Here is a 111464-nt window from a genome sequence, read left to right on the forward strand (position 1 = left end):
TTCGACGTGAGCGGCGTGAACGACGTGCACGTCGAACTGGTGTGGGACCCGCCGTGGTCGCGCGAGCGGATGTCCGATGCCGCGCGCCTGCAACTGGGGATGCTTTGAGATGTCGGACTGGGTCGAGGTCGCCGCCCTGGGGGATCTGCCGCCCGGCACGCACCGCACCGTCGAGGTGGACGGCGCGCAGGTAGCCGTATTCAATCTGGACGGCGTCTGCTATGCGATTGAAGACGTCTGCACGCACGACGGCGGCGTCCTCACGGGCGGCGAGGTGCATGGCGACGTGGTGGTCTGTCCGCGTCACGGGGCCAGCTTTTGCATCAGGACAGGGAAGGTTCTCGGGCCGCCGGCTTACGAGGATGTCGCGACGTTTCCGGTTCGCGTCGAAGGCGGGTTCGTTCAGGTGCGGGACGCGCGGTGGGATTGAGCGTGGGCGACGGTTGCGTACGACTCCGATGCGGGTGCATCGCAAGTGGCCGCATTCATGATCGCCACGTGATCGGCCGCGTGGCGCCGCTACGCTAAGGAGAACGACATGCGTGCAATGGTGTTCGACGGAGCCTCGCCGGTACTGCATGACATGCAGGTGCCCGATCCGCAACCGGCTGCCGGCCAGTTGCTGATCGACATCCATGCGTGCGGGGTATGCCGCACGGACCTGCATGTGGTCGATCGCGAGCTGGCGCATCCGAAACAGCCGCTCATTCCGGGGCACGAAATCGTCGGGACCGTTGCCGCCCTGGGCGAGGGCGTGTCCGGATTCAGGGTGGGCGATCGCGTCGGCGTACCGTGGACAGGCCGCACCTGCGGGCACTGCCGCTGTTGCCTCGGCGGCCACGAAAACCTGTGCGACGAACCGGGCTTCACGGGCTACACGATCGACGGCGGCTACGCCGAGCGCACCGTCGCCGACAGCCGCTACTGCTTTCATTTGCCTGAGCGCTATGCCGACGTCGAGGCGGCACCGCTCCTGTGCGCCGGTCTGATCGGCTATCGCACGCTCAGCATGGCGGGCGACGCGCAACGGATCGGCATCTACGGATTCGGCGCCGCTGCGCATATCGTGGCGCAAGTGGCGCGCCACCAGGGACGCGCGGTCTACGCATTCACACGCCACGGCGACACGAGCGCCCAGCAGCTTGCGCTGCGCCTCGGCGCCCGCTGGGCCGGCGGCAGCGACGAAAGCGCGCCCGCCGAACTCGATGCCGCGCTGATCTTCGCGTCCGCCGGCGCGCTCGTGCCGGTGGCGCTGAAGGCCGTGGTCAAAGGCGGCACCGTCGTGTGCGGAGGGATCCACATGAGCGATATTCCGTCGTTCCCGTATGAGTCTTTATGGGGCGAACGGCGCCTCTGCTCGGTGGCCAACCTCACGCGCGCCGACGGCCGGGCATTCATGCAGCTCGCCGGCGAGGTTCCGCTCGAAATCGAAACCACCCGCTACGCGCTCGCCGAGGCGAATCGCGCGTTGAGCGACCTGCGTGAAGGCAGAGTGACGGGCGCGGCCGTGTTGTGCATGAGGTGAGGGCGGCGCTTGGGCAGACTCGTCTGCGTGCGAGTGACTCAGAGCAGCGGGGACGCACCGAATTGCGGCCGGCAACGGCGCAGCTCGCGACCCGATCCCGTTGCATGAATGACAAGCCGGACAAATCCGTTTGACGGTGCGTAGGGTGCAAAGAAACGATCTATCACACCGCTGAACGTATGCAGGCTGAATGCCGTGAAGGCCGATTCGTCCACCGTCAGCGCGATCTCGATACCTCGCACAAAGGTGGACATCGGCTTGAGAGCCATCCATTGCACCACGGACTTGTGATCGAGGCGGGTGATGGCGTCTATTTGCGGTGCCGCTCGTGAGGCGCCGGCGAGGTGCAGGTTGAGCAGATCCTTCAACCCGGAGAGGCCGGAAGGTTGTAGCGTCAAGGCGTGCGGCGTCATGCCCGCGATGAGTCGCCAGAGCGTCCCTGGATCCTGTGGTCGTGTCTGGCTTGGCGATGCGCGGCGCAGCAGGGAGATTCGTGCGGCGAGGTTCTCGTTTTCGTTGAGAAGATCGCCATCGGGTGTACCGAAGGGCAACGCGGACGGTCGGTCTGCGTTAGTGCAGGTCAGGTCGATCGCGATCTGATCGGTATCGGGTTTGATGGGCGTGCCGTCCCGATCGACAAAGGTCAGTTCGGCTTGCCGCAAAGGCGAACCGGGATGTTCGCGCCTGTCCCGATGGGCGATCCAGTAGGGCGCCGGTGTATCGATCGAGCGCTCGTGAACAGGCTCGTGAACCAGCCCGTGAAAGGGGGGAATAACGATACTGCCTTGCGCGTCGGGTGCGCCGTGTGGCGTCATCCGCACGGCGTCTATGGAGTGCACCTCGATGCCCTGCATGAGGAGCGCCTGCGGCGCGATCGGATAGGTGTAGACGCCGCTTTTGAGTACCACGGGAACGGCTTCCCGCTTGAACAGGTTGACGACCGGCGAGCAAAAGAGCCTCAGATGGGTGGCCGACAGCATTTCCAAGGCGCGGCCGGAGGGTGTGTCGACCGGCATGTTGACGACAGGCAGATGGAGCGTCAATCGCCGGCATGGACCGCAGGCGCGAACCAGGCGAGCCAGGTCGATATCGACGAACGCGAATTTGTCGGGAAAGCAGAAATCGTCCGGCTTCACGGGCCCCGGCTGGCAAGGCCGCTGCGCCTGTGATACGGAGTCCCTTATTCGATGACGGGCCGGCTTAGTTCGGTGCGCCAATTGGCCGGATCGGGGCTCGATTCCGGGCCGACGACATAGCACTCGTACAGATCGCCTGCCGTCTTGTACCCGTTGGCTTCCATCCACCCGGCGAACTCGTGCCACGCGCCGCCTAGCCCCTCGTAGGGGCCGTAATAGACGGTGCGCACCACCTTGAGCGCAGGCCGCTGCCAAGGCTTCACGCGGCCTACGGCCGTGACGGGTGCCGACACCGGCACGCAGATATCGAAATCGAACGCCTCTGGCGTCATCTTCAGATGATGTGCAAACCACGGTCCGGTTGGACCAATGCCTTGCGCCTTGACAGCCGCCATCGCCTCGCCGATGCCCGGTCCCATGACGTGCTGGATCTGCGAGCGTGGCGTCTCGATGTGAACGGTTGCGACCAGTTGCGCGGGGGTCTCGACAACTTGTGGCGTTTCGATCATATGCGTTCTCCGATGAAGGTCGGCAGCAATGCTTCGAGGCGGTCATAGCCTGCGGCCATGCCGTACTCCATGCCCGAACGGCGTGCCGTGTCGCGGGCTTCCTGCGATTCGTACAGGATAGTGATCGTGGTCCTGGTGATGCCGCGCGTCTCGACGAACACCGTCGTGTCCAGTGCTTCACCCGGATACCAGGTGTCGTCGAACTTCTCGGTGGCAACGAGGCGTTCGTGCGCAATGACCTCGCGGAACACGCCACCCATGGCCATGTGCGACCCGTCCTTTTCGGAACGCCAGACGTAGCGATAGGCACCGCCGACGCGAAGATCGATTTCGCACAGCGGCATGGTCCATCCAGGTGGCCCGAGCAGCCAGCGACGGACGAGTTCCGGTTTGGTGAATGCGTCGAACACCAGTCGTCGCGGCGCGTTGAAATCGCGCGTCACCTGGATCTCGCAATCGCTTGGCGTGGACACCTTAAAGCTGTCGGGGAAGAACAAGGAACCTCCCTTACCGCTTCTTGGGAGCGGTACGTTTGCGTTTGTTTTCCGTCGCTTTCAACTCGCTCAGCAAGCCGTCGAGGCGGACGAAGGAAGCCTCCCAATATTCGCGGTACCGTTCCAGCCACTCGGTTGCTTCAGCGAGGGGACGCGCCTCGAGCTTGCGCGGGCGCCGCTGCGCATCGCTGCCGGACGAAATCAGGCCTGCCTGTTCGAGCACCTTGAGATGCCGCGAGATCGCCGGCTGAGTCATCGAGAAGGGCTCGGCCAATTCACTCACCGACACCTCCCCCGAGGCCAGGCGCGCCAGGATCGCCCGCCGCGTGGGGTTGGCCAATGCGGCGAACGTCATGTCCAGGCGATCGGAGGTGGCTTTTTCATAACTGGATTGTTTCATAACGAACATGTTATATAAAGGCGCGACGAATTTCAACCTGATCGCGCGGGTCCTGTTGTGTCTCGGTTTGCTGTAAAACCTGTCATTTGTTGCGCAAATGCAACGCTGGATCAGTGACTTTCTGCTGTCCGCAATCGTCATCGCGAGCACCGATTCACACCCGCATAAAACAACACGGAGACTCGAGGTGATGAAAAAACATGGGCTGATCATGGTATGCGCGGGCGCCGCGCTGTACGGAATCGTCGATACGGCGATTACTTACGTGAACAATGCCGACGGCAGGAGGCGACCGGCGGAGGAGGCCGGTCGCAGAGGCTAGAGAATCCGCACGAGTTTTCAGTAGCCGATCAGCTCGCTACCTCGCCGCGACGGCCCTGTGAAATTCGGCCAATGCCGCCCACATTTCAACGGGATTCGAGTACATCGGAAAATGCCCGCTTCGGGCGATTTCGGCCAGCGTCACGCCGTCATCCCGAAGATGCGGCAGATACGACAGCGACGCGTTCTGTTCACCGTACATGAACATCCGCGGGAACGGCAGCGACAGGAACTTCGTCATCAGGTCGCCGTGATCGGACAGCTCGACCATCGACGTGAAGATGCCGCGCACCGCGTCGGCCCGAACCTTGTGACGCAGGCTCGACGCATAGAGCGGACACGATAGGTACGGCAGATGCCACGCCCGTTCGATGAAGTCGTCGAAGAACGCTTCGGCACTATCCGACGGATAGTCGACGACCTGACGGCTCAGAAAGCAGTCCTCAGGCGCGACGTTGCCCTCGATGTCGGCAAAGCTCAGTACGCGATCAGCTTCTTCGTAAGCCAGCATGAGCGCGGTGAGGCCGCCCATCGAATGCCCGACCAGATGGAACCTGTCGATGCCGAAATGCGCAAGCACTGCCTTCGCAGTTGCTACCAGGAAAGGAATCGAGACCTTCGACAGATCGCCGCAGAGGGTTGCGCCGCAACCCGGGGCATCGTAGGCGAGAACAGGATGGTCGGCGAACGCGGCGTAATGAACGATATCGGCGTAATCTTCCTTCGTCGAACCGAAGCCGTGCAGGAAAACAATCGGCGCTCGTTCGCCCGCGCGATGCAGCGCGGCGATATCGACCTCGACACCCTGCACCGTGAGCGCCACGGTTTCTTTCACGATCTCATTACGCGCCGGCATGACGTTTCCCCGTGAGCGAATGACAGAAGCGCGTGATCGCGCGGCATGCATCGACCAACGCATCGTCGTCGAGTGCGTAAGCGATGCGGATGTAGGGGCCAAGCCCGAATGCGCTGCCTTGTACGACAGCCACGTCAGCCTCGTCCAGCAATGCGCCGGCTACGTCTTCATCGCTGTCGAGCCGGGTGCCGGCGGGCGTGGCGCGTCCGATCAGCCCCTCGCACGAAGCAAACGTGTAGAAGGCGCCCCCCGGAACGGCGCATGTCAAACCCGGTGCCTGGTTGAGCAGTTCCACAATCAGGTCGCGCCGCTGTTCAAAGACGGAGCACGTTTCGCTGATGAACTGCTGCGGGCCGTCGAGCGCGGCCAATGCGGCATGCTGCGAGATCGCGCTGGCTCCCGAGGTTTGCTGCCCCTGGAGCTTTTCCATCGCATCCAGCAACCATCGCGGTCCGGTGCCGAAGCCGATGCGCCAGCCCGTCATCGCGTACGCCTTGGACACGCCGTTCATCGTCAGCGTGCGCGACATCAGTCGCGGCTCGACCTGGGCGATCGTGTAGAAGGTCGCACCGTCGAAGATCAGATGCTCGTAGATATCGTCCGACAGGACGAGCACATGCGGATGGGCCAGCAGCACCTCGGCGAGCGCCGCCAGTTCATCGCGGGTATAGACCGCGCCGGTCGGATTCGACGGCGAGTTCAGGATCAGCCAGCGCGTGCGCGGCCCGATGGCGTTTGCCAGTGCTTGCGGCGTCAGCTTGAAGCCGTTTGCGCTTCCGCAACTCACGATGATCGGCGTCGCGCCGCATAGCTGAACCATCTCCGGGTAACTGACCCAGTAGGGCGCGGGCACAATAACCTCGTCCCCTTCGTTGAGCGTCGCCGCCAGCGCGTTGTAGATGACCTGTTTTCCGCCGCTGCAGACGATCGTATCCTGCCAGCCGACATCGAGGCCGTTCTCGCGCTGAAACTTTGCCGCCACTGCCTCGCGAAGCGGCCGCATGCCGGCCACCTGCGTATAGCGGGTATGTCCGGCGCGCATGGCGTCCACTGCCGCGTCGCAGATATGAACCGGCGTGTCGAAATCCGGTTCGCCGGCGCTGAGCGAGATGATCTTCGCGCCCGACGCGCGCCGCGCCGCGACGCGGTCCATCATGCGGTAGGTAGCGGAAGGCTGCGCTTTGGCCAGGTGAATGTTGAGGCGGTGCGGATCCACGGTCATGCGCTTTTTCTCCATTCAGTTAGCCCCATTAGTTCCAGCGTGCTGGCGCCTTGCGTGAGTTGTTGCATCATCGTCGCTTCCTTGGCCGCGCGCGCCTCGCCGGCAGTGATCGTGCGCTCGGCCTGCCCCGCCGGGATGATGATGACGCCGTCGTCATCGGCCACGACCAGGTCGCCCTGGGCGACCGGCACGCCGGTGAACGTCGTGGGCTGGCCGACCGAAGGTGCGCTGGCCTTCACGGTGCCGCGCACCGAGATGCCGCGGGCGAACACGGGGAAACGGCGCGCCGTTATCGCCGCGACGTCTCGCACGCCGCCATCGATGATCAATCCAACCACACCCGCGGCTTCCGCTGCGACGGTGAGCACTTCACCCCAGTAGCCGGCCACGAAATTTCCGGTGCCGACCACCAGCACGCTGCCGCGGGGCACACGCTCCATCGCGATGTGAATCGACAGGTTGTCGCCGGGCGAACACACCAGCGGATAGGCGGGAGCGGCGATGAAGGCCCCGCTCCAGATCGTCCGCACGAGAGGATCGACCGCGCACGGCAGGCCCGATGCCTCGTAGAGCGTTGCACTGCCCAGCGTGCGCGCCCGCGCGGCGAAATCTTCCGGCGGTGCCGGCGGCGAGGAGATATCGGTCATGGTGCCTTCCGTTGCAGAGTGTGATAGCCCAGTGCTTCGCGCGCTTCCCTGAGTGTCTTACCGTCGGCAATCTGCGCACGGATCTCCCCCTCGATGGCTTCGATCCGCCGGGCTGTAGCCGCGACTTCACGCGCGCGATCGCGCGGAACGATGACCGCACCGTTGGCGTCGGCGACGACGATGTCCCGCGCGCATACCCGCGCCGTGCCGATGGATACGGGCAGGTTGACGGCCTCGACCTGGACGCGGTCCTTGCCGGTTCGCATGAAGCGGCCTTTAGTGAACAAAGGGTAACCGTCACCCAGCGCTTTCGTCACGTCGCGGCACACGCCGTCGATGAGCGTACCTGCGATTTTCCGTGCGCCCGCGTATTGGGTCATGATGTCGCCCCATACCGTGCAGTCAGTCCGGCCATTGTTGTCGATCACCACCACGTCGCCTTCCGCAACGTCGTCAATGAAGTCGCCGACCGTGCCTGCGGGCGTGCTGGCCGACACGTACTTGACGGTAAATGCCGGACCGACGATCACGCCGGCGTAGTTGTCCAGCGGCGCGATGCCGAGGCACTGGCCGGGCAGTCCCAGCTTGTCCAGCGCGTCGGATACGCCAGGCGTATCGAGACCGGCGAACAGGTCGACCAGTTCCTGATCTTCGTGATTCATCACTTGCTTCCTTCCTTGATGGCGTCGAATTCCTTGTCGTGCATCACGTCGGCAACCGAGCGGCCGCCACGAACTGCCTCCACCATGCCGTCCTGACGCCGTGCGATGCGCTCACCCAGGTCGATGACCTCTTCGATGCGCGCTGCCGGTACGAAAACAGTGCCGCAGCGGTCGGCGATCACGTAATCGTCTTCATGGACTAGCACGCCTGCGACGCTGACGCGCTCGCCCGAAGAAACCTGAATGACGCGATTGCGCGCGCTGATCATGGTTACGCCACGCCCAAAGACCGGATAGCCGATCGATTCGCTGCCCTCGATATCGCGGCTCATGCCATCGATCACGGAACCACGAATGCGCTTGAATTGCGCCGCATTGGCAAGAATGTCGCCCCAGCACGAAATCCCCTCGATGCCGCCGGCGATGACCAGAATGCGATCGCCCGACTGGATCTGGGCGATGACGGGGGAAATGAGGTGGACTGTCGGTTTGGCGTCCGTCTTCGGTCCCAGCTGAATGGTGCTGGCCCGGCCGACGATCTTCGGACAATCCCACAGGGGATGCAGGCCGAACGTCGCGCCGGGAAGACCAAGGAAGTCCAGTGCGTCCGACACCGTATTGGTGTCGAGCGCGGCCAAACGATCAAGCAGAGGGGTTGGAGTCACGGCGGGGCTGGGAAGTGATTGCGATGCCGTACTTTCGCGCCTAAAGTTCGATATGTATATTCCGAATATTGGAAGCTTTTAATACGCCAAACCTATCAATCGATCATGATCAACTTCCGGCTTATCCGTCATTTGTGGCTTTTTCTGGCCGTTGCCGAGGAGCAGCATTTCGGGCGCGCAGCACGGCGCCTGGATATGTCTCAGCCGCCGCTGACCGAGCAGATCCAGGCTCTCGAACAGGCGTTGAAGGTGAAGCTGTTCGAGCGCTCGCGACGTGGAGCACAACTCACTCCAGTGGGTGCGGCTATTGTGCCGGCGGTGCGCAAGTTCGCGGAACAACTCGAACGGCTTGAGTTTGCAGTGCGCGAGGCCGTCGCCGGCCGAAGTGGCGTCCTGACTATTGGCGCGATTTCGTCAGCGATGCTGGATGTCCTGCCGCCGCTGGTCGAGCGGCTAAAGTCCGAGTATCCGCAACTCACAGTATCGGTAAGAGAGATCGACAGTGTCGAAGCTATTCCCGCACTCGAGGCGGGTGACATCGACCTGGCTTTTGCCAGGCTGGAGGGTGACCTCGGAGGAACCATTCAGTCACTTCCCCTCGCCGAGGATCGCCTGGTGGTGGCGATGCCTCGGGAGCATGCGATGGCGGGTATCCCGCGCATCCGGCTGGCGTCGCTCGCGGAAGAGGATTTCGTGATGTTTTCGCGTCAGGTAAGCCCTGTGCACTTCGACAGTCTGGTGGCGTCTTGCCGGTCCAACGGGTTTTCACCTCGAATATTGCATGAGGTCCGTTCGGTGGCTTCACAGGTTGCTTTCGTGGGCTGCGGTCAAGGTGTTGCATTGGTGCCGGCTTCGTTGAAGAAACTGGCTCCCGAGAATGTCGTGTTTCGTCCGCTCAAGGAAAACGTGAGCGTTGTAACCACCGCCGTGGCCTGGAGTACCGGACGTGATAATCCGCTGACAAATGCGGTTGTCGCCCTACTAGGTAGCACAGTGGCTGGGCCCGGAAAGCGTAAGCGATTGCGGTAACACCCGGCATCGGGCGGATAACTCATTGGGCCCTAGGTCTAGCCTATGGCAGGCAAAGCTAACTCATATTTGCGCCGGGCGGCGTCCGGGGTTCCAATGACACCGATGAGGACTCTGAGCGGAGTCGGACGCCGCTCAGAGCGCCGCTTCCGTCGTAGAACGGCATGAACATGGAGTAGACAATGAAGATTCTTGTGCCAGTCAAGAGAGTGGTCGATTACAACGTGAAAGTCCGGGTGAAGTCGGACGGCACGGGCGTCGACATCGCGAACGTGAAGATGTCGATGAATCCGTTCGACGAAATCGCCGTTGAAGAAGCTGTTCGTCTGAAGGAAGCGGGCGTGGCGACCGAAGTGATCGCCGTGTCGGCAGGCGTGACGCAATCGCAGGAAACGCTGCGCACGGCGCTGGCGATCGGCGCGGACCGCGCCATCCTGATCGAGTCGAACGAAGAACTGCAGCCGCTGGCGGTGGCCAAGCTGCTGAAGGCGCTGGTCGACAAGGAGCAGCCTTCGCTGGTCATTCTCGGCAAGCAGGCCATTGACGATGATTCGAACCAGACCGGCCAGATGCTCGCCGCGCTGGCGAACCTGCCGCAAGCGACTTTCGCCTCGAAGGTTGTGATGGCTGACGGTAAAGCTACCGTGTCGCGTGAAGTGGACGGCGGCGCCGAAACGCTGTCGCTCAAATTGCCCGCTGTGAGCACCACCGACCTGCGCCTGAACGAGCCGCGCTATGTGACGCTGCCGAACATCATGAAGGCGAAGAAAAAGCCGCTGGAAACGATCAAGCCGGAAGACCTGGGCGTTGACGTGACGCCGCGCCTGAAGACGCGGAAAGTCGCCGAGCCGCCGAAGCGCAGCGCCGGTGTGATGGTGCCGGACGTGAAGACGCTGGTCGAGAAGCTGAAGACCGAAGCCAAGGTGTTATGAGGGAGACAGGGCAAATGACGAATCTGGTTAATCTGGTAATAGCAGAACACGACGCCCCGAAGGAAGCCCCCTTGGGGGGCAGTGCATCGATCAAGGCCGCGACGCTGAATACGATTGCAGCGGCGCAGAAGATCGGTGGCGACATTCATGTGCTGGTCGCGGGTCACAATGCGCAGGCCACGGCCGATGCGGCGGCGAAGATTGCCGGTGTTTCGAAGGTGCTGCTGGCTGACGCGCCGCAACTCGAAGCGGGCCTCGCGGAAAACGTCGAAGCGACGGTGCTGAACATCGCGAAGGACTATTCGCACATCCTCGCGCCGGCCACCGCCTACGGCAAGAACATCGCCCCGCGTATCGCCGCGAAGCTCGATGTCGCGCAGATCAGCGACATTACGGCAGTCGACAGCGCAGATACGTTCGAGCGCCCGATCTACGCCGGCAACGCGATCGCTACGGTGCAATCTAGCGATCCGATCAAGGTCATCACAGTCCGCACAACCGGTTTCGACGCAGTGGCAGCCGTTGGCGGCAATGCAACGGTTGAGAGGATCGAAGCAGCGGCAGACACCGGCATCTCGCAGTTCGTGAGCCGTGAAGTGACGGAACTGGACCGTCCGGAGCTGACGTCGGCGAAGATCATCGTGTCGGGTGGCCGGGGCTTGGGCAACGGCGAGAACTACACGAAGGTGCTGGAGCCGCTGGCCGACAAGCTGAACGCGGCGCTGGGTGCATCTCGTGCCGCAGTCGACGCAGGCTTTGTACCGAACGACTATCAGGTCGGTCAAACCGGCAAGATAGTCGCGCCGCAGCTCTACATCGCTGTCGGCATCTCGGGCGCGATCCAGCATCTGGCCGGCATGAAAGACTCGAAGGTCATCGTCGCAATCAACAAGGATCCGGAAGCGCCGATCTTCAGCGTCGCCGATTACGGTCTGGTGGGCGACCTGTTCACGGTCGTGCCGGAACTGTCAGACACCATCTGATGCAAGCGCATCCCACCTTGTCCTGTGAGCACTGAAATGTCAGATTTCAGCCGGCCGCAACATCGGTCGTTCCTGTTTGTAGCTGGTAGCCAGCCGGATCGCTTCAGTAAGGCGCTCGCAAGTCGTGCAGACGCGGTGATTGTCGATCTGGAGGACGCCGTTGCGCCGGAGGCCAAAGCCCAAGCCCGTCGCGCCGTGGCGGAGTGGGTAAGCCCGGAGCGGCCGGTTCTCATCCGGGTCAACGCGCGGAATACGCCGTGGTTCGCCGAAGACGCACAACTGTTAAAGCTGCGTGGTGTCGCCGGTGTGATCTTGCCCAAGGCGGAAAGTGCCTCGGATGTCGTGGCATTGATTTCAGCGACCCGTACAAAGACTCCCGTATTCCCGTTGATCGAGACGGCTCAGGGAATGTGGAACGCGCTGGAAGTCGCAAAAGCCCCCTTCGTGCAACAACTTATGTTCGGGACGCTCGATTTTATCGCGGACATGGGGATGGCTTCCGACGGCTACGAGCTGGATACTTTCCGCGCACGGTTAGTCATGATTTCCCGCATCGCAGGGATTCTGCCGCCTGTTGACGGCGTGACGCCGAGCATCGACGATACCGAACGGTTGACTGCAGAGACGAAGAAAGGAAAGCGCTGGGGCTTCGGCGGAAAGCTTTGTATCCATCCCAAACAGATACCGGCCGTCAACGCTTGCTATACGCCATCCGATTCGGAAATCGCGTGGGCACAACGCGTACTGGATGAATCCGCAAAAGCAAACGGAGCCGCAGTTTCCGTCGACGGCAAAATGGTCGACCGGCCCGTGGTTCTGCAGGCGCAGCGTGTGATGAATCTGGCTCACGGGTGACGGGAAACGGGACTTCATAGGTGTATCCTATGGCGACCAAACAACGGGTCGCATTTGCTATGGACGTCCGGCAGCTTCGCTATTTCGTCAGTATTGTTGATTACGGCAGCCTCGGAAAAGCGGCTGAAAAGCTTTTCGTCGCTCAGCCCTCGCTTAGCCAGCAAATGGCGCGCCTCGAGGAAGAACTGGGCGTGCCGCTTTTGCTACGCAGCAACCATGGTGTTACGCCGACGTCTGCCGGAGACGCCATGTATCGTCACGCGCGGCTCGTCCTGCGCCAGATGGAGCAGCTCAAACAGGAAGTGACCAAAGGCGCCGGCGCCGAGTCCGGCACGGTGGCGGTGGGTCTTCCCACGACCATGGCGTCGGTATTGGCGGTGCCGTTATTCGAGCGGGTCCAGGAAGTCTATCCGGGCATCAGGCTACAGTTCTTTGAGAGCATGAGCGGCTACCTCAACGAACTGCTGGCCAACGGCCGCCTGGATCTCGCCATCCTCTTTCGCGAGTCCGACACGCCGGGGATTACCACGATGCCCGTGCTGGATGAAGCACTGTATCTGTTGGGCGAACCCGGCGGTGAAGTATCCGCCCGATCAACCACGTGTGCGCTCGCCAGGCTTTCCGGCGTGCCGCTCGTCGCGCCGGGGGTCACCAATGGACTGCGTCTGTTGCTCGAGCGTACGTTTTCGCGAGAAAACGTCGATCTGAATATCATCGCCGACATCGATTCGTTGCCGACGATGATAGCGATCGCCCACCTGAGAAAAGCCTGCACGATTTTGCCCGCTTCGGCCGTTGCGCAATGGGATGCGGCCCGTCTTCCAAAGATGCGGCGTCTCGTCGAGCCAAGCATCGAGCGTCCGGCCAGTATCTGCTGGCCGAACGGCTTGCCTCTTCATTCCGCGACGCTTGCCGTGCGTCAAACCATGGTCGAAATCATTTCAGAGCAGGTTACACAAGCAATGTGGAAGGGCGTGACCCTGCGCGATATCCGTTGAAGCCGTCTTTCAGCAACCCGGCCGCAGTGCCTAACGGGTCAACGGCTCCGTGTCCGGCTGCGTCGCATCACTGGCGCCAGGCGCAATGTCCTCGAGCGAGTGACGGCTCGTTTCGATCCGCAACAGGGTGATCGCCAGACACAGTACGGCGAATACGATGCTCACCATCGCAATCACGCCCGACACGCCAAAATGTTCGTAAAGCAACAGTGCCAGATACGGCGTAGCGATCGATGCCGCGCGCCCGCAGGTTCCCGCCACACCGGTTCCGCGAAGCCGAACTTCGGTCGGGAACAGCTCCGGGATGAAGCCGAACAACCCCAGTGTGGTTATCGTATAAATTGTCGTGACGAGGCAAAAGCCGACAAAGATGATTGCAGTCGTATCGCGAAGGTTCACGTAGATCCAGCCGAGCACGATGCTGATCAGCGCGGCGGCGACGATGCCTTTTGCACGGCCGATGCGGTCCGCGGTGAGGTAGCCGACCAGGCCGCCAACCGGCGCGCCGATGGACATGAGCAGAACGAAGCCGAGCGACTTGACGATCGACAGGCCTTCAGCCACGAAGAACGTGGGAAGCCACGCGATGAAGCCGTACAGCCCGATATTCACGGCAATCGCGGTCAATGCGGCTACGCACGTTCTGCCACGCATGCCCGGCACAACCAGCGCGCTAAACGGCGTGACGCCCACATGCAGATCGACCACACGCTGAACGGGCGGCAGCTTGCCGACCCGTGCTTCGACTTCCCGTTCGATGCTGGATAGCGTTGCTTCGGCCTCGTCGAGTTTGCCGACTGATTCCAACCAGCGCGGCGATTCGGGCATCGTGTGGCGTAGAAACCAGACCACGAGTGCCCCGACGCCCGCGATCGCGAACATGTAGCGCCAGCCGAGATTCGGAATGATCCAGTACCCTGCCGCCAGCGCGGCGAACAACCCGCTCAGCAGCATTGACCGTGTGTGACATGTTTGTCTCCTGCTATTTATTGACTCGTGACGGCTGTCACGAGGAGGTGCTTCGCTTTGAGTGCGAAGTCTGCTTGTCAGGTGGGAAAGCCGGTCTTCGGCTCAGATTGTGCCGAGTTCGCGCATCGCATGAATCTGCGAATCGTCGAAACCCAGCTCATGCAAGATGGACTCGGCGTGTTGGCCGAGTGCGGGCACGCCCCCCATGAACGGCGCTTCGGAAGGGGCCACGCCGGGCGGGTACAGCGCCGGAATCTCTCCTGCCGGCGTCTGAACTTTTGTCCATCTTCCGCGGGCCGCCAGTTGCTCGTGGTCCCAGACCGCCTGCATGTCGTTCATGCGGGCGTTGGCGATACCCGCCGCGTCGAGCCGCTCGATGACTTGCGCCGCGCTCAGCGACGAGAAAGCCGCCAGAATGAGTTCGGTGAGTTCGCCGCGGTTCTTCGCGCGGCGACTGTTGGTGCTGAAGCGCTCGTCGGTCTGCAGTTGTGGTTGCTGGATCACCGTCTCACAGAAGCTCTTCCACTCGCGCTCGTTTTGCAGGCCCAGCATGACTGTCTTCCCGTCGCCGGCCTTGAACGGGCCGTACGGAAATATTGTGGCGTGCGAGGCGCCGGCCTGTTGGGGCGCGCTCTGACCGTCGATTGCGTAGTAGAGCGGATAGCTCATCCATTCGACCATGCTCTCCAGCATCGAGACATCGATGTGCTTGCCGCGTCCGGTCCGGCCACGCTCGAGGAGGGCGGCGAGAATGTTGGTATAGCCGTACATGCCCGCCGCGATGTCGGCGATCGAACAGCCGGCTTTGGCGGGCTGATTTTCGGAGCCGGTGATACTCAGAAAGCCGGACTCGCTCTGAATCAGCAGGTCGTAGGCCTTCTTGTCGCGAAACGGCCCGTTCAGGCCATAACCCGAGATGTCGCAGACGATCAGGCGCGGGTACCGTTTGCTTAGCGTGTCGTAGTCGAGGCCGAGGCGCTGCGTTGCGCCTGGCGCCAGGTTTTGAACGAACACGTCGGCGTTCGCCAGAAGCCTGTGCACGACTTCGATCGCCTGGGCCTGTTTGACGTCGAGCGTGAGACTTTCCTTGGATCGGTTCGTCCAAACGAAATGCGAGGCGAGACCGGACACCCGCTCATCGTAGTTGCGTGCGAAGTCGCCCGTACCGGGGCGCTCGATCTTGATGACGCGCGCACCGAGGTCCGCGAGTTGCCGGGTGCAAAACGGCGCGGCGATAGCGTGTTCAAACGTGACGACCTTGATTCCTTCTAGCGGGCGCATGATCGGGTTCCCCGGTTAGAACGAGCGGGGCAGCCCGAGAATATGCTCGGCCACGTACGACAGAATCAGATTTGTCGAGATGGGGGCCACCTGATAAAGACGTGTTTCGCGGAATTTGCGTTCGACGTCGTACTCGGAGGCGAACCCGAAGCCACCGTGGAACTGCAGGCAGGCGTTGGCGGCTTCCCACGAGGCGTCGGCTGCAAGCAGCTTGGCCATGTTCGCCTGGGCGCCGCAGTGCTGATGCGCGTCGAACAGTTCGCAGGCCTTGTAGCGCATCAGGCTTGCTGCTTCGACGTTGACGAGGGCGCGCGCAATCGGGAACTGCACACCCTGGTTCTGGCCGATCGGGCGGCCGAACACCACGCGATCCTTCACGTATTGCGACACCTTGTCGATGAACCAGTAGCCATCGCCGATACACTCCGCGGCGATCAGCGTTCGCTCAGCGTTGAGGCCGTCCAGAATGTACCTGAAGCCTTTGCCTTCCTCGCCGATCAGATTGTCGGCGGGGATTTCCAGGTTGTCGAAAAACAGCTCGTTGGTCTCATGATTCACCATGTTGGGAATCGGACGCACGGACATGCCATGGCCGATTGCTTCGCGCAGATCGACGATGAAGATCGACATCCCCTCGCTCTTCTTTTTCACGTCGGCGAGCGGCGTCGTGCGGGCCAGCAGAATCATCAGATCGGAATGCTGGATGCGGGAGATCCAGACTTTCTGTCCGTTGACGACGTAGCGATCGCCCCTGCGCTCAGCCGTTGTTTTGATTTTCGTCGTGTCGGTGCCGGTGGTCGGCTCGGTGACGCCCATCGACTGCAGACGCAACTCGCCCGACGCAATCCTGGGCAGATAGTGCTGCTTCTGCTCGGCTGACCCGTGTCGAAGCAGCGTTCCCATGTTGTACATCTGTCCGTGACACGCTCCAGAATTGCCGCCGGACCGGTTGATTTCTTCCATGATCACCGACGCTTCGGTCAGCCCCAGTCCCGAGCCGCCATATTCCTGCGGAACCAACGCGGCAAGCCAGCCGGCTTTCGTCAATGCGTCGACGAATGCTTCGGGGTAACCGCGCTCCTCGTCGATCTTGCGGAAGTATTCCGCGGGAAACTGTTGGCACAGGTCGCGCACCGCTTCCCGAATGTCCTGATAGGAATCGGTTGAGATGTTGATCATGGTACGAGTCTCTTCTCTGGCTATTGTGGGTGTATGGGGCACTAGGCGAGCGTCGCGCGCGCGGACATCGTGAGCCACCCTTCGTGGTCTTTGGCCCAGAGTTCGACAGTCTTTCCGTCCGGCGAAGGGCGACCGCAAAGATGCAGCGCGTTGCCCGCGAAGCTCGGACGAATCGCTTTGAACGTGAAGTCGCGGACGCTGGCCCGCGGCTCGTTTCGTCGAACCAGGTCCATCAACAGCGTAGCGATGAGTGGGCCATGCACGACGAGACCCTGATAGCCTTCGGTCCCAGTCACATAAGGCTTGTCATAATGAATGCGATGGCCGTTGAACGTCAGTGCGGAATAGCGAAAGAGAAGGACCTCGTCAGGGAGGACTTCGTGGTGCCACGCTTCATTTGACGGTGCCTGTGTCGGGATCGGCGCTGTGGCCGTCGGCAACGGAGGCTCGCGGTAGACGATGTCATGCTCTTCTTCGATTGCCAGTGAATCCGGCGTCCGTATCTCGTGTCTGACCGTGACGAAGGCCAGCCTGCCGCTGCGGCCTTCTTTTACGCTGACGTCGGCGATGCGGGAATCGCGGATAACCGGGGCCCCGACCTTTACCGGAGAGAGGAAGCGCAACCTTCCGCCGGCCCACATCCGCCGGGGAAGGCCGAGGTCTGGCAGGAATCCTCCCTTCACGGGGTGACCGTCTTCAGCGATCCTGGACTGAGGTACGACGGGCCTGAAGAAGATCCAGTGCCACAAGGGAGGGAGCGGTTCGCCGGTTCGTGGCGGAGTGTCATGGTCGAGTGTCGCCGCAAGCGCCGCCACTGAGGTCGGTACAACGAGGTCGACCACGCTTTCCGTGCGACCGATCAACGAGGCCGGGGTGTCAATCATCCTTGTCTCCGTCTGGCTGCTGAGCCAGCAAATAGTTATCCGGTGAGTGGACTCTATTTGAAGACGCCGACGGATGGAAATATGAGTTTCATGTGCCGGTCATAGGGCGAACCTATTCCCGGCCACTTTCCTGGCGACGTGTGGCGGAGAATAATTTCTGGGGAGGAGGGGCGACGCTATCGCACCGATCAACCGATGTCGGTATCGCTGCCAAGCCATCGCGCGGCGGTCCACTGGCCGCGCCGAACCGCGTCGCTGATCTGATCGACGAGAAGGTCGACGACGCAGCGGACCGCGACGGGTACCCGGCGGGTGTTCGGCAGGGCGAGCACGATCTTGCGCAGCAGGTCGGCGTCCGAGAGCGGGGCGGCACTCAACAGTCCACGCGCCACATCGTCCATGATCGCGATACTCGGCAAGATCGTGATGCCCAAGCCGCCCAACACCAGCCCTTTCTGGACGCTCATCGCGTTGGTTTCCGCCGCGATCGACAACTCGATACCTGCCGACGCGCAGGTCTGTTCGACCAGACTTCGTATGCCGTGCGGCGCGTTGGGAAGAATCATTGGTTCGCCGGCGACCTGCCGTAGTTCAACGGGCGACTCAGCCTTGAAACCTGCGTCCGGTCGCCCCACCACCCACAGACGTTCCTCCAGAATCGGTCGCACCTGCAGCGTAGGGGAGGGTTTCGGGTCGTACAGCAATGCGGCGTCGGCTTCGCCCAGTTCAAGCCAGTTCTGCAAATGACCGGTGTAGCCCATCGAGATGCGCAGCCTGATGGCCGGATATGCCCTGGCGACCCTGGCCACCAGTTCGCTTGCCAGCAAATCGCACGTGCTGGGAAGTAGTCCGATTGTTACAACGCCGGCCACGCCTGCTGCCGGCTGCACTTCGGAACGCGCGCGGTCCAGTTCGGCCAACGCCCGGCGTGCATATTCGACGAATATTTCGCCGGACTCCGTGAGTTCCATGCCGTAGCGGCCGCGCGAGAACAACGCGGTGCCCACATCCTCTTCAAGCAGACGAAGCTGCCTGGAGACGGCGGGCTGCACGATGTGCAGCAGGGTTGCCGCTTTCGTGACGCTTCCGGTCTCCGCGATCGTCACCAACGCGCGCAATTGCTTGATGTCCACGTTTACCCCGCCAATGCCGAAATCACATACAGGAATCACAAAATTCTATTTATCAGGCTATCACATCACGAATTAAGATTCCTAAAACCCCCTGTCTTTGGAGACGAACACATGAGTACAGATGCGCCCCAGGCGCCGGCGTGGCAACAGGAAATCTTCGATGTCCTCAAAGCCGGCAACGTCAAGCAGGTCGCCTACGTGCCCGACGCCGGCCATTCGCATGTGATCAGAAAAGTGATCGCCGATCCCGACATCCACGACGTGGTTCTGACCACGGAGGAAGAGGGTGTCGCGGTCACGAGCGGCGCCTGGCTGGGTGGGCAGCGCGCTGTCCTGCTCATGCAGAGCAGCGGTGTCGGCAACTGCGTGAACATGTTTTCCTTGCTGCAAAGCTGTCGGTTTCCCTTTTTCACGCTGGTCACGATGCGTGGTGAGTACGCGGAGTTCAATCCGTGGCAAGGCCCGATGGGCAAGAAGACGCAGGCCGCGCTCGAACTGATGGGTATCACCGTGTTTCGCGCGGACGATCCCGACACGGTCGGTGAAATTGTCAGCGCGGGTTTCGATGCGGCCTTCGAGGCCGGCGAACAGGTCGCGGTTCTGCTGTCGCAAAGCCTGATTGGTCGTAAAAAATGGGAGAGAAAGTAATGGTCAAGGTCACTCGCCACGCTGGCATCGATCGTCGCGAATTTGTCGCGGCCTTGTTGAAGGCGGTGCCCGACGCACTGATCGTTACCGGCCTCGGCTCCGCATCGTATGACGTGTTTGCCGCCGGCGACCGCCCGGAGAATTTCTATCTTTGGGGTGCCATGGGCGGCGCTGCCTCGCTCGGACTGGGTCTCGCGCTGGCGCAGCCCGATAAGCCCGTGCTCGTCATCACGGGTGACGGAGAGCAACTGATGGGCGTTGGCAGTCTCGGCACCATCGGCGCGCGACAGCCGCGCAACCTGTCGATCGTCGTGCTCGACAACGGCCATTTCGGCGAGACCGGAATGCAGCGGAGTCATACGAGCCTGGGTACCGACCTCGTGGCCGTTGCGAAGGGCTTTGGCATCGAGGACGCGTTTTCTGTCGAGGCGCAAAGCGATGCGGCCCGCGTGGCCGAACGCGCGTTGTCGCGCAGTGGACCTGTGCTGGTCAACGTGCATATCGCCGCGAATGAACCGCCTCGCGCGCTGCCGCCGCGAGACGGCGTGTACGTCAAGAACCGCTTCCGCGAAGCGCTTGGCTTCGCGCCGTTCTGAAAGAAAGTCGTCTGCGCAGTGCTATCCGGCGCTGCGTTCCCGGGTCGGTTCACCGAATCACTGTAAAGAGAAATTGATGGAACGCTATCGTCTGTATATCGACGGCAAGAGCTGCGAACCCGAGGGTGGCCAGTGGTTTCCGAGCGAGAGTCCGTTTACCGGTGAGCCGTGGGCCGAAGTCGCGCGCGCTAATGCGGCCGACGTGGAGCGCGCTGTCAGCGCTGCTCACCACGCCTTCGTATCCGGTGCGTGGCCCGAGCTCAGTGCCAGTGCGCGAGGCCTGCTTCTGCATCGGTTCGCAGACAGGATCGCGGCGGAGGCGTCACGCCTAGCCGCGATAGAGGTTCGCGACAACGGCAAGCTCTACGCCGAGATGCATGCCCAGTTGAGCTATCTTCCGCAATGGTTCCGATACTACGGCGGACTGGCCGACAAGATTCAAGGGGATGTCATCCCGCTCGACAAAAAGGGCTACTTCAGTTACACACGCCAGGAACCGCTGGGTGTCGTTGCAATCATTACGCCTTGGAACTCCCCGTTGATGCTGCTTGCCTGGAAGCTCGCACCGGCTCTCGCCGCGGGCTGCACGGTCGTCATCAAGCCCTCCGAGTTCACATCGGCTTCGACGCTGGAACTCATGCAACTGCTCGACGAGGTCGGTTTCCCGCCGGGCGTGGTCAATGTGGTGACGGGCTTCGGCAACGAGGTCGGCAGCGCGCTGGTCGGGCATCCGTTGGTTAAAAAGATCACGTTTACAGGCGCTGACACGACCGGGCGGCGGATCAACGAACAGGCGGCTCGAGACTTGAAACACGTCAGTCTCGAACTGGGCGGCAAGTCGCCGAATATCGTGTTCGACGACGCCAATATCGATGATGCCGTCAACGGTGCGGTCGCAGGCATCTTTGCGGCGACAGGTCAAACCTGTATCGCGGGTTCCCGGCTGCTCGTTCAGGAGGGCGTCTATGACGCGGTGGTCAGTCGTGTGGTGGAACTCGCGAAAACCGCACGCATGGGCGATCCGATGGAGGCCACTACACAGGTCGGACCGATTACCACGCGCCCGCAGTACGACAAGGTCCTGAACTACATCGATATTGCGCGTGCCGAAGGCGCGACACTCGCGCTTGGCGGCCATCCGGCAGAGCGCCCCGAGTGCGGGAAGGGATGGTTCATCGAGCCGACTATTTTCACCAACGTCGACAACAAGATGCGAATCGCCCAGGAGGAGGTGTTCGGGCCCGTTCTTTCGGTGATTCGCTTCCGCGATGAAGAGCACGCGATCGAGATCGCCAACGACGTGCGGTTCGGGCTTGGCGCCGGCGTTTGGACTCGCGACATCGGGCGGGCGTTTCGCATGGCCGAGCGAATCCAGTCCGGCACGGTCTGGGTCAACACCTATCGCGCGGTCAGCTACATGTCGCCGTTCGGCGGATACAAGGACTCTGGAATCGGTCGTGAAAATGGTGTCGATGCCATCAGAGACTACCTTCAAACAAAGAGCGTCTGGATCAATACAGGCTCGCCAACCGGAAATCCATTCGTGATCCGGTGATTCCTGCCCTTCCGCTGTTCACGTCGAGAAATCGTGGCCGATCTTCGGGATCTCACGCCAGAGCCCAGGGCAACCCAATGCGGCATCAGATCGCAAATATATAGACACACTAATGGAGACATCATGAAAGTCGAAGCACTTGGCAGTGGCGCCATTTCGAGCAGTAGTGAAACCCGGCGCTGCATCATGGCCATCGTGGGCGCGTCATCGGGAAATCTGGTCGAGTGGTTCGACTTCTTTGTCTACTCGTTTTGTTCCATCTACTTTGCTCACGCGTTTTTCCCAAGCGGAAATACGAGTACACAACTTCTGAATACCGCGGGCGTGTTTGCAACCGGCTTCCTGATGCGGCCCGTAGGCGGATGGATGTTTGGCCGCATCGCGGACAAATACGGTCGCCGCTCATCGATGATCATTTCGGTCCTGATGATGTGCGCGGGCTCTCTCGTGATCGCCTTATTGCCGACCTACGCTACCATTGGCGCCGCTGCGCCCGCGCTTCTACTTGTGGCACGTTCCTTCCAGGGGCTGTCAGTGGGTGGAGAATACGGAACGAGTGCAACCTACATGAGTGAAGTGGCCGTGGCTGGAAGAAGAGGATTCTTTGCCTCGTTCCAGTATGTGACCGTGATCGGCGGACAGGTATTGGCGCTGATCGTCGTCGTGATTCTCCAGCAAATACTCTCTACTGAAGAACTGCGTGCCTGGGGATGGCGTGTGCCGTTCGCCATCGGTGCAGTCGCGGCACTGGTCTCGCTGTATCTGCGCCGGTCACTCGAAGAAACCTCGACGAATGCGACACGCTCACGTTCCGACGCGGGGACGCTGCGTGGCTTGCTCACTCACAAACGTGCGATCGCTACCGTGTTGGGCTTTACGGCGGGCGGCTCGCTTTCGTTTTATACCTTTACGACCTATATGCAGAAATACCTGGTCAACACCGCGGGCATGCATCCCAAGACCGCCAGCGCGGTGATGACCACGGCCTTGATCGTCTACATGCTGATGCAGCCAGCCTTCGGTGCGCTCTCCGATCGTATCGGTCGACGCATGTCGATGATCCTGTTCGGCGTGTTGGCGACGATTGGCACCGTGCCGCTGCTGTATGCGCTAAAGGAGGTGACGAACCCGTACGCGGCGGTCGCTCTGGTGATCATCGCTCTTGCGATCGTCAGTCTTTATACCTCGATCAGCGGGCTCATCAAGGCTGAGATGTTTCCTCAGGAGGTCCGGGCGCTTGGGGTTGGCCTGTCGTATGCCATTGCCAACGCGATTTTCGGAGGATCCGCGGAATATGTGGCCCTTGCGCTCAAGTCTCTGGGCAGCGAGCCCGCGTTTTACTGGTACGTGACTGCGTTATGTGCGATAGCATGCGTCGTTGCTATTCGAATGAGAGACCCGTCAGAAACGGGATATCTACGAGGTAACAGCCAACGCGAATAAAGCCGCTCGGTAGTTCGGCGGCGAGAAGTGGGTCTTACGACGGTCAATGGTTCGCAAACGAAAGAATGTGCCTATAAGGAGTGCCTCCGTAGCTTTGCCACTAAAGTCAGGTGGGACGTCCGTCGATGGTCCGCTGAACTGATGACCCAGATACTGATCATTGGCTGATCGTGCGCGGCGAGTACGTTTGCAGGAGCTCGAACTTTCATGTACTCAAAAACGTACTCATTCGACGTCGGCTTATATCGTGGAACGCGAGTATCTTCTAAGCGCCCTGGAAATAAAAAAGCCCGCAAAAGCGGGCGTTTTCATGAACAGCAGTCCAGCAATTGATGTGGACCTAATTTCTGGTGCCCAGGAGAGGACTCGAATATGATATTTAAGTGCTTGATTTTAAATTAAAAAATTTCATGATTTGCGTTCTATATACGTATATGTATACGCAAAGAGATTGGACTTTGTAGGATGCTATTCCAAGGCGGCTGTTTCCGAACGGAGAGATGCGGGGCAAGCTCATCAGCTCGGGGGGATTTGTTACTCCCATAGCGTGCAGGTGGTCGGAGGTTCAAATCCTCTTGCCCCGAGCAAAGAAATCAAGGCCCTATGGATGTAGATCCATAAGGCCTTTTTCGTTTGGGGCGGATTTTGCCCCCACAGGACGGGCGGCTCTCGCGGGAACAGAGCGGAATGTTCGGCAGGGGCAATGCAACTACCCATGTGATGAGGCTGATCCAATTGTTGTTAGCTCGTGTACCACCGCGCGGATTATCTGGCGCGGGTCGAAGGCTCGCTCCAGACACCCTCGATCTATGAAGAAACGAATCGCCCGATGGAATGGCGAACTGCGGTCTGGTGATCGACACGGCGCGTCTGGAAGCAGAGAACATCTGCCAAAGAAACGACCGTCGCCAGACATTAGGAAGAGAATGGGCGCACGAGCAAGCCCGCCTATCAACCGCCGGGCGATAAGACGTCAACCGAGCGAGACCCGGTTTGCCTGTGCTGCGTGTACCGACTCCCTGGGGCCGAGCTTCGCAAGCGACAGGACCAGGATTGCAGCGGCTGTTATGGCGCATACCACGGCCATCCAGGCGACGGTGTGGATGAGTCCACCAGCGAACCTGGCAACTGATTCGACGACGAGCGGACTCAGGAAATTGCCGAGGAAAAACGATCCCATATATCCGCCGGTCGCCCGACCGCTTTGCTCGAACGGCACGCGTGCCAGCGTCCACGTCCCGAGGAGCGGAAGCGCCATCCCTCCGCCTGCTGCGGCGAGGAAAGCGCCCGCAACTGTCGCGTTCGCCCCCGTGCACGATGCGATGACAATAAAGCCTGACGCAAGCAGTCCGAAGGCGACCACCAAAAGGCGGTTGATAGGCAATCGCGCGAGGTGGTGAAAAACGAACGAACCCACCGGAATGCCGGCATTGGCGATGGCGCCCCCGACACCAAGGACCACCGGTGCCGTGACGCCGCGTGCGTTGAGCAGAAAGCTGATCTGGACCGGCACGACAAAAAACATGACGGACGCGAAAAGGATCAGCAGGCAGAGGTGGCCGATCTCGCGCCACGGAAAGGGCATCTTCTGAGCGGGCGCATGCTCCGCATGCGTTTCCTCGGGTTCCCAGATCATCGTCGCGATAAACGGAAGGAATAGGATCGCGCATCCGTAGACCAGGAACGGCGTGCGCCAGCCCGCCGCCAGGCTGCCGAGCCCACCGCCCACCGAGAACATCAAGGCGGCCACGACGGAGGCCGACGCGTGCTGCATCGTCAGCCACTTCTGTCGCTGAATGCCCGAGAAATAGTTGGCCACGAGGGCAGTGGCGATCGTGACGATCGCAGCCTCCGCGAGACCGATGACTGCGCGCGAGGCGATGATCGCGTAGAGGCTCTTCAGCCAGAACGGCAGGACGCCGGCGACCGCGTAGATTGCGACAGCGGCCATATAGAGGCGCTTGCGACCGAACGCATCGACCAGCGATCCCACCAGCGGGCTGAACAGCGCGATCATCAGCGCGGGAATTACCAGCACGATCAGGGTCAGCACGTCCGCATTTGGGGCGCCCGCATAGTCGTGCCGCATCTGCGGAAGGACAGGGGCAATCAGCACTGCACCGGTTGAAGAGAGCCAGCAACTGGCCATCAGAAGCCAGCCGTGTCGCGTGCCGGCTACGCGTGCCGGCCGGGCTTCAGAGGAAAGGGGAGTCATGTCGTCTCCAACGTTTTTGTATTGGCTGCTCCTGACGCGGCGCGCCAGGAAACGTGTCATCGTCTGCACAGGACAACGGACATCGGGTGCCGGGTCCGGGATCACTGCCGCTTTCGCGCCCGCGACCGGAAGCGATCCATGTCCGGCACTGCTAGAAGGCCACCTGGTCGTGACCCTTCAGATCGAGCATCCGTCTCGCTTCATCCGGCGAGGCGATCTCGATGCCAAGTTCGCCAAGAATCCGGCGGATCTTGCGCACCTGGTCGGCGTTGCTTTGCGCAAGCTCGCCGCGCCCGATATACAGGCTGTCTTCGAGCCCGACCCGGACGTTGCCTCCCATCAGGCTTGCCATCGTCGCGACAGGCATCTGATGCCTGCCGGCCGCGAGCACCGACCAGTGGTAGTCGGTGCCGAACAGGCGGTCGGCCGTGCGCTTCTGATGCAGCAGGTCTTCGGCGTGGGCGCCCATCGCGCCGCGCAGGCCAAACACTGTCTGCACGAAGAGCGGCGGCTCCACGAGACCCTTCTCGAGGAAGTATTGCAGCGTGTACAGATGGCCGACGTCGTAACACTCGAATTCGAAGCGCGTGCCGCCGGCCTGTCCGACATGCTTCAGAATCCACTCGATGTCATCGTAGGTATTGCGGAAGATCAGCCCGCGCGTGCCCTTCAGAAACGGCACTTCCCAATCATGGCGCCATTCGCGCTCGCGTTCGGCCATCTCGGACAGCACGAGGTTGAGCGACCCCATGTTGAGCGAGCACATCTCGGGCTTGAGCGCCCGGCCTGCCGCCGTGCGTTCCTCGATGGGCATGTTTGGACCGCCGCCGCCCGTTGAAATGTTGATGACGGCGCTCGTCGAGGACTTGATGGCCGTGACGAAACGCCTGAATATCTCGGGGTCGCCAGAAGGGCGGCCATCGTCCGGGTTGCGGGCGTGCAGATGGATGATCGAGGCGCCGGCCTCGGCAGCCGCAATGGATTCGGCTGCAATCTCCTCTGGAGTGACCGGCAGAAACCGCGACATGGATGGCGTATGAGCGCCGCCCGTCACCGCGCACGTAATGATTGCCTTGCTCACAGCGGCTCTCCTTCGACGAGATCGAGCAGCACGAACGCCATCCGGCACGGCTTGCCCGAGCGGTTTGCCCAGCTGTGATTGGTCGCGCGCTGGATCAGGACGTCCCCGGGACGCATGCGTGTTTCGCCTTCGTCGAGCAGAGCCCAGATTTCGCCTTCGAGCACGATTGCGTAGTCCAGAGACTCGGTTTTGTGAAACCAGAAATGACGTGCGCCGGACTTGTCGCGCACGCCGCTGTCGTCGAGGAATTGCTTCAGTCGCGCTTCGTCGTAGTTCTCGTCGGGCGGAAAATCGACGATGCGCAGCAACGAGCCGTCTTTCGAATGGAAGCCGAACGCATGACCGGACGGCGCCGGTTCCTCGCCGGGCGCACGCGCCTCGCCCGTCGCCCACACCACTTGCGCGAGCGGAAGCCCGGGCCGGTTCGTCCTGTTCGGTGTCGGTCCATCTGACACGAAGCAGGACTTGCCCTGTGCATTGGTGCCCGTGACGATCCGCCGGACCGGGCGATAGTCGTCACTGTCTGCTTGCGGTAGCCCCTGATTCTTTTCCAGCGTCTCCATGTTTTCTCCAATTAACGAGTCGTATCGTATCGTTAATCGAAGTGGAATGCCTGTCAATAGGGAAATGGATTAGAGATAGAAGGCGTTTTTGGACTCATCAAGGCTTGACAAATGTGAACGGTCCGTTTTGTAATGATGGCAATCAAATCACAACCGTCCGGATCCATGGAGACAGAAAAAATTCGCGTGATGTGGTTCGTGCCGCCGCTACTTGCCCTCGTCGCAAGTCAGGACGCGCAGGCAATCGCTGTCCACGCCGATCGCAACCGCTCGTCCGACGAGCAGTTCGATGCGCTCGTGGCAGGGGACGTCGATGCGGTCGTGACGTCGATGGACAATGTCATCGGCTGGAATTGCCGCGCGGGTCCGCGAGACTTTCGGGTCGTCGCGCAGATCGAGCGAACCACGCCTTTGACACTGGTCGCGCGGCCGCCACTGCGCAACGTGCAGGATCTGCGCGGCGCGAACCTGCTGGTCGATGCGCCGGATAACGGCTTCGTCGTTGCACTCAGGGCCATGCTGCGCGATGCGGGTATGGAGCCTGATGCAGTCCGCTTTACGCCGGCGGGTGGCGTCAAGGAGCGGTTCGACGCGCTCTTGGCGGGACAAGGCGACGCAACTTTGTTAGGGCCGCCATTCGATTCGATGGCGGCAGCCTCGGGTCTTGCGCGTATCGCCGATGTGCAGGAGACGTACCCTGACTTTCCCGGCCAGGGTGTCGTCGTGCGCAACGGGGGCGAGGCGAGCGCCAGCGTCGTGGCGTGGCTGCAAGCGCTGGAGCGCGCCCGTCGTCGCGTTAACGAGAACGCTGAACTTGCGAGGCAGGCGGTGCTGGCCGCCGGTTTTCCGGAGGCCGTTGCAGATGCGATGATCGCGCAGAACCCCGACTCGCTGCGCCCGACGACGGAGGGCGTCGCGCTGCTCATCGCGCACCGCCGCTCGCTCGGACTTGTGGGTGCGGACAATGACTATTGCACCATCGTCGACGATTCGATGGTCGAACAATGCATGGGAGGGCAGAAGTGAAGCGATATGCGCTCGGAACGTTTTCGATGGGGGACGGTGCCCGGTTTGTAGGTTTCGTCGTGAATGATCGCGTGGCCTCGCTCGCCGAGCTGGCGGCGGATCATGGCGAAGGTGACCTGGCAAACGCGCCCAGCGTGCTGGCACTTCTTGAGACGTGGTCGACGAGCGAGCCCGCGCTGGGTCGCCTCGCCACCAAGGTTTCGGGAGAAGAGGGCAGATGGTATGCGCTTTCGGAACTGCATACCCACCCGGCCGTCAATCTGCCGCGCCAGGTCTTTTGCACGGGTGCGAATTACCGCAAGCATGTCGTCGATCTGACGGTGGATGCAAAGATCGGTCCTGACGGACTCGACGAAGCCGGACTTCGGCGCTGGGCGGAAGCCATGATGGACGAACGTCTCGCGAACGGCGAGCCCTACGCATTCACGAAGCCGGTCTCCGCTGTGTCGGGGGCTTTCGATCCGCTGGTGCTTCCGGTCACGACAATTAAGCCGGACTGGGAGCTGGAGCTGGCCGTCGTGATTGGCCGCGGCGGCTACCAGATTCCCCGCGGGCAGGCGCTCGATCACGTAGCGGGCTACACGATCGTCAACGACATATCCGCGCGCGATCTCATTCCACGAACCGACTACAAGATGCTGGGTACTGACTGGCTGCGTTCAAAGGGACAGCCAGGCTTCCTACCACTCGGGCCATATCTCGTTCCGAAGGTATTCGTGCCCGACCCGCATCGTCTGCAGATGCGGCTCACGGTGTCCGGGCAGGTCATGCAGGACGAGACGACCGCTGACATGCTGTTCAGTATCGAGCGGCAGATCGAATATATTTCGCGCTATTCGCGCCTTTTGCCCGGCGACGTCATCTGTACCGGCTCGCCCGCCGGCAACGGCACACACTACAACCGCTATCTGCGTGACGGCGACGTGATGGAGGCCGAGATCGAGGGATTGGGCCGCCAAAGACAGATCTGCGTCGCACAACAACATGGCTAACGTGCAAGAAGCGACAATACGGCGCGACAATCCTGATCGTGCCTTTCTTCACGACCTTCTATCGGCACAAGCGCGGAACGTCACGCTCGACATGAATCCTGCGTTGGCTTCCCTGGGCGCCACGTTGCTGGGGGGAAGCGCAGGGGCGCTGTCCATCGGTTTCACGGCGCCGAACCACTCGGTCCAAGGCAATGGCGTGGTATCCGGCGGAACGCTCGCGTCAATGCTCGATCTTGCGATGGCATTGGCATTGCTCTCGCAGCTCCCGCCCGGCCGCACGTGCGCAACCATCAGTCTCACCGTCAATATGATCGAGCCGGGGTATGTCGGAGACTTCGTCGCCGATGCCCGCGTCAAACGTCTGGGCGGGCGGGTGTCGTTCGTGGAAGCCTGGCTGCACGATGCGGCAAGGACACGGTGCGTTGCCACTGCCACAGCCCCGTTTGCAGTATTCGATGTGCGTGGCTGATTTCACGCCTCGTTGTCTTCGATATCCGGATAGCGGTCGAACGTTTCCTTGATGAGATGGCGTAGCCAGATATTGGCAGGATCGTCGTGGAATCGCGGATGCCAGTGCTGGCGGAGGGCGAACGGCGGCAACGACACCGGTGGAGGCACGATTCTGATCGTGCCGAGCCTCGCGAACACGTTGGCGAGTTCGAGCGGCACCGTAGCGATCAGGTCAGGCTGCGCGTCGATGAGATGCGGCACGACCAGAAAGTGCGGCGTGGTCAGATAAATGTTGCGCTTGATGCCGTATTCGTCGAATGCGCTGTCGTAGGCCGCGCTCGCCCGGCCGGTGAGCGAGACAACGATCTGAGGCATGCTCTCGAACTGCGCCCGGCTGATCGACTTGCCGATCGCCTTGTTGTGCACGCTGACCATCGTGACGAAGGTGTGCAAGAACAATTGCTGCTGGAATAGTCCATCGGGCGCCGCGCGCACGGAGCCTAGCGCGAGATCGGCGTCGCCGGCGGCGAGCGTCGCCTCGATCTGCTCGAGCGGCACCTGCACGGACCGCACCGTACAGTTAGGCGCAACCTTGCGCAAGCGGCGGATCAGCGGAGGGAGAAAAACGAGCTCGCCCATGTCGGTCATGCTGATCACAAACGTGCGGCGAGCGGTGGCCGGTTCGAAGCGCGCTTGCGAAACGACGCGCTGCCTCAATGCCGTCATGATCTCGGTAACCGTCGTGCCGAGCAGCAAGCCCTTCTCCGTTGGCTGCATGCCGGCCGACGTCTTGACGAATAACGGGTCCTCGAAAAACGTTCGCAGCCGGTTGAGCCCGTGGCTCATGGCGCCCTGCGACAGCCCGACTTCCGCGGCTGCGCGCGTGACGCTGCGCTCCCTCAGCAGGGCGTCGAATAGGACCAGCAGGTTCAGATCGAGATCGCGGATATGCATGAGATGCATTCAGGGAATTAGTCCCATTAGATTGACGCATGATCTGTCCAAACCTATCGTTGCGTCAAGCGTTGAAAAAGACGCCAGATAACGAATCAGGAGACAAGCGATGTTCATCAGGAATACCTGGTATGTGGCCGCATGGTCGCATGAGGTGGAAGGCGCCGGTCTGTTCTCGCGTACCATTATCGGCACGCCCGTTTTACTGTACCGGAAGGAAGGTGGCGACGTCGTCGCGCTCATTGATCGCTGCTGTCATCGTGGCGCGCCGTTGTCGGTTGGCCGGCGTGAAGGCGATTGTGTCCGTTGCATGTATCACGGCCTGAAATTCGACAGCAACGGAGCATGTGTCGAAGCTCCGGCTCAGGAGAGAATTCCGCCGCAGGCCAAAGTCAGGCAATTTCCGGTAGTGGAGCGTCACCGCTGGATCTGGATCTGGATGGGCGACCCCGCGCTGGCCGATCCGTCCACGATTCCCGATACCCATTGGCTCGACGATCCGCAATGGCGCTCGCTTCCCGGCTACATTCACTACGACGTCAACTACCTGCTCATCTGCGACAACCTGCTGGATTTTTCGCATCTCCCATTCGTTCATCCGACGACGCTGGGCGGGGGAGAGGACTACGCAGCCATCCAGCCGAAAGTCGAGCGCCTCAAAGACGGTGTACGCATCACGCGGTGGACAATCAATACCGAGCCGCCTCCGTTTGCCAAAGCCGTTCAGGAGTGGCCGGGCAAGGTCGACCGCTGGAACGTCTACGACTTCACGGTCCCGGCGGTTCTGCGTATGGATTCGGGCATGGCGCCCACGGGCACCGGTGCGCCCGAGGGCGTTCGTGTCGGCGCAGTCGAGTTTCGCGGTTGCCAGGCCCTGACGCCTGAAACCGAAAACTCGACGCACTACTTCTTTGCCCACCCGCACAATTTCTCGCTCGATCAGCCCGAAGTTACGCGTTCGATTCATCGGGCGGTCGTCGATGCGTTCGACGAGGACCGCGACATCGTTACTGCGCAGCACCGGAACCTCACGCTCGATCCCGGCTTCAAGATGATGGCTTTCGGCATCGACGCAGCCCTCTCGCAGTTTCGCTGGGCCGTGAACAGACGGCTCGAGGAAGAAGGCACTGCGGCCGCACAGAAGAGCGAGGCCACGTCGTGATCGAAGTAGTCGTTGCGAAGATTGCGCGTGTGGCCGAGGGCACACTCGGCATTGAGTTGCGCAGACCGGACGGGCGAAACCTCCCGGCATTTGAACCAGGGGCGCACGTCGACGTTCACTTGTGCGGGGGGCTCGTGCGTCAGTATTCACTGTGCAATGACCCGATCGATCCGACACGCTATTGCCTGGGCATAAGCCGAAGTCCGACGTCGCGGGGCGGATCGGCCTATATACACGAATCGCTGCGGACTGGCGACACGCTTCGCACCAGCGAGCCGCGCTCGCTCTTCGGGCTTTCGGCCGAAGCCACCTGCCATCGCTTCATCGCCGGCGGCATCGGCATCACGCCAATTCTCAGCATGATCCGGTGGTGTCATCGTCACGAGCTTCCGTGGCAGCTGAGCTACTGCGTACGCTCGAGAGCACATGCGGGGTACCTGGACGAGTTGCTCGCGCTGGGCGGCGACATTCGTCTATATGTCGATGACGAAGTGGCTTTGCCTCACGACATAAGCGGTATGCTCGCTGACATGAAACCCGCCGAGCATGTGTACTGTTGCGGGCCGGGCGGGCTCATGGACGCAGTCGCGGTGTGTACCCGAGACCTGGGTATCGGCGCGAATCGCGTTCATTTCGAGCGATTCGGGGCTTCAGGGGACGATCGGGGGCACAGCGGCCAAATGCCGTTCGCCGTCACCCTTGCCAGGAACGGCGCACGATACATGGTGAAGCCTGACGAATCGATTCTCGATTGCCTCGAACGGCATGGTCTTACGCCTCCGTTTTCCTGCCGGGAAGGGCTTTGCAGGAGCTGCGAGGTAGGAATCGTGTCGGGGGAGGCTGACCATCGCGACTATGTACTGAGCGCCGAAGAGCAGCGCGAGGGTAAGTCGCTCATGATTTGTGTGTCGAGAGCGACGACCCAGGAGCTTGTTATCGATCTCTGAATCATGACCGGAACACCCGGTAATGCTCGCGAGGGTATTTGAAATGTGGAAGGACCTTCGCGAGCCTGTGAGGGCAGATTTTGGCAACACGGACGCAGTTTGCCGCAGCACGCAATGGCCGCTTTATATCTGTTGCTTTGGCAGCATGGCCTCCATGCGCGTGTGCGATTCGATGTTGCCGGCTCTTGCGGGGGAGTTTGCGGTCCGTGCCGACCGCGCCTCGCAGGCCATATCGTTGTTTGCGCTCGCCTACGGAATCTCTCAGCTGTGCTCCGGGCCGCTCGGCGACCGGCTCGGCAAAATGCGCGTGATCGCGCTCGCGGCGTTTGCCTGTGCGCTTGGCAATCTTGGAGCGTGCCTTGCTGGAAGCCTGGACGAACTGCTTGCCGCGCGGCTCTTTTCGGGTGTCGCGGCCGCAGGCATCGTTCCATTGACGATGGCGTGGATCGGCGATCACAGTCCGGACGGTGAGCGGCAGGTGGCGCTGGCGCGTCTGCTCGGTGCGACCGTGCTCGGCATGATTGCGGGGCAGTGGGGCGGCGGAGCGCTAGCTTCCTCCTTGGGATGGCGGAGTTCCTTCATGTCGATTGGTGCGGTGTTCGCGCTCGGCTGGCTGACGGTGCAAAGCGTATCGCTGCGCATTCCGCGAGACACGCCGGCGAAGCAGCTGGCGTTCGTGCGCCAGACGATCGATATTCTCGGCGCAAGCTGGGTTCGTCTTATCTTGCTGGTGACGTTCGTTGAAGGCATGTTTGCCTACAGTGCATTGGCGTTCATGCCCACCTACCTCGACGCGTCGTTTGCACTGCCTTCGTCCAGGGCGGGACTGATCGCCTCCAGCTACGGCATGGGAGGGCTGATCTTCAGTCTGAGCTCGAAGCGCGTGGTACGACGTTTGAGGGATGCGCGCCTTGCGCGAGTGGGTGGGCTGTTGCTCGCAACAGCACTCGTCACACTTGCGGCCTCGCCGTTCTGGTGGCTATCTGTCCCGGCCTGTGCGCTCGCCGGATTCGGCTTTTACGCACTTCACAACGTCTTGCAGAACCATGCCGCGCAGATGGCGCCGCAGGCGAGAGGCACGGCCGTTTCGCTGTTTTCGTGCGTGCTCTTTTTGGGGCAATCGTTCGGAATCACCATGGGTGGCTGGTCAATCAGTTACGCTTCAGTAAGAGTCCTGTTCGTTGTCTGCGCGCTGGGACTGCTTGTCCTTGCGGTCGTCTTTGCGCACCTGTTGAGGACGAGGCACGCTCCGCAAATGCCACGAGTCCGGGAATGAGCCAGCAGTTCCAATGCGACAGCGCGCTTTGATCCGGGGCAGGTGCCGGGCGATGCAGCCGCAACGCCCGATGCCGCGCCGCTAGAATTTGATGTAGGCGTTAAGCCACAGCGTATTGCCATAGGCAGCATTACGCGCATAGATCTGATGCTGCCAGTGAAGCACAGCGCCCCATTTCTGCGTTGCATACCCGACCTGCGGCCCCATGGTCAACTCGTTGGTCCGATGTCCGTCGCCGAATGCGGACTGTCCATTGATCTTGTCGTCGTTGAGCTGGGTATTCAAATATCCGCCAACGCCGACGAGCCAGTTCTGGTTAATGTGGTAATTGACGCCGTAGTCCGCGGTAAGCTGGACGCCCGACTGATACTGGGTAGCCGCATTGACGCTGCTGTAGTTCAGGTTGATCTTGGAGCTGAGCTCGAGCTGCTGCAGCGGCATCCATGTGAATGCATAGGCAAGGTAAAGGCTCGTGACGTTATTTCCCGGGTTGAACAGCCGGGTCTTGTCGTATGAACCCCACGGGGCGACGATATCGAGCTCGACAGTCTGGAAATAGTGCGGCGATGCCCAGCCGACGAGCACGCCAAACAGTGGATCGCCCAATCCCCGTCCGCCGCCGGAGAGTCCAAACGACGGCAGGTGCAGGGTGCCGTCGACGTAGGGGACGGCACCCTGGATAGCAATGTTGCCACCCAGAATGGTCGGTGTTTCAAAGACATGAACCGCTCGCAGCGCATGGGCCTGCACGCCGCCATTGGCCCCTTGTGGGCTACTGTTGCCGCCACCGTCGCGCAGTGACGTCATGTCCTCGAATTTATTGTAGCTGTAGATGTACGTTCCGGGGCCGCCAAGCAGTCCGCTCATCACGGTCATGATCCCCGACGGGTAGCTGCTCGTGCCGTTTTCAAGTGCGAAAGCAGGACTCTGGGCCAGACCGGCCACGGCGCACACGGCGCCGTAAAGTTTGTATCGCTTCATTGCAGTGTCTCCTGTATTTATAAGGATTTTGATTTGTAGTGCGAAGTTATTGCTCTATGAACATGCTTCCGTTTGTATGCAGTCAGTCAGCTTTATGCCGACTGCCCTCGGCAAGGACCTCCGGTGATTTCGTCAACGCGGCATCGGGGAGAGCGCGCTGACGTACCTGCCTTCTTCAACCCTCAATGTGACGGCCTCGAGGTACTGGCCCGCGCATGGTCCCGATATGCACAGGCCGTCATGAAGCGTGAATTTTGCGCCATGGCCGTGGCAAACAATGTGGTTCGCACCCTGGTCGAGATAGGCATGCTTTCGCCAGGGCAGAGAAGCCCCGGGCCAATGCGGACACGAATTGACATAGCCACGCAGGAGCTCGTGCCTGCGCACGACAAAGAGGTCGTCGACGCCGCGTTCCTGCAAGTCGAATCCGCGTGCGCCAGTCGGCGAAAGCGCGTTCAACTCGCACAGGCGGACCCATTGGGCAGTGGCAGAGTCTGGCATGGCGATTTGCGTTCAGGATTGCGCCGGGGGCGGACCTCCCGGTGCCCACGGCTCGCGCCGCTGGAAGAGGAATTCCTGTGAGTTCTCGGCGATGGCAGGGGCGACACGGGGAACCCAGGAGTCATCGAGCTGATCCATGTCCGCGTCGTATTCGATATGGCAGCCCATCGGGCTATTGAAATACCAGAACCAGTTCGACCCGAACCGGTGACGCCCCGGTCCCCAGAACGATTCGTAACCCTTCGCCGCGAACGCGTATCCTGCACGCAGCACCTCCGACGGACCGCCCATGTGGAACGTGAAATGCTCGCAACCCTGCATGGCGGGCGGGGTCTGGATGAAAAACAGCGTGTGGTGATCGAGGGTGCCCTGTGGGCGGAGGAAGGGGCCCATTCCGACGAACCGGTCGTTGACCCGAAATCCCAGCCGGTTTACATAGAACGCTTCGGCCTTGTCCGTGTCGGGCACAAAGTAGACGACGTGCGAAAGCGTCCTGGGAAGCGGCGGCGGTTCGTCGCGGTTGGCCGGCGAACCCGTAACGTTCGGGCCGCGGCGCGCATCGCCCGGCGCGTTGACCTGCTCGGCCGGAAGCGTTGGCGTTCGACGCACGGACACCTGAAATCCAAGGACGAAGCCCGTATCGTCTGCCACTTCGATGCCGTCCGCCAGAAATTTGACCTCCCGGTCCTTGCCCAACTCCTGCGCGATTTCGTCGAGTGCCGCTCGATCTTCGACTCCGTAGATCGTCTTGCGCAGCTGATTGGCCGTCGGCAGCGTCCACTTCGGCAGTGCCGGGTCATCCTTGTGGCGAATGATGACGCCCGTCCCATCGAGAGCCTCGAATGCGCCATCACTTTTTGGCGTTAGCCCATAGTCGGCGAGAAACGTCGCGCAGCTTTCGACGTCGTCGACGCCGAAAACGAGTGTGTCAGGTCCAAGGATTCTCACTGTAGTCGTCCTGTTGATAAGAAAGGGTAGGGGTGCGGTGCTGATTAATACGATACGGTTCGAATCATAATATTCCGCTTGTTCTTCATCAGGCAAGGGGGTTCGGGTTTCCACATGGCATTTCCGCATGAGGAAAAACCCTTGCTTACGATACGTTGCGTATCGTATATATAATGAACCGATCGCTAACGAGGGTGCGTGTGGTTGGACCGGGGAGGCCGGTATCGCCGTCGCATCCCAGAAACTGGAGCCGAACAATGAAGCTGGGTCGCATCGCTGTGAGCGGTCCGGATGGGGACGTTGCCCGTCTGGTACTGGTATTGCCTGAAGAGGAGCGCGTCATCGATCTGAAGCGCGCGTCGGTGCTTGCGCTGGAGAAACAGGGCGCGACAGGCGAGTCGGCGCGTCGGTTGTCGGAGGCGCTCTTTCCGGGCAGCATGTCGGCGGCGATTGGTTTGGGGGAGCGGTTTCTCGACGCGGCCCGCCGCGCGGAGAAAGAGCGCCCCGATGAGGCGTCGATTCCGATCGGAGACGTGAAGTGGCTACCGGCAAGCGATCCCTCCGTTGTCCGCGACGGGTTGACATTCATCGGACACATCAAGGGCTTTCACGAGAAGATCGGGCACAAGCCGCATGAGAGTCTCCTGAAAGTTCCAGGGTATTTCAAGGGGACGCCGCACACCGTCATCGGTCATGATGCGGAGGTGCCGTGGCCAGGCTACATCCAACACATGGATTACGAGCTTGAACTCGGCTATGTCATCGGCCGGCGCGGCGGTAATCTGAGACCGGAGCAGGCGCGTCCCTATCTCTTCGGTATCACGGTGTTCAACGACTTTAGTGCCCGCGATCGCCAGTCGATCGAAATGCCGATTCAGATGGGACCGACCAAATGCAAGGATTTTGCCTATGGGGTGGGTCCGTGGATCACGACGATCGACGAATTTGCCGATCTCGACGCCATTTCAATGGAAGTGCGCGTGAACGGCGAGACATGGGGCAAAGGGACGAGCGCGAACAAGCTCTGGAGCGTGGACGAGCTCATCGCATGGGCAAGCCTCGGCGAAGTCCTCGAGCCGGGTGACGTGATCGGTTCGGGCACGATGGGCGGCGGCTCCGCGCTCGAACTCGATCGCAAGCTTCAGCCCGGCGATGTGGTGGAACTCGAAGTGGGCGGGGTCGGCATCCTGCGCAACCGCATGGGACAGCCACAGTCCGGATTGTGGTGGCCCGAGGAGCGCACTCCGTTCATGTGAGTTGACACGACTACAACAATTTCAAGGAGACACAGTCATGGCTTCGCAGCACAAGGTGCTTATCGTAGGTGGAGGGATCAGTGGCATGACGCTCGCCCACGGACTCGCGCGCGTCGGTATGGACGTGAGGGTCGTCGAGAGCAGCCACCGATCCGATCAACAGGGAACCGGCATTTCCCTACTTGGCAACGCACTGCGGGCATTGGATCGCGTCGGACTCGCCGATAGTTGTATGGCGGCGGGATCCGGATGGGACACCGTCAGTGTGCGCAACGATGCAGGCGAGATCGTGAACGAGCGGCGTCCACCGCGCATCTTCAGGCCCGACGCCCCCGGCGCGATAGGCATCATGCGGCCGAAGCTGGCGGAAGTGCTCGAAGGGCACGCGCTTGCTAGCGGTGCCCGGATCGACTATGGCACAACCGTCGAAGATCTTGACCAGGATGGAAGCGGCGTCTCATATCGCCTGTCGACGGGCGAAACCGGGTGCTGCGATCTGCTGGTCGCAGCGGACGGGACGTATTCAAAGACGCGTTCGAAGGTGTTCGGTAGCCAGTACCAGCCGGCATATGCGGGACAGGGGGCGTGGCGTTTTACCGTTGAGCGTCCTCCGGAGTTTGACGGACTGGTGCTGTACAAGCACAGGGACGGCCGTGCGGTCGGAGGGCTTCCGTTATCGGACAAGCTTTGCTACTACTTCTTCCTCGAGAATGCCAAAGTCCATGCGCACATGCCGCAAGACAGGCTGAGCGAGATGTTCAGGGAGCGTCTGGAGGGGTTCTCGGCTCCGGATCTTCGCGCGGCGATCGGGCGTTGCGATGGCACACGCTACATCAGTTACCGCCCGTTCGATATTCTGTTCATGCCGCAGCCGTGGCATCGGGGGCGAGTCGTACTGGTGGGGGATTCCGCGCATTCGGTCACGCCGCAGTTGACGTCCGGCGGCGGCATGGCGATTGAAGACGCGGTCGTGCTCACCGAAGAGCTGAGCCAGCGGGCGAGTATCGACGATGCACTTGTGGCATATGGGCAGCGTCGCGGCGAGCGGGCGAAGCGCGTTTTCGACATCTCACTGGCCATCTGCCAGGCAGAGCAGGATCCACACGCGGATGGACGGCGTGCCGTCGAGCTCCTGTTCGAGGGCTATGGCGTGCTCGCCCAGCCGTTCTGAGCGGGGCGAGTGCTGCACGGTTTTTATAATTGGCGGCCCGGCGCCGGGGCGCCAGGAAATTGCGTTCAATCACGACCCGCAACCATCGACGGTAGGCGGGCGCGAGCTCAGCGCAGACCGAACAACTTCACCCGCACCGAGCGCAGATGCTCACGCATCAGTTGCTCGGCCTTACCCGGGTTGTGCGCGCGAATGGCGTCCACCAGCAAGTGATGTTCGCCATCGGTGTCGTGTCGAGGTCCGGTCTGGGAAGTGAACACCTCCTCCATGCGGGCGTCGAGATTGACGCGCACCTGCACACGCATGGTGTCGTACAACATGAGAAGCAGGGCGTTGTGCGTGGATTCCGCGATGGTGCGATGCAGGTGCTCGTCGAGGCGCTTCCAGGGAACGAATGGCCTCGTGCTCGCCATATCGGCCAGGCACTGGTCCATCGCGGCGATGTCGGCAGACGTTGCGTGGACCGCGGCCTCCGCGGCCAATTGTGGCTCCAGCACAAGCCGGGCATCCATGATGTCGTCGACGCTGATCGATGACGACCAGCTCTCGTCGTCGGGCTGAGCCTCTCTGGGGCCGACGAATGTGCCTTTGCCGACGTGGCGCCAGATAAGCCCCTCGTCCTCCAGTCTCTTGAGCACCGTGCGTAGCCGTCCCCGCGACACGCCCAGTGCATCGCTGAGCTTCGGTTCAGGCGGCAGGCGCTGGTCGCCGCTCTTTGCGACGTGGCCCTCGATGTACTCGCGCAGCCGGAGCACATCGTCATCGATCATCTTTGCTTGTACCGACATTCCATTGAACTCCCAACCGTGGGAGCCTCTCCCGTCCAGATTGTGATCGTTGGTCAATGAGCGGTCGCGCCGGCCGTGTGCGTCTCGATCTGAAATCAACTCAAGCCGACGCGGCCTTCACAGTCGCACATCAATCGAAGTGCCGCACTAGCTCATTGAACGCATCAATAAGCAAATCATTATGCACTATTTCGATCGGGAATCCCTTGGTGCGTAAGGGGTGGGTCGGTAAAAAACAAATCAATGTGAAAATTGAGGCGTTTTAATGCTTGCATTGATTGATTCATGGCGTGTAGCATTCGCTCAACATGAATAGCCCCGAACGCGGGGCCTGGAGACACGGCATGTTGAGCATCTTCTCGGCGATCATCCGTCCTTTGCTGCTTAAGGCCGCCGTTATTGAGTCCGCCCCGGCGTCAACTCGCGCGGTCTGGACAATCGAGCCTGCCCACACGCACATCGGCTTTTCGGTTCGCCACCTCGGCTTGACCCGCACGCCGGGAATCTTTCGGCGCTTCGATGCGCGACTTTCGTTCGACGACCAGCGTGTCGAAGCGTCGAGCGTGTCATTCGAGGTCGACGCAGCGTCGATCGACACGGTCTTCGGCCTCCGCGACGAACACCTGCGCGGTGCAGACTGGTTCGACGTTCAGTCGCACCCCACGATCGTCTTCGTTTCCCACTCGGTGCGGCACATAGAGGGCCGCCAGTACGTGATCGAAGGAGATCTCACCATTCGCGGCATCACGCTGCCGGCCTCGTTCGATTCCACGCTCATCGATCGCGCAGTGAATCCCTGGACGCAGAGTCCCGTGGTTGGCTTCGAGGCAACGGCCAACATCAGTCGCAGCGCCTATGGGATGGATGCGATCCCACATGCGCTGTCGGACACGGTCCATCTGACGATCGCGACAGAGGTGACTTGCCAACCCTGATCCAGGGCATGCATCGGATTGCGCAGAAACGCATTAATGCCTCTTGCCGGCAGCCAGTTCCCTTCAAATCACTCTTTTCTTTTGCTCATGACCACCACCTCGTTTGCTCCCGTGTTTGTCTCCAGCGAGGCCGCCAAGGCCGTCTTTGACTGGACGGATGCCATACGCGCCTTGCAGTCGGCCTATGCCCGCCCCATTCCGCCCAGGTCCACGCCGCCGCGTACTGTGGCTGTCGCCGGCAAGACCTGGCTGCGCACGCTGCCGGCTGTGCCGGCGGGCGGCCGCTACTACGGCGCCAAGATCATGGGCATGGCGATGGGCTCCGCCGCGCCCGGCGTGGAATACGTGATCGTGCTGTTCGACCAGGAAACCAGCCGCATCGCCGCATTTGTCGACGGCAACCTCGTTACCGGCTTCCGGACAGCGGCCACCTCGGCAGCCGCACTTGACCGGCTGGCACCTGGCGGAGCCGCACGCCTCGCCGTGCTCGGCAGCGGCCTGGAGGCCACGATGCATACACGCGCCATCGCCAGCGTGCGAGATCTGACGGAGGTCGTCGTCTTCAGCCCGACACCCGAGCGGCGCGCCGCATTCGCCGAGGCCGTGACACGCGATCTCGGCGTGCCCGCCCGCGGCGTTGCGTCGGCGCAAGAAGCGGTGGAAAGGGCCGATCTCGTGCTTGCCGCAGCCCGCTCCCGAGGCGAACAGCCGATTCTTTTCGGCGACTGGCTCAAGCCCGGCGCGACCGTCGTATCGATCGGCTCGACCATTCCCGAGCAGCGCGAGATCGATGTCTCGGTCGTCGCTCGCAGCGACATCATCGTGTGCGACACGCTCGAGGAAGTACTGGAAGAGACCGGGGACATGCTTGCGGCCCATGAAGCCGGCATCGCAATCAGGGAGAAGTCATTCAGCCTGGCGGATCTGATGAGCGGAGAAATCGACGAGCGCCTGAAGGGCGCCAGGACCCGGATGTACAAGTCGGTGGGCGGTGGCATGCAGGATATCGTGGTGGCGGAGCTCATTCTCAACAAGGCGATCGAGGCCGGCCTCGCGACGACGCTGCCGATCGAATTCGAAACGAAGCGCTGATACACGCGACATTCAATAGCAACGCAGACGAAAGGAGCACAGCATGGCCCGCTACACCAGAAAGGAAGCCCGTGAATGGGCACGTGAAAACCTCGTTGGCGTCGCCAACGTGACCATTCCGACCATGACGTCGGACTTCAGGCGCATCAACGAGAAAGCAGTCCGCCATGACGTCGAACTGTCGATCAAGCACGGCTTCGTCGGTTCTCTTTCATGCTCGGAAGTGGCTATCGCGCAGGCGCAGTACGGCGAGTTCTGCGGCATCATGGCCGACCAGGCTGCGGGCCGCCTCGTCATCGTTCATCACGCGGTCTTCAATACTCTTGAGGACAACATCGAGGCGATCAAACTGGCAGAGGCGGGTGGTGCCGACCTGGTGTTGCTCGGCTATCCCCCGTACTTCTATCCGAAGTCCTACGACGAAGTGTTCGAGTACACGAAGGCGATCTGCGCCTCGACGAATCTTGGCGTGATGGTGTTCCCGCTGCCGGCCTGGGGCTTCTCCCGCCTGCATCCTGCCGACATTCCGCTGCCGGTGCTGCGCCGGATGGTGGATGAGATACCCAACGTGGTCGCGATCAAGGCTGAAGGCGGTATGCCCTACATCATGTCGGCAATCGAAGTGCATCGCGAATTCCACGAGGAAGTCGTCATTTCGTCTCCACTGGAATATGAGTACGTACCGCTCGCGCAGGTGATGGACATCCCGTTTTGCGGCACCAACTACTCGGCCTATTACGGCCCGCTGTTGCCGCGAATCCACAAGCTGATCCGCGCTGGCGAATACGACGAGGCCACGCAGCTCTGGTACCAGATGGACCCGGCACGAAAGGCCTTTGCCAGCCTACCGATCGCGGCCAACGGCCTGCTCAACCGGATGCTGTGGAAGTACCAGGCATGGTTGCAGGGCTACAACGGCGGCCCCATGCCGCACCCGACGCAGCGCGTGTACCAGCGCGACATGACGGTCTTGCGCAAGGGCCTCGAAGCAGCGGGCCTGAATCCGACAAGCGATCCCGACGAGGCATTCTTCGTCGGCCGTAATCCTGTGTGAGAGCCGACCGTCATGAATGAACTGATCACGCTTCCCCTGAAGGACCCTGGCCTGCTGCGCCAGGCGATGCTGATCGACGGCGAATGGGTGCCCGCCGACAGCGGCGAGACGCTGGATGTGCGCAACCCGGCCACCGGCGAACTGGTCGCACGCGTGCCCAATGGCGGCGCGAACGAGACCCGTCGTGCAATCGCTGCAGCCGAACGCGCGATGCGGGTCTGGCGCAAGGCGTTGCCCAGGGAACGCGCCAAAGTGTTGCGCACGCTGTACGACCTGATGCTGGCGCACATCGAAGACCTCGCTGTCATCATGACCGCGGAGCAGGGCAAGCCGCTCGTTGAATCGCGTGGAGAAATCCTGTATGCCGCCGGCTTCATCGAGTGGTTCTCGGAGGAAGCGAAACGGGTCTATGGGGACATCATTCCCCGGAATGTCGATGGCCGTCGCATCCTCGTGCAGAAGGAGCCGATCGGTGTTTTCGCAGCGATCACACCGTGGAATTTTCCGTCCGCAATGATCACGCGCAAGGCCGGCCCGGGGTGGGCCGTCGGTTGCGCCGGGGTCATCAAGCCGGCGAGCCAGACGCCGCTGTCCGCGCTGGCATTGGCAGTGCTCGCCGAGCGCGCGGGTCTGCCGCCCGGCGTATGCAACGTCGTCACCGGCTCGGCTCGCGCCATTGGCGGTGAGCTGACTGCCAGCCCGCTGGTGCGCAAGCTTTCGTTCACTGGCTCGACCGAAGTTGGCGCGCAACTGCTGGCCCAGTGTGCTCCGACCATCAAGAAAACCAGCATGGAGCTGGGTGGCAATGCGCCACTCATCGTCTTCGACGATGCCGACGTGGACGCAGCCGTAAAAGGCGCGCTCGCCGCGAAGTACCGCAACGCCGGGCAGGCTTGCGTCGCGGCCAATCGCATACTGGTGCAGTCAGATATCTATGACACATTCGCGAATAAGTTGGCCGAAGCCACGGCCGCCCTCACGGTGGGCAACGGCATCCACGAAGGGGTCGTGCAGGGACCTCTCATTAACGAGGATGCCGTCCGCAAGGTCGAAGAGCATATTTCGGACGCGCTGTCCAAAGGCGCCCGTGTGCTTACCGGCGGCAAACGCCACGCGCTCGGCGGCTGCTTCTTTGAACCGACGGTGTTGGCCGATGTGTCTCGCGACGCCCTGATCTTCAACGAGGAGACGTTTGGGCCGGTTGCGCCGCTGTTTCGCTTCGACACGGAAGACGAGGCAATCGCGCTAGCCAACGACACGCCGTTTGGTCTGGCCTCCTATGTGTTCGCGCGTGATGTGGGGCGTATCTTCCGTGTTGTCGATCAACTCGAGTTCGGCATGGTGGGTGTCAATGAGGGGTTGATCTCGACGGAGGTTGCGCCGTTCGGCGGGGTAAAAACTTCCGGTCTTGGTCGCGAAGGCTCGAAGTATGGCATCGACGACTACGTCGAAATCAAGTATGTAGCGCTTGGCGGGCTTTGAGGCTTCGGATGGCGTCGGCGGATGTTGTCATTCTGGCGAGAACGCCGGGGCGTTAGCGTTCTCCAAATTCGGAAAAGCAATTAAGATACGATGTGTCTTATAATTCCGTGCTGCGCATTTCACGCTCACGGCCACGCGTTCGCCCGGGTGTTCCGGGCGAACGCGGCACATCGAGGCGATATCGCCAGCCGACTTTCCGTTACGCCAATGAAGACAAACGCCCAGCTTCCCGTTACAGCACCTGCCCCCACAAGAGGCGTCGGCCGACCGCGCAGTGAGGAAACTCGCGCGCAGATTCTTGCGGCGACGGTTCGTCTGCTCGAGACCCGCACGGTTCAGTCGATCTCGATCGAAGCCATCGCCAAGGAGGCGGGTGTCGGCAAGGCGACGATCTACCGCTGGTGGAATTCGAAAGCCCTGGTCGTAATCGATGCATTCATCGAACACCATGTTGTCAAGACGCCGATGCCGCACAACTTGCCGCCCGGCGAGGCCATTGCGGTACATCTGATTTCGCTGATTCACGAATACGCTGGATGGTCCGGCAGGATCGTCGCACAGATCATTGCCGAAGGTCAGGCCGATCCGGCGGTGCTGCGCGAATTCCGCGAGCGGTTTCACTATGGGCGTCGGGCGCTTGTCCGCGAAATGCTCGAGGAGTGGCGCAGTTCTGCGCCCATTCGCGTGCCGCCGAACATCGAGACGCTGAGCGAAATCCTGTATGCGCCGGTCTACATGCGCCTGCTGGTTGGAAATGGTCCGCTCGATGACCATTTCGCGCAGGAGCACATCAGTTACGTCTACACCCTGCTGGGCGTCGACGTGCCGAACGTGGTGCAACTGCGTGAGCAAATGAAGCGGAAAGTGTCCGCGAAAAAGGTGACGGGTGCGGCACGCTGAGGCATGACGTTTGACCACGAGGCCAGTTTGCTGGGACCTCGGGCGACGTCTTTTCGGTCTTATGGAAAGCTTCGCATACGATCGAGTTCGGGTTATTTGTCCTCGTTCCTTGAGCAGACGCAGTGGGAGGAGAGTGTCTGTTTGCGATGCTTAAGGACTACGGTATTTCGCAAAGAACATGTCCCAGCATTACGCGACGAATCGCAAAGGCAGACCTTTAGGATATACGGCGACCTTAATCGGAAGTTCAGGAGTGGCCGAAGGCGACGGTTGCGACGAGATCGAGGCACGCATCGCCGAGATCGCAAGGCCGACGTAGCAGCTCATCAGCGATCTCTCGCTCACGATGTGTGGCCCATGCGGCATAGTGGTGGAGGACCAACTTGGCTCCGTATGTTGTGCGCGCGTATCGGGAAAGATGCCAGGCGCGCGATGAGTACGCGTCCATGAACTCGAACTTTCATGTACTCAAAAACGTACTCATTCGACGTCGGCTTATATCGTGGAACGCGAGTATCTTCTAAGCGCCCTGGAAATAAAAAAGCCCGCAAAAGCGGGCGTTTTCATGAACAGCAGTCCAGCAATTGATGTGGACCTAATTTTATGGTGCCCAGGAGAGGACTCGAACCTCCACGATGTTGCCACCGCTAGGACCTGAACCTAGTGCGTCTACCAATTCCGCCACCTGGGCACGTTTTCAAGCTAGACCGTTATTTTAACGGGATGATGGAGCGTGTCAATGCCTACTTACAACATCGCTTCATCGAACCGTTCGGCCGTCGTACAGCGAAGCAAGCTCGCCAATCATCCACGACCGTCCTGCAAACTCATGATCCGAATCTCAGTCAATCCGATCACAAGCCTTCACACAAAAAGTAAAGCCGCCTACGTGAAACTTCAGGCGGCTTTACTTTTGAATCTGGTGCCCAAGAGAGGACTCGAACCTCCACAGTGTTGCCACCGCTAGGACCTGAACCTAGTGCGTCTACCAATTTCGCCACCTGGGCAGGTGATGAACAGCGAAGAACGCCATTATAGCGTTGGATTCAGGGCTGTCAAGCGTTTCTCAAAACTCGCTTAAACAGCGCTGCAGCCAGACTGCACGCGGCTCGCGGCGACTATTGACGCGCCGTGTGGCGCCCTGGACGGGTGTTAGAATGCCTCGCAGTAGTTCGTTGGCACGGTGCAAACGCCCGTCGGACTCAGATTTGAACGAGCCAGACCCGAGCAGTCATTCCAGTGCAATCGCAAGTGCAACTTGAGCGCAACCCAGGCGCTTCTTAAGCCGAGTCACATCGCCGACCGACGTCCATGCAACGAGAAAAAATCATCGACAAGCCCTTGAGCAAATTTCCTTATCCGATTCCAAGCCGCGAAGAAATCCTGGGCGTTTTGCGCACGAGTGAAGCGCCGCTTGCCGCGAACGACATCGCCGAAGCCTTGTCGATCAAGCGCCAGGAGCGCGAAGGATTTTTCAAGCGACTCGGCGCCATGGAGCGCGACGGCCAGATCCGGCTCGATCAGCGCAATCTCTATCAGCTGACCCATCCGTCGAACTTCGTCGCCGGCCGTGTGCAAGGCCATCGCGACGGCTACGGGTTTCTCGTGCGCGACGACGGCCAGGACGATCTGTTTCTGCCCACCGGCGAGATGCAGAAGGTCATGCACAACGACCGCGTGCTCGCGCGCATCGTCGGCTATGACCGGCGCGGGCGTCCGGAAGGGCACATCGTCGAGGTCACGGATCGCGCCAACAAGCGTGTGATCGGGCGGCTGCTCAACGAGAACGGCGCGCTGATCGTCGCGCCGGAAGACAAGCGCATCGGCCACGACATTCTGATCACGCAGAACACCAAGAAAGCCAAGGTCGGCCAGGTGGTGGTGGTCGAACTGACCGATTTCCCGAGCCGCCATTCGCAGCCGCTCGGCCGCGTGGTGGAAGTGCTCGGCGATATCGACGACCCCGGCATGGAAATCGAAATCGCGGTGCGCAAGTACGGCGTGCCGCACGAATTCGGCCAGGGCGCGCTCGATGAAGCCGCCAAACTGCCCGACGAAGTCCGTCCGGTCGACGCGCGTCATCGCATCGACCTGCGCGACGTGCCGCTTGTCACGATCGACGGCGAAGACGCCCGCGACTTCGACGACGCCGTGTACTGCGAGCCGATTCAGGTGGGCCGCGGCGAAGGCTTCCGCCTGATCGTCGCGATCGCGGATGTCTCGCACTACGTGCACCCGAAAAGCGCGCTCGATGCCGACGCGATCGAACGCAGCACCTCGGTGTACTTCCCGCGCCGCGTGATTCCGATGCTGCCGGAGAAGCTGTCGAACGGGTTGTGCTCGCTGAACCCGAATGTCGACCGTTGCGTGCTGGTGTGCGACATGATCGTCACCGCGCGCGGCGAAGTGAAGGGGTATCAGTTCTATCCGGGCGTGATGCACTCGGTGGCGCGGCTGACCTATACGGAAGTGGCCGCGGTGCTGAAGAACACCAAGGGCCCCGAAGCCGCGCGCCGCGCCGCGTTGCTGCCGCAGTTGCAGAATCTGTACGGCGTGTACAAGTCGCTGTTCGCCGCGCGCCAGAAGCGCGGTGCGATCGACTTCGATACTACGGAAACCTACATCGTCTGCAATGCGCAGGGCAAGATCGAGCAGATCGTGCCGCGCACCCGCAACGACGCGCACAAGCTGATCGAGGAATGCATGCTGGCGGCGAACGTTTGCGCGGCCGACTTCCTCAAGCGCCATAAGCATCCGGGTCTGTATCGCGTGCATGCCGGGCCGACCGCGGAAAAGCTCGAAAATCTGCGCAGTTTCCTGCGCGGCATGGGCCTGTCGCTCGGTGGCGGCGACACGCCGCACGCGAGCGATTACGCCGCGCTGATGGCGCAGATCCGCGAACGGCCCGACGCGCAGATGATGCAGACCATGCTGCTGCGCTCGATGCAGCAAGCCGTCTATAGCCCGGACAACATCGGCCACTTCGGTCTCGCGTATGAGGCGTATGCGCACTTCACGAGCCCGATTCGCCGCTACCCCGACCTGCTGACGCACCGCGCGATCTACGCGATCCTGCAAGGCCGCAAATATCAGCCGGAAGCGCCGCACGGCGTCGAGTTGAATACGGCGCTCTCGCCGCGAGCCCGAGCGATGCAGCAGGCCGACGAAGAAAAGCGCGGCCGTGCTCGTGCGAACAACGTTGCGATCTGGGAAGAACTCGGTCTGCATTGCTCGGCCAACGAGCGGCGCGCCGACGAAGCATCGCGCGACGTCGAAGCGTGGCTCAAGTGCTACTTCATGCGCGACAAGCTCGGCGAAGAGTATGGCGGCATGGTGAGCGGCGTGACGTCGTTCGGCATTTTCGTGCAGCTCGACGCGCTGTTCATCGAAGGCCTCGTGCACGTTACCGAACTGGGATCGGACTACTTCCAGTACGACGAGATCAAGAACGAGCTGCGCGGCGAACGCACCGGCATTCGTTATCGTCTGTCGGATCGTGTGCGGGTGCAGGTGAGCCGCGTCGATCTCGATGCGCGCAAGATCGACTTCCGCCTCGTGCGCGATACGCCGATCAAGGCGCCGACAGGTCGTCCGGCGCCGGCCGACAAAGTTTCCGGAGAGACCGGCGGCGCGCGCGTGCGCCCGTTGCCGCCGGTGGACGGCGTCGCAGGTGGCGCGGCCGGCGCGCTCGGGCGGCGCAAGAAGGCGGCGCCGGCGCAAACCGCGGCTGTCAAGGAAGCGCGCGCCGCGCGCGGCGCAGCGAAGAAGCATGGCGGCGCAACGGCCAAATCGGCGTCGAAACCGCAGTCGCGCAAGAAGCGCTGAAGCCGCAGGGTGGTCGAACCGCGCGCATCGGGTACGTCGGCATGTACCGGGTGCGCGCGGTCTGCATTTCGTCTTGCTCCGGGTCGTAGCGAGTTCGGACTCAGGCCGCGCCCGGCCGGCATTCGGGTTGCACTCAAAGTCGTATTCATCACAGCAGCGCGCATGAAAGGCGCGCTCAATCAAAGGTTGTTTCAGTCATGGCACGTCTCAAGGTTCTATATGGTTTCCACGCAGTGACCGCGCGCATGCGGCACGACGCGTCGACGGTCGAAGAGGTTTATTACGACCAGACGCGCAAAGATCGTCGCATGACCGAATTCCTGCACGCGGCGAAGGACGCCGGCGTGCGTCTGATCGCCGCCGACGAAACGCGGCTGTGGGGCCTCGCGCACACCGAGCGCCACCAGGGCGTGGTCGCGCGCGCGAGCGACATGCCGCTCGCGCAGAACCTGGCCGAACTGCTCGACGGCATCAACGGTTCGCCGTTGATTCTCGTGCTGGACGGGGTGACCGATCCGCATAATCTGGGCGCCTGCTTGCGTGTCGCCGATGCCGCCGGCGCGCACGCTGTGATCGCGCCGCGCGATCGCGCGGTGGGTTTGAACGCGACGGCCGCCAAAGTGGCGAGCGGCGCGGCCGATACGGTGCCTTACATCACCGTCACGAATCTGGCGCGCTCGCTGCGCGAATTGAAGGATGCGGGCGTATGGGTGGTCGGCACGGCCGGCGAGGCGACCCAGAGCCTCTACGAGACGGAGCTGGATGGTCCGGTCGCCCTCGTGATGGGCGCCGAAGGCGAGGGCATGCGGCGCCTCACGCGCGATACCTGCGACGTGGTCATGCAGATTCCGATGGCCGGTACGGTCGAGAGCCTGAACGTCTCCGTGGCGAGCGGCGTGTGCCTGTTCGAAGCGGTGCGTCAGCGCTCCGTCAAGAAGTAAGCTGACGAGGCGTCGAGCCAGCTTGGGCGCAAAGCCGCGGGTTCGACGCCCCCATCTTTCATCCACCGCCGGTACCCGGCTGCCGCGCCGCTTCGCCGCGCATCTGCCCGATAAATCCGGCGCCCGCATGCCACTCCGGTAAACTTGGCGTTTTTACTGCTCGCCTGCCTTTCCCATGACTCAAGACGAACTCAAGCAACTGGTCGGCCAGGCCGCCGCCGACTACGTGAACGCCAACGTGCCCGAAGGCGCGGTGATCGGCGTCGGCACCGGCTCTACCGCGAACTGCTTCATCGACGCGCTCGCCGTCAACAAGACCCGTTATCGCGGCGCGGTGTCGAGCTCGCTCGCCACCACCGCGCGCCTGCAATCGCACGGCTTCAAGGTGCTCGACCTGAATGAAATCGATTCGCTGCCGGTGTACGTGGACGGCGCCGACGAAATCGACCACGGCGGCGCGATGATCAAGGGCGGAGGCGGGGCGCTGACGCGCGAGAAAATCGTCGCGTCGGTGTCGGACGTGTTCGTCTGCATCGCCGATGCGAGCAAGCTGGTCGACACGCTCGGCAACTTCCCGCTGCCGATCGAAGTCGTGCCGATGGCGCGCACCGCGATCGGCCGCCGCGTCACGGCGCTCGGCGGCGTGCCGGTGGTGCGCGTCACGAAAGAAGGCGTGCCGTTCATCACCGACAACGGCAACGAGATTCTCGACGTCAAAGGTCTGCGGATCAGCGATCCGCGCACGCTGGAAACGCACATCAACGCATGGCCGGGCGTGGTGACGGTGGGACTCTTCGCCGGCCGCGGTGCGGATCTGTGCCTGCTGGGCACCGATACCGGCGTCGAGACGATCGAGTACCACAAGGGTTGAGCAAGACCACCTTGATGCAGCCGCGCGCCTGAACTGGTTTTAGCGCGCGGCCTGTGCGATGGCCTGCGTCATCCGTTGCAGGTACTGCTCGACCGAAAACTCGTGCTGCGCATCGGCGAGCGCCTGCTTCGCGAGGCGCTGCGCCAGTGCCGGCTCGGCGCGCAATGCGCCGATTGCAGCGGCTAACGCGGCCGCGTCGCCCGGTTTTACCAGCCAGCCGTTGTGCCGATGCCGCACGATCTCAGTCACGCCGCCAGCGGCCGCGGCGATCACCGGCCGCGCCGCCGCCATCCCTTCGACGATCACCCGGCCGAACGGCTCGGGCTCGGTCGAGGTATGCAAAATGACGTCCATCGCTTTCATCCATGCGGGCACGTCGTCCTGAAAGCCCACGAAGTGCACACGCTCTGCGATGCCCAATTGTTCGGCCTGCTGATGAAGACGCTGCGCGTAGACGTCCTCGCCGAATAGCGGCGCGCCGACCAGCACCAGATGTACGCCGGGCAGCCGCGCCAGTGCGTCGAGCGCAATGTGCTGACCTTTCCACGGCGCGAGACGGCCGAACAGCCCCGCGAGCCATGCATGCTCAGGCAAGGCGAGGCGCCGGCGCAGGGCGGCCATGTCGGCGCCGTCGACACGGCTGAATGCGCTCGCATCGATGCCGTTGTAGACGACAGGTACCGAATCGGCCGCGCGTCCCGTCAGCACCGCCAGCGACTGTGCCGATGCCTGGGAATTTGCCACTACCTGATCGACTGCGAAGCGCACCAGCCATTTGACGATGCTCAATTGCACACGTCCGAAGTGTTGGCGAGTCAGAATGTCGTGCTGATACCAGATCACCGGTTTGCGATGCAGCGGTTTGCCGAGTGCGCCGAGCACCAGCGCCTTTTGCGTGTTGAGAAACAGCACGTCGAACTCGCGTGCCCGCGTCGCGATGGCGCGGACCTGGCGCAGGATGCCGGGCACGGCGCGCAGGCAGTTCAAAGCGGAGCCTTGCCGCACGACGCCCGACACGCGCGCATCGTTGATCACCTGCACGCGTGCGCCGAGTGCTTCGAGCCGCGCGCGAAACGGGCCGTCGGTGAGCAGCACGACCTGGCTGCGCGCGGTGCAGCTTCCGGCCAGTTGCAACAGCGCGAATTCAGCGCCGCCGAGCTGGCCGCTCTGATCGACGAACAGCACGCTTGGCATCGCAAGCGCGGTGGATGCCGCGGATATTGACGGTGTGGCGGGCGTATCGAGCAAGGCTGGCTGAGCCAGCGGCAATGAATGGGTGAGCGGAGAGACGTCGATCGTCGGGCGCATAGGAAGGCGAAGTAATTGAGCGTGTAGCTTCGCAGGAGGCGAATGGCGAGTCTTTATTATTCGTGGACTGTCGCGCGTCGAATGTGGTCATGCGCACGCACGGCCGACGATGCGCCACATACACTCGATCCTACGGACATGGGCTGTTTCTATAGGTAAAGAGACTATGAAAGTGGCGATCGTGCACGATTGGCTCGTCGCACCCGGCGGCGCGGAGAAAGTGCTCGAACAGATCATCGCGTGCTTTCCCGATGCGGATCTTTTCAGCCTCGTCGACTTTCTCGAAGACCGCAGGCCGCTCGGCGGCAAACCCGTCAGGACATCGTTCATCCAGCGCCTGCCATTTGCGCAGCGCCGCTATCGCGCGTATCTGCCGCTGATGCCGCTCGCGATCGAACAGTTCGATCTGTCGATCTACGACCTCGTCATCACCAGTTCATATGCAGTAGCCAAAGGCGTGCTGGTCGGCCCCGATCAGACGCACGTGAGCTATGTGCATTCGCCGATGCGTTACGCGTGGGATCTGCAACATCAGTATCTGCGCGAAGCGAAATTGACGCGCGGGCCGCGCTCGTGGGCAGCGCGCATGCTGCTGCATTATCTGCGCGGCTGGGATTCGCATTCGGCGAACGGTGTCGACCGGTTGATCGCCAATTCGCACTTCGTCGCGCGCCGCATGATGAAAACCTATCGGCGCGATGCGGCCGTGATTCCGCCGCCCGTCGACGTGCACAAGTTCGAGATGCGTGCGCAGAAAGAAGACTTCTATCTGACCGCCTCGCGGATGGTGCCGTACAAGCGCATCGACCTGATCGTGGAAGCCTTTACCGCGACGCCGCACCGCAAGCTGGTCGTGATCGGCGACGGTCCGGAGATGGCGGCGATTCGCGCCAAGGCCGGTCCGAATGTGTCGATTCTCGGCTATCAGCCGTTCACGGTTCTCCGCGATCATATGCAGCGTGCGAGAGCTTTCGTGTTCGCCGCCGAAGAAGACTTCGGCATCGTCGCGCTCGAAGCGCAGGCATGCGGCACGCCGGTGATCGCGTTCGGCAAGGGCGGAGCGCTCGAAACGGTGGTGCCGATCGGCGAGGCGCATCCTACCGGACTGCATTTCGCACGCCAAACGGTTGTGTCGGTACTCGACGCGATCGACCGCTTTGAGCGCCAGCGTGAGCAGATCACGCCGTCGGCGTGCCGTGCGAATGCCGAGCGCTTTTCGGCTGCGGTGTTCCGGCGCGCCTTCATGTGCGAAGTGACGCGCACAATCGCGGCGGCGGTCGAGCGTCCGCGGGTGGCGACGGAGCGGATCGAACACGAATTCTCGGCCGAAGATCTCGCCTGGCCAGGCGAGAGGGTGCAGGAAAATCTCTGGGGACGTTGAAGCAAGACGAGTTCGATCCTGCCCGCGTTGACGGCCGGCGCCGTTAGCGAGCCGTCACCGGAGCGGAGTTGACTAACTTGATATTCGCATATTGCGAAGTTCGCAATATGCGAATAAAATGACTTTTGTCGTACTGCAGTAAAGCGCTGTTGGTCGTTCGGACTATGCCATCCGGCCGGCCATCGGTGCCGATCCACTCCATTTAGCCTTGCAGGCAGAGCGTGCATGTTCGATGCGCGAATCGATGCGAGGAAAGATGATGCGGGTCATTTCGAAGAAAGCGTTGCTGGACTTTATCAAGAGGCATCCGGGCGCGCGCAGTGCGCTGTTGACGTGGTACTCGCTGGCGCAGGCTTGCCTCGCGTATGGCTATAACGACCTGAAGCAGACGTTCGCCGGCGTGGACTACGTGCCGCCGCAATACACAGTGTTCGATGTGGGCGGCAACCGTTACCGGATCGTCGCGGCGATTCACTACAACAGGCAGTCGCTATTCGTTCGTCACGTATTGACGCATGCGGAATACGACCTTTGGACGAGGAAGAATTTAAAGTCATGAATGCCGATCGCTTCCCGGGAGCTTTTCCCGACATCGCTCAGACCTGGGCTACCCTGCAAACCCAGTTGTCCCTCACACCCATTCGCAGCGAGCAGGATTATCAGAAGATGGTCCGGGTGGCCAACGAACTCTCCGATCACCTGAACGGCAACGAGGAAGACCCGCTTGCCGATCTGTTCGCGATCGTCACCGACCTGATCGAGAGTTGGGAAGCCAACCACGTGACGATCCCGAAAGCGGAGCCGCGCGAGGTCTTGCGGCATCTGCTGGAAACGCATGGGCTCAAGCAAAAGGATCTGATCGGAATCGCCTCGCCCACTGTGGTAAGCGATATTCTTGCGGGCCGCCGCGCGATCAGCAAGAAGGTCGCGAAGGCACTGGCCGTGCGTTTTCATACCGACGTCAGCGCGTTTCTGTAAGAGCGGCGCATACCGCCGCGTCAAGCTCACATTAACCTCACATTAACCTCGCTTCCGATCCGTCCACATAAACCGTGTATCAATACGAAAGGGGCTGCACCGCGATCCGGTGCAGCCCCTTTTCATCCGTCCCGCCGTTGTGCGATCTATTGCGGCGCTTGAGGTGCGCGAGGCGCCTGCGGGTTGAGCGGATCAGCGGCGGAGTACGTGTACGCATAGGCGTAGTCATACGTGCCGTATTTGTTGCGGCTCTTCAGCGGCATCGCATTCATCACGCCGCCGACCACCCGGGCGCGTGCGCGCCGCAGTTTCTTCAGCGCCTCGCTCAGGTTGTGCTCGTTGTGCGCGCCGGCGCGCATCACCAGCACCGTCGAGCCGGCGATATTGGCGACCACCGCCGCATCCGCCACCGCCAGCAGCGGCGGCGTATCGACGATCACCAGATCGAACTCCTGCTCGAAGCGCGCAAGGATTTCGCTGAAGCGCGACGACGTCAGAATCTCGGACGGGTTCGGCGGATAAGCGCCCGCCGCGATGAAGTGCAAACCGTCGACGCCCGTGGCGCGAGCCGCGACTTCCAGGTCGACCTGGCCGGTCAGCAGTTCGGTCAGTCCGCCGTTGGGCGAGCGGCCGAGATATTGCGCAAGCCGGCCGCGCCGCAGATCGGCGTCGATCAGCAGCACGCGCTTGCCGGACTCGGCGATCAGCGCGGCGAGGTTCGCGCACAGGAAGCTCTTGCCGTCGGACGGCGCCGGACTCGTGATGGCCACCACCCGGTTGGGCGCATCGATCAGGCCGAATTGCAGCGTGGCGCGCAGTCCGCGCAAACCTTCCACCGTCGTATCGTACGGGTGCGTCTTCACCAGCAGCGGCCGGATCGGCGCCTTGCCCGAGGCGATGACGGTTTGCGTGCCGACCGGCACGCCCGCGCTCTGGCCGGCCGCCGCCGCGCGCGGCCGGATCAGCCGCGTGATGCCGGAGGGCGCCGCGGACAAGGCCCGCACTTCGCTCGGCCGCGAACTCGGCGCGGGCAGGGCCGCGCTGCGCGCGGCGCTCAGCAGCCGGTCGCTGCGCGCCTGTTCGGGACTGAAGGCGATCGCGCCGAAGATCGGCAACTGGAAGCGGCGTTCGACAAACGCCGGATCGGCCACGCCGGTAAAGAACGTGCGGCGGCAGAACGCGACCAGAATGCCGGCGATGATGCCGAGCACCGTGCCCGCCGAAATGATCAGCGCCGCTTTCGGCCGCACCGGTTGGGACGGCAGCAATGCCTGATCGATGATATGCACGTTGCCGATCGTGCCGGCGCGTGAAATCGACAGCTCCTGGGTCTTGTTCAGCAGCGCCACGTAGATTTCCTCGGCGACCTTTGCGTCGCGCTGCAACGCGAGGGCGTTGCGTTCGGAACTCGGCAGCGTCGTGAAATGGTCTTCGAAACGGGCCTTTTCACGCGTCATCGCCGCCAGTTGCGCGTCGACCTGCTGCACCTCCGGACTTTCCGCGGTGAAGCGCTGCAACAGTTGCGCGCGCATGATGCGCAGCGTCGCAATCTGCTTTTCGTAGTCCAGACCGCCGGCGAGGTACACGCCGGCTTCCTGGGTCGGCTGGAACGAACCGACCCGCGACTGGTATTCGGACAGCGCGGTTTCCGCCTTTTTCACTTCGGTGCGCAGACGCGGCAGTTCGCTGTTCAGGAAGCTCAGCATGTGGCTCGCTTCTTCCTGTGCGCGTTCGGTGCGCTGCTTCAGATACGACGCCGCCACCGCGTTGGTGATGGCGGTGATCGCGTGCGGGTCGGTGCCCATGTACGACAGTTGCACGACGCCGGTTTCACGGCCTTTCTCCGACACCTGCAAACTGGACGAGAGGGTCGCGACCGCATCCAGCTGGTTGAACCGTGTGATATGGAACTCGGTGCCCGGACGCGCCACCAGCGTCTTGACGAACATCGTGACGTCGTTGCCGCGTGCTTCCTCGCCGGCCACGCCGGTCAGGATCCTTTCGCCGAACCCGTCGCTCAGTTCATAGCGGCCGTAGTCGAGCACGCGCAGCGTCAGTTGCGCGCCTTCGAGCGATTTGGGCACCGTGATCGAATCGACCGCGAATTCCTCGCCGCCCCACGCATACGAACGCATGCCGAACGCCGCGCCGAGGGGATGGCCCGGACGCGCGAAGAAGGCCGAGATCTTGCCGAGCACCGGCATGGTCTTCGGCACCACGCTGAAGTTCAGCTTGAACTGCTCGACCACCGGTTCGACCACCGCACGGCTCTTGATGATTTCGATTTCCGCCTCGGTGTGCATCGCGCCGATCGACGGCATCAGCGCAAGCGCGGTCTGACTCGGCGTGGCGTTGGCGTTCTGCGCTTCGACCTGAAGCAGCGCGTCGGCGGAATAGATCGGCGTCGCGATCTTCGTATAGATCACCGCGGCCAGGATCACGCAGCCGGCAATGCCGATCACCCACCAGATCTGATCCGCGATGATGCGCAACAAGTCACGTATCACTGCGTCCTCGTCGCTGCCCGGCGCCGGTCCGTGATCCAGCATGTCGTATGTACTCATAGGGATGCTCCGTCGTGATCGCGTTACTTGGACAGCTGCCAGGTGTAGAACAAGGTCTGCAGGGTCGGCGTGATCTGTTCGAGCGCGCGGTTGAAGCGGGCGGCGCTCGAGACCTGCACGTACACCACATCCTTCGGTTGCAGTTCGAACTTGGTCATCAGCATCAGCGCGTCGACCTGCGTCATGTCGAGCTGATAGACGTCGGGCGTGAGCGTCTTGTCGGCGCCGCGCACCACGTAGACGAAACGCGGGTCGCCGGTTTTGACGTCGAGGCTGCCGGCGCCGGTCAGCGCATCGGCCAGCGTCAGACGGCCGCGGTTCATCGGCAGCGAGGTCGGCTTGTTGACTTCGCCGAGCACGAACACGCGGCTGTTCGCGCGATCCGGCACGTCGATGATGTCGCCGTCGCTCAGCAACACGTTCTGTTGCGGATCGCCGGTTTCGAGCAACGCGGCGACGTCGACCGTGTAGCGCTTGCCGTCGCGCGTCACGCCGACGTTCTGCAGATCCGCATCGGGCAGCGCGCCGCCCGCGCGATTGATCGCGTCGAGCACGGTCAGCGGCGTGTCGGTGATCGCTTCCGAAGCGGGCGTGCGCAGGTTGCCGGTCACCTGCACCGACTGGCTGTTGAAGCCCGACACGCGCACGTCGAGTTGCGGATTGCGAATCGTTTTCGCGAGACCTTTGGTCAGCGCCGCCTGGACCTGCTGCGCGGTCATGCCGAGCACCTTGATGCGGCCCACGCGCGGGAAAAAGATCGTGCCGTCGTTGGCGACGCGCACGGTCAGGCCGCCTTCGCCGCCGCCGGTGAGCGCCGGAGCGATCGGCGTCGCGCCCTGCGTCTGCGTGGGTCCAGGCGACGGCGCCGTGCCGCCGCTGCCGGCCGGCAGCGGCGGCACGCCCGCGCCCGCGACAGCGCCGCCCGTCAGTTCGGGGTGGTCCCAGACGATGATGGTCAGCTGATCGCTGATCCCGAGGTGGTAGTTATACAAACCGCGCGTTTGCGAGGTGAGGCATTGCAGCGGACAGACCGCCGGTACGGCGGCCGCACGCTGCTGGCGGAAATAGCCCACGTCGATCGCGCGAACCGGAAACTTCTCCGCGGTCTGTTGCGGCGGAGGCGGCGGCTCGAGCCGTTTGGTGTCCAGATAAGGTCCGGGCGCCAATGAACAGGCGCATAGCGATGCGGCCGCGACCCCCGCGGCTATCGTTTTGATATTCATGTAGTGGTCCCTCGCGTGAAGCGATGCGCTGATCGGTCAGCGTGCCGCCTCCTGCCATGCCCCGCGCATTGCGCGTAAACCAACCCGCCATTTGCGAAACGCGAGTGCCACGTCGCCGCTCTCGAATGCCAGCGACAATGCGCGCAGGAACCCCGGGTCCGCGCGATCGCCGATCAGCGTCGAGTAAGCGACGAACGCCCATCGGCCAGCTGGGCTCAGGTATTCGCACATGATGAGTCGGAGATTGAATGACGCGTTATAGAAAGCCGCGTCGCTGAATGTGTAACGCTGGTCTTCGTCGCTGCGCTGGGCCGGGAAATGCTCCACCAGCAGCGTGGGGTCGTAGATCAGGGGCCAGCCGCGCCGTTGCACGTCGAGGCTGAAGGCCATTTCGCAATGCACCTGCGCGCCGGTGCCGCGCAAACGCGGGTCGAAGCGCAGCGAGCCGATCGCTGCGCGGCGAAACGCCATGTTCACGCCCTTGAGCACCTGCACTTCGCGGGCCGCGCCATGGCCGATATGGTGATTGCCGATCGCGCGGCCATACCAGCGCACCAGTCCCACGCGCGGCTTGCGCCCCTGCAGAATGCCGTTGCGTTCGTGCACGATGTCGCGTCCGCCCACGCCCCCGAGCGCGGCGTCGTTTTCGAAGGCGGCGGCGATGCGCTCGATCCAGTCGGGATGCGGCGCGGCGTCGTCGTCCGTGAAGCAGAGCACGTCGCCGCTGGCGCTTTCCAGCCCCAGGTTGTAGGCGGCCACCACGCCGGGCGTGCGCACCAGTAGGATCCGCAGACGCGCGTCGGGCCGACTCGCTGCGCGCTTGCGCAGCCACTCGAGCGTCGCGCGGTCGTCGTGACGCGCGATCACGAGCACCTCGTCGGCGCGGCGCCGCTGCGCATCGAGTGCCGCGAGGCAGCGCGCCAGATCGAAGGGGCGCCGGTAGGTCGGCACGATCACGGAGACTTTCACGAGCGGTTCCCGAGGTGGTGTGTTCAAAATGCGTTCCGGTTGATAAAGCCTTTGAAGACCGTGATGAACACGATCTTCATGTCGAACCAGAACGACCAGTTGTGGATGTAGAAAAGATCGAACTTGACGCGCGTCTCCATCTTTTCGACCTTGGTGGTGGCGCCGCGATAGCCGTTCACCTGGGCCCAGCCGGTGATGCCCGGCTTGATCCGGTAGCGGTGCATGTAGCCGTACACCTGATCCTTGTAGAGGTCGTCGTGTTCGAGCGCATGCGGACGCGGGCCGACCACTGACATCTGGCCGAGCAGCACATTGAGGAATTGCGGCAGTTCGTCGAGGCTCGTGCGGCGCAGGAAGCCGCCGAGCTTCGTGATGCGCGCGTCGTTGCGCGCGGCCTGCGTGAGCTGTCCATGCGCTTCGCGATGCACGGTCATCGAACGGAACTTGTAGATCGCGAACGGTTGGCCGTCGACGCCTTTGCGGGTTTGCCGGAAGAACACCGGTCCCGGCGAGGTCAGCTTGATCGCCACGGCGAGCACGATGAAGAGCGGAGCCAACCCCAGCAGGGCGAACGCTGCGAACAGCCGGTCGAAGATCAGCTTGGGCCACATCTGCGGCGGCGAGAGCGGCGTGGCGCTCAGATTCAGCGTCGGTAAACCGACGACATCGACCAGCGCGTGGTTGAAAAGCGAGAGGCTGCGCACGTCGGGAATGAAGCGCAGATTCACGAAGTCATGCCGGAATGTTCGCGTGAAGCGATAGATCGTATGTTCTTCCGACAGCGGCAATGCCAGCCACACTTCGTTGACGTGTTCTTCGCGCACCTTGGCGGCGAACGCCTTCAGATCGGTCAGCACCGGCAGGCGGTTCAGGCGCACGCCGAAGGCGCCGGGTCCTGCGGCGCCCGTGTCGCCCGTGTCGCTCATGTCGCTCGTGTCGAACACGCAGACCGGTTTGAAACCGGCTTGCGGTGCGTGTTCGAGATGCGCGAGCAACGTGCGCGAAAAGCCCGGCGCACCGACGATCGCGACTGTGCGGAAATTCAGGCCGTGCCGCCGCACGCTGCGCAGCGCAACGTGCGCGAGGCATTTCGTGACGATGATCAGCGCGCCGGAAATCAGCGTCGAGTAGCCGAACCACAGTCGCGACAGCGCGTCCATGCGATGCAGGGTGAACGCCAGCACGACGCCGGTGGCGACCACGACCAGCCACGCCGCGGCCACTCGCGCGAGCATGGCCGGCAGCGCTTTGCCGCGCCACGTTTCATAGACGCCGAAGCTGGGAAACAGCAGCAGCGCGAGCACGCAGTTGAAGGCGATCAGGAGACGTTCGGTGTCCGTCAACGCAAGCGGCGTCGAAAAGCGCATCCAGTGGGCGAGCAGGCCGCCCGCAATCACGAAGAGTGCGTCGAGACATCGAACAGTATTCCTGAGCATAGGGGGCCACCGGGTAATCTGACAGGGACGGCGCTTACTCGACGGTTTCAGCCTGGCGCAGACGCGGCAGAAGGCGGTCGAACTCGCGCTTGACGAGGCCGTAGCATTCGCAGGCGCGCGCTTCGAGACCCTTGCGATCGAGCACCTTGATATGGCCGCGGCTGTGATGGATCAGGCCCTCGTCGTGCAGCTTGCCGGCCGCTTCGGTGATGCCTTCGCGGCGCACGCCGAGCATGTCGGCGATCAGTTGCTGGGTGACGATCAGATCGTTCGACGCGACTCTGTCCACTTCGATCAGCAGCCACCGGCACAGCTGCTTGCTCAGCGCGTGGTGGCGATTGCAGGCAGCCGTTTGCGCGACCTGCGTGAGCAGGGCGTGCATGTACAGCAGCATCAGGCGGCGCAGGAAGTCGGAGCGGGCAAATTGCTGCTTGAGCGCCTGTGCGCTCATCCGGTAGGCGAAACCGGCGCATTGCACCTGCACCCGGTTCGGCATGGTTTCGCCGCCCGTGAGCACCGGCACGCCGGTCATGCCTTCGCGGCCGACCGCGGCGATTTCGACCGAGCTGCCGTCTTCCATCGTCGAGAGCATCGAGATGATGGCGGTCGTCGGGAAGTAGACGTGATGGATGCGCTGGCCGGAGTCGCACAGCAACTGCTCGGTGCGCAGATGAACCAGTTCGAGGTGGGGAGCAAGCGCTTGCCATTCGTGGGACGGCAATGCGCCGAGCAAATGGTTGCCGTGCAGGTCTGATTGAAGTGTCAACATGATCGGTCCTCGCTGAAGCCACGCCCTCGCGACTTCTTGTTTTTTGATCCGATGCCTGCGTCCATTGAGACAACCGGCTGCCTGGCAAGCAGCGAAGGATGAGCAGGAACGGCCCCGTATGGCCTTGCGCGCCAACGCTGTTGTTGTAGATGTCGTGCGCGGCGGCGCGGTGTTGCGTTAGCTCTTTAGCGAGGAGCGTGCCAGCCCTGGGGAAAACGAGGACTGATGCGGCGCAGCGAAGCCGACCCTGACGGGGCGCGACGCGAAATGTGGCTTTTTGTTTCAAATCTGTACAGCGCGCCGGCCCCGGACCATGCCGCCGCTCAAGCTTTTTATTCGACGCAAGTCCTTGATCGGATTGGAATAGCAGCCGCGGTGAGCGACTCTGCGCAAGGCGCCGCGGTGATCAAACAGCCTTTGCAGGCGTGTTTCGGGGAGGCGTCCGGGATGTGTTGAATTTGATTCAGATGTGTTCCATACATTGCGTACCGTGTCGTGCGGATCGCCTTCCCGGCGGCGGGAAAGTTGCTGAATAACCGACAGTGGCGCGCGAAAACAAACAGGCGAATGCACGTCGAATGCACGTAGTACAAGGCTCTACGCGCATTGCGAACGGGAGTCTAGATCGTGGACGACAGTCAACCGTAAAACGTGGCGGAAATCGCATTGATCGCGCGCACCTCGCCGGCGGGTATCGCGCATGTTGCGTTAGCGTTAAGCGCCTGGTTCAGTGCCGGGTTAGATGCGCGCGCAACGAGTTGGGCCGAGGGGATGAGCGGCACGGCAACCGGACGGTTCGGCGGCAGATGGAACCAGTCGTGCGCGGCCCGGTAGTGCGCGTCGATGATATGAACGAAGCGCGCGAAGCGCTTCGTTTCGACGACGAGTTGCCAGCCGTCGCCGGCGCGCTCGACGCTCGCCGTCAAACCAGGATCGTGCGCTTCGCTCACGCGCCGCTGCGGCAGATGAAACGCTTCCGCGACGATCCGGCCGCTTGCCGGATCGCGCAGCGTCGCAATCGTGACGTCATGCGCGCGCGGGCCGAAGCGGTACGCGTGCGTGAAATCGAAGAACTGGCCGAGGCACTCGGCCGCGCCGATGCGCTGCGCGCTGCGCGGCGCCAGTGCGACCGCACGGCTCGCGGACGCCACCTTGATGCAACCGTCGCGCAGGCACACCAGCTCCAGTTGCGCTTCCAGAGGCTGCGCCCGCTCGTTCAGCAGATGAATGTCGAGGCCGTTGAGGCCTTCGTCGGTCATGACCAGCTGCACGGGCTGGAGCGTCTGCGCGAGCCCGTGCCAGGCGCTTTTGGGCCGTCCTGTGGCGTCGATCAAGCCCCAGCCCGCGCCCGGCCGCAGATCCTGAAATTGCCAGACCAGGGCGCCGCCGCATGGCGAGCCGGCGCTGCGCCACTCGGCGAACACGTCGCTCATCAGCTCGGCGACCACCGCGCGCGACAGGTCGAGATAGCGTTGCGGGTCCTCGTACCGTAGCCGCGCCGGTTCGACGCCGTACAGCGTCTGAAGATAGTGATCGCGCACGTCGTCGAAATCCCAGCCGGCGCCGGGGTCGCGCGGCACAGCCGCCTTCCAGCGCGGATCGTGCGCGTGCAGCATGCCGGGCGCGTCGTGCAAGGTGGCGTCGTCGGGCACGTTGGCGAACGCGAGGCACTCCGCGGCGAAGCGCACCTGCGCGCGGCGCACGTCGCCGAGCGGACGCTGATAGGCGCCGACGCCGTAGTAATGAGTGATGCCGGCATTGGTTGAAAACGGCAAGGCGCCGCCCGAGGGCGAGTTGCTGACGTACGGCACGTCCGGCCGTTCGCGTGCCGCGAGCGCCGGCAACTGGCGGGTGAATAACGCTTGCGTGCACATCGCAGCGGGCAGGCCCAGCATGGCCGCCTGCTGGTCGGCTTCGCTGCCGCCGCACAGCACCGCGAGCGACGCGAAACGCCGCGTGCGAACCAGGAACTGGCAGGCCTCGCGATCGACCGACGCGCTGAAGGCGGCATCGGTCGGGTAGTCGAAATTCGCCAGCGCGAAGTCCTGCCAGACGAGGATGCCGTACTCGTCGGCGAGCGCGTAGAACGCATCCGACTCGTACACCATGGTGCCGCCGACGCGCAGCATGTTCATGCCCGCCTCGCGCGCGAGTGCAAAAGCGTGGCGCAATTGCTCGTCGGAGCCGGTCAGTGTGACGAGGTCCGCGCTGGTCCAGCAGGCGCCGCGGCAGAACACCGGCACACCGTTGACGCGCAGCGTGAAACCCGCGCCGTCCGCGCCGTGGTCCACGTCGAGGCTGCGAAAGCCGACCGGTCCCAGCGCATGACGGGTTGCCTGTCCGTCATCGAACTGCAACGTCAGAGGATAGAGAACCGGTTCGCCATGCGTATGCGGCCACCAGCGTTCGGCTTGCGGCACGCGCACACTGCCTGTCAGTGTGCAGGCATCGCGCCATTGCAAAGACGAAACAAACCCGCCGCAATGCAACGAGGCGCCGTGTGCCGCGCCGTCATGCGGATGAACGAAACGCAGTGTGAGCGAGACGATACCGTCGTCGCCGTCGAGACGGCTCACGATATCGACGGTGTCGAATGCGTCGGGTGCGTCGCCGAGCAGTTCGACCGGCCGCCACGGGCCGACCGCCTGCACCGGCGGACACCAGCCGGGCATATGGCCGAGCAGGGTGGTGCGCAGGTTGCGCAAGCCCGGCGGCGATACGAGACGCGGCCGCCAGCGGGCACGCGTGCGTTTCGCGGTGAGCGCGGGCGTGAGCGAGCGGAAGCACAGCGCGAGTGTCGCGCTGCCGTGCAGCTCGATGTCGAGATCGTGCGCGACGAACATCGAATCGGACTCGAGCCGTTTCGTGCCGTCGAGCCAGACTTCGGCGAGCGTGGCGAGTCCATGCAGGCGCAAGCGGCGTTTGCCCGTGCCGGTCAGCGTCAGCCGGTACCAGTGATCGTCGAAAGCGAGCGGCGGCGGATGGGCGGCGTCGAAGACGCCGGCCGCGCGGCGGGCGCTCGCCACTGTGCCGGGCACCAGCGCGTCGAGCCAGCCGTCCGTGGGTAAGTCGGCGGGCGACGCGCACGCGCCGGCCGGCGTGCTGACGCACTGCCAGCCCGCGTCGAGCCGCTGTGGCCAGAGAGCCTGTGCCAGGATTCCGGCAGCGGCCTCGACGGCAGCGGCCCCGACGGCAGCGGCCCCGACGGCAGCGGCCTCGATGGCAACGGCCTCGACAGCAGCAGCCTCGCCAGCAGCAGTCTCGACAACGGCACCACCCGCCCCGGCGACTGCACGCGGCGCGGCTTCAGGCACTGCGTCGGTCCTCAGTGCATCCACGGTGAGTCCCTGCGGCGAAGGCGAGTGCGCGTCACGACACCAGGGCGGCGAGCGGCGGCAGCGTCTTTTCGTAAGCACTTTCCAGCGTGTCGAAGCAGTCTTCGCACAAATCGCGGCGAGCGCGTGCGATCGCCCGCACGAGCCGGAACTGCATCACCATCGACTCCGACGCGATGCGCTGCGCCGCCGCCGGAATCGAGGCCGGAATCTCGAAGCCTTGTGCGGTGAGCCACAGCAGATACTTCGAAAGGAACTCGAAGTTCGCGCCGAGCTGCCGCATCAGATTGAACGAATAGGGGTGAAAGAACGCCTCGCCGCGTTCGAGCAGCGTGTCGAGATGCGCGGGAAACGCGGCGCGCCACTGCGAGATCGGATTGCCCAACGGCCGCCGGCCCAGATGCGCGCACAGCAAGTCGGCCGACGCATCGGCGAGCGCGGTGCCTTCCAGCGCGGGGCGCGCCTGCTTGGCGAATTCGACATACGGAAACAGCAGATCGGGCTGCTGCGCGAACTGCGGCAGCTTGCGGAACACGCCGTCGTAGTCTTCGCCGTCGAGCCGGTGATAGCCGGTGTTGTGGAAATAACCGAGACGGCGCGCGGCCGGATCGATGAAATCGATGCCCACAGTGGTCTTCGGATGCTCACGTCGATACGATGTGGCACGCGTATTCGGCAGGTAGTAGCCGTCCACTTCCACCAGCACCGTATGGCCGCGCAAGGTCTGCGCGAGCACGCGGGCCTCGAGCGAGTCGTAGATCGCCAGTTCCTGCACCTGGGTGCCGTACAGCCGCTCGAGGTCCTCGAGCGGGAATTTGAAGAACGTGAACTGGTCGCCTTCGAAATCCTGCGTGACCGTGAAGCCGAACGCCGCGCGCGGTTCGAGTCCGAAGCCGTGCAACAGCTCGATCCACAGATCGACGTAGCAGTTGGTCTCCTGCCACACCCGCTCGCCCTGATGCAGCGCGTGCGGCGCATGCTGGCGCAGCGCCGCCGCGGCCGGGGCGGTGCTGCCCTGAGTCCGCGGCTCGCGCGGTACGAGCGGCGCATAGGTGGACGGCAAGGTGGACGGCACGCCCTTCAGCGGCGCAGAGGGGGACGGCCTCATGCACCGTCTCCTGCAAGCTGGGCGCGCGTGGCGGCCTGAGCGGCTTGCATGCCGTGCGCGACGCGCGCCTGGGTGTCGCCCCACAGCAGCGCACGCACCTCGTCCGGCCACGCGTTCACGTCGAGGCCATGATGGCGGAATAACGCTAGCGTGATGCGTTCCATGCCGAAGCCGACGCAACCCGTGTGCGCGAGTGCGCCGTCCGCGCATTCGATCTTCCAGATCGCGCCGAAGTGGTCCATGTGATAGTTGAACGACAGACAGGCGGTCTTGCTGTCGGCGTTCGCGAGCGGAATCAGCAGTTCGAATTTGAGCGCCAGGGCCCGCTGGCTATCGGCGATGATCTTGCCGCCGCGGCCGAAGAACGGGTCGTTGGCCAGGTCCACCTCGACCGGCAATTGCAGCAGGGTAACCAGCAGCGAGCCGCGTTCGACCCACATCTGCCGGAACGCCGTCACCTGCTCCGCGCTGCCGAGGCGCACGTATTCGCGCTGCCGGAACATCTGCATGCGGCCCGGATCGAGCGAGGGTTCGTGGCGGAAGCAATACGACAGCACGTCGATGGTGCGGCCGTCGGCCGGCAGTGGACCGCGCCGCGCGATCACCGGATAGACCGGATAGCAGGCGGCCGGCGTCAGCACGACGCGGGTCGGTTTCTGCTGGGCCATCCATGCTTCGCCGCGCTCGTCGCCGCGTTCGGCCATGGCGTCGTCGAGCGCGCTCAACAGGCGTCGATGACCCATCTCGTTGCCGCAGAACGAGTGGATCGTGCCGGCGAGATTCGGGAAGCTCTTCAGGTATTCGCTGTCTTCGAAGTCGGTGCGGCGCATCGCCGGCGGAAAGCGCAGCACTTCCGGCTGCTGGTCCGCGCCCAGATGCGTGATCGCGACGTTCAGGCGGTCCACCACGTCTTCGAATACCTGGCTGCGGCCGTACAGGCCGTTCTCGCCGGTGTCGATGAGGAGTCCTGCGGCCAGCAGTTCGTCGCGAAAGCTCGGCGCCGCGGCGGTGTCAGGCAGCGCTGCGGCAAGTGCGGCGGTATCGGTCATCGTGTTCATGTCAGGCTCTCCCCGGGGCGGCAGGACGCTGTGCGAGCAACAGGCTGGCGGTGTTCTGCGCGATGCGGTCGTTGTTGATCATCAGCGGCGCGGAGTACAGGTCGCGCAGATGGCGTCCCACGCTGTACTCCGTGCCGTTCTTGTAGCCGGCCATGCCGCAGATCATCAGCACTTCCTGCACGACCTGCAGTGCGGTGCTCGAGATGCTGGTCTTCAGGGTGTTCATGTCGGAGGCGAAGCCGAGCATCGCCGCGAGCGGCGCGTCGGCCTGGCTGGCGCCGTGTTTGGCGTGGTGCGCGGCGCGCGCCGCTTCGAGCGCCACCGACAGACGCGCCTGCATCATCTGCAACAGACCGACTGCTTCGGCGAGACGCAAGCCGGCCGGCGGAATCGAACCGGGCTTCGAGCGCGCCTGGGCGCGGAAGAACGCTTTCGCGCGATTCACCGCATCGCTTGCCACGCCGGTCCATACCGAGGCCCACAGCGTATGTGAGACCGGCAGCATGGTCTGATCCGCGATATCGGCGAAGGGCGTGGGCAGGATCTGGTCGGCGAGACCCGTGGCGACGAGCCGGAAGCCCTCGCTACAAGTGCCGCGCATGCCGAGCGCATCCCAGCCGCCGCGCTTTTCCAGCTGCGTTTGTTCGCGTAATGCGACGATCAGCACCTGATCGGCCGCGGCCGATTCGGCGGTGCGTCGCGCAGTGACCAGAATGCCGTCGGCGTGCGCGCCGTACGAGATCGTCGGCGCGAGTTTTTCGATGCGAAAGCGCTTATTGGTGGACTCGTTGGCGGGCTCGCCGTTGAACTGGTTGGCGGGCTCGTCGTCGAACTCGACCGCACAGGCGCTGGTGCGCATATTGCCGCCGATGGTTTCTTCGGAGGTCGCCGAAGCCAGCAGCCATTGCTGTTGAACTAGTTGCGCGAGCAACTGCCGATGCCATGCCGATTCGCTGCCGTGCGCCTCGATGCAGGCCACCTGGATCTGGTGCATCGCGTACACCATCGCAGTGGAGGCGCAGCCCTGCGCGAGCGTCTCGCAGATCGCGCCGACCTCCGCGAGCGACAAACCGGCGCCGCCGAAGCTGGCCGGCACCAGCGCGGAGAGCAAACGTTCGCGTCGCAGCGCGTCGAAGGCCTCGCTGGGAAAACGCGCTTCGCGATCTACCGCGTCGGCGAACTGCGCGGCCACCGCTGCGCAGCGCTGCGCGGCGGCACGCCAGCCGGGTTCGGTTTGCACCGCGCTCAGCACGGCCGGTGCGGTGTCGGCTTCCCCCGGCAGCGCCGAGGCGGCGTCCAGCAGCGGGGCGTTCATGCTGCCGCCTTCGCCCGCTGCAGTTCGGCGACCGCGGCGGCCATCGAATCGATGCTGGAGAAGAGCCGGCGCGTCAACATGCGGTCCGGGATTTCAATGCCGAATTCGTCTTCGATGGCCAGCATCAGATGCACCGTCGCGAGCGAGGACAGGCCCGCGGCATAGAGATCGGCGTCGTCCGCCAGCGTCTGCGGCGCAACGTCGAGACGTGCCGATTCGGAAAGGATGCGTCGCAATGCGTCTTTCATGGTGAGGTGCCCCGTGGTTGGCCAGCTGTCTCTCGAAGTGTCGCTTGACTGATAAAACGACCGGACTCCGTCGTTTTTACGGTGTGGGTTCAGCGTGTGTCGCTGCACGTGTACGGCGCCGGAAGGCTGCATCGAAGACTAGCGGTGCGGCTTTGGTCGGACGTCACATATTTAAGGATTGTGAAACCCCAGCGTCAGTGCGATGCCGCACGGAACCACGCGTATTGCACACGTACCGTGTTGCCTTAACAACGAGCGGCGTGTCGCGCCGGCTCATCAGGGCGAGCTCACGAAGCCTGCTTCACCGAACTTGGAAACCGCTGGGGAACGTGATGAACTGGAAAACGCTGGAGTTCGAGCAGCTGTCGGCGCGCGAGTTGTATCTGATCTTGCGGGCGCGTAGCGCGGTGTTCGTGGTCGAACAATCCCATGTGTGTCTCGACGCCGATGGCCGCGACGAGACTTCGTTGCACGTGTTCGCGGTCGACGACATGGCGCGGCCGATGCCGATCCTCGCGTATGCGCGTCTGCAACCCGGCGACGCGGAAGATCCCGAGATCACCATCGACAAGGTGCTGACGAGCCCATTGCGGCGCGGCGACGGCACCGCCGAACTGCTGATCGAGCGGGTGCTGCAGGCGATCGCCGGGCGTTGGCCGGGACGCGCCGCGCGCGTGAGCGCGCCGGCGGGCTTGCGCGACTTCTACGAGCAATTCGGTTTTCGCAAGACGGAGGGGCCGTATCTCGAGTATGGCGTGCCGTTCATCGGGCTCACGCGCCAGGTACGCGGCAGCCAGCCGCTGTTCGGCCTACGCCGTCGCGAACGCAACGGCGTGTCGGTCGTCAACACGTACGAGTTGTTGTGATGGCGCGGATGCTTGTCACACCGTCCAGCGCACAGGCGGCGCTGCGGCCGCGGCGGTCTGCGCCGCTGTCTCCGCATGAAGCGCCGCGTGCGCAGACCGGCGCCGCTGCGTCGTCAGGCAGCGCGGCCGCGGCGGTGCCGCTCCCACGGAGTGCGGGCATGCGTCATCCGACTCGCCTGCCGTTCGCGCTCTTCGCGATCACGCTTGTGCTGATCGTCCTGCGTCAGGGCAAGCTGGTGGAGATGTTCTTTCCTCTCGGCGCGTTCGGCATTGCGTTGCTGCTGTATCGCCGCTCGCCCGCGCATTATCTCGGCTTCGTGTGCTGGCTGTTTTTTCTGTCGCCGGAAGTGCGCCGTCTCGCGGACTTCGCCAATGCTTCGTTCAACCAGCAAAGTCCGGTGATGATCGCGCCGTTGCTGGCGGTCTCGCTCAGCGGCTTCACGCTGATCAGGAACTTCCGCATTCTCGGCGAGCGCCGCGCCGCGCCGCTGGTGATGATCATGCTGGCGCTGTTCTACTCGTTCGTGGTCGGCATGGCGGCGGTCGGGCCGGCCGCCGCGCTGTATACGCTGGTCAACTGGATGTTCCCCGTGCTGGTCGCGTTCCACCTCGTCGCGACCTGGCGGGACTATCCGGTCTATCACCGCGTGCTGCTCAAGACCTTCGTCTACGCAGGCTTCGTGATGGGCCTGTACGGCGTGATCGAGTTCGTCTCGCCGCCGCCGTGGGACGCGTTCTGGCTGCTGGCATCGCGGATGACCTCGGAGGGCACGGCCGTGCCGTTCGGCATGCGCATCGGCAGCACGATGAATTCGTCGGGTCCGTTCGCCATGACCATCATGTCGATCATGCTGCTGTCGCTCGGCGCACGCGGCAAGATGCGCATTGCAATGGGCATCGTCGGCGTTCCCGCGCTGATGTTCACCGCGGTGCGCGGCGCGTGGGGCGGCCTCGTGATCGGCCTGATCTATCCGCTCGCGATGCTCGACGGCAAAGGACGCCTGCGGCTGATCGGCGGGCTGCTGGGTCTCGCGATGCTGGGCGCGCCGGCGCTGATGATCGACGAAGTGTCCGAGCCGCTCATGAAGCGCTTCGACACGATCCAGAACATCAGCGAAGACAACAGCTATCAGGTGCGCGCCGAGTTCTACAAGCAGTTCTTCGCGGTCGCGCTGAGCGACATCGCGGGGCAGGGGCTCGGCACCACGGGCCTTGGCACTAAACTCTCCGCCGACGATACACAGCAGTTGAGCGTCGTGTTCGACAGCGGCGTGATGGAAGTGCCGTACGTGATGGGCTGGCCGGGCACGCTGCTGTACGTGGGCGGAATCCTGCTGCTGATGTGGCGCGCGTTCGTCGCGAGCCGTTTGCGCTCGAAAGACCGGCTGGCGATTTCCGGCGTCGGCGTGTCGCTCGCGATCTTCGCGATGATGGTGTTCGTCAATACCTTGACCGGGCTGCCTGGCTTGTTCTTTTTCATCGGCGTGACCATGCCGGTGATCAGCTTGCGGCATGCGCGCCATCTGCATGGACCGGCATCTGCTGCCTCGGCTGCCTCGGCTGCGTCCGTTGCGTCTGTTGTGCCGGGCGCGGCGCCGCAAGCCCGAGGGAGCCGGGTATGACGCATCAAGCTATGCGTATTTTGATCGTCACGCATGTGGTCGCCAGAGGCGATGGGCAAGGGCGCGTCAACTACGAAATCGCCCGCGCCGCGCTCGAAGCCGGACATGAGGTCACGCTGCTGGCGTCGCAGGCCGCGCCGGAAATCAGCGGGCAGCTGCGCGCGCGGTTCGTGAAGATCGCCGCAAGCCGGCTGCCGTCGCGGCTCCTGCAATACCAGATGTTTGCGTGGCGTACCGCGCTGTGGATTCGCGCCCATCGTCACGAGTTCGACGTGATTCACGTGAACGGTTTCATCACGTGGGCGCACGCCGATGTCAACGCGGTGCATTTCGTTCACGACGGCTGGTATCGCTGCGGCTTCTATCCATTTCGTTTGAGGGACGGCGCGTATGCCGCCTATCAGGTGATCTTCACGCGCGTGAACGCGTGGTGCGAGCGCTTCGCGTTGCGCCGTGCGCGGGTGGTCGTGCCGGTGTCGGCGAAAGTGGGCGCGGAAGTGTGCGCGCTCGGCATCGACGCGGCGCGCCTCTGCGTGATCCACAACGGCGTCGATACCGAAGAGTTCATGCCGGGCGCCGCGCAGCGCGCGCGCTTCGGTCTGCCGGAAGGGCCGTTCATGCTGCTGTTCGCCGGCGACCTGCGGTTGCCGCGCAAGAATCTCGATACCGTGCTGCGCGTCCTGGCGGCGACCCCCGGCGTTCACCTCGCGGTGGCCGGCGGCTTGCACAACAGTCCGTATCCGGCGCTGGCCGAGTCGCTCGGCTTGAGCGAGCGGGTGCATTTCATCGGCTTCGTCAAGGAGATGCCGGAGTTGATGCGCTCGGTGGATGGGTTCGTGTTTCCGTCGCGCTACGAGGCGATGAGTCTGGTGCTGCTCGAAGCGCTGGGCTCAGGCTTGCCGGTGGTCACGGTGCGCACGGCGGGCGGCGCGGAAGTGATCGGCGCAGGCTACGGCACCGTGCTCGACAGCCCGGAAGACGAAGCGGGACTGGCGGCGGCGATCGCGCGGCTGGCGCGGGACCCGGAGTACGCCCAACGGATGCAAAAAGCGGCGCGCGTCCTTGCGCAAACACTGACCTGGCAGATCATGGCGAATCGCTATCTGGCGCTCTACGAACGGATTGCCGCGGAGCGTGCCGCTGCGCCGGGCGTAACCGGCTTGACGGGGCAGGCCGTTTCGATGCACGCGGCGCTCGATGTCGACGCGGCCACAACGGCCACAACGGGCACTACGGCTACTACGGCCACCATGACCGCCGCCGCGACCGCGGCCGTCACGGCGGCGAAATCATGAGCGCGCCGATCGATTCGCTGCAAATCGGCATGCACTGGTTCGGCGAGCGGCCAGGCGGGCTCGACCGCATGTTCAAGGCCTTGATCGAGTCGTTGCCCGCGCAGGGCGTGAGCGTGCGCGGCCTGGTGGCGGGAAGCCCGGGCGTGCTGGCGGCGTCCGGCGGTGCGGTGCAGTCGTTCGCCGATCCGCAGGCGGGCATCGGCACGCGGCTGTGGGGCGCCCGCTCACGGTCGCGGCAGCTCGGGCGTCTGCGCAAGCCCGATGTGGTCGCCTCGCACTTTGCGCTCTATGCCGCGCCGACCCTCGGCGTGTTCGGCAGCGTGCCGCGGGTCGTGCATTTTCATGGGCCATGGGCCGACGAATCCGGCGTGGAAGGGCGTGCCGGCTTGAGCGGCGCGCTGCGCTATTCGCTCGAACGCATGGTGTATCGCGGCGGCGCGCGTCATATCGTGCTGTCGCATGCGTTCGGCGACATTCTGCGTACCCGCTACCGTGTGCCGGAAGAGCGGATTCGCGTGGTGCCGGGCTGCGTCGACGTGGCACGTTTCGCGACGCGCACGAGCAAGCGCCAGGCTCGCAAGCGGCTCGGCTTGCCGCTGGACCGGCCGGTGCTGTTCTGCGTGCGGCGGCTGGTGGCGCGCATGGGCCTCGACGATCTGGTCGACGCGATGTTCGTCGTCAAGCAGGCGGTGCCCGACGTGCTGCTGGTGATCGCCGGCAAAGGACCCATGGAGGAACCGCTGCGCGGGCGCATCATGGCGCGCGGCCTCGAGCAGCAAGTCCGCCTTGCCGGTTTCGTCCCGGACGACGCCTTGCCGCTCTGGTATCGCGCGGCCGACGTGACGGTGGTGCCCACCGTCGCGCTGGAAGGTTTCGGCCTGACGACCATCGAGTCGCTCGCGGCCGGCACGCCTGTGCTGGTGACGCCGGTCGGCGGTTTGCCGGAAGCGGTGGCGCCGCTCTCGCCCGACCTGGTGCTGCCCTCGGGCGGCTATCACGCGATCGGCTGCGGCGTGGCGGAGGCATTGCTCGGCGTGCGCGCGATGCCGGACGCGGGCGCGTGCCGGGACTATGCGCGCAAGCACTTCGATCATCCGGTGGTGGCCGCGCAGGTGGCCGAGGTCTATCGCGACGCGATAGACGCCGACTGACGCGGTGGTTGCGCATGCAACGTTCGAAGCGCCGCTGGTTTGAACGCCTCGTCTGCGCCGCCGCGCTCTCGCTGCCGGTGATCGCGCTATGGAGCGCGTCGGAGCCGGGCGGGCTAGCAGGACATGCCGCGTTATCGCCCGCGACGCTTGCGCCGGCTTCCGGCGCGGCGAGTGCCGTGCGGGTGACGCACGCAGCGAGCGGCGCCGCCATCGACACCTCCGTCGACGCCGCGCTGGACGCGCCCGTCGTACCGATGCTGGCGGCCGCCGCCGAGCCGGACCTCGCGCCTGCGCTGGCGCATCCGCCGCTGTCGTATCGCAGTTCGTGGATCGGCAACACCTACGGTTACGCCGATCGACGCTGGGTGCAGGGCGACGTGCAGGCGATCGCCGTCACGCCGGCCGGCGATGTCTACACCAATGCGCCGTGGGACGAAGGCGGCGGCGAAGTCGGCCATTACCGCGACGGCCAACTGCTGCAGTACGGCAGCGAGACGCACAGCTGGGGCCGCGTCGGCGGCGACGCGGTGGCGGTCAACGACGACTACGTCTTCACCGCGCAGGTGATCAGCAGCATGGGTGACGAGATCGCTGCGCAAAAGAATCTGCCGCGCGCCGGCGAGCTCTGGTACGGCGTGGCGCGCCGCAGCCGCGCCGATCTGCGCAAACCGGCGCCGTTCGCGGGGCAGACCGAGTGGCCCGGCGTCGCGCTGGCCTTTCGCCTGATGTGGAAGTCGAGCGACAAGGAGGAGTACTCGATCCGCGGACTCGCCGCCGACGCCGCCCGTCTCTATGTGTCGAACCAGCGCGATAACCGCGTCGATATCTACGACGCGCGCAGCATGCAGCCGGCCGGCCACTTCGCCGCCGAGCAGCCGGGCAAGCTCGCGCTCGCGCCCGACGGCACGCTGTGGGTGATTGAGCGCAGCCGCACAGACGCCGCACGGCGCGTCGTCCATCATGCGCTGGATGGCGAGCCGCTCGGCGCGTTGAATCTGCCTGTCGGCGCGGTGCCGGTCGATCTCGCGCTCGACGCGAATGGCCGTGTGTATGTCGCCGATAACGGGCCGCGTCAGCAGGTGCTGATTTTTTCGCGAGCGACGGATGCCGCCTCGAGCATCGCGGATAGCGCGGTTGCCGCGCTTAAGCTGGCGCCCGCGAAGCCGACTGAAAAGTCAGCCGCGAAGTCGGCCGCGAAGTCGGCCGAACCAACAGCTTCGAAACCGGCGGCACGCATCGCACCAGCAACTCAACCGGCGCCTGCAAAGCCGGCCGTCAACCAGGACGTCTCCATGCAGCTAACGGCAACCTTGGGCGAAACGGGCGGCATTTATGCCGGGCGTGCCGGCACGCCCGGACCGTTGCGCTTTAACGGGCTGACGGGCGTCGGCGTGGATCGCGCAGGCAATGTTTATGTGGCGATGAACGGTTCCGGGCCGCGCAGTCATCGGCCCGATGCGGTCGGCAACACCGCCGGCGTGCTGCTCGAAAGCTATGCGCCGGACGGCACGCGCCGCTTTAGCTTGCAATCCTTATTGTTCATCGACGGTGCGCAGTTTGTGGAGGGCGATCCGCCTTCGGTGTATAGCGGCGGCAAGCGCTTCACGCTCGATCTGTCGCGCCCGCTCGGCGAGGAATGGCGCTACGCCGGCTTCACCGCCGATCGCTTTCGCTATCCGTACGATCCGTTCTTCAATCTGAACGAGGCGCAGCGCGGCACGCCGATGGTCCGCGATATCGAGGGCAGGCGTCTGCTGTACACGCTCGACATGACGTCGAGCTATTTGCGCATCTATCGTTTCGCGGGTGATCAGGAGACGGCGATTCCGTCGGGCCTGTTCGCGTTGTGGCATATCCCCGGGCCCTGGCCGCCGAACCAGCCGGCGCGCGGCGAATGGATCTGGCGCGATACGGCGGGCAAGGGCCGCTTCGCGCCGCACGACTTCGAGCAGAACACCGCCGACATGCGCGATGAAGGGCCGAAGCTGCGCGGCTGGTGGGTCGATCGGCGCGGCGACATCTGGCAGGGCACCGCGACCGAAGGGATTCGCTGTTTTCCATTGCAAGGCTTCGACCGCACCGGCAATCCGGTTTATCACTACGCGTCGCTGCGCACCTACGACACGCCGTCACGGTTGAACCATCTCGCGCGGCTCGTCTACGACGACGCGACGGACACCCTGTACCTGTCCGGCTCGACGCGCCAGCGGCCGTTCAACGAAGCGAACTGGAACGGTGCGGGTTCGCTGCTGGCCCGCTACGACCACTGGAAAAGCGGCAAGCCGGTGCTGCGCTATGCGATCGAGTGGCCCGATCGCGGGCCGGAGAATCCGCTGTTCATGACCGGCTTCGCGGTGGGCGGCGACTATCTGTTCGCGGTCGAAAGCCGCAGCGCCGTGGTGAGCGTCTACGAGCGCGACACCGGCCGCGAGGTCGGTCATCTGGCGCCCGGTCCCGAGGTCGGCTCGACGAGCGGCATGATGGACGAGGCGATGCCGATCAGCGCGCATCGGCTCGCGTCCGGCGAGTACCTCGTGTTCGTGGAAGAAGACCTGCACGGCAAAACGATCATGTATCGCTTCACGCCACCGGCGCGGCCGGCGGCGCAAACCTCCCTTGAATCTCACTGAGCTGCGCGAATGAATCTCATGACGACACCCGGTGCGCTCTTCACACGACACACCACGCAAGACGCCACGCAAGACGCCCATCGCAGCGCCGCGCGCTTCGCGGTGTGCGTGACGACGATGAACCGCACCGGCACGCTGGCCGCCTGTCTCGACAGCCTGAGTCGGTGCGTGCCGCGCGCCGCATGCATCGTGGTCAGCGACGATTCGCCGGACCCGTTGACACGCGAGGCCAACGCGGCGGTGGTCGCGCGGCATCCCGGCGTGGTGTATCTGCAGGGACCGCGGCGTGGCGTCTGTGCCAACCGGAACCACGCGGTCAAAGCGTGTCTCGCGCAAACGGCGCCGTGCGATTACGTGTCGTTTGTCGATGACGACATTCAGGTCGAGCCGGATTTTTTCGCCTCCGCTGACGTGTATTACGCGTCGCTCGTTCCCACGCGCCGGCGCTGGACGATTCTGACCGGCGGCACGTCGACCGGCGGGGGAGCGTACGAATGCCGGCCGGTGCGATTGTCGTTCGCGGGCTATTTCATGGAAGGCGACCGGCCGCAGTGCGTGAACATCCACGCGGCCGTGTTTCCACTCGCGCTGTTCGAACGCGACGGCTGGGACGAAAACATTTTCTTCGGCACCGAAGACGCCGAGCTGTCGTTGCGCGCGCTGCGACGCGGCTATGTGATCGATCTCGCGCCGCACGTGCGCACGCGCGACACGATGCCCGGCGCGGGTGTGCTGAACGGCACGGACGCCGGCGCGCGCTACGGACTCACGCGCTATCAGGTCAATTGCGAGGCGGCGCGTCTTTACATCGGTGTCAAGCGCTATCGCGTGATCGAGCCGGATGCGCTCAGGTGCGTGGCGTTCCTGGCGATGTACGTCGGCCATCTGCTCGTCTATCTGGCGCGGCGGCGCGCGTTGTCGAAGTTCGTGCCGATCGTCAGGATATCGAATGTATGGCGCGCGAGTGCCGCGCGGTAGCTTGCCGGACCGTATCGCGCGACGGCTCATGGGGCCGGTCGCCATGACAACGAAGTCGGAGACGTCACCCAACCAGCGGGAGCAATAACGATGGGATGGAAAGGCTCACTGTGCGAGATGCCGCTCTGGGCGCTCAGCCGTTTCTTCGATGCCGGTATCGATCCGCAGCGTGAAGCGCCGCGCGAGATTCTGGTGCTGCGGCCGAACGACTACGGCGATCTGCTGACCTCCACGCCGGTCTTCGAGGCGTTGCGGCGGCGTTTTCCGACTAGCCGGATTGTGGCCGGCGTCGGGCGGTGGGGGCGCGCGGTGCTGGAAAACAACCCGAACGTCGACGAGATCGTCGAACTCGATGTGCCATGGAACAACAAGTTCGTCGCGGACCAGTCGCTGCGCAACGGCTTCGATTTCATCTGGCATTCAGCTCAGGTGCAGGCGTTGCGCAAACGTGGCGGTTTCGACGCCGGCATCGACGTGCTCGGCAGCCATATGGGCGCCATGCTGATGATGCGGCTCGGCGTGCGCTACCGGGTCGGCGTGCGCGGCTACCGGGGTGGCTGGAGCGCGTGCAGCAAGCATATTGTCTTTTCGACCCGGGTGCATGTTGCGCGCGCCGCATTGGCGCAGGCCGAGCTGCTCGGCGCGACCAGCTTGCCGGAAGCCCGGCCCCAGCTATTTCTGAGCGCGGCGGAGCGGAGCGCGGGCGCGCAGCGATGGGCCGAGGGGACGGCGGATGGACGCCGTCCGGTGCGCTTGCTGGTCGGCTGCGCGGCGGGTCTCGCCGACAAGAGCTGGCCGGCGCGCGCGATGGGCGAGACATTGCGCCAGATCGTGCTGGCGTGCGAGGCGGGCGACATCGACGTGGATGTCGTGATGGTGGGCGGGGCGCCCGATGTGGCGCGCGCCGCCGAGGTGCTTGCGCACTGCGGCGACACCGGCCGGATTCGTTCTCTGGTTGGGTCGACTACGCTGCGCGTGACGTTTGCGCTGGCTGAGCAAGCCGATGTGGTGATCACCAATCCGTCGATGTTGTTGCATGTTGCCGCGGCGTTCAGGCGGCCCACCGTGGCGATTGTCGGCGGCACGTTTGCCGATGCGCAGTTGCATGACACCGTTTGGGGGTATCCCGCGCCTTATTGCAGCGTTGGGCCGTCAGTGGTGGTGAAAGGGGCGCACGCGGTGAATTGGCCGTCGGTTGGAGAGGTGGCCGAAGTGGTGCTGAAGGTCATCGGAGTGCCGGTAACGACGTAGGTCCTGTTGGCCTGCACGGCGGCTATGTCCGTGCATCGACGGCAGCCGTGCAACCGATAGTTGCGTGCGCCACGAACTATCCAATGGGCACGCGCCGCAATCCCTTCTTCAAGACCGAGCGTAGCTCACTGGAGACATGCAACGACCACCCAAGATTGGCGGCCACCAGAACAGCACCGACAACGGCCGCCACAGGCAGCGCCTCGACCAGCCCCGCCAGCACGCTGGCAAGAACCAGAAAAGCCAGATGCGCGAGCATATTCGCGACAATCGTCTTCACGTGCAGCCGTGAGAAGTAGAGAAACGCGCAGTAGTCAAACAGCGCCTTGACCACGATGACGCTGGCCGCGCCGGCAATGCCAAAAAAATGAATCGATAGCCACAGCGCGCCGATGAACACAGGCAACTGAATCCAGCTAACTTTCGCGACAGCGGCGGGATTCGCCTGCGCCTGAATCAGGATGCCGAGAATGCTCGACTGTCCGGCAAGCCACACGCCAACAATCAGAATTCGCCCAACCGGCGCACAAGCCACGGCCATCTGCGCGCCAAGCCAGATAGTCAGAAACGGCTCGAGAGCAAACAGCGCAACAATCACACAAGGCGTAAACGCGCCGTTCAGAAACGCCAGCGCGCCACGCGCCAGCTGATCCGCGTCCTCGCGTGCGGACGCCGACAGGCGCGGAAACAAGGTCCGCAACATCGCCCCGGGCAAGATGTTCAAGCGGTTCACCAGATTCTGCGGCGTCGCATAGTACGCAACAAAGCGCGCGCCCAGCATCGAGCCGATCAGCACGCGGTCGAGCGTCTGCGAAATCATGCCGGCGCCGGAAAACAGCAGCAGCCAGCGTCCATAGCCGAACAGCTCGGCGATCACCGGCCATTCAGGCTTGCACACGCGGCGAATGTTCAGCGCGCGCCAGGTCGCCATGCCGAGCATGACGCCGGCAATCAGGCGCGCGCACACCGCGGCCGGTATCGCTACCGCCAGCGACGGTGAAATGAAGTAGATCGCCGCGAGCGGCAACACTTGAAAAAGAATCGTGCCGATCGTCTGGTTGGTGTTGAAACTGGCGAAGCGCTCCACCGCCGTTATCGCGCCGGCAAATACCCATGTGACGTTCGCAAGCGGCACCGCGATCGCGATCCATGGCAGGCTTGCCATGACCTCGCGCTGGAACGCCGGTTCGATCTTGACGCCGTGCTGGATGTACAGAAACGCGCCGAAATACACGATCAGTCCGCCGATGATCCCCGTGCCGAGATTCAGCGCACACGCGCTCCAGAAAATGCGCTCGACTGAACCGTCGTCGGCATCGCGCACCTTGGCGATCTGATTTTCGGTCGCGAGACTGGTGCCGAGATCGAGCACGCTGAAGTAGCCGATCAGCGCCCAGACGAGGTTGATCACGCCGTAGCGATCGACGCCCATCAGATGCAGATAGGCCGGCACGGTCGCGAGCGAGATGAAGGTAGGCACGACGGAGCCCGCGAAGTTGATCGCGATGTTCTTGAGAATGCTTTTTTCCATGGAACGCTGTGCGGCCTCGGTGATTGCACGGGGAGTCTGGATGGTGCGCCAGTCCGTCTGACAGATGTGTGTGCGCGCGTACAGATAGGGACGGCGCGCGGCAGTCTAATAATCGGCATATCGCGGCGCCGCGCTTTGCGCGGACGCCAGCAAAAAACAATATGACGGCCCGTGCTCGGGTGAGCGAGGCGCCGCACGCGGCCATCTGCGAAGGAAGACCATGAGATCTGTCGTCTTCGACGGCTGCTTTGGCTGGCTGCATCCCGCAGCGGGCGAGCGCGGTGTCGTGTTGTGCAATCCGTTCGGATATGACGCACTGTGTACGCATCGCGGCTGGCGCAAGCTCGCCGAACGCATCGCGGCAGCCGGCATGCCGGCGCTGCGTTTCGATTACCCAGGCGCGGGCGATTCGGCCGGCATGGAAGACGATCCCCAGCGTGTCGACGCGTGGCTCGACAGCATCGCCGCCGCAACCCGCCGCTTGCGCGAATGGACCGGCGCGACCAGCGTCTCGCTGGTGGGCCTGCGCCTCGGCGCGACGCTGGCGGCGCTGGCCGCGCAACGGCTCGGCGATATCGACGGACTGGCGTTGCTGGCGCCGCCGCTGACCGGCCGCAATTATCTGCGTGAGTTGCGCGCGCATCGGCAAAGCTGGCTCAGCACGCCCGCGGGCATGAACGCCGACCCGATCGCCGATCCCGACGCTTACGTCGAGGCGTTCGGCTTCGGCCTGCATGGCGGCGATATCGCGCGTATCGGCGCGCTGGATCTGCGCGCCGATACGACGCGGCCCGCGCGGCGCGTGCTGCTGCTCGATTCCAGCGACCACCGGCGCGGCGATGCGCTGGCCGGCCACTATGCGGGCCACGGCGTGCTCGTCGAGCGCGGCGCTTTTGACGAGTGCGATCGCTTCGTGATCGAAGCGTTATATAGCGAGGAGCCGGTCGCAGCGTTTTCGCGCGTCACGCAATGGCTGGCGGACGGCGCGGCCGGCGCCACCTGCAGCGCTCGCTCGAGCGCGACGACAGTGCAATCCGCTGCGACTGAACCGGTGCTTACGCTGGATAACGCCGTCGAGCGGCCGATCGTCCTCGGCAACTGCTTCGGCATTTACTGCGAACCGCTCGTCGCGCGCGGGGACCCGGGCGGTTCGACTCCGCCCGCGATGCTGTTCGTCAACACCGGCGCAAGCCACCACATCGGCGACGGACGCATCTTCGTGCTGTTCGCACGGCGGCTGGCGGAGCTCGGCATCGCGTCGCTGCGCATGGACCTGAGCGGACTCGGCGACGCCGCGCCGGCGGCCGCAGCCATCACGCTCGACACGATCTATTCCGAAACCGCGTGCAACGACGCGGCCGCGGGCGCCGACTGGCTGGTCGCGCAAGGCCATGCGCGCGTCGTCACGTTCGGCGTGTGCGGCGGCGCGTTCGTCGGCTTGCATGCGTGTGCGCGTCATCCCAACATCGTTGGCGGCTTCGGCGTGAATTTGCAGAAGTTCATCTGGGACGGCGCGGCCCGCGAACCGGGTGCGCAGCAGTTCGCTTCGTCGAAGGTCTACTGGCGTTCGGCGCTCACGCCGGCCAAATGGTCGCGCGCGCTGCTCGGGCGGAGTCGTCCGCTGCAAATCGCCGGCGTGCTCGGCAAGCGCCTCACGCGGCGCTGCTGGCTCGCCGCTGTCGGCTGGATCGAGCATCGCACCGGCTGGCCGCTGGCCCGCAATGAAGTACGCGACATCGTCCGCGCGCTGCACGCGAAGGGCGTGCAGATGCGGCTCGCTTACGGCGAGTTCGATGTCGGCCTCGACGAAGCGCGTGTGCAATTCGGCACAAGGCTCGGCGCCTTGTTGCGCTATCCGCGCGTGCGCGCGGTCACGCTGCCCAAACTCGATCACGCGTTGTTCACGCGCCCCGCGCGCGAAGCGGCGATGGCCGATGCCGAACAGTGGCTATTCGCCGAAGTAATGCGCGTGGGCGTTCCTGGCGCAGCTGCCACAGCTTCTGCAATCGCTTCAGTGGCTTCGGTGGCTTCAGTAGCTTCACTAGCTTCAGTAGCTTCAGTAGCTTCAGTGGTCCCGGTGGACCCGGTGGCTTCGGTGGCTTCGGTGCCTGCAACCGAGACCGCCTGCTCCGCGACGCCGGCGCATTTTCAGGATCCATCGGCCTGTGCGCCGGGCGGTGGAGCATCCGCTTCTCGAACTTCGGCGCACCCTCGCTTCGACGGAGTCCGCCCTTGAACCCACAGTCACAGTCCGAGTTGGACCGCATCAATCGCATCGCGTGGAATTCGCCGGACGCGACGCGCGAATTCACTGCGCAAAAGACTTTCTCCGACCTGGGCGAGCAGGCGGCTTTCGACTGGCTCGGACCGCGTTGCGCCGGTCAGCCGCTGCTCGACATCGGCATCGGCGCGGGCCGCACGATCCCGCTGATGACCGCCATCTCGGACGACTATACCGGCGTCGACTACACGCTGAAACTGCTGGAGCTGGCGAAGGAGCGCTTTCCCGAACGCGATTTGCGGCATATGGATGCGCGCGACATGTCGGAGCTGCCGTCCGCGCATTACGGCCTGGTCGAGTTCAGTTGGAATGGCATCGACTGCGTCGACTACGTCGATCGCGTGAAGATCCTCAAGGAGATGTATCGCGTGGTGCGGCCCGGCGGTTATGTGCTGTTTTCGACGCATAACCGTGGCGGCCCGGGCTATGGCGAGAACCTCCGGCAACTGCTGCCGGCGTTCACGTTCAATCCGCTCAAGCTCGGCTGGCGCACGCTGCGCTCGCTGCGGCGCCTCCAGCTCGGCACCTTGAACTATCTGCGCAACGCACGGCTGAATCACGACTACGGCAGCTACGCTGTGAACACCGCGGCAGCGCACAACTTCGGCATTGTGATCGTTTATACGACGCTCGCCGAACAGCGCCGGCAGCTCGCCGAGATCGGCTTTCAGCGCGATGTGGTGTTCGGCAGTTGCGACGGCGGCCGCATCCCGGACGATGTGCAAACCAGCAGCACGTGGTGGTTTCACTTTATCGCGCACAAACCGCTTGCCGCACGCTGCTTCGACTGATCGCCCGGATCAGGCCGACCAGCGCGCGGCCAATCGGATTGAAGACCAACGGGGACTTGGATGAACCGTATCGCTGAACCAGGCAACCCGCCAGGCAATCCGTCAGCCGTCACGCACCGGCTCGAAGGCGCGGCTGGCCGCGACGCGGTCGACCTCGACGCGGTCGGCCTCGACGAGCGTCGTCTTCGTCATGCGCTGGGGCGCTTCGCAACCGGCGTGGTGGTGATTTCGACCGGTAGCGGCGAGCGCCTGCACGCGATGACAGCCAACGCCTTCATGTCGGGTTCGCTCAAGCCGCCGCTGATCGTCGTGTCGATCGGGCATCGCGCGCGCATGCACGAGCGGCTGATGGAGAACGCGCTGTTCGGCGTCAGCGTGCTCTCCGACGCGCAGGAGCCGCACAGCCGGCACTTCGCCGGCGAGCCGCAGAGCTGGCTCGCGCCGCGTTTCGCGGCAGTCGACGGCTTGCCGGACGTTATGCTGCTCGACCACGCGGCGGCCCGCTTCGCCGCGCGGATCGTGGACCGTCACCCATGCGGGGATCACACGCTGTTCGTCGGCGAAGTGCTGGTGTTCTCGCTCGCCGAACACGCGCCGCTGATCTTCTTCGGCGGCCGTTACGTGTCGGTCGCGACGCACGCTTGCTGAGCGGATCGTTCCCCAGGGTTTCTGCCGGTTTGCCCGCGTTCTGAGCAACTTGCCTTGCGCGATGCTCTTTTCAGCCTCCGCAGGGTGCTGCCGGCCCGTTAATTCGTCTCACTACGTGCGTCTTCGCACGATGCAAATTTGGCAACGCAGGCACGCTTGTGACGCAAGCTTGTGGCCCGTCAAACCATGCCGCGTTACACGGAAGAAACAATTCTTCAGAGGGATAACCCTGTCAGGACGTTTCCCAACTGGCGCAACTGGTTTGAAGCTAGCAACGTATCGTAGATGATTCAGGATGCATATAAAAAACGACACACAAGGGCTGCTTGATCAACAGGCTACGCGGGGGCAAACACCGCTTCGGGGAGAGTGTCATGGAACAGGCAAACAAGGATCGATCGCTGGTGAGCAAAGTCATGGACGGGCTCGTCACGGGCATCGTCGAAGAAAAATACGGCGCGATCCTGCCACCGCAGGATGTGCTGTCGAAGGAGTTCGACGTCAGTCGGACCGTGATGCGCGAGGCGCTTTCGATGCTGCTCGCGCGCGACATGCTGGACGTGCGGCCGAAGATCGGCACGCGCATCCGGCCGATGAGCGATTGGCGCATGATCGACGAGGACGTCGTGAACTGGCGTTTTCGCGCGAAGCCCGATCCGCTGTTTCTGCGCGACGTGATCGAGTTTCGCATTCTGATCGAACCGCGCGCCTCGGCGCAGGCGGCCGCGCGCGGCAGTGCCGCCGACATCGCGGCGATTCGCGAGGCCTTCGAAGCGTTCCGTGTGATCCGCCCGGCGGAGCCCGGCTTTCAGGATGCCGACGAGCTGTTTCATACGCGCATCGTCGTCGCCAGCGGCAATCAGTTCTTCAAGCAGATGGCGGCGATCATTCGCGGCGCGCTGTCCACCGTCAACCCCATCGTCAATCAGAAGGAAGGTCTGTGGGAGAAGGCCATCGACACGCATCAACGCGTGGTCGAAGCGATCGAAAAGCGCGATCCGAAGGAAGCGGAACTCGCTTCGCTGGCGATGATCGACTACTCCACGGAAGAGCTCGGCAGTACCTTTGCATCGATACCTCCGGTACGCGGCTGAGCGTGGCCGCTGCGGCGGCGCCTCGGCCGCTGTCTGATCCGATTGCCTGCGCCGATTGCCTGCGGGACCGGCGGGACTGTGTGCCAGTAAAGGGCGGCGCGGCGGCATGTGTACGCACAAGCGTGTGGCATGCGCGACAATGGCGCCTGTTCTGAACTGCACGGACTCGAAGGCACGATGACAATCGCCATGGAACAAACCCCCGCGGGGAACGCCGTGATTCGCTGGGGGATCGTCGGGACGGGCCGCATCGCCCGTCGTTTCGCTCAAGGTCTTGCCCATGTACCGCAAGCGCAACTGACCGCGCTGTGGTCGCGGCGCGCCGGACCGGCCACCGCCTTCGCCGGGGAATTCGGCGGCGAGGTCTGCGCGAGTTTCGACGCGCTGCTCGCCAGCGGCATCGACGCACTCTATATCGCCACCGTCCAGGACAGCCACGCGGAGTATGCGATCGCCGCGCTGCAAGCCGGTCTGCACGTGCTGTGCGAAAAACCCGCGACCATCAATGCAGCGCAGCTCGAACGCGTGCTGAGCGCCGCGCGGGCCGCGCAAGGGCTCTTCATGGAGGCGATGAAGCCGCCGTTTTATCCGCTCTACAGAAAGTTGCGCGCGCACCTTGATGCCGAGCCGATCGGCGAGGTGGGTTTAGTGCGCGCCGGCTGTTCGGTGCCGGGCGTGCCGGACGATCATCCGGCGCTGTCGTTCGAGCATGCGGGTGGCGCGTTGCTCGATATCGGCGTCTACGAGATGTTTCTGGCGGTCGACTGGCTCGGCGCACCGCGCGACGTGCAGACCCTCGGACGGCTCGGGTCCACCGGCGTCGATACCTTCGCGAGCCTGAATAGCCAGCACGAGCGCGGCATCGCGCAGCTGTTTTGCGGCCTCGATCTGCACGGCAAGGGCGACGCGCTGCTGATGGCGAAGGGCGGCCACGTGACAATTCACGAACCGTGGTGGAACCCGTCGCGCGCGACGATCCGTTACGCCGACGGCCGCGTGGTCGAACTCGACGAGCCGTTCGAAGGCGGCGGTCTGAACTACGAGACCGCGCACTTTTGCGAACTGATTCGCGCCGGCCGCCTGGAAAGCCCGCTGATGCCGCACGCCACGTCGTTGCAGATGATCGCGATGGCCGACGCGGCGCGTGCGGCGTTGGGGCTTAGATTCGCTGGCGAATGATGCGGAGATGAGGGGCGTATGACGAGCAGCGCACGAGGAGCGCACGAGCAGCGGACGAGCAGCGGACGAGGAGCGCACGAGGAGCGCACGAGGAGCGCACGAGCAGCGGACGAGTAGCGGACGAGTAGCGCACGAGCAGCGGACGAGTAGCGCACGAGCGGCGCACGAGCAGCGCACGAACAGCGCACGAGCGGCGCGTGAGCAGCACGTGAGTAGCGCACGAGGGGCCGCCGAGTTGGCGGCATTGCGTCCAGTGGCAGTGGTACGATTTGCAGCCGCCATGCGGATTCGAACTCAACGTGCTTGCTCGAGCGCCCGCATGGCTGCAGCTTTCGAACACCTTCCACCGGAGCCGTCTTCAATGCGCATGTTTGGAAAATTTTGGCGCGACAACAAAAGCCTCGTCGCGTTTCTGTTCCTGATGGTGCTGTTCCGCAGTGCCGTGGCCGACTGGAACGTCGTGCCGAGTGGCTCGATGCTGCCGACGATCCGCGAAGGCGACCGGATCTTCGTCGACAAGATGGCCTACGATCTACGCGTACCGTTGACCCACATCGCGATCGCGCATCTGCACGATCCACAGCGCGGCGATATCGTCACGATCGATTCGTCGGCGGCGCATGAGCTGATCGTCAAGCGCCTGATCGGTTTGCCCGGCGACCGCGTCGCAATGCGCGACAACGTGCTGTACGTGAACGGCGTGCGGGCCGACTATCGGCCGCTGCAACTCAAGCCGCTGCCGGGCGATGCCGCGTCCCCCGGCGACTATCTGACCGAACGCTTCGACGGCGTCGCGCATTCGGTGCGGCTCTCGCCCGAAGCGCCGAGTCCGCGCAACTCGTTCGGGCCGGTGGTGGTGCCGCAAGGCGAGTATCTGATGCTCGGCGACAATCGCGACGACAGCGCCGACTCGCGCTACTTCGGCTTCTTTCCGCGCAAGGAATTGATGGGCCGCACGCGTCACGTCGCGTTTTCGCTCGACCCGGATCACTTCTACCTGCCGCGTTTCGAACGCTTCGGCGCGTCGCTGGACGCTGCGTCGTCCGTCGCCAGCCGGTAAGTCAGCCGTAAGGCCAGCCGGTAAGCCGGCCGTTGGGCCAGCCTTTGGGCCAGGCCGGTAAGCCGGCCGTTGGGCCAGCCGTTGGGCTAGCCGGTAAGCCGGCCGTCAAGCCGTTCAACAAGCCAGCCGTCAAGCCAGCCAACAAGCGGCGAGAAATGGGTGCTCAGTGCCGCGACGGCAGCGCAAGGCGCCGTTCGTACCAGCGCTGCACCCACTCCAGAGCCTGGCACAGCACCCAGTAGACCGCGGCTGCCGCGAGATACAGCGGCAGCGGCTGATAGGTCGAAGCGATGACCTCCTGCGCGCTGCGCAGCAGCTCGGTCACGGTGATCACCGACACCAGCGAGGTATCCTTGATCAGGCTGATCAAGCTGTTCGACAGGCTCGGCACGGCGATGCGCAAGGCCTGCGGCGCGATCACGTAGCGCAGCGTCTGCCGCCGCGACAGGCCGAGGCTGTAAGCGGCCAGCCACTGGCCCTTGTGAATGCCGAGAATCGCGCCGCGCATGCTTTCCGACAGATACGCCGCCACGTTCGCCGACAACGCGATCACGCCGGCCGGCGTCGGATCGAGCGAGATGCCGAGGCTCGGCAAACCGTAATAGATCACGAAGATCTGCACCAGCAGCGGCGTGCCGCGGAACACGCTCACATAGACGCGCGCGCTCCAGTTCAGCACGCGGCTGTGGCTGATGCCCATCACCGCGAGCACGGCGGCGGCGACGAGGCCGAAGATCATCGACAGAACCGCGAACTTGACCGTCAGGACGGCGCCCTGGGCGAGCACAGGCAGCGATTGGACGAGCAGGGAAGTGGTGGACATGAGCGGTGGCGAAGGTCGGATTGGCGCGGCAAAGCGCACATCATAAACTTTGGCGGAAGAGGCGAATGCCCCCGGCTGGACCTGACGGGAACGATCAAAAAGCGAAGGGCGGCATCATTGACGATGCCGCCCTTCGTTTCATCAAACGCGCTTTACCTGATCGGTTTGCTGACGTCGATGCCGAACCATTTGTCCGAGATCTTCGTGAACGTGCCGTCCGCTTCGAGCTGGGTCATCGCGTCGTCGATCGCCTTGGCGAACTTCGGATTGCCCTTTTTGAACGGAATGCCCGACGGGTTGCCCGCGCCGACATTGGCGCCCGTGCGCAGCGGCAACTGCGAGTTCTTCATCAGATACGCGAGCATCAGGCGGTCGTTGAGCGCCGCGTCCAGCCGGCCGGTGGCCAGGTCGCGCAGATACTCGGGCGCGCCCGGATACGTTTTCACGTCGATGCCCGGCACCGACTTCGCCATGTCCATGTAGTTCGTGCCGAGACCGACGCCGAGCTTCTTGCCCTTCAGATCGTCGAGCGACTCGAACTGGCGCGTGTCGTCCTTACGCTGGATCAGCTGCGCGGCCGAGTACGTATAAGCCGGCGAGAAGTCGAGCGCCTGCTTGCGGGCGTCCGTGATGCCGACCTGGTTGACAATCACGTCGAACTTGCCCGCCTGCAGACCGGCAATGATGCCGCTCCATTCGGTCGTGACGAATTCCGGCTTCACGCCGAGTTTCGCGGCGACGGCTCTCGCGACGTCGACGTCATAGCCGACCAGTTCGCCCGACGGCGCTTTCGAGTTGAACGGCGGGAAGGTGCCTTCGAGACCGACGCGCAGCGTGCCGCGTTGCTTGACCTGGTCGAGCAGGTCGTCCGCGTGGGCGGCGCTCACCGCGGTGAGCGCCGCGCCGATCAGGCCGGCTATGACGATCTTCTTCAGCAAGCCAGATTTCATCGTGTTCCTTTTATTCGAGTGGCGTTTTAACAGACAAAAGCATAACAAAGCAGGCTATCGAAACCTAAATACCGTTTGTTTATGTCTATATTACGGTCGCGGTCGCGGTCGCGGTCGTGGACATTGACATCGACATGGACATGGACATGGACGCGGGTCATGGACATGGACGCAAAGCGGGCGTTAGCGCAGCGCTCGTGCGCATTCGGCCACCAGCGCCGGTCCGCGATAGATGAAGCCGGTGTAGAGCTGCACCAGCGAGGCGCCGGCGGCCAGCTTGGCGCGCGCATCGTCGCCCGAGAAAATCCCGCCCACGCCGATGATCGGCACCGTTTCGCCGACTTCCGCGCGCAGCTTGCGGATCACTTCGTTGGACGCGTCGAACACCGGCTTGCCCGACAGGCCGCCGGCTTCGTCGCCGTACTGCATGCCGGCGACGGCGCTGCGCGACAGCGTGGTGTTGGTGGCGATCACGCCTTCGAACTGGTGGCGCAGGAGCGTATCGGCGATCGATTTGATCTGCTCGTCGTCGAGGTCCGGCGCGATCTTCAGCGCGAGCGGCACCAGCTTGCCGTGCAGGTCGGCGAGGCGCTGCTGCTTGTCTTTCAGCGCGGCGAGCAGCGCGTCGAGTTCGCCCGCGCCTTGCAGCTGGCGCAGATTCTTCGTATTCGGCGACGAGATGTTGACCGTCACATAGCTGGCGAACGGGTACACGCGTTCGAGGCAGTACAGGTAGTCTTCGGCGGCCCGCTCGATCGGCGTATCGGCGTTCTTGCCGATATTCAGTCCGAGGATGCCGCGATAGCGCGCGGCCTGCACGTTCTTGACGAACTGGTCGACGCCCGCGTTGTTGAAGCCCATCCGGTTGATCACGGCGCCCGCCTGCGGCAGACGGAACATGCGCGGCTTCGGATTGCCCGGCTGCGCACGCGGCGTGACCGTGCCCACTTCGATGAAACCGAAGCCGAGCGCGGCGAGGCCGTCGATGCAGGCGCCGTCCTTATCGAGGCCCGCGGCGAGGCCGACCGGGTTGCGGAACGTCAGCCCCATCACGGTGCGCGGCGCGTCCGGCACGTGCGGCGCGAGCGTGCCCGCGAGGCCGGCGCGCCCGGCGGCGCCGAGCAGGCGCAAGGTGAGGTGGTGAGCGTCTTCCGCGTCCATGCGAAAGAGTTGGGCGCGTACGAGCGGATAGAGGGAACTGAACACAGGACGAAGCCGGGCGGCCGGAAAATGGGAACCCGCTATTTTACCGGCTTTGAGACACGAATGAGACTCACGGGCGGGTGGGCGGAGATCGATCCCTGCCGCCGGCTGCCATTACGGCCGAAACGATCCGCGCTTGCCGTGGATCGCCAGGTCGACCGGCGGCAGATCGACGCTCGCCGGATCGAGCACCTTCCAGGCGCCGTCGAGCAAGCCTTCGAGCGGGCGGAAATTCGCCTTGTACGCCATCTTCGGACTCTCGCGAATCCAGTAGCCGAGGTACACGTACGGCAGCTTGAGGCTGCGTGCCTGCTCGATTTGCCAGTAGATGTTGTAGGTGCCGAAGCTGCTGTGCGGCAGATCCGGCTCAAAGAACGTGTACACCGACGAGAGCCCGTCGCCGAGGATGTCGATCATGCTGATCATGCGCAGGATGCCCGGCGCTTCGGGATGATCCGGCAGCGGTTCGCGAAACTCGACGAGCCGCGAGTTGATCCGGCTTTGCAGCAGGAACTGTTCGTATTGATCGCGGCTGTCGCGGTCCATGCCGCCGCCCGCATGCCGTGCCGACTGGTAGCGCATATAAAGCGCGTAGTGCTCTTCGTCGTAATGGAGCGGCGCCACCGTGGCGACCAGCTCGCCGTGCTTTTTCCAGACGCGCCGCTGCGTGCGGTTCGGCTCGAACTGATCGACCGGCACACGCACCGGCACGCACGCGCGGCAACCGTCGCAATACGGACGATAGGTGAACACGCCCGAACGCCGGAAGCCCGCCTTGACGAGATCGGTGTAAACGTCGGAGTTGATCAGATGACTGGGAGTGGCGACTTGCGAGCGCGCGATGCGTCCATCCAGATAACTGCAGGGATAGGGCGCCGTTGCATAAAATTGCAGCGCGGAAAGCGGGGAAAGAGGCAGCTCGTTGGGATGAGTCACGTTGGCAGCTCTCGAAGCATCTCTGGTAATGCAAACCCGGCGTGCCTCGCGGCTCGTGACCCGCGGTTCGGTAGGCAGCGGATCCGGATTCGGCCTGATTCTTCCTGATATGTCCTGGTTCGTCAGTTACGCCGCCGGCGCGACTACATCGAGCAACACGGTCTTGTCGAAGCGCCAAGGAATCGGTGCTGCGTCGACAGACGCGCGAACATGCGCGATGAACGCTTTGCGCGCTATCTCGCGACCGCCCAGCGACGCCAGATGCGACGTGTTCTGCTGGCAGTCTATCATTTCTATTTCGTGACGGCGCAAGTGTCCGACCAGTGCGGCAAGCGCCATTTTCGACGCGTCGGTGACGTCGGCGAACATCGATTCGCCGAAGAACATCCGCCCGAACGACACGCCATATAAGCCGCCCACGCGCTTGCCCTCGAACCAGGTTTCGATGCTGTGCGCGTCGCCCATCCGGTGCAGCGACGAATAGGCCTCGACGACGTCCGCGGTGATCCACGTGCCGCGCTGAGCGCGCCGCGGCGCCTGCGCACAGGCGCGCATCACGGCGGCGAAATCGTGGTCGACGCGAATTTCCCACGCGTCGTCACGCAGCGCGCGCTTCAGCGTTTTGCGCAGCGACGGCGATACTTTGAACTCGGCGGGGCACAGGATCATGCGCGGGTCGGGACTCCACCACAACACCGGCTGGCCGTCCGAATACCACGGGAAGATGCCGCGCCGATAGGCGTCGATCAGACGCGACGGCAGCAGATCGCCGCTCGCGGCGAGCAGACCGGGCGCGCCGCTCGTCGCGCCGAGCGCGCGCTCGACGGACGGAAACGGATCGTCAGGCCCAAGCCAGGGAACCATGCGCGCCGCTCAACCTTCGCGCAGCGAGCGGAAGATGTCGCCCGTGTGCAGACCGAAGCTGCCGGCGGCGCGGTCGGCGAAGAAAAAGCGCAGGGTTTGGCCGACCGTCGGAAAGGCGATCTCGTCCCACGGAACTTCGTGTTCCTCGAAGAGCTTGACCTCGAGACTCTCCTCGCCGGCGGCGATGTCGAGATCGAGCAGGCGCGCCATGTAGAACAGATGCACCTGATGCACGTGCGGCACGTTCAGCAGCGAGAACAGATTTTGCACCTCGACGCGGGCGCCGGCTTCTTCCAGCGTCTCGCGCGAGGCCGCTTCAGCCGTCGTTTCGCCCATTTCCATGAAGCCTGCAGGCAGCGTCCAGTAGCCGTAGCGCGGTTCGATCGCGCGACGGCACAGCAGCACTTTGTCGTCCCAGACCGGGACGGTGCCGACCACGTTGCGCGGATTCTGATAGTGCACCGTGCCGCAACTGCCGCATACGAAGCGCTCGCGGTTGTCGCCCGGCGGAATGCTCAGGCTGACGCCGTGGCCGCAGACAGAACAGAATTTCATAGGAAGGGGACGAGAAAGGGTGATAGGAGTTTATCACTGGGGCGGGGGTTTCAGAGGTCCGGCAGCGGCGCTGCGCGGATGGTGGCGAGCAGCGGACGGCGTGCCCGGCTGACGCGACGTGCGCCCCCGCGCGTCCCGATAGCCGCGAGCGAAACGCATATCTTGTTTGGACTACAGACAAACGGAGAGGAGGGTGTCGATGGGATTGATCGTCTATCGTGCAGACCGCCGCCGCTCTGTGCGACTCGCCGTGTCGAAGAGTTTGCCTGGCGAGTTTGCCAGACCTCTGCCAGGCGAGTGAGTGTGCCAAGTCCTTGCGATCCGGCTGACAGCGCAAGGATAGAACGAAGGCGCGACGGAAAACAAAAAAGGCCTGCCGGTTGGGCAAGCCTTTGATGTTGGTATCGACGTTTGCTAGCTGATAACTTCACTTCAGCTGTTTGGTTGCGGGGGTAGGATTTGAACCTACGACCTTCGGGTTATGAGCCCGACGAGCTGCCAGACTGCTCCACCCCGCGTCCGTCGAAGAAAAGATTATAGAACAAAGCGGATGCTGGTGCAATAGCTATTTAAGAAGGGAGACTTCAATCGACGCAAAGCGATCAACGCTAACCAGTCGACGCAATGCCTCGTGCCCGGCCCCGAAGTCGCGGCGCGCATGGCCGTCGTCGTATGCGGGAAGGCCATCATGAAGCGCTGCGCTAGAATTCAGGTTCGCTTCGCGGCGCCGTTCGTTTGCAGTGCGGTTATGTAGTACGGCGCGCGCTTCACCTCTTACCTTGCTCTGAACCCCATGGATATCGCTCACGATCTGCAGTCGATTGCCGCGCAGGAAAAAACGCTGGTATTCCCTCAATTCGATGCCGACCGCGCGTGGCAGGTCGGTGCATATCTGCATGAGATCGCCAAGGCGCGTGGTATCGCGGTGGCGATCGATGTACGTACTTTCGGCTTGCCGCTCTTCTTCAGCGCACTCGACGGCGCGACGCCGGACAATGTCGATTGGGTTCGCCGCAAGAGCAACACGGTCGCGCACTTCCGGCGCAGTTCGTACGCGATCGGTCTGAAGATGCAGCAGGCAGGCAGCACGCTCGCGGAGAAATACGGCCTGCCGGCCACGGAATACGCGTCGCATGGCGGCGCGTTTCCATTGACGGTGGCGGGCGCCGGCGTGATCGGCTCGATCACCGTCTCAGGCTTGCCGCAGCGCGCCGATCACGAACTGGTGGTGGAAGCCCTGTGCGCACAGCTCGGCCACGATTACAGCAAACTCGCGCTTGCAAAGGCCTAAGGCGATGCGAGTGCCTCCTTATGCATTGCTCGCCATTGCCATCGTTGCCGAAGTGATTGCGACCTCCGCGATGCGGGCGTCGGAAGGATTTTCGCGGCTGCTGCCCGCGGCGGTGGTGGTGCTCGGCTATGGCGTCGCGTTCTATTGCCTGTCGCTCACGCTCAAGAGCATTCCGGTCGGCATTGTGTACGCGATCTGGTCCGGCGCCGGCATCGTGCTGATTACGCTGGTCGCGGTCGTGCTGTACCGGCAGGTGCCCGACGTGCCGGCCGTCATCGGGCTCGGGCTGATCGTTGCGGGGGTCGCCGTGTTGAACATGTATTCGAAGATGGAGGCGCACTGAGTGCAGCTCGCGCGCATGGCACGCTTGCACGTGCTTGCACTTGTTACTTAAGCGTCATTTGCAGCGCACGATCATCGAACGGTTTTTTACGTTGGCCGATACGACGTTCGTGATGCTGCCGCCCGCCGTGCCGCCTTCATCGCTGTCTTTCGAAACGATGTCGTAGCCGGTGGCGCCGCATGCTTTGCCTGCTTGCACGTAGCACGAGGCCCAACTGGAGGCGGCGTCGGCGCCGCTGCAGTTCACCGCGAAGCCGGTCTGGCCGTTCGGCAGATTGATCAGCGAAGCCGTGTTCGATGATGCGCAGCCGCCAAGCCCGGCGCTCAGCAGTACCGCGGCGGGCAGGGCGGCGGACAGGCACACGAGGCGCGACGCGAGACGTGCCAGGGCAGCGCGGCGGGGGCGGAAGCGGCCGGAGCGGCGCAGGTGTGTCATGAAATGCATCGTGATTGTTTCCTTTCAAATGGACATCTGGGGCCGGTGATGGCTCGCCACGTGCGGCGAGGGCCGTGTCCTCACAGCCCGCCCGTCTCGATCGTGATACCCGCCGCGCCGACTATCCGGCGGCTTTCCGCGCCGCTTTCGGTGGCTGCGTCTTCCCAGATGCTGATGGCTTTCGGAATGTCGATGCCGTGGTTTTCGGCGTAAGCAAACCATTTGTTTGCCGCATCCGGTTCAGGCACTTCGTGGCTTTGCAGAAAATATTTTCCCATATCGCGCTCGCTGGACTCGAATTTGCGCCGGTACACACTGTGTCGACGATCCTGTTCGACCGAGGCGAGCGCTACAAGTGCGGCGCGCCGTTGCGATCGACATCGATCCGCGCGCAGTACTTATCGGCGCGCGACGCGCCTGACGAGTCTATTGCGAGCGTACGCGCGCGACACGAAGGAGGGCAACTCGGGAAACTGGACCGCGGTCCGGCCGCACGAGTACCATATCGGCGTTGTCCGAGGCCGGCCTGTATGCGCCGGCGTCCGTCTTCTGCCGGATACTTCTGATGAGGCGGCCATGGAAATTCGGTTTCCCGCGGATGCGCCCGCTTACCGCGACTCCAATCTGACTGTTGTGTTTCCCGCGCTGGTGGATGGCGAACCGGTGCCGTGCGCGATCTCGGTCGAAGCGCTCGAAGATCACTTCGGCGCATTCAGCGAGGATCTGGAAGGCTGGATGCGCGCGTTCGACGCCGGGCGTCCGCACATCGAGGCCGTCGCACGCGAACATTTGCAGATCAGCAATGGCACGCCTGTGCTGCTCAAGAGCGGCCACTTTCCGCCTGGCAACGTCGCCGGCTGACACATTGGTACACACCGCTTCGCTCGCAAGACTCGGTCGCGGCTTGAGCGGCTCAAGCGGCACATTGGCACAAGCGGCACAAGCGGCACAAGCGGCACAAGCGGCACAAGCGGCACAAGCGGCACAAGCGGCACAATTGGCTCAAGCGGGTCCCGCAGATGTCCGGCCTGTCGCCGCGCCGGCCGAGGCCGCTTCGCGCGCTGCGGCGAATGACTGCCGGATACCGTCTTCGTACGAGGTTTTGCCGAGCGGTCCGATCAGCGTACTCAAGGCCGTGTCGTCAAGCACCACGGGCTCCGTCATCAGGTAATTCATCTCCACCAGTTCCCGCATCAGCGGGTTGAACAGGCCGAGCACGCGCAACATCGTCTTGCCGGCCACCGTCAACCTGGGCTCGCGTCCCGCCAGCGCATACGCCTGTCTGGCCACTTCGCGCTGCGTGATCGTGCCGGCGCCGGCCAGGTGCCACCAGCGGCCATAGGCTTCGGGTGCGCGCGTGAGTTTCTCGACTACCGGCCCGATATCCGGCAGGTAAATGAACTCGTGCGGCACATCCACCGGGCCAATCATCTGCGCGCGCTTGTCGTGCGCGGCGCCTTCGAACACACCATTCAGCAGACTGCGTTCGATCCCCGGACCGTAGAAATCGGGCAGGCGCAAGACCAATGTCGACAGACCGTGGCGGCCGTGCGCCGCCAGCACCAGATTTTCCTGTGCGAGCCGCATCTTGCCCTTGAAGGTATGCGGCTCGCGCGGATGATTTTCGGTGATCGGGTTGCCGTGCGCGCGGCCGTACGGATACACCGTGCCGATCAGAATGAAGCGTTCGACACCTGCTGCCGTCACGCCGGCGAGGGTCTTTTCCACCAGCGGCGGGTGCGCGGCGAATTGATCGTAGGGCACACCAACCAGATAGATGACTGTCTGCAAACCGGCTGCGGCTGCAGCGATCGAGGTCGCATCGTCCGGATTCCAGGTGACGATTTCCGCGCGCGGGTCGTGGCCGAACGCGGCCTCGAGCGCTTTGCGCGAGCGGCCGACCACCCGATAGTCCCGACCCGCCGCGCTCAGCGCCGTCGCAATGCATTGACCGGCCGCGCCCGCGGCGCCGAATAATCCAACTTTTCCCGTGACTTGCATGACGACTCCTTGCGACGGCGCCAACGCGCCGGATAGACCTGACTGATGCAGAGATATTTTATGAACACCGTTCAGTGAACGGTGTTCAGTTTAATTTGACTTTTCAGTTTGTCAACACGAAAATGATCGTCATGGGAATCGCCGAACGAAAAAACCGTCAGAAACAGGCGCTGCGCGAGCGCATCCTCGATGCGGCGCGGCGCATTGTCATGCGTGAAGGCTTCGCCGCGTTGTCGATGCGCAAGATCGCCGACGCGATCGAATATTCGCCTGCCACGCTGTATCTCCATTTCGCGAGCCGCGACGAGATCGCTCATGCGTTGTGCGCGGAAGGCTATGCACAATTGCTCGAGACCTTCGTGCCGCTTGTGCAGATCGCCGATCCGGCTGAGCGGCTCAAGGCGCTCGGGCGCGCTTATGTGGCGTTCGGCGTTGCGCATCCGGAAACCTACCGGCTGATCTTCATGGAAGATCCGAGTTACACCGGTGCCGCGCTCGGCAGCGCTGCCGCGTCGGCTGCATCGCGTGCGGCGGCCGACATGCCGCCGGCGCAAGAGAGCGGTGCGCCACTCGAGGCGGAAGAGGACCCCGGCGACGCCGCGTTGCGCATCATGATCGGCGCGCTCGAAGAGTTGAAAGCGGCGCGGCGCCTGCCGGTAACGGTAGACGTGGCGGTATGGGCCGAGGCTTTCTGGGCGACCATGCACGGCATCGTCGCGCTCAATCTCACGTGCCCGGTTTTTCCGGGCGCGCCACTTGAAACGGTGGTGAGCGTCGCGCTCGACGCGTGGCTCGGTGCGCGGCCTTCCGAGGAGTCGCCGGCAGAGTCGCAGGCGCCAGCGCAGCGGCGAACCATCGCCAAAACCCCGCGTGTCCGCAAGCAGCCCCCCGAGGCGCGTACCGACGAATTACGCGCCGAACCTGACACCAAAGCAGACACCGAACCTGACACAAAAGCAGACACCGAACCTGACACCGAAGCAGGCACCGAAGCAGGCACCGACGCAGGCACCGAAGCAGACACCAAATCGCCCAAACGGCCACCGGCCAAGCCCAAAGCGGCGAGCGCGTGATAACGTTCAGTTCCGGCTCACTTCGCGCCAGCGCGCTTCGCTCCCTATGTCCATTTCCGCCTCGCCCGCCCTCAGCGACGAAGTCGCGACTTACGTAGCCAATCGCATCGGTTTTATCGAACTGGAGCGTCCGAAGGCGCTCAACGCGCTGTCGACCGGCATGATTTGCGCGATGCATGCGGCGCTCGATCAATGGCGTGAAGACCCCGACGTGCTCGCGGTAGTGGTGCGCAGCCAGCATCCGCGCGCGTTCTGTGCGGGCGGCGACATCCGCTTTCTGTACGAATCGGCGCAGCGCGGCGAACGTGACGTGCGCGATACGTTTTTCAGCGAGGAGTACCGGCTCAATCACGCGATTTTTACGTATCCGAAGCCGTATATCGCGTTGACGAACGGCGTGGTGATGGGCGGTGGCGTGGGGATTTCGCAGGGCGCGCATCGCACCGGCGGTCTGCGTGTGGTCACGAACTCGACGAAGATGGCGATGCCGGAGACGCGCATCGGACTCTTTCCCGACGTCGGCGCGAGCTGGTTTCTGTCGCGCACGCCGGGCGCGCTCGGCCGCTATCTGGCGGTCACCGGCGAGACGATCGGCGCGGCCGATGCGCTCTACGCAGGTCTCGCCGACGTGTATATCGACGACGCGGCGCTGCCCGCGCTAGTGGATACGCTGCGCGGCGAATTGTTCGAACGCGGTGCCGACGTGGTGGCCTGCATCGAGCGCGAGGCCGGCGCGCATCAGGTCGTGCCGGATCCCGAGGCGTCGCCGCTTGCGGCTGCACGTCCGCTGATCGACCGGCATTTCGCGCTGCCCGATGTCGCGCGGATACTCGCGTCGCTCGAGCAGGAGACCGATGGCGATGCCGCCGAATGGGCCGAGCAGACCGTCGGCGTGTTGCGTGAGCGTTCGCCGTTGTCGATGGCGGTGTCGCTGGAAGTGGTGACGCGCGCCGAAGGTTCGATGGCGGACGTGTTGCGCACCGATCTCGACCTGACGCGCACGTGCTTTGAGCGGGGCGACGTGATCGAAGGGATTCGCGCGCGCATCATCGATAAGGACAATGCGCCGCGCTGGCGTTTCGCGCGCATCGAAGACGTGAGCGCCGCCGACACGGCACGGATGTTCGAAAGCCCGTGGCAGGCAAGCGAACATCCGCTGCGCGATCTGCACGGCTAAGCGGAAGTGCACGGCTAAGCGGAAGTCGATACGGCAGTAAAGATGATGCCGACGCAAGCACCGGCATCATCTTCCTGGTGGGCGTCGGGACGCCCAACTCTCGCTCAGTTCGCTCTCAGTTCCCGCTCAGTTCTCTTCCTCGCTCGCCATGAACGCGCGCATGAATACCAGCGCGCCCCAGCCCCACATTGCATTCGCCGCGAAACCCACCGCGAGCCGTGGGAGCATGTTGCCGCTCGGCCAGATGCCGCGCAACGGATCGACTACGAACACGCTCGCCGCCGTCAATACGATGCCGCCGAACACGAAGGCGGGCACCCACGGCGCGCTGCGTTCGGGCGCAACCCGCAAGAGCCACGCCATCAGGATCGCCCAGAACGCGCTCCAGATCGCGTTTGCAATGAACTCGGGGAGCCCGAGCGGCAAAAACGGCGCGGTCGAAAAACCGGTCGGGTCGATCAGGCCGGCCGCGTGCAGCAGCGCAAGGGTGGATTCGTGAAAGAACAGCGAAGCCAGAAAACCGGCGATGAACGGAAGGATGAGTTTTTGCATGCATTGCACCGCGAGAGCACAGGCGGCGCGGTTTGCGCGGCCTGCGCCGGATTATTGGAAACGTGCGCCATTATATATAGGGCCACTCCTTTTTCACGCGTGTGCCACAGCGTGCGCAACGTGTGCCAGCCGTATGCTTTAGCGTCAGGCTAATGACGAAAGTGGAAAACTTAAGCTAAAAAAAATCGTTCAAAAGCCACGGTCCGATCCATAGACTGTTTCTCCATGCAGACGGCTTTGCCGCCGTCGCCCATTTAATCGAGCGCATGGCGCGCACGTTTGGTCGAGGGAAGCCGTTGCGATGTCCTGCCTGATACCGATCTTCACCCGCCCCGCAGCGCACGCGCGCCGGCGGTTGCGTTGCTGGAACCAGACCGCGAGACAGCGTTAAAGCGCGCTGAACCGAGTTTTTTCGCCCCCCTTTGCGATGCAGCGTCCGGCCGCGCGCCGGTTGAATGCGCGCGGCCAGCGTGTGCGCCGGCACGCGACGCGCTGTCGCTACACGCCGTCGTTACACGCGTCTCCATTCCATCCCGTTTCGAACAAGCAGGAGCAGCAAATGAATGTGTTCTGGTTCATTCCGACTCACGGCGACAGCCGCTATCTCGGTACGTCCCAAGGCGCACGCGCAGCCGACTACGACTACTTCCAGCAGATCGCCGTCGCCGCCGATACGCTCGGCTACGAGGGCGTGCTGCTGCCGACCGGCCGTTCGTGCGAGGACGCGTGGGTGGTCGCGTCGAGCCTGATCGCCGCGACCCGACGCCTGAAGTTTCTGGTGGCGATCCGCCCAGGCATTTCGTCGCCGGGTCTCGCGGCGCGCATGGCGGCCACCTTCGACCGTCTGTCGAACGGACGTCTGCTGATCAACGTGGTGACCGGCGGCGACGCGGCCGAACTGGAAGGCGACGGCGTGTTCGTCGACCACGACGCGCGCTACGAAGTCACCGACGAGTTCCTGCACATCTGGCGCAAGCTGCTCGAGGCGTCGCACACCAACGACTCGATCGACTTCACCGGCAAGCATCTGAGCTCGAAGGGCGGCAAGGCGCTCTATCCGCCGGTACAGAACCCGCATCCGCCGCTGTGGTTCGGCGGTTCGTCGCCGGCTGCGCACGACATGGCGGGCGAGCACATCGACACGTATCTGACGTGGGGCGAGCCGCCCGCAGCCGTTGCGAAGAAGATCGCCGACATTCGCGCGCGTGCCGAAGCGCATGGCCGCACCATCAGGTTCGGCATCCGCCTGCACGTGATCGTGCGCGAAACCGAAGAAGAAGCATGGGCCGCCGCCGACAAGCTGATCAGCAAGCTCGACGACGAAACCATTTCCCGCGCGCAGGCTTCGTTCTCGAAGATGGATTCCGAAGGACAGCGCCGCATGGCCGCGCTGCATGGCGGCAAGCGCGGCGGCCGCGCGGAGCTGGAGGTGTATCCGAATCTGTGGGCGGGCGTGGGCCTCGTGCGCGGCGGCGCGGGCACGGCGCTGGTCGGCAATCCGGAGCAGGTTGCGGCGCGCATGAAGGAGTACGGCGACCTTGGCATCGATACTTTCATTCTGTCCGGCTATCCGCATCTCGAAGAGTCGTATCGCTTTGCCGAGCTGGTGTTTCCGCTGCTGCCGGGCCGTCGGAGCAAAGTCGCCGACGGCCCGCTGTCGGGTCCGTTCGGCGAGATCGTCGGCAACAACTATCTGCCGAAGGCGGCGAGTTCGAGCTGAGCGCGTTCGCCGCCTCCGGCAGCGATGCTAATCGATAAGCAATGAGGAAAACAGGCATGGCTCAAACCACTGTCAATGCTGGACGACGCGCAGGCGGGGCGCTTGACGTGTTGCGCAGCGTCGGCGCGCATCTCGCGCCGTGGCTCGCGCCGCTCGCGATTCTGCTGGCGTGGGAAATCGCGGCGCGCAGCGGCGTTCTGTCGACGCGCGTTTTGCCCGAACCGCTTGCCGTCGTGAAGGCTGCGTGGTCGCTGATCCAGTCCGGCGAAATGTGGGGGGACGTGAAGGTCAGCACGTGGCGCGCGGTGTCGGGCTTTGCGATCGGCGGCGGCATCGGCCTCGTGCTCGGTCTCGCCACGGGCCTGTTCAGGCCGGCTGAAGTCGCGCTCGATTCGACCGTGCAAATGATCCGCAACATTCCCGCGCTGGCGATGATTCCACTCGTGATCCTTTGGTTCGGTATCGAGGAAGGAGCGAAGGTGTTTCTCGTCGCGCTGGGCGTGTTTTTCCCGGTGTACGTGAACACTTTTCACGGCATCCGCTCGGTCGACGCGAATCTGATCGAAATGGCGCGCAGTTATGGCGTGAAGGGTTTCGCACTTTACCGGCATGTGATCCTGCCGGGCGCGTTGCCGTCGATTCTGGTGGGCGTGCGTTTCGCGTTCGGGCTGATGTGGGTCACGCTGATCGTCGCTGAAACTATTTCGGCGCAGTCGGGCATCGGCTACATGACGATGAACGCGCGCGAATTCCTGCAAACCGATGTGGTGGTGGTCGGCATCCTGCTGTACGCGGCGCTCGGCAAGCTCGCCGACTTGCTCGCGAAGAGCCTCGAGCGCGTATCGCTGCGCTGGCATCCGGCCTATCAACGAGGAGCGAAAGCATGAGCGCAACGACATGGTCAGCGTCGTTCGGCGGCATCGCGGGAAGTGATCTCGAAGCCGAACTGGCGCAACCGCGCATCGCGGATCGCGACGCGGGCGAAGCGCCCGCACTCGATCGCGCGCATCCGGCGCACGACGTCGACGGGCCGGGTGTGTTGCCGTTGGCGGGCGCGTCGGCGCGCAACGACAACGATGCACGCCGCCCCGCCGATCATGCGGTCGAGCTGCGGGGTGTCGGCAAGCAGTATGGCGGGCGCACGGTACTGTCCGAGTTCAATCTGTCGATCGAGCGGGGCAGTTTCGTGGCGATCGTCGGGCGCAGCGGCTGCGGGAAATCCACCTTGCTGCGGCTCGTCGCCGGTCTGGAAAATACCACCTCGGGTGTGCTCGAAAAGCGCGCCGAAGACGGCCGGACGCTCGACACCCGCATCATGTTTCAGGACGCCCGCCTCTTGCCCTGGAAGAGCGTGCTGCAAAACGTGATGCTCGGCCTTGGCCGCAGCGCGCGTGACGATGCGCGCGCCGTGCTCGCCGAGGTCGGCTTGCTGGAGCGCGCCAACGACTGGCCCGCGCGGCTGTCCGGCGGTCAGCGACAGCGCGTTGCGTTGGCGCGGGCGCTCGTGCATCGGCCGCAACTGCTGCTGCTGGACGAACCGCTCGGTGCGCTCGACGCGTTGACGCGCATCGAAATGCACGCGCTGATCGAACGGCTATGGCGCGAGCATCGATTCACCGCGCTGCTGGTGACGCATGACGTGCATGAGGCGGTGGCCTTGGGCGACCGGATTGTGCTGATCGAAGAAGGACGCATCGCGCTCGATCAGCCGGTGCCGCTCGCGCGGCCGCGGGCGCGCGCATCGGCCGGTTTCGCCGCGCTGGAAGAGCATGTGTTGCAACGCGTACTGAAGACGGCGCCGAACGACGACCCGCTATCTCATCGCGCTTACGACGCACGTGACGAGGGTCGCCTCACGCGCCCGACAGACGTCCGCTGGGCCGTCTGACATCCCTTGACTGATGGTTTTCAGTCGATTTTCTGGAGTCACTCGATATGAGCATTTCCGCTATCAACGTACGTAATCAGTTCAAAGGCAAGGTCAAGGAAATCATCCGCGGACCGGTGGTGTCCGAAGTCGATGTGGATACGCCGTTCGGTATCGTCACCTCGGTGATCACCACGCGCTCGGTCGACGAACTCGAATTGAAGGTCGGCTCGGAAGTGGTCGCGCTGGTCAAGTCGACGGAGGTGTCGATCGCGCGGTTGTAAGCCGCGCGAGGTTCCGTATTGCCGATGCCGTCGCCGCGCATGCCGGCACTATTTCGCGTTGGCGCTGCTGGCGGGCGGTTCGTGCATCAATTTGTCGTTAGTCGGTTTGCGCGGGCGTTTGATCGGCATGTTGTCCGGATTGTCCGGATTGCTCGAGCCGCCCGCGCCCGGCGCCGCCTTCGGCGGCTTCACCATCGATGTGCCGCTATCCTGCAGTGCCGGTTTGGTCGTTTGCGCGAGCGCGGCTGCGGCGAGCGCGCCGAATGCCGCGAGCGCGACGCCTGCTGTTCGCGCGGTCAAATTGCTTTGTCTCATTTGATCCTCCTTGGCGGTGTCCGCTTGCCGGGTTTCACCATTTTTTTGTCGCGTTTTCATTGTATTTTCGCTGCGTCTTCGTCGCCATGACGCTCGAGCGCGTAGACCCGCCGCTGCGCGGAAAATTCGCCCGTGCGCGCCGATTTCCGCTACCTGGCGCTTACCCGCACTGCCTCGACGCGCCCCTGCGCAAGCACAGGAAACTTGCTAGGATGAATTGAGCGTTACGGACGGAGGCGGCCATGTCGAAGTCATTGAGTCCTGAAGCGGTCGAAGCATTGCGGCGTCTGAACGAGGTCGGCACCGGACAGCCTGCGCCGAGGCTCGAGCAGACCGTCGCGGCCGAGTTGCTGGCAGGCGGCCTCGCCGCCGAAGCCGGCGACGGTGATGTCGAGATCACCTGCAGCGGCCGGCAGTATCTTTCGGGCGATTGCGATTGATCGTTCGGCGAGTGCTGGGCGAGGTGCATGTGCGAGCCGCATGACGGCCCGCCGATCGAGCATCGCCGCATGCGCGCTGGAACTTCACCACGGAGGCGAACATGAAGCCGAAAGGCCTCGACATGGGCGACTACGAGGAGCGCTATCAGGACTACGACATCGAGGTCGCGGTCGAGCAGGTGCTCACTGGCGTCAAAGCGCATTTTCGCGTGCTGCGGGGTGAGGCCGTGGTGGTCGACTGGCAGCTCGTGCATATCGACACGTTATGGCCCACCGAGCATGGCGCGGCCGAGGTGGCGTTTCGGGCGGCGCGTGAAGCGATCGACGACGGGCTGACTGCCTAGTGGGCGGCTGAGCGGGATGTCAATGAGCTAGTGGGCCCTTCGTGGGGGCCTCGTTGAACTGCTGGATGACGCCGAGCGGCGAGCGCAAAAGCCCGTTAAGCGATGCAAATGACTTACGCGACGTAAACGCGACTGGGCGCCGGCATTGACTACTTCATGCGCGGCGCCCAGTTCAGCTGCTGTCCGTTACGGACAGCAGGTCCAACCCCGACGATTTAGTGGCCGAAGAAAACCGATTGCGGACCCGAAACCGGTTCACGCGTACCCGATTGCGACGACACGTTCTGCACGCCGCCGTAGGCGTTCGATTCGGCTTGGGCGCGTTCAGCGGCCACGGTTTGCGCGTTCTGGCCTTGTTGCGAAGCCGGTGCGCCGACCGACGGACGATACGACGGTGCCGGGCCGTAGCCGCTAGCAAAAGCGGGGGCGGCGATCGAGGCGGAAGCAGCAATCAGCAGGGCGGCGATAAGCTTGGTCTTCATGGTATGACTCCAATAACGTTCGACTTCGGTTCTGGAAGGCGTCGCAGGGTCCGATGAGGTGTGTCTGCAACGTCGATGGAAGGCAGTGTATACCCCTACTATCGAAAATTTGTGCCGATAATCTGAAATTACTATTCCCTGTGCTGAAACAATCTGTCAGAGGCATATAAGACAAGGCTGGGCCGCGTTCCGACCCCGGCAACCAAGCGTTTCTGGTCCGAAAGACCTGCTCGGCAGGGCGGTTATGCGCGGTCCTGGAATGAAGATCGATGCTTTGGCTCGCTCATTCAGGGCATGTGTCCACTTGCGGTAAAATTGCGCTTTGATTTACGCCGTCTGGCCGCCCCATGTCTTTAGCTCAAACTCCCAGTCCGCGCCGCGTATCGGTGGCGCCGATGATGGACTGGACCGATCGCCACTGCCGTTCGCTGCATCGTTTGATATCGCGTCATACGTGGCTCTACACGGAGATGGTGACCACCGGCGCGCTATTGCATGGCGACGTGCCACGCCATCTGGCGTTTACGCCCGCGGAGGCGCCGGTCGCGTTGCAGCTTGGCGGAAGCGAGCCCGATGACCTCGCGCGCTCGGCGAAACTCGGCGAGCAGTGGGGCTATGACGAGATCAATCTGAACTGCGGCTGTCCTTCCGAACGCGTGCAACGCGGTGCTTTCGGTGCTTGTCTGATGAACGAGCCGCAACTCGTCGCCGATTGTGTGAAGGCAATGCGCGACGCAGTGTCGGTACCGGTGACGGTCAAGCATCGGATCGGTGTCGATGCGGTCGAGGAATATGACTTCGTGCGCGATTTCGTCGGCACGATTGCGGACGCCGGCTGCAACGTGTTCGTCGTGCACGCGCGCAATGCGATTCTCAAGGGCTTGAGCCCGAAAGAGAACCGCGAGATTCCGCCGCTCAAGTATGAGTATGCGTATCAGTTGAAGCGCGACTTTCCGCATCTGGAGATCATCATCAACGGCGGTATCAAGTCGCTCGATGAAGTGCAGACGCACCTTCGACACGTCGATGGTGTGATGCTCGGGCGCGAGGCGTATCACAACCCCTACGTGCTGGCTGAGGTGGACGCGCGCTTCTATGGTTCGGCGGATGCGCCGCTCACGCGCGAGCAGGTCGAAGCAAAGCTGATCGCATATTGCGCGGCGGAAATGGCACGGGGCACGTACCTCGGCGCGATCACGCGCCATGCGTTGGGTCTGTATCGGGGCGAGGCCGGCGCGCGTGGGTGGCGCCGTGTGTTGTCCGATAGCAAGCGTCTCGCGGCGCGCGATCTGAGCATCTTCGACGAAGCAAGACAGCATCTGCGCGAGCCCGTCGAAATTTTTGAATAAAGGACTAGGCAAACGAGATTCTTGTTCGTATAATCTCGTTCTTCATTGATGAGCCGGATTTCTCGGCAAGTCAAGCAGATGTCAGTGGTGGCTGTAGCTCAGTTGGTAGAGTCCAGGATTGTGATTCCTGTCGTCGTGGGTTCGAGTCCCATCAGCCACCCCAGAGAATTCAGGCAGTAACGTTTTTAAAAAGCGGTTTTTAAAAAGCGGTTTTTAAAAAGCGGCGTTGTGAGAAATCACAACGCCGCTTTTATTTTCGCTTTCGAAAAAGAGGGCGTCCAACGCACAGGCTCTTCACCGTTCAGTACCGTGCGGTTCAATGGCCATGCCCACCATGGCCACCGCCGCTTTGCCACGAACTACCGCCACCGTGCCACCCGCCGCCGTGCCAACCCCCATATCCACCGCCACGCCAGTGCCCGTTGCCGTGATAGCAACACGGACCGCCCCAGCCGCCGCCCCAGATGCCGATCGTGCCGTAGACCGGTGCATACGCAGGGCCGTACGGATAGACGTAGCCCGGATAACCCGGGTAGTACGGTTGCGCGTAGGCATAGTCGTATCCTGGCGCGACGACGCACCCCGCGAGGCTTGCCGCTACCGCCAACAAAGCCGCTGATCCAATGAGCTTGCTCACGACTTTCTCCCGCATATAGGAATCAGAAAAACTGCGTGAGCCTGAGTTCAGTCTTATTTGTGTCCGCAGATTACGGCTCGCGCGTGGCGGCGCTAGCTGCATGTCATTGCGCCCGTGACGTCAGCCAGGCCAGCCGAGCCTCCGGGCTGCCTTCCTGACCGTTACCCGTCCGGCGCTCCGTAATAGTTGGTTAAATTCTAGATAGGCAAATGTAGGGCGCGCCTGTTACTTTTCCATCAGACAATTTCACCTGAATCCAGACAAAAGCCTGCGCTGGAGTTCGGCGCCGAGCGCATTTCCTTTCTTGTTCAGGCCGCTCCATGCGTGGTCTGCAAAAACCAGCCGTCAATGAAGCACGATCCACAGCCGGCTACCGCATCGGACTGGCGCGTCGAGGGCGACGCCTGTGCCGCTCGCGGTGAACTCGAAGCAGCGCTCGCGCGCTTTGAATCCGCCCGCACGCTCGACCCCGCCGATGCCTCCCTATACGAGCGCCTCGGCGCAACGCTGGCTGCGCTGAATCGCTTGCCCGAAGCAGCCGTCCGCTATCAGGAAGCCACCGCGCTCGACCCGCGCAACACCGATTTCCACCACGGCCTCGGCTGGACGTACGAGCACATGCAGCGGCTCGACCGGGCGGTGGATAGCTATCGTGAGGCGGTCCGCCTCAATCCGCAGGCCGATGGTTCGCACAACAATATGGGTAACTGCCTGCAGGCGCTCGGGCGTTTCGACGAGGCGCATGAAGCGTATCGCCGCGCGATCGAGGCCGCGCCGCAGGTCGCGCTGTACTACCGCAACTTCGTGCAGTCGGGACGCCTGAACGCCGACGATCCGGTGTTTGTCGCGTTGGAGCAGTTAGCCGAAAATGCGGCCTTGTTGACGCCGGCAAATCAGGCGGAAATCCACTTCGCCTATGCTCAGGCGCTCTCCGATTTGGCCCGCGACGATGCGTCGTTCGAGCACTTCCTGCGGGGCAATGCGCTGCACCGCGCCGGCGTGCGTTATGACGAAGCCGCGTCGCTCGGTCTGTTCGCGCACCTGTTTGAACTGCTGAGCGCCGATGCGCTGGCGGCCAAACGCGGTCTTGGCGATCCATCGGCGGCGCCGATTTTTATCGTCGGAATGCCACGTTCCGGTTCGACGTTGATCGAGCAGATTCTCGCAAGCCATCCGCAAGTGTTCGGCACCGGTGAGCGCGTGGAGTTCGGCGAGGCGCTGGTGCGCAGCATCGCGCGCGATCGCGACGATCCGCTGCGAATCGATATCGATGCATTGCAAGATGTGGGCGCGGCGCCACTCAGCGCGCTGGGCGCCGATTATCTACACCGCATGCAGACAGCGCTGTCGGAAATTGCGGCCGTTGTGCATAACGAAGCACCCAATGAACAGCACGACGAACCGCACGACGAAGCACTCAACAAAGCACCCAGCGAAGCACAGCGCTACACCCATGAGTTCGATCGGCGGAGCGGTCGTATGGATGACCGGCTTGTCCGGCGCCGGCAAATCGACGCTGGCCAATGCGTTGCACGGGCGTCTCGCGGAGGCGGGCCAGCGCTCCGTCGTGCTCGACGGCGACGTGCTGCGGCGCGGCCTGAACTCGGACCTCGGCTACACGCTCGCGGACCGCACCGAAAATCTGCGCCGGGTCGCGCATGTCGCGGCGTTGTTCAGGCAGCAGGGCTTCGTCGTAATTGCCGCGGTGATCTCGCCCGAGCATCAGCATCGGCGCGCGGCGCGCGAGATCGTCGGCGAAGGCTTTATTGAAGTGTTCGTGAACGCGCCATTGCAGGTATGCGAAGCGCGCGACGTCAAAGGGCTCTATGTGCGCGCCCGGAGCGGCGAGATCCCTCATTTCACCGGCATTACCGGGCGGTTCGAAGTGCCGTTGGCACCCGACGTCGATATCGAAACCGATCGGGTGTCGCTCGATACGGCCGTCGCCACGCTGCTCGCGCATCTGGCAGAGGTTGGGCACTTGTCCGGGCTTCCAGCGGAAGCGGCCAGCCACGCGTTCTAGGCGAAGCCGGTTGTACGCAGCCGTACCGCTTTCCTGCTCGCAATTTTTCCGCCCGACGCGTGGTGTTTCGCTATCCTTTCGACTACTTGGGGGCAGAAGGGTGATGCGTCGATGCCGACATTGTCGATACGAAATGTAAAGCTGAACGTCGAAGCGATTGTTCTGGTCGCTGATCTTGTCGGCACAGTCGTGTTCGCGGTCGAGGGCGCGCTCAGCGCGATGCGCGGCGGCCTCGACCTGTTGGGCGTGATGGTGATCTCGTTTGTCGCGGCGCTCGGCGGCGGGGTGATCCGCGATCTGTTGATCGGCGACACACCGCCGAATGCGATACGCGACTGGCGCTACCCGGCGTTGACGTTCGCGACCGGTGTGGTCGCGTTCATTTTTCATTCGGCGGCGCAGCAGTTCCCCATCGGGCTCGTCACGGTGCTCGACGCGGCCGGCCTCGCGCTATTCGCCGTCGCGGGTGTGGAGAAAGCGCTGCTGTTCAGGATCCGTCCGTTTGTGGCGATGCTGATGGGCACTGTCACGGGCGTGGGCGGCGGCGCGATTCGCGACGTGTTGCTCGCGCGCGTGCCCGTCGTGCTGCACTCGGACATCTACGCAACGGCCGCTTTTGCCGGCGCGTTCACCGTCGTGGCGGCGCGGCGCGCAGGTTTGCCGCCGGGCCTCGCGGCATTGGCAGGCGGCATGGCGTGCTTTGTGCTGCGTGTGCTTGCTGTGTCGTACGGCTGGCATCTGCCGAAGGCGTCGCTCGGCTGATGGCCGATCGTTCAGGGCAGCAGTAAGGGCGACGAAGGGCGACGAAGCGTTCGGCGGAGGCTGCCCGACCTCGCACCGATTTACCGCAGCAAGCCGGCCGAATGATGCAAAGCGGGGTACACGCCGATGATGAATGCCGCATAGATCGCGGCCATGGTCACACCGGCCGCCGTGCCCCATACATCGCGCGATGCCGCGCCTTGCCGGAAATGCATCGGCAACCCGACGACCAGATAGCCGAGCAGAAAGAACACAATAATGGCGCACACCGGCGACAGGTCGTGGCCGATGTAATCCAGTAGCGCAATCAGACTGAAATGACGCATGGGAAACCCGGCTGTGTCACGTGCGAACGTTCGAAGAAACGTACGCAGGAATGCGGGATTTGAAGCGAATTTAAGACCACGGTTCAGCAAGGGTCAAGGCAAAGACGGTGTGAATCTGTTCAGGCTTCAATTGCCTGTACAACGACTTTCGTCCAGCTTAACCGTGCTTCAATTCGCTTTCATGGAGGAAACGCGATCAGCGCTTGCGCAAGGGCTCGATCAGCGACGACAAACCGTTGTGATCGATCTCATGCATCAGCGCCAGCAGGCGGCCGATTTCGCCGGGCGGGAAGCCTTGGCTTGCAAACCAGTTTAGATAGTGCCCGGGCAGGTCGGCAATCAGACGGCCTTTATATTTTCCGTAGGGCATCACGCGCGTGACCAGCAGTTCGAGATGTTCGGGATTCATCGCAGATGTTTCGACGGAAGGGAGGGTGAGGCAACGGGTGCTCCGCCCGCTGCAACGGCATTTTAGCCGCGCTGCAGGCATCGCGCCGGCATGGTAACGTCTGCGCTTCCCGTTCACACAATCAACAGGACAAGTTCAATGGAATACCGCAGACTCGGCGACACGGATGTGCAGGTTAGCCTGATCGGTCTCGGCACCATGACGTGGGGCGAGCAGAACACCGAACAGGACGCGCATGCGCAGATCGACTACGCGCTCGATCACGGCGTGAATCTGATCGACGCGGCTGAAATGTACCCGGTGCCGCCGCGTCCCGAGACGCAGGGTTCGACCGAGCGCTACATCGGCACGTGGCTCGCGCAGCATCGCAGCGCGCGCGAGAAGATCGTGCTCGCCACCAAGATCGCCGGGCCGGCGCGCCAGCCGCACAATCCGCGTCATATCCGCGGCGCGGGCAACCAGTTCGATCGCAAGAACCTGACCGAGGCGCTGAACGGCAGCCTCGAGCGTCTGCAAACGGACTACGTCGATCTGTATCAGCTGCACTGGCCGGATCGCAGCACGACGACGTTCGGCCGAACGGCGTATCCGTGGGTCGACGACGCGTATACGGTGCCGATCGAAGAAACGCTGTCGGTGCTCGCAGGGTTCGTCAAGGAAGGCAAGGTGCGCCACATCGGCGTGTCGAACGAAACGCCGTGGGGTGTCGCGCAGTTCCTGCGTGCCGCGGAAAAGCTCGGCTTGCCGCGCATCGTCAGCATCCAGAATCCGTACAGCCTGCTGAACCGCACGTACGAAGTGGGTCTGTCCGAGTACGCGCATCGCGACCAGATCGGCTTGCTGGCCTATTCGCCGCTGGCCTTCGGCTGGCTGTCGGGCAAATACGAAGGCGGTGCGCGTCCGGCGGGCGCCCGCATCTCGCTGTTCGAGCGTTTTCAACGCTACAGCAAACCGCAAGCGATCCAGGCAACCACGCGTTACGTCGAACTGGCGAAGCGTCATGGCTTGTCGCCGGCGCAGTTCGCACTGGCCTTCGTCAATAGCCGGCCGTTCCTGACCAGCAATCTGATCGGCGCGACTTCGCTCGAGCAATTGAAGGAAAACATCGGCAGCACGGCGGTGAAACTCTCGCCGGAAGTGCTCGCGGAAATCGACGCGCTGCATGAATTGCAGCCGAATCCCGCGCCTTGATGCAGTGGCTTTGAAGTTGGCTGAGGTTAGCCTGAGGTTGTATTGCGTGACGTTGTCCCGGCTTCGATGCCGGGACAGCAAGGTGGTTCGATTCAGCTCGGCAGCCGTTGACCGTGCCTAGCGGATCTTTAATTTCAGGCGCACCGCATACAGCGCGAGCAGGCTCGCTACCGCGCAGAACATCAGATAGAAGCCGGGCGCCAGCTTGTTGCCGCTCGCGTCGATCAGCCACGTGATCACGAATGGCGCAAAGCCGCCGAACACCGTCACGCCGATGTTGTAGCTGACCGCGAGACCGGTTGCGCGCGTCTGCATGGGGAATATCTCCGACATCAGCGCGGGCAGCGCGCCGAAATACGTCGCCTTCAATACGCCGATCCAGATCAGTGCGAGCAGCATCGTTGCGAACGACGGATGCGCGTTCATGTACATGAACGCCGGATAGACCGTCACGAGCATCAGCACAGCGGCGGCCGCCATGATGCGGATGCGTCCGAGGCGGTCGGACAGGTGGCCGGAGAACGGCGTCAGCACCGTCAGCACGACGCCCGTTGCGAGCGTGGCGGCGAAGCCGGTCGAAGCGGGCAGATGCAGTTGCTTGATCGCGTAGGTCGGCATGTACAGGATCATGTAGTTGGCCGCCGTCGAAATGATCAGCGAGCCGATCGCGAGCAGCATGCGGACCTTCTGCGCGGCGAACAGATCGCGCA

General features: G+C 63.3%; 109 protein-coding genes, 5 tRNA genes and 2 pseudogenes (2 of these 116 cut by a window edge). 63 read left to right on the forward strand and 53 right to left on the reverse strand.

Translation table 11 applies throughout. From position 1 onward, the window contains the following. From DLM46_RS05065 to DLM46_RS05075, 3 genes are all read left to right on the forward strand, one after another. Positions 1–108, forward strand: partial view of an SUF system Fe-S cluster assembly protein gene (locus tag DLM46_RS05065; protein ID WP_115099688.1) — the 3' portion only. 261 nt of this gene lie to the left of the window's left edge; only the last 108 of its 369 coding nucleotides appear in the window; its start codon lies beyond the left edge, outside the window; the stop codon is at positions 106–108. A gap of 1 nt (position 109) precedes the next feature. Next, positions 110–430: a Rieske (2Fe-2S) protein gene (locus DLM46_RS05070; RefSeq protein WP_115099689.1), complete on the forward strand. Its 321-nt coding sequence runs from the start codon at positions 110–112 to the stop codon at positions 428–430. A 108-nt stretch (positions 431–538) separates the two neighbouring features. Continuing rightward, positions 539–1525, forward strand: coding sequence for a zinc-dependent alcohol dehydrogenase family protein (locus DLM46_RS05075; RefSeq protein WP_115099690.1), 987 nt, complete (start codon positions 539–541; stop codon positions 1523–1525). A gap of 38 nt (positions 1526–1563) precedes the next feature. On the opposite strand, the gene tssF is transcribed toward DLM46_RS05075, so the two are convergent. From tssF to DLM46_RS05095, 4 genes are read right to left on the reverse strand one after another with little or no spacing between them, the layout of a single operon-like run. After that, positions 1564–2661 (reverse strand): type VI secretion system baseplate subunit TssF, encoded by a 1098-nt coding sequence (gene tssF / locus DLM46_RS05080; protein WP_165847911.1) that lies wholly within the window; start codon positions 2659–2661, stop codon positions 1564–1566. Positions 2662–2705: 44 nt separating this feature from the next. After that, the gene (locus DLM46_RS05085; RefSeq protein WP_115099692.1) at positions 2706–3170 is read right to left on the reverse strand and encodes a GyrI-like domain-containing protein; all 465 of its coding nucleotides are present in this window, start codon (positions 3168–3170) and stop codon (positions 2706–2708) included. After that, positions 3167–3643 carry an SRPBCC family protein gene (locus tag DLM46_RS05090; protein WP_244305836.1) on the reverse strand — a complete coding sequence of 159 codons (477 nt, stop codon included), beginning with the start codon at positions 3641–3643 and terminating at the stop codon, positions 3167–3169. The genes DLM46_RS05085 and DLM46_RS05090 overlap by 4 nt, the downstream gene beginning before the upstream one ends. Positions 3644–3677: 34 nt before the next feature. Further along, positions 3678–4064: an ArsR/SmtB family transcription factor gene (locus tag DLM46_RS05095; protein ID WP_115099983.1), complete on the reverse strand. Its 387-nt coding sequence runs from the start codon at positions 4062–4064 to the stop codon at positions 3678–3680. Positions 4065–4161: 97 nt separating this feature from the next. Between DLM46_RS05095 and DLM46_RS05100 the strand changes: the two genes are divergently transcribed. Further along, on the forward strand, positions 4162–4386 hold the full coding sequence (locus DLM46_RS05100) for a hypothetical protein (protein WP_115099694.1): 225 nt from the start codon (positions 4162–4164) through the stop codon (positions 4384–4386). A gap of 36 nt (positions 4387–4422) precedes the next feature. Here DLM46_RS05100 and DLM46_RS05105 read toward each other — a convergent pair whose 3' ends face one another. Genes DLM46_RS05105 through DLM46_RS05125 form a run of 5 tightly spaced genes read right to left on the reverse strand, consistent with a single transcriptional unit; the run spans position 4423 to position 8437 of the window. Beyond that, entirely contained in the window at positions 4423–5241 is an 819-nt protein-coding gene (locus DLM46_RS05105; protein WP_115099695.1) for an alpha/beta fold hydrolase, read from the reverse strand. After that, positions 5228–6463: a pyridoxal phosphate-dependent aminotransferase gene (locus tag DLM46_RS05110; protein ID WP_115099696.1), complete on the reverse strand. Its 1236-nt coding sequence runs from the start codon at positions 6461–6463 to the stop codon at positions 5228–5230. The genes DLM46_RS05105 and DLM46_RS05110 overlap by 14 nt, the downstream gene beginning before the upstream one ends. Then, on the reverse strand, positions 6460–7110 hold the full coding sequence (locus DLM46_RS05115; RefSeq protein WP_208866237.1) for an RraA family protein: 651 nt from the start codon (positions 7108–7110) through the stop codon (positions 6460–6462). The genes DLM46_RS05110 and DLM46_RS05115 overlap by 4 nt, the downstream gene beginning before the upstream one ends. Continuing rightward, positions 7107–7772, reverse strand: a complete 666-nt coding sequence (locus DLM46_RS05120; RefSeq protein WP_115099697.1) for an RraA family protein — start codon at positions 7770–7772, stop codon at positions 7107–7109. The genes DLM46_RS05115 and DLM46_RS05120 overlap by 4 nt, the downstream gene beginning before the upstream one ends. Next, entirely contained in the window at positions 7772–8437 is a 666-nt protein-coding gene (locus tag DLM46_RS05125; protein ID WP_115099698.1) for an RraA family protein, read from the reverse strand. The genes DLM46_RS05120 and DLM46_RS05125 overlap by 1 nt, the downstream gene beginning before the upstream one ends. A gap of 105 nt (positions 8438–8542) precedes the next feature. Here DLM46_RS05125 and DLM46_RS05130 point away from each other — a divergent pair, with 105 nt between their 5' ends. The 5 genes from DLM46_RS05130 (at position 8543) to DLM46_RS05150 (ending at position 13234) form a co-directional block, all read left to right on the forward strand. Then, entirely contained in the window at positions 8543–9466 is a 924-nt protein-coding gene (locus DLM46_RS05130; RefSeq protein WP_115099699.1) for a LysR family transcriptional regulator, read from the forward strand. A 182-nt stretch (positions 9467–9648) separates the two neighbouring features. Next, a complete protein-coding gene (locus tag DLM46_RS05135; RefSeq protein ID WP_115099700.1) occupies positions 9649–10398 on the forward strand; it encodes an electron transfer flavoprotein subunit beta/FixA family protein in 750 nt (249 codons plus the stop codon). Between the two features lie 23 nt (positions 10399–10421). After that, entirely contained in the window at positions 10422–11381 is a 960-nt protein-coding gene (locus tag DLM46_RS05140) for an electron transfer flavoprotein subunit alpha/FixB family protein (RefSeq protein ID WP_425273965.1), read from the forward strand. Positions 11382–11417: 36 nt separating this feature from the next. Then, positions 11418–12236: an HpcH/HpaI aldolase/citrate lyase family protein gene (locus DLM46_RS05145; RefSeq protein ID WP_115099702.1), complete on the forward strand. Its 819-nt coding sequence runs from the start codon at positions 11418–11420 to the stop codon at positions 12234–12236. Positions 12237–12295: 59 nt separating this feature from the next. Then, on the forward strand, positions 12296–13234 hold the full coding sequence (locus DLM46_RS05150) for a LysR substrate-binding domain-containing protein (protein ID WP_115099703.1): 939 nt from the start codon (positions 12296–12298) through the stop codon (positions 13232–13234). Positions 13235–13264: 30 nt separating this feature from the next. Here DLM46_RS05150 and DLM46_RS05155 read toward each other — a convergent pair. The 5 genes and pseudogenes from DLM46_RS05155 to DLM46_RS05175 form a co-directional block, all read right to left on the reverse strand. After that, positions 13265–14179: pseudogene (locus DLM46_RS05155) on the reverse strand (MFS transporter); the annotation flags it as partial. Positions 14180–14305: 126 nt separating this feature from the next. After that, entirely contained in the window at positions 14306–15484 is a 1179-nt protein-coding gene (locus tag DLM46_RS05160; RefSeq protein ID WP_115099704.1) for a CaiB/BaiF CoA transferase family protein, read from the reverse strand. A gap of 15 nt (positions 15485–15499) precedes the next feature. Then, positions 15500–16663 carry an acyl-CoA dehydrogenase family protein gene (locus DLM46_RS05165; RefSeq protein ID WP_115099705.1) on the reverse strand — a complete coding sequence of 388 codons (1164 nt, stop codon included), beginning with the start codon at positions 16661–16663 and terminating at the stop codon, positions 15500–15502. Between the two features lie 41 nt (positions 16664–16704). Beyond that, positions 16705–17547, reverse strand: a complete 843-nt coding sequence (locus DLM46_RS05170; RefSeq protein ID WP_115099706.1) for an HTD2 family dehydratase — start codon at positions 17545–17547, stop codon at positions 16705–16707. 188 nt (positions 17548–17735) lie between these two features. After that, a complete protein-coding gene (locus DLM46_RS05175) occupies positions 17736–18680 on the reverse strand; it encodes a LysR family transcriptional regulator (protein ID WP_115099707.1) in 945 nt (314 codons plus the stop codon). Positions 18681–18791: 111 nt separating this feature from the next. Between DLM46_RS05175 and DLM46_RS05180 the strand changes: the two genes are divergently transcribed. From DLM46_RS05180 to DLM46_RS39295, 5 genes are all read left to right on the forward strand, one after another. Continuing rightward, positions 18792–19328: a thiamine pyrophosphate-binding protein gene (locus tag DLM46_RS05180; protein WP_115099708.1), complete on the forward strand. Its 537-nt coding sequence runs from the start codon at positions 18792–18794 to the stop codon at positions 19326–19328. Continuing rightward, positions 19328–19924 carry a thiamine pyrophosphate-dependent enzyme gene (locus tag DLM46_RS05185; protein WP_115099709.1) on the forward strand — a complete coding sequence of 199 codons (597 nt, stop codon included), beginning with the start codon at positions 19328–19330 and terminating at the stop codon, positions 19922–19924. Before DLM46_RS05180 ends, DLM46_RS05185 begins: the two co-directional genes overlap by 1 nt. Before the next feature lie 76 nt (positions 19925–20000). Next, a complete protein-coding gene (locus tag DLM46_RS05190; protein ID WP_115099710.1) occupies positions 20001–21479 on the forward strand; it encodes an aldehyde dehydrogenase in 1479 nt (492 codons plus the stop codon). A gap of 123 nt (positions 21480–21602) precedes the next feature. Next, complete coding sequence (locus tag DLM46_RS05195) at positions 21603–22922, forward strand: MFS family transporter (RefSeq protein ID WP_115099711.1); 1320 nt, start codon at positions 21603–21605, stop codon at positions 22920–22922. Positions 22923–23425: 503 nt separating this feature from the next. Further along, positions 23426–23506 (forward strand) — tRNA-OTHER (locus DLM46_RS39295). Positions 23507–23895: 389 nt separating this feature from the next. On the opposite strand, the gene DLM46_RS05200 is transcribed toward DLM46_RS39295, so the two are convergent. The 3 genes from DLM46_RS05200 to DLM46_RS05210 form a co-directional block, all read right to left on the reverse strand. After that, positions 23896–25137, reverse strand: a complete 1242-nt coding sequence (locus tag DLM46_RS05200; protein ID WP_165847912.1) for an MFS transporter — start codon at positions 25135–25137, stop codon at positions 23896–23898. A gap of 151 nt (positions 25138–25288) precedes the next feature. Next, on the reverse strand, positions 25289–26218 hold the full coding sequence (gene kce, locus DLM46_RS05205) for a 3,5-dioxohexanoate:acetyl-CoA acetone transferase (protein WP_115099713.1): 930 nt from the start codon (positions 26216–26218) through the stop codon (positions 25289–25291). Next, on the reverse strand, positions 26215–26781 hold the full coding sequence (locus tag DLM46_RS05210) for a cupin domain-containing protein (RefSeq protein WP_115099714.1): 567 nt from the start codon (positions 26779–26781) through the stop codon (positions 26215–26217). Before DLM46_RS05210 ends, kce begins: the two co-directional genes overlap by 4 nt. A gap of 165 nt (positions 26782–26946) precedes the next feature. Here DLM46_RS05210 and DLM46_RS05215 point away from each other — a divergent pair, with 165 nt between their 5' ends. The 3 genes from DLM46_RS05215 (at position 26947) to DLM46_RS05225 (ending at position 29268) form a co-directional block, all read left to right on the forward strand. After that, positions 26947–27807, forward strand: coding sequence for an ABC transporter substrate-binding protein (locus tag DLM46_RS05215; RefSeq protein WP_115099715.1), 861 nt, complete (start codon positions 26947–26949; stop codon positions 27805–27807). Positions 27808–27878: 71 nt separating this feature from the next. Further along, positions 27879–28799 (forward strand): fumarylacetoacetate hydrolase family protein, encoded by a 921-nt coding sequence (locus DLM46_RS05220; RefSeq protein ID WP_208866238.1) that lies wholly within the window; start codon positions 27879–27881, stop codon positions 28797–28799. Between the two features lies 1 nt (position 28800). Next, positions 28801–29268 (forward strand): PaaI family thioesterase, encoded by a 468-nt coding sequence (locus tag DLM46_RS05225; protein ID WP_425273963.1) that lies wholly within the window; start codon positions 28801–28803, stop codon positions 29266–29268. A 2-nt stretch (positions 29269–29270) separates the two neighbouring features. Here DLM46_RS05225 and DLM46_RS05230 read toward each other — a convergent pair whose 3' ends face one another. Next, entirely contained in the window at positions 29271–30203 is a 933-nt protein-coding gene (locus DLM46_RS05230) for a LysR family transcriptional regulator (protein ID WP_115099986.1), read from the reverse strand. Positions 30204–30312: 109 nt separating this feature from the next. Between DLM46_RS05230 and DLM46_RS05235 the strand changes: the two genes are divergently transcribed. From DLM46_RS05235 to DLM46_RS05245, 3 genes are all read left to right on the forward strand, one after another. Beyond that, positions 30313–31365 carry an aromatic ring-hydroxylating dioxygenase subunit alpha gene (locus DLM46_RS05235; RefSeq protein ID WP_115099717.1) on the forward strand — a complete coding sequence of 351 codons (1053 nt, stop codon included), beginning with the start codon at positions 30313–30315 and terminating at the stop codon, positions 31363–31365. A 29-nt stretch (positions 31366–31394) separates the two neighbouring features. Next, a complete protein-coding gene (locus tag DLM46_RS05240) occupies positions 31395–32312 on the forward strand; it encodes a PDR/VanB family oxidoreductase (RefSeq protein WP_244305840.1) in 918 nt (305 codons plus the stop codon). A 67-nt stretch (positions 32313–32379) separates the two neighbouring features. Continuing rightward, positions 32380–33588 (forward strand): MFS transporter, encoded by a 1209-nt coding sequence (locus tag DLM46_RS05245; RefSeq protein ID WP_425273966.1) that lies wholly within the window; start codon positions 32380–32382, stop codon positions 33586–33588. A gap of 81 nt (positions 33589–33669) precedes the next feature. Here the strand turns inward: DLM46_RS05245 and DLM46_RS05250 are convergent, their stop codons facing one another. The 3 genes from DLM46_RS05250 to DLM46_RS05260 all read right to left on the reverse strand — a co-directional run bounded on the left by DLM46_RS05250 (position 33670) and on the right by DLM46_RS05260 (position 36018). Then, the gene (locus DLM46_RS05250) at positions 33670–34569 is read right to left on the reverse strand and encodes a SphA family protein (RefSeq protein ID WP_115099720.1); all 900 of its coding nucleotides are present in this window, start codon (positions 34567–34569) and stop codon (positions 33670–33672) included. A gap of 132 nt (positions 34570–34701) precedes the next feature. Beyond that, positions 34702–35070 carry a Rieske (2Fe-2S) protein gene (locus tag DLM46_RS05255; protein WP_115099721.1) on the reverse strand — a complete coding sequence of 123 codons (369 nt, stop codon included), beginning with the start codon at positions 35068–35070 and terminating at the stop codon, positions 34702–34704. Positions 35071–35082: 12 nt separating this feature from the next. Beyond that, positions 35083–36018 (reverse strand): VOC family protein, encoded by a 936-nt coding sequence (locus DLM46_RS05260; protein WP_115099722.1) that lies wholly within the window; start codon positions 36016–36018, stop codon positions 35083–35085. A 257-nt stretch (positions 36019–36275) separates the two neighbouring features. On the opposite strand from DLM46_RS05260, the gene DLM46_RS05265 reads away from it, so the two are divergent. Further along, a complete protein-coding gene (locus DLM46_RS05265) occupies positions 36276–37274 on the forward strand; it encodes a fumarylacetoacetate hydrolase family protein (protein ID WP_115099723.1) in 999 nt (332 codons plus the stop codon). A 37-nt stretch (positions 37275–37311) separates the two neighbouring features. Then, on the forward strand, positions 37312–38445 hold the full coding sequence (locus DLM46_RS05270; protein ID WP_115099724.1) for an FAD-dependent monooxygenase: 1134 nt from the start codon (positions 37312–37314) through the stop codon (positions 38443–38445). A gap of 107 nt (positions 38446–38552) precedes the next feature. Here the strand turns inward: DLM46_RS05270 and DLM46_RS05275 are convergent, their stop codons facing one another. Next, the gene (locus DLM46_RS05275; protein WP_244305844.1) at positions 38553–39215 is read right to left on the reverse strand and encodes a FadR/GntR family transcriptional regulator; all 663 of its coding nucleotides are present in this window, start codon (positions 39213–39215) and stop codon (positions 38553–38555) included. 326 nt (positions 39216–39541) lie between these two features. Here DLM46_RS05275 and DLM46_RS05280 point away from each other — a divergent pair, with 326 nt between their 5' ends. The 5 genes from DLM46_RS05280 to DLM46_RS05300 all read left to right on the forward strand — a co-directional run bounded on the left by DLM46_RS05280 (position 39542) and on the right by DLM46_RS05300 (position 44696). Then, entirely contained in the window at positions 39542–40168 is a 627-nt protein-coding gene (locus tag DLM46_RS05280; RefSeq protein ID WP_244305846.1) for a YceI family protein, read from the forward strand. A gap of 36 nt (positions 40169–40204) precedes the next feature. Continuing rightward, positions 40205–41260 (forward strand): ornithine cyclodeaminase family protein, encoded by a 1056-nt coding sequence (locus tag DLM46_RS05285; protein ID WP_244305848.1) that lies wholly within the window; start codon positions 40205–40207, stop codon positions 41258–41260. Between the two features lie 43 nt (positions 41261–41303). Then, positions 41304–42314 carry a dihydrodipicolinate synthase family protein gene (locus DLM46_RS05290; protein WP_115099727.1) on the forward strand — a complete coding sequence of 337 codons (1011 nt, stop codon included), beginning with the start codon at positions 41304–41306 and terminating at the stop codon, positions 42312–42314. Positions 42315–42326: 12 nt separating this feature from the next. Continuing rightward, positions 42327–43796, forward strand: a complete 1470-nt coding sequence (locus DLM46_RS05295) for an NAD-dependent succinate-semialdehyde dehydrogenase (protein ID WP_115099728.1) — start codon at positions 42327–42329, stop codon at positions 43794–43796. 207 nt (positions 43797–44003) lie between these two features. Then, positions 44004–44696, forward strand: coding sequence for a TetR/AcrR family transcriptional regulator (locus DLM46_RS05300; protein ID WP_115099729.1), 693 nt, complete (start codon positions 44004–44006; stop codon positions 44694–44696). 604 nt (positions 44697–45300) lie between these two features. Here DLM46_RS05300 and DLM46_RS05305 read toward each other — a convergent pair. Together DLM46_RS05305 and DLM46_RS05310 are read right to left on the reverse strand one after the other, a co-directional pair. Next, positions 45301–45387, reverse strand: a tRNA-Leu gene (locus DLM46_RS05305). A 229-nt stretch (positions 45388–45616) separates the two neighbouring features. Beyond that, positions 45617–45703: transfer RNA gene (locus tag DLM46_RS05310), tRNA-Leu, on the reverse strand. 304 nt (positions 45704–46007) lie between these two features. Between DLM46_RS05310 and rnr the strand changes: the two genes are divergently transcribed. The 3 genes from rnr (at position 46008) to rpiA (ending at position 50333) form a co-directional block, all read left to right on the forward strand. Beyond that, positions 46008–48521, forward strand: coding sequence for a ribonuclease R (gene rnr / locus DLM46_RS05315; protein ID WP_115099730.1), 2514 nt, complete (start codon positions 46008–46010; stop codon positions 48519–48521). 197 nt (positions 48522–48718) lie between these two features. Next, complete coding sequence (rlmB, locus tag DLM46_RS05320) at positions 48719–49462, forward strand: 23S rRNA (guanosine(2251)-2'-O)-methyltransferase RlmB (RefSeq protein WP_115099731.1); 744 nt, start codon at positions 48719–48721, stop codon at positions 49460–49462. A gap of 175 nt (positions 49463–49637) precedes the next feature. After that, positions 49638–50333 (forward strand): ribose-5-phosphate isomerase RpiA, encoded by a 696-nt coding sequence (gene rpiA, locus DLM46_RS05325; RefSeq protein WP_115099732.1) that lies wholly within the window; start codon positions 49638–49640, stop codon positions 50331–50333. Positions 50334–50372: 39 nt separating this feature from the next. On the opposite strand, the gene DLM46_RS05330 is transcribed toward rpiA, so the two are convergent. Next, the gene (locus DLM46_RS05330) at positions 50373–51641 is read right to left on the reverse strand and encodes a glycosyltransferase (RefSeq protein WP_115099733.1); all 1269 of its coding nucleotides are present in this window, start codon (positions 51639–51641) and stop codon (positions 50373–50375) included. A gap of 166 nt (positions 51642–51807) precedes the next feature. On the opposite strand from DLM46_RS05330, the gene DLM46_RS05335 reads away from it, so the two are divergent. From DLM46_RS05335 to DLM46_RS05345, 3 genes are all read left to right on the forward strand, one after another. Continuing rightward, positions 51808–53022 carry a glycosyltransferase family 4 protein gene (locus DLM46_RS05335; protein ID WP_115099734.1) on the forward strand — a complete coding sequence of 405 codons (1215 nt, stop codon included), beginning with the start codon at positions 51808–51810 and terminating at the stop codon, positions 53020–53022. Positions 53023–53278: 256 nt separating this feature from the next. Continuing rightward, a complete protein-coding gene (locus tag DLM46_RS05340) occupies positions 53279–53581 on the forward strand; it encodes a type II toxin-antitoxin system HigB family toxin (RefSeq protein ID WP_244305850.1) in 303 nt (100 codons plus the stop codon). Next, positions 53578–54000: a helix-turn-helix domain-containing protein gene (locus DLM46_RS05345; protein WP_115099735.1), complete on the forward strand. Its 423-nt coding sequence runs from the start codon at positions 53578–53580 to the stop codon at positions 53998–54000. The genes DLM46_RS05340 and DLM46_RS05345 overlap by 4 nt, the downstream gene beginning before the upstream one ends. Before the next feature lie 146 nt (positions 54001–54146). Here DLM46_RS05345 and DLM46_RS05350 read toward each other — a convergent pair whose 3' ends face one another. From DLM46_RS05350 to DLM46_RS05395, 10 genes are all read right to left on the reverse strand, one after another. Beyond that, positions 54147–56564 carry a polysaccharide biosynthesis tyrosine autokinase gene (locus DLM46_RS05350; protein WP_115099736.1) on the reverse strand — a complete coding sequence of 806 codons (2418 nt, stop codon included), beginning with the start codon at positions 56562–56564 and terminating at the stop codon, positions 54147–54149. A 23-nt stretch (positions 56565–56587) separates the two neighbouring features. Beyond that, positions 56588–57787: a polysaccharide biosynthesis/export family protein gene (locus DLM46_RS05355; protein WP_115099737.1), complete on the reverse strand. Its 1200-nt coding sequence runs from the start codon at positions 57785–57787 to the stop codon at positions 56588–56590. A 36-nt stretch (positions 57788–57823) separates the two neighbouring features. Further along, positions 57824–58756: a glycosyltransferase family 2 protein gene (locus DLM46_RS05360; protein WP_115099738.1), complete on the reverse strand. Its 933-nt coding sequence runs from the start codon at positions 58754–58756 to the stop codon at positions 57824–57826. A gap of 23 nt (positions 58757–58779) precedes the next feature. After that, positions 58780–60192 (reverse strand): undecaprenyl-phosphate glucose phosphotransferase, encoded by a 1413-nt coding sequence (locus DLM46_RS05365; protein ID WP_115099739.1) that lies wholly within the window; start codon positions 60190–60192, stop codon positions 58780–58782. A 34-nt stretch (positions 60193–60226) separates the two neighbouring features. Beyond that, positions 60227–60961: a Crp/Fnr family transcriptional regulator gene (locus tag DLM46_RS05370; RefSeq protein ID WP_115099740.1), complete on the reverse strand. Its 735-nt coding sequence runs from the start codon at positions 60959–60961 to the stop codon at positions 60227–60229. A 638-nt stretch (positions 60962–61599) separates the two neighbouring features. Further along, positions 61600–64119 carry a glycoside hydrolase family 2 protein gene (locus DLM46_RS05375; protein WP_165847915.1) on the reverse strand — a complete coding sequence of 840 codons (2520 nt, stop codon included), beginning with the start codon at positions 64117–64119 and terminating at the stop codon, positions 61600–61602. Positions 64120–64330: 211 nt separating this feature from the next. Next, the gene (locus tag DLM46_RS05380; protein ID WP_244305852.1) at positions 64331–65404 is read right to left on the reverse strand and encodes a DUF1839 family protein; all 1074 of its coding nucleotides are present in this window, start codon (positions 65402–65404) and stop codon (positions 64331–64333) included. Then, entirely contained in the window at positions 65401–66462 is a 1062-nt protein-coding gene (locus DLM46_RS05385; protein WP_115099741.1) for an amino acid--[acyl-carrier-protein] ligase, read from the reverse strand. Before DLM46_RS05385 ends, DLM46_RS05380 begins: the two co-directional genes overlap by 4 nt. A gap of 1 nt (position 66463) precedes the next feature. Beyond that, entirely contained in the window at positions 66464–67777 is a 1314-nt protein-coding gene (locus DLM46_RS05390; RefSeq protein ID WP_115099742.1) for an acyl-CoA dehydrogenase family protein, read from the reverse strand. Continuing rightward, positions 67774–68025: an acyl carrier protein gene (locus DLM46_RS05395; protein WP_115099743.1), complete on the reverse strand. Its 252-nt coding sequence runs from the start codon at positions 68023–68025 to the stop codon at positions 67774–67776. The genes DLM46_RS05390 and DLM46_RS05395 overlap by 4 nt, the downstream gene beginning before the upstream one ends. Positions 68026–68357: 332 nt before the next feature. Here DLM46_RS05395 and DLM46_RS05400 point away from each other — a divergent pair, with 332 nt between their 5' ends. The 7 genes from DLM46_RS05400 (at position 68358) to DLM46_RS05430 (ending at position 77818) form a co-directional block, all read left to right on the forward strand. Continuing rightward, the gene (locus DLM46_RS05400) at positions 68358–68891 is read left to right on the forward strand and encodes a GNAT family N-acetyltransferase (protein ID WP_115099744.1); all 534 of its coding nucleotides are present in this window, start codon (positions 68358–68360) and stop codon (positions 68889–68891) included. Positions 68892–69049: 158 nt separating this feature from the next. After that, positions 69050–70513, forward strand: coding sequence for a hypothetical protein (locus DLM46_RS05405; RefSeq protein ID WP_341868576.1), 1464 nt, complete (start codon positions 69050–69052; stop codon positions 70511–70513). Positions 70514–70524: 11 nt separating this feature from the next. Further along, complete coding sequence (locus DLM46_RS05410; protein ID WP_115099746.1) at positions 70525–71808, forward strand: glycosyltransferase family 4 protein; 1284 nt, start codon at positions 70525–70527, stop codon at positions 71806–71808. Next, positions 71805–72959: a glycosyltransferase family 4 protein gene (locus tag DLM46_RS05415; protein ID WP_115099747.1), complete on the forward strand. Its 1155-nt coding sequence runs from the start codon at positions 71805–71807 to the stop codon at positions 72957–72959. The genes DLM46_RS05410 and DLM46_RS05415 overlap by 4 nt, the downstream gene beginning before the upstream one ends. Before the next feature lie 14 nt (positions 72960–72973). After that, complete coding sequence (locus DLM46_RS05420) at positions 72974–75589, forward strand: NHL repeat-containing protein (protein WP_244305855.1); 2616 nt, start codon at positions 72974–72976, stop codon at positions 75587–75589. Positions 75590–75598: 9 nt separating this feature from the next. After that, complete coding sequence (locus DLM46_RS05425) at positions 75599–76567, forward strand: glycosyltransferase family 2 protein (RefSeq protein ID WP_115099748.1); 969 nt, start codon at positions 75599–75601, stop codon at positions 76565–76567. A gap of 90 nt (positions 76568–76657) precedes the next feature. Beyond that, on the forward strand, positions 76658–77818 hold the full coding sequence (locus DLM46_RS05430) for a glycosyltransferase family 9 protein (RefSeq protein ID WP_115099749.1): 1161 nt from the start codon (positions 76658–76660) through the stop codon (positions 77816–77818). Positions 77819–77894: 76 nt separating this feature from the next. Here DLM46_RS05430 and DLM46_RS05435 read toward each other — a convergent pair whose 3' ends face one another. After that, the gene (locus DLM46_RS05435) at positions 77895–79349 is read right to left on the reverse strand and encodes a flippase (protein WP_115099750.1); all 1455 of its coding nucleotides are present in this window, start codon (positions 79347–79349) and stop codon (positions 77895–77897) included. 220 nt (positions 79350–79569) lie between these two features. On the opposite strand from DLM46_RS05435, the gene DLM46_RS05440 reads away from it, so the two are divergent. From DLM46_RS05440 to lepB, 6 genes are all read left to right on the forward strand, one after another. Further along, on the forward strand, positions 79570–81585 hold the full coding sequence (locus DLM46_RS05440) for an alpha/beta hydrolase family protein (RefSeq protein ID WP_115099751.1): 2016 nt from the start codon (positions 79570–79572) through the stop codon (positions 81583–81585). After that, a complete protein-coding gene (locus DLM46_RS05445; RefSeq protein ID WP_115099752.1) occupies positions 81582–82421 on the forward strand; it encodes a class I SAM-dependent methyltransferase in 840 nt (279 codons plus the stop codon). The genes DLM46_RS05440 and DLM46_RS05445 overlap by 4 nt, the downstream gene beginning before the upstream one ends. A 60-nt stretch (positions 82422–82481) precedes the next feature. Beyond that, positions 82482–83069: a flavin reductase family protein gene (locus DLM46_RS05450; RefSeq protein WP_115099753.1), complete on the forward strand. Its 588-nt coding sequence runs from the start codon at positions 82482–82484 to the stop codon at positions 83067–83069. A gap of 374 nt (positions 83070–83443) precedes the next feature. Continuing rightward, positions 83444–84163 (forward strand): FadR/GntR family transcriptional regulator, encoded by a 720-nt coding sequence (locus DLM46_RS05455; RefSeq protein WP_115099754.1) that lies wholly within the window; start codon positions 83444–83446, stop codon positions 84161–84163. Positions 84164–84352: 189 nt separating this feature from the next. Further along, entirely contained in the window at positions 84353–85342 is a 990-nt protein-coding gene (locus DLM46_RS05460) for a Gfo/Idh/MocA family protein (RefSeq protein ID WP_208866239.1), read from the forward strand. 361 nt (positions 85343–85703) lie between these two features. Continuing rightward, positions 85704–86402 carry a signal peptidase I gene (lepB, locus tag DLM46_RS05465; RefSeq protein WP_115099755.1) on the forward strand — a complete coding sequence of 233 codons (699 nt, stop codon included), beginning with the start codon at positions 85704–85706 and terminating at the stop codon, positions 86400–86402. Between the two features lie 163 nt (positions 86403–86565). Here the strand turns inward: lepB and DLM46_RS05470 are convergent, their stop codons facing one another. The 7 genes from DLM46_RS05470 to DLM46_RS05500 all read right to left on the reverse strand — a co-directional run bounded on the left by DLM46_RS05470 (position 86566) and on the right by DLM46_RS05500 (position 92251). Next, positions 86566–87225 carry an amino acid ABC transporter permease gene (locus tag DLM46_RS05470; RefSeq protein ID WP_115099756.1) on the reverse strand — a complete coding sequence of 220 codons (660 nt, stop codon included), beginning with the start codon at positions 87223–87225 and terminating at the stop codon, positions 86566–86568. A gap of 152 nt (positions 87226–87377) precedes the next feature. Next, entirely contained in the window at positions 87378–88175 is a 798-nt protein-coding gene (locus DLM46_RS05475) for a cystine ABC transporter substrate-binding protein (RefSeq protein ID WP_115099757.1), read from the reverse strand. Positions 88176–88358: 183 nt separating this feature from the next. After that, a complete protein-coding gene (locus tag DLM46_RS05480) occupies positions 88359–89381 on the reverse strand; it encodes a quinone-dependent dihydroorotate dehydrogenase (RefSeq protein WP_115099758.1) in 1023 nt (340 codons plus the stop codon). Between the two features lie 111 nt (positions 89382–89492). Then, positions 89493–90314: an arginyltransferase gene (locus DLM46_RS05485; RefSeq protein ID WP_115099759.1), complete on the reverse strand. Its 822-nt coding sequence runs from the start codon at positions 90312–90314 to the stop codon at positions 89493–89495. A 126-nt stretch (positions 90315–90440) separates the two neighbouring features. After that, on the reverse strand, positions 90441–91178 hold the full coding sequence (aat, locus tag DLM46_RS05490; protein WP_115099760.1) for a leucyl/phenylalanyl-tRNA--protein transferase: 738 nt from the start codon (positions 91176–91178) through the stop codon (positions 90441–90443). A 9-nt stretch (positions 91179–91187) separates the two neighbouring features. Further along, positions 91188–91733 (reverse strand): NUDIX hydrolase, encoded by a 546-nt coding sequence (locus DLM46_RS05495; RefSeq protein WP_115099761.1) that lies wholly within the window; start codon positions 91731–91733, stop codon positions 91188–91190. 441 nt (positions 91734–92174) lie between these two features. Beyond that, a tRNA-Met gene (locus DLM46_RS05500) sits at positions 92175–92251 on the reverse strand. 275 nt (positions 92252–92526) lie between these two features. Here DLM46_RS05500 and DLM46_RS05505 point away from each other — a divergent pair. Further along, positions 92527–93024, forward strand: coding sequence for a heme-degrading domain-containing protein (locus DLM46_RS05505; protein WP_115099762.1), 498 nt, complete (start codon positions 92527–92529; stop codon positions 93022–93024). A 10-nt stretch (positions 93025–93034) separates the two neighbouring features. Further along, complete coding sequence (locus DLM46_RS05510; protein WP_425273964.1) at positions 93035–93367, forward strand: DMT family transporter; 333 nt, start codon at positions 93035–93037, stop codon at positions 93365–93367. A 54-nt stretch (positions 93368–93421) separates the two neighbouring features. Here the strand turns inward: DLM46_RS05510 and DLM46_RS05515 are convergent, their stop codons facing one another. Continuing rightward, positions 93422–93811: a hypothetical protein gene (locus tag DLM46_RS05515; RefSeq protein ID WP_115099764.1), complete on the reverse strand. Its 390-nt coding sequence runs from the start codon at positions 93809–93811 to the stop codon at positions 93422–93424. Between the two features lie 71 nt (positions 93812–93882). Then, on the reverse strand, positions 93883–94080 hold the full coding sequence (locus DLM46_RS05520) for a hypothetical protein (protein ID WP_115099765.1): 198 nt from the start codon (positions 94078–94080) through the stop codon (positions 93883–93885). A gap of 298 nt (positions 94081–94378) precedes the next feature. On the opposite strand from DLM46_RS05520, the gene DLM46_RS05525 reads away from it, so the two are divergent. After that, positions 94379–94663 carry a DUF1488 family protein gene (locus DLM46_RS05525; protein WP_115099766.1) on the forward strand — a complete coding sequence of 95 codons (285 nt, stop codon included), beginning with the start codon at positions 94379–94381 and terminating at the stop codon, positions 94661–94663. Positions 94664–94804: 141 nt separating this feature from the next. On the opposite strand, the gene DLM46_RS05530 is transcribed toward DLM46_RS05525, so the two are convergent. Next, positions 94805–95803 (reverse strand): NAD-dependent epimerase/dehydratase family protein, encoded by a 999-nt coding sequence (locus DLM46_RS05530; protein ID WP_115099767.1) that lies wholly within the window; start codon positions 95801–95803, stop codon positions 94805–94807. A 131-nt stretch (positions 95804–95934) separates the two neighbouring features. Between DLM46_RS05530 and DLM46_RS05535 the strand changes: the two genes are divergently transcribed. Both DLM46_RS05535 and DLM46_RS05540 read left to right on the forward strand, forming a co-directional pair. Then, positions 95935–96876, forward strand: coding sequence for a TetR/AcrR family transcriptional regulator (locus DLM46_RS05535; protein WP_244305857.1), 942 nt, complete (start codon positions 95935–95937; stop codon positions 96874–96876). 46 nt (positions 96877–96922) lie between these two features. After that, positions 96923–98053: an enoyl-CoA hydratase/isomerase family protein gene (locus DLM46_RS05540; RefSeq protein ID WP_115099768.1), complete on the forward strand. Its 1131-nt coding sequence runs from the start codon at positions 96923–96925 to the stop codon at positions 98051–98053. A gap of 126 nt (positions 98054–98179) precedes the next feature. On the opposite strand, the gene DLM46_RS05545 is transcribed toward DLM46_RS05540, so the two are convergent. Continuing rightward, on the reverse strand, positions 98180–98605 hold the full coding sequence (locus DLM46_RS05545) for a hypothetical protein (RefSeq protein ID WP_115099769.1): 426 nt from the start codon (positions 98603–98605) through the stop codon (positions 98180–98182). Between the two features lie 559 nt (positions 98606–99164). Between DLM46_RS05545 and ssuD the strand changes: the two genes are divergently transcribed. Genes ssuD through DLM46_RS05565 form a run of 4 tightly spaced genes read left to right on the forward strand, consistent with a single transcriptional unit; the run spans position 99165 to position 102476 of the window. Then, a complete protein-coding gene (gene ssuD, locus DLM46_RS05550; protein WP_115099993.1) occupies positions 99165–100325 on the forward strand; it encodes an FMNH2-dependent alkanesulfonate monooxygenase in 1161 nt (386 codons plus the stop codon). Between the two features lie 56 nt (positions 100326–100381). Then, positions 100382–101212, forward strand: coding sequence for an aliphatic sulfonate ABC transporter permease SsuC (gene ssuC, locus DLM46_RS05555; RefSeq protein ID WP_115099770.1), 831 nt, complete (start codon positions 100382–100384; stop codon positions 101210–101212). Further along, the gene (locus DLM46_RS05560) at positions 101209–102213 is read left to right on the forward strand and encodes an ATP-binding cassette domain-containing protein (RefSeq protein ID WP_115099771.1); all 1005 of its coding nucleotides are present in this window, start codon (positions 101209–101211) and stop codon (positions 102211–102213) included. Before ssuC ends, DLM46_RS05560 begins: the two co-directional genes overlap by 4 nt. A gap of 47 nt (positions 102214–102260) precedes the next feature. Further along, positions 102261–102476 (forward strand): TOBE domain-containing protein, encoded by a 216-nt coding sequence (locus DLM46_RS05565; protein WP_007182147.1) that lies wholly within the window; start codon positions 102261–102263, stop codon positions 102474–102476. Between the two features lie 48 nt (positions 102477–102524). Here DLM46_RS05565 and DLM46_RS05570 read toward each other — a convergent pair whose 3' ends face one another. Next, a complete protein-coding gene (locus tag DLM46_RS05570) occupies positions 102525–102791 on the reverse strand; it encodes a hypothetical protein (RefSeq protein WP_115099994.1) in 267 nt (88 codons plus the stop codon). Positions 102792–103033: 242 nt separating this feature from the next. Between DLM46_RS05570 and DLM46_RS05575 the strand changes: the two genes are divergently transcribed. Both DLM46_RS05575 and DLM46_RS05580 read left to right on the forward strand, forming a co-directional pair. Then, positions 103034–103231 carry a hypothetical protein gene (locus DLM46_RS05575; protein WP_115099772.1) on the forward strand — a complete coding sequence of 66 codons (198 nt, stop codon included), beginning with the start codon at positions 103034–103036 and terminating at the stop codon, positions 103229–103231. A gap of 101 nt (positions 103232–103332) precedes the next feature. Continuing rightward, positions 103333–103575, forward strand: a complete 243-nt coding sequence (locus DLM46_RS05580; protein ID WP_115099773.1) for a hypothetical protein — start codon at positions 103333–103335, stop codon at positions 103573–103575. A 215-nt stretch (positions 103576–103790) separates the two neighbouring features. Here the strand turns inward: DLM46_RS05580 and DLM46_RS05585 are convergent, their stop codons facing one another. Continuing rightward, on the reverse strand, positions 103791–104057 hold the full coding sequence (locus tag DLM46_RS05585; RefSeq protein WP_115099774.1) for a hypothetical protein: 267 nt from the start codon (positions 104055–104057) through the stop codon (positions 103791–103793). A gap of 347 nt (positions 104058–104404) precedes the next feature. On the opposite strand from DLM46_RS05585, the gene dusA reads away from it, so the two are divergent. Together dusA and DLM46_RS05595 are read left to right on the forward strand one after the other, a co-directional pair. Further along, positions 104405–105406 (forward strand): tRNA dihydrouridine(20/20a) synthase DusA, encoded by a 1002-nt coding sequence (dusA, locus tag DLM46_RS05590; RefSeq protein WP_115099775.1) that lies wholly within the window; start codon positions 104405–104407, stop codon positions 105404–105406. An 87-nt stretch (positions 105407–105493) separates the two neighbouring features. Continuing rightward, positions 105494–105569, forward strand: a tRNA-His gene (locus DLM46_RS05595). Positions 105570–105722: 153 nt separating this feature from the next. On the opposite strand, the gene DLM46_RS05600 is transcribed toward DLM46_RS05595, so the two are convergent. Then, a complete protein-coding gene (locus DLM46_RS05600) occupies positions 105723–106043 on the reverse strand; it encodes a hypothetical protein (RefSeq protein ID WP_115099995.1) in 321 nt (106 codons plus the stop codon). Between the two features lie 348 nt (positions 106044–106391). Between DLM46_RS05600 and DLM46_RS05605 the strand changes: the two are divergent. The 3 genes and pseudogenes from DLM46_RS05605 to DLM46_RS05615 form a co-directional block, all read left to right on the forward strand. Continuing rightward, positions 106392–107423: pseudogene (locus DLM46_RS05605) on the forward strand (sulfotransferase family protein); the annotation flags it as partial. A gap of 73 nt (positions 107424–107496) precedes the next feature. Next, a complete protein-coding gene (gene cysC, locus DLM46_RS05610) occupies positions 107497–108066 on the forward strand; it encodes an adenylyl-sulfate kinase (RefSeq protein ID WP_115099776.1) in 570 nt (189 codons plus the stop codon). A 111-nt stretch (positions 108067–108177) separates the two neighbouring features. After that, positions 108178–108828 (forward strand): trimeric intracellular cation channel family protein, encoded by a 651-nt coding sequence (locus DLM46_RS05615; RefSeq protein WP_115099777.1) that lies wholly within the window; start codon positions 108178–108180, stop codon positions 108826–108828. An 80-nt stretch (positions 108829–108908) separates the two neighbouring features. Here DLM46_RS05615 and DLM46_RS05620 read toward each other — a convergent pair whose 3' ends face one another. Further along, on the reverse strand, positions 108909–109154 hold the full coding sequence (locus DLM46_RS05620) for a hypothetical protein (protein WP_115099778.1): 246 nt from the start codon (positions 109152–109154) through the stop codon (positions 108909–108911). Positions 109155–109350: 196 nt separating this feature from the next. After that, positions 109351–109563 carry a DUF3820 family protein gene (locus DLM46_RS05625; RefSeq protein ID WP_006048800.1) on the reverse strand — a complete coding sequence of 71 codons (213 nt, stop codon included), beginning with the start codon at positions 109561–109563 and terminating at the stop codon, positions 109351–109353. 138 nt (positions 109564–109701) lie between these two features. Here DLM46_RS05625 and DLM46_RS05630 point away from each other — a divergent pair, with 138 nt between their 5' ends. Then, positions 109702–110754, forward strand: coding sequence for an NADP(H)-dependent aldo-keto reductase (locus tag DLM46_RS05630; protein WP_115099779.1), 1053 nt, complete (start codon positions 109702–109704; stop codon positions 110752–110754). A 117-nt stretch (positions 110755–110871) separates the two neighbouring features. Here the strand turns inward: DLM46_RS05630 and DLM46_RS05635 are convergent, their stop codons facing one another. Then, a protein-coding gene (locus DLM46_RS05635) for an MFS transporter (RefSeq protein WP_115099780.1) crosses the window boundary here: on the reverse strand, positions 110872–111464 show its final stretch. Its footprint extends 694 nt past the window's final position; 593 of the gene's 1287 nt are visible here — the last part of the coding sequence; the start codon falls outside the window, past its right edge — the gene reads right to left on this strand; it ends in the stop codon at positions 110872–110874.

This window comes from Paraburkholderia lacunae (assembly GCF_003353175.1).
In the GTDB taxonomy this organism is placed as follows: domain Bacteria; phylum Pseudomonadota; class Gammaproteobacteria; order Burkholderiales; family Burkholderiaceae; genus Paraburkholderia; species Paraburkholderia lacunae.

Excerpts from the sequence above, each read along its gene's own strand:
- DLM46_RS05430 (WP_115099749.1), top strand. The coding sequence starts at position 76,658 with ATGGGATGGAAAGGCTCACTGTGCGAGATGCCGCTCTGGGCGCTCAGC.
- DLM46_RS05270 (WP_115099724.1), top strand. The coding sequence starts at position 37,312 with ATGGCTTCGCAGCACAAGGTGCTTATCGTAGGTGGAGGGATCAGTGGC.
- DLM46_RS05335 (WP_115099734.1), top strand. The coding sequence starts at position 51,808 with ATGAAAGTGGCGATCGTGCACGATTGGCTCGTCGCACCCGGCGGCGCG.
- rlmB (WP_115099731.1), top strand. The coding sequence starts at position 48,719 with ATGGCACGTCTCAAGGTTCTATATGGTTTCCACGCAGTGACCGCGCGC.
- DLM46_RS05380 (WP_244305852.1), bottom strand. The coding sequence starts at position 65,404 with ATGAGGCCGTCCCCCTCTGCGCCGCTGAAGGGCGTGCCGTCCACCTTG.
- DLM46_RS05385 (WP_115099741.1), bottom strand. The coding sequence starts at position 66,462 with ATGAACACGATGACCGATACCGCCGCACTTGCCGCAGCGCTGCCTGAC.
- DLM46_RS05455 (WP_115099754.1), top strand. The coding sequence starts at position 83,444 with ATGGAACAGGCAAACAAGGATCGATCGCTGGTGAGCAAAGTCATGGAC.
- DLM46_RS05350 (WP_115099736.1), bottom strand. The coding sequence starts at position 56,564 with ATGAGTACATACGACATGCTGGATCACGGACCGGCGCCGGGCAGCGAC.
- rnr (WP_115099730.1), top strand. The coding sequence starts at position 46,008 with ATGCAACGAGAAAAAATCATCGACAAGCCCTTGAGCAAATTTCCTTAT.
- DLM46_RS05630 (WP_115099779.1), top strand. The coding sequence starts at position 109,702 with ATGGAATACCGCAGACTCGGCGACACGGATGTGCAGGTTAGCCTGATC.
- DLM46_RS05160 (WP_115099704.1), bottom strand. The coding sequence starts at position 15,484 with ATGCGCCCGCTAGAAGGAATCAAGGTCGTCACGTTTGAACACGCTATC.
- DLM46_RS05345 (WP_115099735.1), top strand. The coding sequence starts at position 53,578 with ATGAATGCCGATCGCTTCCCGGGAGCTTTTCCCGACATCGCTCAGACC.
- DLM46_RS05135 (WP_115099700.1), top strand. The coding sequence starts at position 9,649 with ATGAAGATTCTTGTGCCAGTCAAGAGAGTGGTCGATTACAACGTGAAA.
- DLM46_RS05420 (WP_244305855.1), top strand. The coding sequence starts at position 72,974 with ATGCAACGTTCGAAGCGCCGCTGGTTTGAACGCCTCGTCTGCGCCGCC.
- DLM46_RS05460 (WP_208866239.1), top strand. The coding sequence starts at position 84,353 with ATGGAACAAACCCCCGCGGGGAACGCCGTGATTCGCTGGGGGATCGTC.
- DLM46_RS05535 (WP_244305857.1), top strand. The coding sequence starts at position 95,935 with ATGGGAATCGCCGAACGAAAAAACCGTCAGAAACAGGCGCTGCGCGAG.
- DLM46_RS05180 (WP_115099708.1), top strand. The coding sequence starts at position 18,792 with ATGAGTACAGATGCGCCCCAGGCGCCGGCGTGGCAACAGGAAATCTTC.
- DLM46_RS05095 (WP_115099983.1), bottom strand. The coding sequence starts at position 4,064 with ATGAAACAATCCAGTTATGAAAAAGCCACCTCCGATCGCCTGGACATG.
- DLM46_RS05250 (WP_115099720.1), bottom strand. The coding sequence starts at position 34,569 with ATGAAGCGATACAAACTTTACGGCGCCGTGTGCGCCGTGGCCGGTCTG.
- DLM46_RS05150 (WP_115099703.1), top strand. The coding sequence starts at position 12,296 with ATGGACGTCCGGCAGCTTCGCTATTTCGTCAGTATTGTTGATTACGGC.
- DLM46_RS05405 (WP_341868576.1), top strand. The coding sequence starts at position 69,050 with ATGCGTCATCCGACTCGCCTGCCGTTCGCGCTCTTCGCGATCACGCTT.
- DLM46_RS05100 (WP_115099694.1), top strand. The coding sequence starts at position 4,162 with ATGCAACGCTGGATCAGTGACTTTCTGCTGTCCGCAATCGTCATCGCG.
- DLM46_RS05570 (WP_115099994.1), bottom strand. The coding sequence starts at position 102,791 with ATGAGACAAAGCAATTTGACCGCGCGAACAGCAGGCGTCGCGCTCGCG.
- DLM46_RS05365 (WP_115099739.1), bottom strand. The coding sequence starts at position 60,192 with ATGCTCAGGAATACTGTTCGATGTCTCGACGCACTCTTCGTGATTGCG.
- DLM46_RS05215 (WP_115099715.1), top strand. The coding sequence starts at position 26,947 with ATGGAGACAGAAAAAATTCGCGTGATGTGGTTCGTGCCGCCGCTACTT.
- DLM46_RS05230 (WP_115099986.1), bottom strand. The coding sequence starts at position 30,203 with ATGCATATCCGCGATCTCGATCTGAACCTGCTGGTCCTATTCGACGCC.
- DLM46_RS05545 (WP_115099769.1), bottom strand. The coding sequence starts at position 98,605 with ATGCAAAAACTCATCCTTCCGTTCATCGCCGGTTTTCTGGCTTCGCTG.
- DLM46_RS05185 (WP_115099709.1), top strand. The coding sequence starts at position 19,328 with ATGGTCAAGGTCACTCGCCACGCTGGCATCGATCGTCGCGAATTTGTC.
- DLM46_RS05145 (WP_115099702.1), top strand. The coding sequence starts at position 11,418 with ATGTCAGATTTCAGCCGGCCGCAACATCGGTCGTTCCTGTTTGTAGCT.
- dusA (WP_115099775.1), top strand. The coding sequence starts at position 104,405 with ATGTCTTTAGCTCAAACTCCCAGTCCGCGCCGCGTATCGGTGGCGCCG.
- DLM46_RS05435 (WP_115099750.1), bottom strand. The coding sequence starts at position 79,349 with ATGGAAAAAAGCATTCTCAAGAACATCGCGATCAACTTCGCGGGCTCC.
- DLM46_RS05290 (WP_115099727.1), top strand. The coding sequence starts at position 41,304 with ATGGCCCGCTACACCAGAAAGGAAGCCCGTGAATGGGCACGTGAAAAC.
- DLM46_RS05390 (WP_115099742.1), bottom strand. The coding sequence starts at position 67,777 with ATGAACGCCCCGCTGCTGGACGCCGCCTCGGCGCTGCCGGGGGAAGCC.
- ssuD (WP_115099993.1), top strand. The coding sequence starts at position 99,165 with ATGAATGTGTTCTGGTTCATTCCGACTCACGGCGACAGCCGCTATCTC.
- DLM46_RS05530 (WP_115099767.1), bottom strand. The coding sequence starts at position 95,803 with ATGCAAGTCACGGGAAAAGTTGGATTATTCGGCGCCGCGGGCGCGGCC.
- DLM46_RS05340 (WP_244305850.1), top strand. The coding sequence starts at position 53,279 with ATGATGCGGGTCATTTCGAAGAAAGCGTTGCTGGACTTTATCAAGAGG.
- DLM46_RS05200 (WP_165847912.1), bottom strand. The coding sequence starts at position 25,137 with ATGACTCCCCTTTCCTCTGAAGCCCGGCCGGCACGCGTAGCCGGCACG.
- DLM46_RS05580 (WP_115099773.1), top strand. The coding sequence starts at position 103,333 with ATGAAGCCGAAAGGCCTCGACATGGGCGACTACGAGGAGCGCTATCAG.
- lepB (WP_115099755.1), top strand. The coding sequence starts at position 85,704 with ATGCGCATGTTTGGAAAATTTTGGCGCGACAACAAAAGCCTCGTCGCG.
- DLM46_RS05195 (WP_115099711.1), top strand. The coding sequence starts at position 21,603 with ATGAAAGTCGAAGCACTTGGCAGTGGCGCCATTTCGAGCAGTAGTGAA.
- DLM46_RS05425 (WP_115099748.1), top strand. The coding sequence starts at position 75,599 with ATGAATCTCATGACGACACCCGGTGCGCTCTTCACACGACACACCACG.
- DLM46_RS05540 (WP_115099768.1), top strand. The coding sequence starts at position 96,923 with ATGTCCATTTCCGCCTCGCCCGCCCTCAGCGACGAAGTCGCGACTTAC.
- DLM46_RS05415 (WP_115099747.1), top strand. The coding sequence starts at position 71,805 with ATGAGCGCGCCGATCGATTCGCTGCAAATCGGCATGCACTGGTTCGGC.
- DLM46_RS05120 (WP_115099697.1), bottom strand. The coding sequence starts at position 7,772 with ATGAATCACGAAGATCAGGAACTGGTCGACCTGTTCGCCGGTCTCGAT.
- DLM46_RS05615 (WP_115099777.1), top strand. The coding sequence starts at position 108,178 with ATGCCGACATTGTCGATACGAAATGTAAAGCTGAACGTCGAAGCGATT.
- cysC (WP_115099776.1), top strand. The coding sequence starts at position 107,497 with ATGAGTTCGATCGGCGGAGCGGTCGTATGGATGACCGGCTTGTCCGGC.
- DLM46_RS05520 (WP_115099765.1), bottom strand. The coding sequence starts at position 94,080 with ATGGGAAAATATTTTCTGCAAAGCCACGAAGTGCCTGAACCGGATGCG.
- DLM46_RS05070 (WP_115099689.1), top strand. The coding sequence starts at position 110 with ATGTCGGACTGGGTCGAGGTCGCCGCCCTGGGGGATCTGCCGCCCGGC.
- DLM46_RS05515 (WP_115099764.1), bottom strand. The coding sequence starts at position 93,811 with ATGCATTTCATGACACACCTGCGCCGCTCCGGCCGCTTCCGCCCCCGC.
- DLM46_RS05620 (WP_115099778.1), bottom strand. The coding sequence starts at position 109,154 with ATGCGTCATTTCAGTCTGATTGCGCTACTGGATTACATCGGCCACGAC.
- DLM46_RS05165 (WP_115099705.1), bottom strand. The coding sequence starts at position 16,663 with ATGATCAACATCTCAACCGATTCCTATCAGGACATTCGGGAAGCGGTG.
- DLM46_RS05565 (WP_007182147.1), top strand. The coding sequence starts at position 102,261 with ATGAGCATTTCCGCTATCAACGTACGTAATCAGTTCAAAGGCAAGGTC.
- DLM46_RS05110 (WP_115099696.1), bottom strand. The coding sequence starts at position 6,463 with ATGACCGTGGATCCGCACCGCCTCAACATTCACCTGGCCAAAGCGCAG.
- DLM46_RS05470 (WP_115099756.1), bottom strand. The coding sequence starts at position 87,225 with ATGTCCACCACTTCCCTGCTCGTCCAATCGCTGCCTGTGCTCGCCCAG.
- DLM46_RS05560 (WP_115099771.1), top strand. The coding sequence starts at position 101,209 with ATGAGCGCAACGACATGGTCAGCGTCGTTCGGCGGCATCGCGGGAAGT.
- DLM46_RS05075 (WP_115099690.1), top strand. The coding sequence starts at position 539 with ATGCGTGCAATGGTGTTCGACGGAGCCTCGCCGGTACTGCATGACATG.
- DLM46_RS05085 (WP_115099692.1), bottom strand. The coding sequence starts at position 3,170 with ATGATCGAAACGCCACAAGTTGTCGAGACCCCCGCGCAACTGGTCGCA.
- DLM46_RS05235 (WP_115099717.1), top strand. The coding sequence starts at position 30,313 with ATGTTCATCAGGAATACCTGGTATGTGGCCGCATGGTCGCATGAGGTG.
- DLM46_RS05210 (WP_115099714.1), bottom strand. The coding sequence starts at position 26,781 with ATGGAGACGCTGGAAAAGAATCAGGGGCTACCGCAAGCAGACAGTGAC.
- DLM46_RS05525 (WP_115099766.1), top strand. The coding sequence starts at position 94,379 with ATGGAAATTCGGTTTCCCGCGGATGCGCCCGCTTACCGCGACTCCAAT.
- aat (WP_115099760.1), bottom strand. The coding sequence starts at position 91,178 with ATGGTTCCCTGGCTTGGGCCTGACGATCCGTTTCCGTCCGTCGAGCGC.
- DLM46_RS05105 (WP_115099695.1), bottom strand. The coding sequence starts at position 5,241 with ATGCCGGCGCGTAATGAGATCGTGAAAGAAACCGTGGCGCTCACGGTG.
- DLM46_RS05295 (WP_115099728.1), top strand. The coding sequence starts at position 42,327 with ATGAATGAACTGATCACGCTTCCCCTGAAGGACCCTGGCCTGCTGCGC.
- DLM46_RS05495 (WP_115099761.1), bottom strand. The coding sequence starts at position 91,733 with ATGAAATTCTGTTCTGTCTGCGGCCACGGCGTCAGCCTGAGCATTCCG.
- DLM46_RS05300 (WP_115099729.1), top strand. The coding sequence starts at position 44,004 with ATGAAGACAAACGCCCAGCTTCCCGTTACAGCACCTGCCCCCACAAGA.
- DLM46_RS05330 (WP_115099733.1), bottom strand. The coding sequence starts at position 51,641 with ATGCGCCCGACGATCGACGTCTCTCCGCTCACCCATTCATTGCCGCTG.
- DLM46_RS05170 (WP_115099706.1), bottom strand. The coding sequence starts at position 17,547 with ATGATTGACACCCCGGCCTCGTTGATCGGTCGCACGGAAAGCGTGGTC.
- DLM46_RS05440 (WP_115099751.1), top strand. The coding sequence starts at position 79,570 with ATGAGATCTGTCGTCTTCGACGGCTGCTTTGGCTGGCTGCATCCCGCA.
- DLM46_RS05255 (WP_115099721.1), bottom strand. The coding sequence starts at position 35,070 with ATGCCAGACTCTGCCACTGCCCAATGGGTCCGCCTGTGCGAGTTGAAC.
- DLM46_RS05370 (WP_115099740.1), bottom strand. The coding sequence starts at position 60,961 with ATGTTGACACTTCAATCAGACCTGCACGGCAACCATTTGCTCGGCGCA.
- DLM46_RS05265 (WP_115099723.1), top strand. The coding sequence starts at position 36,276 with ATGAAGCTGGGTCGCATCGCTGTGAGCGGTCCGGATGGGGACGTTGCC.
- DLM46_RS05585 (WP_115099774.1), bottom strand. The coding sequence starts at position 104,057 with ATGAAGACCAAGCTTATCGCCGCCCTGCTGATTGCTGCTTCCGCCTCG.
- DLM46_RS05475 (WP_115099757.1), bottom strand. The coding sequence starts at position 88,175 with ATGAAATCTGGCTTGCTGAAGAAGATCGTCATAGCCGGCCTGATCGGC.
- DLM46_RS05505 (WP_115099762.1), top strand. The coding sequence starts at position 92,527 with ATGGATATCGCTCACGATCTGCAGTCGATTGCCGCGCAGGAAAAAACG.
- DLM46_RS05450 (WP_115099753.1), top strand. The coding sequence starts at position 82,482 with ATGAACCGTATCGCTGAACCAGGCAACCCGCCAGGCAATCCGTCAGCC.
- rpiA (WP_115099732.1), top strand. The coding sequence starts at position 49,638 with ATGACTCAAGACGAACTCAAGCAACTGGTCGGCCAGGCCGCCGCCGAC.
- DLM46_RS05625 (WP_006048800.1), bottom strand. The coding sequence starts at position 109,563 with ATGAATCCCGAACATCTCGAACTGCTGGTCACGCGCGTGATGCCCTAC.
- DLM46_RS05285 (WP_244305848.1), top strand. The coding sequence starts at position 40,205 with ATGCCTCTTGCCGGCAGCCAGTTCCCTTCAAATCACTCTTTTCTTTTG.
- DLM46_RS05400 (WP_115099744.1), top strand. The coding sequence starts at position 68,358 with ATGAACTGGAAAACGCTGGAGTTCGAGCAGCTGTCGGCGCGCGAGTTG.
- DLM46_RS05115 (WP_208866237.1), bottom strand. The coding sequence starts at position 7,110 with ATGACCGATATCTCCTCGCCGCCGGCACCGCCGGAAGATTTCGCCGCG.
- ssuC (WP_115099770.1), top strand. The coding sequence starts at position 100,382 with ATGGCTCAAACCACTGTCAATGCTGGACGACGCGCAGGCGGGGCGCTT.
- DLM46_RS05190 (WP_115099710.1), top strand. The coding sequence starts at position 20,001 with ATGGAACGCTATCGTCTGTATATCGACGGCAAGAGCTGCGAACCCGAG.
- DLM46_RS05395 (WP_115099743.1), bottom strand. The coding sequence starts at position 68,025 with ATGAAAGACGCATTGCGACGCATCCTTTCCGAATCGGCACGTCTCGAC.
- DLM46_RS05575 (WP_115099772.1), top strand. The coding sequence starts at position 103,034 with ATGTCGAAGTCATTGAGTCCTGAAGCGGTCGAAGCATTGCGGCGTCTG.
- DLM46_RS05410 (WP_115099746.1), top strand. The coding sequence starts at position 70,525 with ATGCGTATTTTGATCGTCACGCATGTGGTCGCCAGAGGCGATGGGCAA.
- DLM46_RS05280 (WP_244305846.1), top strand. The coding sequence starts at position 39,542 with ATGAATAGCCCCGAACGCGGGGCCTGGAGACACGGCATGTTGAGCATC.
- DLM46_RS05275 (WP_244305844.1), bottom strand. The coding sequence starts at position 39,215 with ATGATCGATGACGATGTGCTCCGGCTGCGCGAGTACATCGAGGGCCAC.
- DLM46_RS05130 (WP_115099699.1), top strand. The coding sequence starts at position 8,543 with ATGATCAACTTCCGGCTTATCCGTCATTTGTGGCTTTTTCTGGCCGTT.
- DLM46_RS05355 (WP_115099737.1), bottom strand. The coding sequence starts at position 57,787 with ATGAATATCAAAACGATAGCCGCGGGGGTCGCGGCCGCATCGCTATGC.